This is a genomic window from Corallococcus sp. AS-1-6, assembly GCF_020037015.1.
Taxonomy (GTDB): domain Bacteria; phylum Myxococcota; class Myxococcia; order Myxococcales; family Myxococcaceae; genus Corallococcus.
The window spans coordinates 1-113,378 of sequence record NZ_JAIQDE010000029.1; the positions used below are offsets into that span (position 1 = coordinate 1).

General features: G+C 69.5%; 106 protein-coding genes and 2 tRNA genes (1 of these 108 running past the window's edge). 57 read left to right on the plus strand and 51 right to left on the minus strand.

Going from position 1 to position 113,378, the window contains the following annotated elements:
* Positions 1–567 precede the first annotated feature (567 nt).
* Complete coding sequence (locus K8612_RS31110) at positions 568–1,560, minus strand: DUF4435 domain-containing protein (protein WP_223764926.1); 993 nt, start codon at positions 1,558–1,560, stop codon at positions 568–570.
* On the minus strand, positions 1,557–2,972 hold the full coding sequence (locus K8612_RS31115; RefSeq protein ID WP_223764927.1) for an AAA family ATPase: 1,416 nt from the start codon (positions 2,970–2,972) through the stop codon (positions 1,557–1,559). Before K8612_RS31115 ends, K8612_RS31110 begins: the two co-directional genes overlap by 4 nt.
* Before the next feature lie 1,067 nt (positions 2,973–4,039).
* Between K8612_RS31115 and K8612_RS31120 the strand changes: the two genes are divergently transcribed.
* Entirely contained in the window at positions 4,040–5,482 is a 1,443-nt protein-coding gene (locus K8612_RS31120; RefSeq protein WP_223764928.1) for an FAD-dependent oxidoreductase, read from the plus strand.
* A gap of 98 nt (positions 5,483–5,580) precedes the next feature.
* Here K8612_RS31120 and K8612_RS31125 read toward each other — a convergent pair whose 3' ends face one another.
* Entirely contained in the window at positions 5,581–6,897 is a 1,317-nt protein-coding gene (locus tag K8612_RS31125; protein ID WP_223764929.1) for a hypothetical protein, read from the minus strand.
* Between the two features lie 125 nt (positions 6,898–7,022).
* Between K8612_RS31125 and K8612_RS31130 the strand changes: the two genes are divergently transcribed.
* Positions 7,023–9,209, plus strand: coding sequence for a protein-arginine deiminase family protein (locus K8612_RS31130; RefSeq protein WP_223764930.1), 2,187 nt, complete (start codon positions 7,023–7,025; stop codon positions 9,207–9,209).
* A 416-nt stretch (positions 9,210–9,625) separates the two neighbouring features.
* Here K8612_RS31130 and K8612_RS31135 read toward each other — a convergent pair whose 3' ends face one another.
* Positions 9,626–9,961: a hypothetical protein gene (locus tag K8612_RS31135; protein WP_223764931.1), complete on the minus strand. Its 336-nt coding sequence runs from the start codon at positions 9,959–9,961 to the stop codon at positions 9,626–9,628.
* A 488-nt stretch (positions 9,962–10,449) separates the two neighbouring features.
* On the opposite strand from K8612_RS31135, the gene K8612_RS31140 reads away from it, so the two are divergent.
* From K8612_RS31140 to K8612_RS31150, 3 genes are all read left to right on the plus strand, one after another.
* Positions 10,450–12,228, plus strand: a complete 1,779-nt coding sequence (locus K8612_RS31140; RefSeq protein WP_223764932.1) for a hypothetical protein — start codon at positions 10,450–10,452, stop codon at positions 12,226–12,228.
* A 395-nt stretch (positions 12,229–12,623) separates the two neighbouring features.
* On the plus strand, positions 12,624–12,815 hold the full coding sequence (locus tag K8612_RS31145; RefSeq protein ID WP_223764933.1) for a hypothetical protein: 192 nt from the start codon (positions 12,624–12,626) through the stop codon (positions 12,813–12,815).
* A 113-nt stretch (positions 12,816–12,928) separates the two neighbouring features.
* Positions 12,929–13,738: a hypothetical protein gene (locus tag K8612_RS31150; RefSeq protein ID WP_223764934.1), complete on the plus strand. Its 810-nt coding sequence runs from the start codon at positions 12,929–12,931 to the stop codon at positions 13,736–13,738.
* Between the two features lie 238 nt (positions 13,739–13,976).
* On the opposite strand, the gene K8612_RS31155 is transcribed toward K8612_RS31150, so the two are convergent.
* On the minus strand, positions 13,977–14,480 hold the full coding sequence (locus tag K8612_RS31155; RefSeq protein WP_223764935.1) for a hypothetical protein: 504 nt from the start codon (positions 14,478–14,480) through the stop codon (positions 13,977–13,979).
* Between the two features lie 235 nt (positions 14,481–14,715).
* On the opposite strand from K8612_RS31155, the gene K8612_RS31160 reads away from it, so the two are divergent.
* Together K8612_RS31160 and K8612_RS31165 are read left to right on the plus strand one after the other, a co-directional pair.
* Positions 14,716–15,054, plus strand: a complete 339-nt coding sequence (locus K8612_RS31160) for a helix-turn-helix domain-containing protein (protein WP_223764936.1) — start codon at positions 14,716–14,718, stop codon at positions 15,052–15,054.
* On the plus strand, positions 15,054–16,211 hold the full coding sequence (locus K8612_RS31165) for a tyrosine-type recombinase/integrase (RefSeq protein ID WP_223764937.1): 1,158 nt from the start codon (positions 15,054–15,056) through the stop codon (positions 16,209–16,211). Before K8612_RS31160 ends, K8612_RS31165 begins: the two co-directional genes overlap by 1 nt.
* 30 nt (positions 16,212–16,241) lie before the next feature.
* On the opposite strand, the gene K8612_RS31170 is transcribed toward K8612_RS31165, so the two are convergent.
* Positions 16,242–16,314: transfer RNA gene (locus K8612_RS31170), tRNA-Glu, on the minus strand.
* A gap of 12 nt (positions 16,315–16,326) precedes the next feature.
* A tRNA-Lys gene (locus tag K8612_RS31175) sits at positions 16,327–16,399 on the minus strand.
* A gap of 185 nt (positions 16,400–16,584) precedes the next feature.
* On the opposite strand from K8612_RS31175, the gene greB reads away from it, so the two are divergent.
* From greB to K8612_RS31200, 5 genes are all read left to right on the plus strand, one after another.
* Positions 16,585–17,124: a transcription elongation factor GreB gene (greB, locus tag K8612_RS31180; protein WP_223764938.1), complete on the plus strand. Its 540-nt coding sequence runs from the start codon at positions 16,585–16,587 to the stop codon at positions 17,122–17,124.
* Between the two features lie 9 nt (positions 17,125–17,133).
* Entirely contained in the window at positions 17,134–18,129 is a 996-nt protein-coding gene (locus tag K8612_RS31185) for a deacetylase (protein ID WP_223764939.1), read from the plus strand.
* 190 nt (positions 18,130–18,319) lie between these two features.
* Positions 18,320–19,639 (plus strand): PhoH family protein, encoded by a 1,320-nt coding sequence (locus K8612_RS31190; RefSeq protein ID WP_223743598.1) that lies wholly within the window; start codon positions 18,320–18,322, stop codon positions 19,637–19,639.
* A gap of 34 nt (positions 19,640–19,673) precedes the next feature.
* Positions 19,674–19,991 carry a YbeD family protein gene (locus K8612_RS31195; protein ID WP_223743599.1) on the plus strand — a complete coding sequence of 106 codons (318 nt, stop codon included), beginning with the start codon at positions 19,674–19,676 and terminating at the stop codon, positions 19,989–19,991.
* A gap of 87 nt (positions 19,992–20,078) precedes the next feature.
* Positions 20,079–20,840, plus strand: a complete 762-nt coding sequence (locus tag K8612_RS31200; protein WP_223743600.1) for a cyclopropane-fatty-acyl-phospholipid synthase family protein — start codon at positions 20,079–20,081, stop codon at positions 20,838–20,840.
* A 66-nt stretch (positions 20,841–20,906) separates the two neighbouring features.
* On the opposite strand, the gene K8612_RS31205 is transcribed toward K8612_RS31200, so the two are convergent.
* Entirely contained in the window at positions 20,907–21,995 is a 1,089-nt protein-coding gene (locus tag K8612_RS31205) for a diacylglycerol kinase family protein (protein WP_223743601.1), read from the minus strand.
* A gap of 405 nt (positions 21,996–22,400) precedes the next feature.
* Here K8612_RS31205 and dnaK point away from each other — a divergent pair, with 405 nt between their 5' ends.
* From dnaK to K8612_RS31235, 6 genes are all read left to right on the plus strand, one after another.
* Positions 22,401–24,314: a molecular chaperone DnaK gene (dnaK, locus tag K8612_RS31210; protein ID WP_223743602.1), complete on the plus strand. Its 1,914-nt coding sequence runs from the start codon at positions 22,401–22,403 to the stop codon at positions 24,312–24,314.
* A 220-nt stretch (positions 24,315–24,534) separates the two neighbouring features.
* Positions 24,535–25,395 carry a hypothetical protein gene (locus tag K8612_RS31215; protein WP_223764940.1) on the plus strand — a complete coding sequence of 287 codons (861 nt, stop codon included), beginning with the start codon at positions 24,535–24,537 and terminating at the stop codon, positions 25,393–25,395.
* A gap of 28 nt (positions 25,396–25,423) precedes the next feature.
* The gene (locus tag K8612_RS31220; protein ID WP_223764941.1) at positions 25,424–25,831 is read left to right on the plus strand and encodes a thiol-disulfide oxidoreductase DCC family protein; all 408 of its coding nucleotides are present in this window, start codon (positions 25,424–25,426) and stop codon (positions 25,829–25,831) included.
* 54 nt (positions 25,832–25,885) lie between these two features.
* On the plus strand, positions 25,886–28,417 hold the full coding sequence (locus K8612_RS31225; RefSeq protein ID WP_223764942.1) for an AAA family ATPase: 2,532 nt from the start codon (positions 25,886–25,888) through the stop codon (positions 28,415–28,417).
* A 35-nt stretch (positions 28,418–28,452) separates the two neighbouring features.
* Positions 28,453–30,735 (plus strand): vWA domain-containing protein, encoded by a 2,283-nt coding sequence (locus K8612_RS31230; RefSeq protein WP_223764943.1) that lies wholly within the window; start codon positions 28,453–28,455, stop codon positions 30,733–30,735.
* A 17-nt stretch (positions 30,736–30,752) separates the two neighbouring features.
* Positions 30,753–31,322: a PspA/IM30 family protein gene (locus K8612_RS31235; RefSeq protein WP_223764944.1), complete on the plus strand. Its 570-nt coding sequence runs from the start codon at positions 30,753–30,755 to the stop codon at positions 31,320–31,322.
* 14 nt (positions 31,323–31,336) lie between these two features.
* On the opposite strand, the gene K8612_RS31240 is transcribed toward K8612_RS31235, so the two are convergent.
* A complete protein-coding gene (locus K8612_RS31240; protein WP_223743607.1) occupies positions 31,337–32,218 on the minus strand; it encodes a diadenylate cyclase in 882 nt (293 codons plus the stop codon).
* A 127-nt stretch (positions 32,219–32,345) separates the two neighbouring features.
* Between K8612_RS31240 and K8612_RS31245 the strand changes: the two genes are divergently transcribed.
* Positions 32,346–32,708: a TraR/DksA C4-type zinc finger protein gene (locus tag K8612_RS31245; RefSeq protein ID WP_014395767.1), complete on the plus strand. Its 363-nt coding sequence runs from the start codon at positions 32,346–32,348 to the stop codon at positions 32,706–32,708.
* Between the two features lie 75 nt (positions 32,709–32,783).
* Here the strand turns inward: K8612_RS31245 and K8612_RS31250 are convergent, their stop codons facing one another.
* On the minus strand, positions 32,784–33,551 hold the full coding sequence (locus K8612_RS31250) for an FHA domain-containing protein (RefSeq protein ID WP_223743608.1): 768 nt from the start codon (positions 33,549–33,551) through the stop codon (positions 32,784–32,786).
* Between the two features lie 112 nt (positions 33,552–33,663).
* On the opposite strand from K8612_RS31250, the gene K8612_RS31255 reads away from it, so the two are divergent.
* Positions 33,664–35,340 (plus strand): serine/threonine-protein kinase, encoded by a 1,677-nt coding sequence (locus K8612_RS31255; RefSeq protein ID WP_223743609.1) that lies wholly within the window; start codon positions 33,664–33,666, stop codon positions 35,338–35,340.
* A 49-nt stretch (positions 35,341–35,389) separates the two neighbouring features.
* On the opposite strand, the gene K8612_RS31260 is transcribed toward K8612_RS31255, so the two are convergent.
* Positions 35,390–36,571, minus strand: coding sequence for an FHA domain-containing protein (locus tag K8612_RS31260; RefSeq protein WP_223764945.1), 1,182 nt, complete (start codon positions 36,569–36,571; stop codon positions 35,390–35,392).
* A gap of 159 nt (positions 36,572–36,730) precedes the next feature.
* On the opposite strand from K8612_RS31260, the gene K8612_RS31265 reads away from it, so the two are divergent.
* Together K8612_RS31265 and K8612_RS31270 are read left to right on the plus strand one after the other, a co-directional pair.
* Positions 36,731–38,944: a bifunctional (p)ppGpp synthetase/guanosine-3',5'-bis(diphosphate) 3'-pyrophosphohydrolase gene (locus K8612_RS31265; protein ID WP_223743611.1), complete on the plus strand. Its 2,214-nt coding sequence runs from the start codon at positions 36,731–36,733 to the stop codon at positions 38,942–38,944.
* A gap of 80 nt (positions 38,945–39,024) precedes the next feature.
* Positions 39,025–39,411: a RidA family protein gene (locus K8612_RS31270; protein ID WP_255672458.1), complete on the plus strand. Its 387-nt coding sequence runs from the start codon at positions 39,025–39,027 to the stop codon at positions 39,409–39,411.
* 86 nt (positions 39,412–39,497) lie between these two features.
* Here K8612_RS31270 and K8612_RS31275 read toward each other — a convergent pair whose 3' ends face one another.
* Positions 39,498–41,453 (minus strand): thioredoxin domain-containing protein, encoded by a 1,956-nt coding sequence (locus K8612_RS31275; protein WP_223764947.1) that lies wholly within the window; start codon positions 41,451–41,453, stop codon positions 39,498–39,500.
* 244 nt (positions 41,454–41,697) lie between these two features.
* On the opposite strand from K8612_RS31275, the gene K8612_RS31280 reads away from it, so the two are divergent.
* On the plus strand, positions 41,698–41,928 hold the full coding sequence (locus tag K8612_RS31280) for a sulfurtransferase TusA family protein (RefSeq protein ID WP_014395774.1): 231 nt from the start codon (positions 41,698–41,700) through the stop codon (positions 41,926–41,928).
* A gap of 19 nt (positions 41,929–41,947) precedes the next feature.
* On the opposite strand, the gene K8612_RS31285 is transcribed toward K8612_RS31280, so the two are convergent.
* Both K8612_RS31285 and K8612_RS31290 read right to left on the minus strand, forming a co-directional pair.
* Positions 41,948–42,859, minus strand: coding sequence for an ABC transporter ATP-binding protein (locus K8612_RS31285; protein ID WP_223764948.1), 912 nt, complete (start codon positions 42,857–42,859; stop codon positions 41,948–41,950).
* Positions 42,856–43,719: an ABC transporter permease gene (locus K8612_RS31290; protein ID WP_370639986.1), complete on the minus strand. Its 864-nt coding sequence runs from the start codon at positions 43,717–43,719 to the stop codon at positions 42,856–42,858. Before K8612_RS31290 ends, K8612_RS31285 begins: the two co-directional genes overlap by 4 nt.
* Before the next feature lie 174 nt (positions 43,720–43,893).
* Between K8612_RS31290 and K8612_RS31295 the strand changes: the two genes are divergently transcribed.
* Positions 43,894–45,537 (plus strand): penicillin-binding transpeptidase domain-containing protein, encoded by a 1,644-nt coding sequence (locus K8612_RS31295; RefSeq protein ID WP_223764949.1) that lies wholly within the window; start codon positions 43,894–43,896, stop codon positions 45,535–45,537.
* Positions 45,538–45,546: 9 nt separating this feature from the next.
* Here the strand turns inward: K8612_RS31295 and K8612_RS31300 are convergent, their stop codons facing one another.
* Positions 45,547–46,743 carry a DUF4388 domain-containing protein gene (locus tag K8612_RS31300; RefSeq protein WP_223743617.1) on the minus strand — a complete coding sequence of 399 codons (1,197 nt, stop codon included), beginning with the start codon at positions 46,741–46,743 and terminating at the stop codon, positions 45,547–45,549.
* Between the two features lie 21 nt (positions 46,744–46,764).
* Between K8612_RS31300 and K8612_RS31305 the strand changes: the two genes are divergently transcribed.
* The 4 genes from K8612_RS31305 (at position 46,765) to K8612_RS31320 (ending at position 50,742) form a co-directional block, all read left to right on the plus strand.
* Positions 46,765–47,043, plus strand: coding sequence for a glutaredoxin family protein (locus K8612_RS31305; RefSeq protein WP_223764950.1), 279 nt, complete (start codon positions 46,765–46,767; stop codon positions 47,041–47,043).
* A 120-nt stretch (positions 47,044–47,163) separates the two neighbouring features.
* Positions 47,164–48,117, plus strand: a complete 954-nt coding sequence (locus tag K8612_RS31310) for a diguanylate cyclase domain-containing protein (RefSeq protein ID WP_223743619.1) — start codon at positions 47,164–47,166, stop codon at positions 48,115–48,117.
* Positions 48,118–48,163: 46 nt separating this feature from the next.
* On the plus strand, positions 48,164–49,828 hold the full coding sequence (locus K8612_RS31315) for a sigma-54 dependent transcriptional regulator (protein WP_223764951.1): 1,665 nt from the start codon (positions 48,164–48,166) through the stop codon (positions 49,826–49,828).
* Between the two features lie 110 nt (positions 49,829–49,938).
* Positions 49,939–50,742 (plus strand): SDR family oxidoreductase, encoded by an 804-nt coding sequence (locus K8612_RS31320; protein ID WP_223764952.1) that lies wholly within the window; start codon positions 49,939–49,941, stop codon positions 50,740–50,742.
* A 4-nt stretch (positions 50,743–50,746) separates the two neighbouring features.
* On the opposite strand, the gene K8612_RS31325 is transcribed toward K8612_RS31320, so the two are convergent.
* Positions 50,747–52,357 (minus strand): sodium:proton antiporter, encoded by a 1,611-nt coding sequence (locus K8612_RS31325; RefSeq protein WP_223764953.1) that lies wholly within the window; start codon positions 52,355–52,357, stop codon positions 50,747–50,749.
* Between the two features lie 258 nt (positions 52,358–52,615).
* Here K8612_RS31325 and K8612_RS31330 point away from each other — a divergent pair, with 258 nt between their 5' ends.
* Entirely contained in the window at positions 52,616–53,182 is a 567-nt protein-coding gene (locus tag K8612_RS31330; protein ID WP_223743623.1) for a tetratricopeptide repeat protein, read from the plus strand.
* 96 nt (positions 53,183–53,278) lie between these two features.
* Positions 53,279–54,415: a 3-deoxy-7-phosphoheptulonate synthase gene (locus K8612_RS31335; protein WP_223743624.1), complete on the plus strand. Its 1,137-nt coding sequence runs from the start codon at positions 53,279–53,281 to the stop codon at positions 54,413–54,415.
* On the opposite strand, the gene K8612_RS31340 is transcribed toward K8612_RS31335, so the two are convergent.
* From K8612_RS31340 to K8612_RS31360, 5 genes are read right to left on the minus strand one after another with little or no spacing between them, the layout of a single operon-like run.
* The gene (locus K8612_RS31340) at positions 54,405–55,238 is read right to left on the minus strand and encodes a prephenate dehydratase (RefSeq protein ID WP_223764954.1); all 834 of its coding nucleotides are present in this window, start codon (positions 55,236–55,238) and stop codon (positions 54,405–54,407) included. The genes K8612_RS31335 and K8612_RS31340 overlap by 11 nt on opposite strands.
* Complete coding sequence (gene pheA / locus K8612_RS31345; RefSeq protein ID WP_223764955.1) at positions 55,231–56,370, minus strand: prephenate dehydratase; 1,140 nt, start codon at positions 56,368–56,370, stop codon at positions 55,231–55,233. Before pheA ends, K8612_RS31340 begins: the two co-directional genes overlap by 8 nt.
* A 52-nt stretch (positions 56,371–56,422) precedes the next feature.
* Entirely contained in the window at positions 56,423–57,013 is a 591-nt protein-coding gene (locus K8612_RS31350; RefSeq protein ID WP_223764956.1) for a DUF4291 domain-containing protein, read from the minus strand.
* The gene (locus tag K8612_RS31355) at positions 57,010–57,486 is read right to left on the minus strand and encodes an EVE domain-containing protein (protein WP_223764957.1); all 477 of its coding nucleotides are present in this window, start codon (positions 57,484–57,486) and stop codon (positions 57,010–57,012) included. The genes K8612_RS31350 and K8612_RS31355 overlap by 4 nt, the downstream gene beginning before the upstream one ends.
* 11 nt (positions 57,487–57,497) lie before the next feature.
* Positions 57,498–58,490, minus strand: a complete 993-nt coding sequence (locus tag K8612_RS31360; protein ID WP_223764958.1) for a WD40 repeat domain-containing protein — start codon at positions 58,488–58,490, stop codon at positions 57,498–57,500.
* A 72-nt stretch (positions 58,491–58,562) separates the two neighbouring features.
* Between K8612_RS31360 and K8612_RS31365 the strand changes: the two genes are divergently transcribed.
* Positions 58,563–59,339: a tetratricopeptide repeat protein gene (locus K8612_RS31365; RefSeq protein ID WP_223743630.1), complete on the plus strand. Its 777-nt coding sequence runs from the start codon at positions 58,563–58,565 to the stop codon at positions 59,337–59,339.
* Between the two features lie 120 nt (positions 59,340–59,459).
* Here K8612_RS31365 and K8612_RS31370 read toward each other — a convergent pair whose 3' ends face one another.
* Both K8612_RS31370 and K8612_RS31375 read right to left on the minus strand, forming a co-directional pair.
* On the minus strand, positions 59,460–59,834 hold the full coding sequence (locus K8612_RS31370) for a DUSAM domain-containing protein (protein ID WP_223764959.1): 375 nt from the start codon (positions 59,832–59,834) through the stop codon (positions 59,460–59,462).
* A gap of 448 nt (positions 59,835–60,282) precedes the next feature.
* On the minus strand, positions 60,283–62,313 hold the full coding sequence (locus tag K8612_RS31375; RefSeq protein ID WP_223764960.1) for an amylo-alpha-1,6-glucosidase: 2,031 nt from the start codon (positions 62,311–62,313) through the stop codon (positions 60,283–60,285).
* Positions 62,314–62,603: 290 nt separating this feature from the next.
* Between K8612_RS31375 and K8612_RS31380 the strand changes: the two genes are divergently transcribed.
* Positions 62,604–64,160, plus strand: coding sequence for a phospholipase D-like domain-containing protein (locus K8612_RS31380; RefSeq protein WP_223764961.1), 1,557 nt, complete (start codon positions 62,604–62,606; stop codon positions 64,158–64,160).
* A gap of 139 nt (positions 64,161–64,299) precedes the next feature.
* Here the strand turns inward: K8612_RS31380 and K8612_RS31385 are convergent, their stop codons facing one another.
* A complete protein-coding gene (locus K8612_RS31385; RefSeq protein ID WP_223743634.1) occupies positions 64,300–64,491 on the minus strand; it encodes a hypothetical protein in 192 nt (63 codons plus the stop codon).
* Positions 64,492–64,898: 407 nt separating this feature from the next.
* On the opposite strand from K8612_RS31385, the gene K8612_RS31390 reads away from it, so the two are divergent.
* The 10 genes from K8612_RS31390 to K8612_RS31435 all read left to right on the plus strand — a co-directional run bounded on the left by K8612_RS31390 (position 64,899) and on the right by K8612_RS31435 (position 76,185).
* A complete protein-coding gene (locus K8612_RS31390; protein WP_223743635.1) occupies positions 64,899–65,468 on the plus strand; it encodes a polysaccharide biosynthesis/export family protein in 570 nt (189 codons plus the stop codon).
* Between the two features lie 50 nt (positions 65,469–65,518).
* Positions 65,519–66,697, plus strand: a complete 1,179-nt coding sequence (locus K8612_RS31395) for a hypothetical protein (RefSeq protein ID WP_370639987.1) — start codon at positions 65,519–65,521, stop codon at positions 66,695–66,697.
* 37 nt (positions 66,698–66,734) lie between these two features.
* The gene (locus K8612_RS31400) at positions 66,735–68,144 is read left to right on the plus strand and encodes a Wzz/FepE/Etk N-terminal domain-containing protein (RefSeq protein ID WP_223743637.1); all 1,410 of its coding nucleotides are present in this window, start codon (positions 66,735–66,737) and stop codon (positions 68,142–68,144) included.
* 36 nt (positions 68,145–68,180) lie between these two features.
* Positions 68,181–68,918, plus strand: coding sequence for a CpsD/CapB family tyrosine-protein kinase (locus K8612_RS31405; RefSeq protein ID WP_223743638.1), 738 nt, complete (start codon positions 68,181–68,183; stop codon positions 68,916–68,918).
* 111 nt (positions 68,919–69,029) lie between these two features.
* A complete protein-coding gene (exoE, locus tag K8612_RS31410) occupies positions 69,030–70,397 on the plus strand; it encodes a polyisoprenyl-phosphate hexose-1-phosphate transferase ExoE (protein WP_223743639.1) in 1,368 nt (455 codons plus the stop codon).
* Between the two features lie 108 nt (positions 70,398–70,505).
* Positions 70,506–71,588, plus strand: a complete 1,083-nt coding sequence (gene yvcK, locus K8612_RS31415) for a gluconeogenesis factor YvcK family protein (RefSeq protein WP_223743640.1) — start codon at positions 70,506–70,508, stop codon at positions 71,586–71,588.
* A 36-nt stretch (positions 71,589–71,624) separates the two neighbouring features.
* A complete protein-coding gene (locus K8612_RS31420; protein ID WP_223764962.1) occupies positions 71,625–72,743 on the plus strand; it encodes a GNAT family N-acetyltransferase in 1,119 nt (372 codons plus the stop codon).
* The gene (locus K8612_RS31425) at positions 72,731–73,909 is read left to right on the plus strand and encodes a DegT/DnrJ/EryC1/StrS family aminotransferase (RefSeq protein ID WP_223743642.1); all 1,179 of its coding nucleotides are present in this window, start codon (positions 72,731–72,733) and stop codon (positions 73,907–73,909) included. Before K8612_RS31420 ends, K8612_RS31425 begins: the two co-directional genes overlap by 13 nt.
* A gap of 80 nt (positions 73,910–73,989) precedes the next feature.
* Positions 73,990–75,186 carry a GNAT family N-acetyltransferase gene (locus tag K8612_RS31430; protein WP_223764963.1) on the plus strand — a complete coding sequence of 399 codons (1,197 nt, stop codon included), beginning with the start codon at positions 73,990–73,992 and terminating at the stop codon, positions 75,184–75,186.
* A gap of 6 nt (positions 75,187–75,192) precedes the next feature.
* The gene (locus K8612_RS31435) at positions 75,193–76,185 is read left to right on the plus strand and encodes a D-2-hydroxyacid dehydrogenase family protein (RefSeq protein WP_223764964.1); all 993 of its coding nucleotides are present in this window, start codon (positions 75,193–75,195) and stop codon (positions 76,183–76,185) included.
* Between the two features lie 3 nt (positions 76,186–76,188).
* Here K8612_RS31435 and K8612_RS31440 read toward each other — a convergent pair whose 3' ends face one another.
* From K8612_RS31440 to ccmA, 12 genes are all read right to left on the minus strand, one after another.
* Positions 76,189–76,743: a hypothetical protein gene (locus K8612_RS31440; protein WP_223764965.1), complete on the minus strand. Its 555-nt coding sequence runs from the start codon at positions 76,741–76,743 to the stop codon at positions 76,189–76,191.
* A 3-nt stretch (positions 76,744–76,746) separates the two neighbouring features.
* Complete coding sequence (locus K8612_RS31445; protein ID WP_223764966.1) at positions 76,747–77,256, minus strand: hypothetical protein; 510 nt, start codon at positions 77,254–77,256, stop codon at positions 76,747–76,749.
* Between the two features lie 69 nt (positions 77,257–77,325).
* Positions 77,326–78,282: a tetratricopeptide repeat protein gene (locus K8612_RS31450; RefSeq protein ID WP_223764967.1), complete on the minus strand. Its 957-nt coding sequence runs from the start codon at positions 78,280–78,282 to the stop codon at positions 77,326–77,328.
* Between the two features lie 3 nt (positions 78,283–78,285).
* Positions 78,286–78,789 (minus strand): cytochrome c-type biogenesis protein, encoded by a 504-nt coding sequence (locus tag K8612_RS31455; RefSeq protein ID WP_223743648.1) that lies wholly within the window; start codon positions 78,787–78,789, stop codon positions 78,286–78,288.
* 115 nt (positions 78,790–78,904) lie between these two features.
* A complete protein-coding gene (locus tag K8612_RS31460; RefSeq protein WP_223764968.1) occupies positions 78,905–80,140 on the minus strand; it encodes a zinc ribbon domain-containing protein in 1,236 nt (411 codons plus the stop codon).
* Positions 80,141–80,298: 158 nt separating this feature from the next.
* Positions 80,299–80,859, minus strand: coding sequence for a redoxin domain-containing protein (locus K8612_RS31465; RefSeq protein WP_223743650.1), 561 nt, complete (start codon positions 80,857–80,859; stop codon positions 80,299–80,301).
* Entirely contained in the window at positions 80,856–82,880 is a 2,025-nt protein-coding gene (locus K8612_RS31470) for a heme lyase CcmF/NrfE family subunit (RefSeq protein ID WP_223743651.1), read from the minus strand. The genes K8612_RS31465 and K8612_RS31470 overlap by 4 nt, the downstream gene beginning before the upstream one ends.
* Positions 82,877–83,371 carry a cytochrome c maturation protein CcmE gene (locus tag K8612_RS31475; protein WP_206797175.1) on the minus strand — a complete coding sequence of 165 codons (495 nt, stop codon included), beginning with the start codon at positions 83,369–83,371 and terminating at the stop codon, positions 82,877–82,879. The genes K8612_RS31470 and K8612_RS31475 overlap by 4 nt, the downstream gene beginning before the upstream one ends.
* A gap of 4 nt (positions 83,372–83,375) precedes the next feature.
* Positions 83,376–83,543 (minus strand): hypothetical protein, encoded by a 168-nt coding sequence (locus K8612_RS31480; protein WP_167510780.1) that lies wholly within the window; start codon positions 83,541–83,543, stop codon positions 83,376–83,378.
* Between the two features lie 2 nt (positions 83,544–83,545).
* Positions 83,546–84,259: a cytochrome c biogenesis protein CcsA gene (gene ccsA, locus K8612_RS31485; RefSeq protein ID WP_223743652.1), complete on the minus strand. Its 714-nt coding sequence runs from the start codon at positions 84,257–84,259 to the stop codon at positions 83,546–83,548.
* Between the two features lie 3 nt (positions 84,260–84,262).
* Positions 84,263–84,967, minus strand: a complete 705-nt coding sequence (locus K8612_RS31490; protein ID WP_223764969.1) for a heme exporter protein CcmB — start codon at positions 84,965–84,967, stop codon at positions 84,263–84,265.
* Positions 84,964–85,629, minus strand: a complete 666-nt coding sequence (gene ccmA / locus K8612_RS31495; RefSeq protein WP_223743654.1) for a heme ABC exporter ATP-binding protein CcmA — start codon at positions 85,627–85,629, stop codon at positions 84,964–84,966. Before ccmA ends, K8612_RS31490 begins: the two co-directional genes overlap by 4 nt.
* A 410-nt stretch (positions 85,630–86,039) precedes the next feature.
* Here ccmA and exoL point away from each other — a divergent pair, with 410 nt between their 5' ends.
* From exoL to exoP, 5 genes are all read left to right on the plus strand, one after another.
* A complete protein-coding gene (gene exoL, locus K8612_RS31500; protein WP_306799760.1) occupies positions 86,040–87,290 on the plus strand; it encodes a spore coat polysaccharide deacetylase ExoL in 1,251 nt (416 codons plus the stop codon).
* Entirely contained in the window at positions 87,287–88,804 is a 1,518-nt protein-coding gene (locus K8612_RS31505; RefSeq protein ID WP_223764970.1) for an oligosaccharide flippase family protein, read from the plus strand. Before exoL ends, K8612_RS31505 begins: the two co-directional genes overlap by 4 nt.
* A 103-nt stretch (positions 88,805–88,907) precedes the next feature.
* Positions 88,908–89,438: a serine O-acetyltransferase gene (locus K8612_RS31510; RefSeq protein ID WP_223743656.1), complete on the plus strand. Its 531-nt coding sequence runs from the start codon at positions 88,908–88,910 to the stop codon at positions 89,436–89,438.
* Positions 89,439–89,472: 34 nt separating this feature from the next.
* On the plus strand, positions 89,473–90,534 hold the full coding sequence (locus K8612_RS31515; RefSeq protein WP_223764971.1) for a glycosyltransferase family 4 protein: 1,062 nt from the start codon (positions 89,473–89,475) through the stop codon (positions 90,532–90,534).
* Positions 90,535–90,621: 87 nt separating this feature from the next.
* Positions 90,622–91,824, plus strand: coding sequence for a spore coat polysaccharide biosynthesis glycosyltransferase ExoP (gene exoP, locus K8612_RS31520; protein ID WP_223764972.1), 1,203 nt, complete (start codon positions 90,622–90,624; stop codon positions 91,822–91,824).
* An 85-nt stretch (positions 91,825–91,909) separates the two neighbouring features.
* Here exoP and K8612_RS31525 read toward each other — a convergent pair whose 3' ends face one another.
* From K8612_RS31525 to thiS, 6 genes are all read right to left on the minus strand, one after another.
* Positions 91,910–93,079 (minus strand): DUF4350 domain-containing protein, encoded by a 1,170-nt coding sequence (locus K8612_RS31525; protein WP_223764973.1) that lies wholly within the window; start codon positions 93,077–93,079, stop codon positions 91,910–91,912.
* On the minus strand, positions 93,076–93,960 hold the full coding sequence (locus K8612_RS31530; RefSeq protein WP_223764974.1) for a DUF4129 domain-containing protein: 885 nt from the start codon (positions 93,958–93,960) through the stop codon (positions 93,076–93,078). Before K8612_RS31530 ends, K8612_RS31525 begins: the two co-directional genes overlap by 4 nt.
* 6 nt (positions 93,961–93,966) lie before the next feature.
* Positions 93,967–95,010, minus strand: coding sequence for a hypothetical protein (locus K8612_RS31535; protein ID WP_223743660.1), 1,044 nt, complete (start codon positions 95,008–95,010; stop codon positions 93,967–93,969).
* Between the two features lie 81 nt (positions 95,011–95,091).
* Positions 95,092–95,706: a thiamine phosphate synthase gene (locus K8612_RS31540; RefSeq protein WP_223764975.1), complete on the minus strand. Its 615-nt coding sequence runs from the start codon at positions 95,704–95,706 to the stop codon at positions 95,092–95,094.
* A 2-nt stretch (positions 95,707–95,708) separates the two neighbouring features.
* Entirely contained in the window at positions 95,709–96,485 is a 777-nt protein-coding gene (locus K8612_RS31545; protein ID WP_223764988.1) for a thiazole synthase, read from the minus strand.
* 35 nt (positions 96,486–96,520) lie between these two features.
* On the minus strand, positions 96,521–96,724 hold the full coding sequence (gene thiS, locus K8612_RS31550) for a sulfur carrier protein ThiS (RefSeq protein ID WP_014395831.1): 204 nt from the start codon (positions 96,722–96,724) through the stop codon (positions 96,521–96,523).
* 335 nt (positions 96,725–97,059) lie between these two features.
* Between thiS and K8612_RS31555 the strand changes: the two genes are divergently transcribed.
* From K8612_RS31555 to K8612_RS31570, 4 genes are all read left to right on the plus strand, one after another.
* Positions 97,060–97,644, plus strand: coding sequence for a hypothetical protein (locus tag K8612_RS31555; RefSeq protein WP_223743662.1), 585 nt, complete (start codon positions 97,060–97,062; stop codon positions 97,642–97,644).
* Between the two features lie 219 nt (positions 97,645–97,863).
* A complete protein-coding gene (locus K8612_RS31560) occupies positions 97,864–98,997 on the plus strand; it encodes a serine/threonine-protein kinase (protein ID WP_223764976.1) in 1,134 nt (377 codons plus the stop codon).
* Positions 98,998–99,061: 64 nt separating this feature from the next.
* Positions 99,062–100,069, plus strand: a complete 1,008-nt coding sequence (locus K8612_RS31565; RefSeq protein WP_306799761.1) for a dipeptidase — start codon at positions 99,062–99,064, stop codon at positions 100,067–100,069.
* Positions 100,070–100,105: 36 nt separating this feature from the next.
* The gene (locus K8612_RS31570; RefSeq protein WP_223764978.1) at positions 100,106–100,486 is read left to right on the plus strand and encodes a hypothetical protein; all 381 of its coding nucleotides are present in this window, start codon (positions 100,106–100,108) and stop codon (positions 100,484–100,486) included.
* Positions 100,487–100,489: 3 nt separating this feature from the next.
* Here the strand turns inward: K8612_RS31570 and K8612_RS31575 are convergent, their stop codons facing one another.
* The 4 genes from K8612_RS31575 to K8612_RS31590 all read right to left on the minus strand — a co-directional run bounded on the left by K8612_RS31575 (position 100,490) and on the right by K8612_RS31590 (position 102,946).
* On the minus strand, positions 100,490–100,807 hold the full coding sequence (locus K8612_RS31575; protein WP_223764979.1) for a peroxidase: 318 nt from the start codon (positions 100,805–100,807) through the stop codon (positions 100,490–100,492).
* 72 nt (positions 100,808–100,879) lie between these two features.
* Entirely contained in the window at positions 100,880–101,149 is a 270-nt protein-coding gene (locus K8612_RS31580) for a peroxidase (RefSeq protein ID WP_223743667.1), read from the minus strand.
* Between the two features lie 34 nt (positions 101,150–101,183).
* The gene (locus tag K8612_RS31585) at positions 101,184–101,969 is read right to left on the minus strand and encodes an alpha/beta fold hydrolase (protein ID WP_223743668.1); all 786 of its coding nucleotides are present in this window, start codon (positions 101,967–101,969) and stop codon (positions 101,184–101,186) included.
* Between the two features lie 35 nt (positions 101,970–102,004).
* The gene (locus K8612_RS31590; protein ID WP_223743669.1) at positions 102,005–102,946 is read right to left on the minus strand and encodes a magnesium transporter CorA family protein; all 942 of its coding nucleotides are present in this window, start codon (positions 102,944–102,946) and stop codon (positions 102,005–102,007) included.
* Between the two features lie 88 nt (positions 102,947–103,034).
* On the opposite strand from K8612_RS31590, the gene K8612_RS31595 reads away from it, so the two are divergent.
* The 3 genes from K8612_RS31595 to K8612_RS31605 are packed head-to-tail and all read left to right on the plus strand — an operon-like array spanning position 103,035 to position 106,209.
* Positions 103,035–104,177, plus strand: coding sequence for a hypothetical protein (locus K8612_RS31595; RefSeq protein ID WP_223743670.1), 1,143 nt, complete (start codon positions 103,035–103,037; stop codon positions 104,175–104,177).
* Complete coding sequence (locus K8612_RS31600) at positions 104,174–105,016, plus strand: HAD-IIB family hydrolase (RefSeq protein ID WP_223764980.1); 843 nt, start codon at positions 104,174–104,176, stop codon at positions 105,014–105,016. Before K8612_RS31595 ends, K8612_RS31600 begins: the two co-directional genes overlap by 4 nt.
* Positions 105,013–106,209, plus strand: coding sequence for a class I SAM-dependent rRNA methyltransferase (locus K8612_RS31605; RefSeq protein ID WP_223764981.1), 1,197 nt, complete (start codon positions 105,013–105,015; stop codon positions 106,207–106,209). Before K8612_RS31600 ends, K8612_RS31605 begins: the two co-directional genes overlap by 4 nt.
* A 58-nt stretch (positions 106,210–106,267) precedes the next feature.
* On the opposite strand, the gene K8612_RS31610 is transcribed toward K8612_RS31605, so the two are convergent.
* The 3 genes from K8612_RS31610 to K8612_RS31620 are packed head-to-tail and all read right to left on the minus strand — an operon-like array spanning position 106,268 to position 108,177.
* A complete protein-coding gene (locus tag K8612_RS31610) occupies positions 106,268–106,774 on the minus strand; it encodes a hypothetical protein (protein WP_223743673.1) in 507 nt (168 codons plus the stop codon).
* Positions 106,771–107,199: a hypothetical protein gene (locus K8612_RS31615; protein WP_223743674.1), complete on the minus strand. Its 429-nt coding sequence runs from the start codon at positions 107,197–107,199 to the stop codon at positions 106,771–106,773. Before K8612_RS31615 ends, K8612_RS31610 begins: the two co-directional genes overlap by 4 nt.
* 36 nt (positions 107,200–107,235) lie before the next feature.
* A complete protein-coding gene (locus tag K8612_RS31620; RefSeq protein WP_223743675.1) occupies positions 107,236–108,177 on the minus strand; it encodes a hypothetical protein in 942 nt (313 codons plus the stop codon).
* Between the two features lie 201 nt (positions 108,178–108,378).
* Here K8612_RS31620 and K8612_RS31625 point away from each other — a divergent pair, with 201 nt between their 5' ends.
* The 3 genes from K8612_RS31625 to K8612_RS31635 all read left to right on the plus strand — a co-directional run bounded on the left by K8612_RS31625 (position 108,379) and on the right by K8612_RS31635 (position 111,199).
* Entirely contained in the window at positions 108,379–109,014 is a 636-nt protein-coding gene (locus K8612_RS31625; protein ID WP_223743676.1) for an alpha/beta hydrolase, read from the plus strand.
* A 158-nt stretch (positions 109,015–109,172) separates the two neighbouring features.
* The gene (locus K8612_RS31630) at positions 109,173–110,987 is read left to right on the plus strand and encodes a S8 family serine peptidase (protein ID WP_223764982.1); all 1,815 of its coding nucleotides are present in this window, start codon (positions 109,173–109,175) and stop codon (positions 110,985–110,987) included.
* Positions 110,984–111,199 (plus strand): DUF5818 domain-containing protein, encoded by a 216-nt coding sequence (locus tag K8612_RS31635; RefSeq protein WP_223743678.1) that lies wholly within the window; start codon positions 110,984–110,986, stop codon positions 111,197–111,199. Before K8612_RS31630 ends, K8612_RS31635 begins: the two co-directional genes overlap by 4 nt.
* A 33-nt stretch (positions 111,200–111,232) precedes the next feature.
* Here the strand turns inward: K8612_RS31635 and K8612_RS31640 are convergent, their stop codons facing one another.
* Both K8612_RS31640 and K8612_RS31645 read right to left on the minus strand, forming a co-directional pair.
* On the minus strand, positions 111,233–112,435 hold the full coding sequence (locus tag K8612_RS31640; protein ID WP_223764983.1) for a type II CAAX endopeptidase family protein: 1,203 nt from the start codon (positions 112,433–112,435) through the stop codon (positions 111,233–111,235).
* A gap of 72 nt (positions 112,436–112,507) precedes the next feature.
* On the minus strand, positions 112,508–113,378 hold the 3' end of the coding sequence (locus K8612_RS31645) for a 1-acyl-sn-glycerol-3-phosphate acyltransferase (RefSeq protein ID WP_223764984.1). The gene runs 1,685 nt beyond the window's last position; 871 of the gene's 2,556 nt are visible here — the last part of the coding sequence; its start codon lies off the right edge, out of view; it ends in the stop codon at positions 112,508–112,510.

Here is a 113,378-nt window from a genome sequence, read left to right on the forward strand (position 1 = left end):
CGCCATGCCCGGAAGCGTCCGCCGCGCGCCGCTACGCCGGCAACCCCTCACGGCACGTCGTTGGCCGGACGGATACGGTGCTCCAGGCCGCGGCCAGCAAGGAAGCGCTGAAGGAGAGGAGGCCGCGAGTGGACTGGGCGGGGTTGCTCAGGAGGACGTTCGACTTCGACAAGTTCGTCTGCGTGAGGTGTGGAGGCAGGCGGCGGGTCTTGGCATATGTGAAGCAGGCCGCAGGGGTGCGAGCGATTTGGGAGCACCTGGGGTTGCCTGCGGCAGGTGCGAGCCTGCCCCCGGCGAGAGGGCCACCCCTGGCTGCGGGGTGTTGAGTCTCAACGTGCGGCTCATGGGCTCCCCGTCAGCGTCCATCACCTCCCGCTCTGCTCCCGCCCGCTACGCCCAAGAGGGCTCCTGTTCTTCCTATGTTCTTCCGCACAGGCCTGGATGAGGGCGGCCCAGTTTCTTGCTGGGCCGATGTCAGGCAGCGGCGCCACGCGCTGCAAGCAGGCGTCGGGAAAGAGTTCGCAGACCATGCTCTTCAAAGTGAAGATGGCCCTTGCTGCTAACGATTCAACCTTGCACTTTCGTTTGGTGCTTCAAATTACAGCAAGCAGTCTCCGCGCCTCTCCGGCAAACCCCTTCAAGGAATCGAATAAGGCAGCTTGGCGTATCGGCATATTGGGATAGCTGTGATAGTGCAGTTTTTCGCTGCACCCCCAACGCAACATGCCGCGCAGCCGGAAAGTACTTGGGCGGCTGACTGTTAATGCCCTCGACGAGAATATTAATAAACTTACACAGAAAGTCGATCAGAAACTTCCCCCTGTATGCAACTGCAGGGGGGTTGGATGTGATATCGGCAACCCAATCGCGTATCGCATCGACATCAACATTGTTAGATTCTCGCCCAAAGCGCTGATCTAAAGTGCTAATTGAGTAATTCTCTGCGCAGTGGGGAAATTGCATGTCGACGAACTCCCAGGCCTGTAGGCTCTGTAACTTCAATACGGAAACTTTCTCCCCTTTTGGTTTTGACTGGGCCTCCTTTTTTCTCTGTTGCTGAAGCCAGCCATTCAACTCCCCTGTTGCGCGATAGAACTCGCCTGCGGCTGTATCGTAAAGACCGAGCGCAACACCCATGGCCGTCTCCCCTTGTGTAAGACCAAACTCACTCTCGAAAATGCGCTCAATTGCTGTGCGGGAGACATACATATTCTCAATGGAGTAGCACGGAGTCACATATAGACGCTCGTCAGAGGCCTCCGGGGGAATGAAGTCCCTGTCAACAAAGAACGCGCTCCTCAGTTTCGCGTATCGCCCCCCATCGGCATTGAGCACCAACTGAAGGAGGTGCACAACGCCATCGCGTCCTCCTACAGCAAAAGAACGACACTTTTCCGGCCTTGCTATGAGGTTGATCCTTATGGAGTAATATTTAAGGTCCTCACCCTCGAAAAAGCAAAACAGGGCATCTGGCTCGGTCGCTACTGCCTTTATAAAATTCCGCCAAGCAACAGCGTAGCTTTCCCGAGCAAACCTCAACTCTCCCGCCCGGTCGCTCACTCGCCCCCCTCCTTAGCCTCTTCGGCATTGGTTCCCGGGAAGGGGCTTACATTCAGTTCGCCGGCGAATTGGTCCAAACTATTTTCAAAGATGAACGGGGAGTGTGTCGCGACAACCAGCAGTCTGCAGCGTCGCGACGCCACGATATCCTCAAGGAGTCGACGCTGCCATTCAATCGAAAGAGACAGTTCGGGCTCATCGAAAATCACTACATATTCATGCTGGGCATCCAGGTATAGTCGTGAGAATATTGAGACAATCTGTTTTTCTCCTGAGGATAGTCGCTCAAGTTCAACAGGGCGCCCCGTTCGCCTCTGGATGATGCCGATGTTTAACTTGCTTTCGTTGTATATTACCTCCTTGTCTTCGAGCAGGTAATAGTTGACGACCCTGACGAATTCCTTGATTGTGTTGTCCTTCTCTCGCTGCTGTTCATACACTTTTCCGAGATTCGAGAGAAAATATACGAGTGGAGAGTACTGTTCTCCGTGTATTCGCCCTGACTTGATTAATTCAAGGATGTGGTTTTTGTGTCGCTCGTCAATGTTTTCCCCTACTCGATCGAGAACAATGCGCAGAGTATCTGCATCTTGAATGCTATCTCGCATGTCTGGGGTGACCTGAATGCCGTCAATTAATTCTGTAAGAATCCGCCCGTTCACTTTTGAATACCACTCAATGGATGAGTCGCGAATCTGCGTCGTAATCCTGTCTATTCGCTGTTGCACATCGCCCATGCCGAATTGAATCAACTGCTCAGCATGGGGCAGGCTCGATTCCAGATAGCCCAGCGTATGGAGGTCTTCCTCAATGCGGCGATATGTTGGAAAATACAAAACCGGATGCGGGTAGAGGGTGCGCAACTCCTGAAGCGGATTTGCGGACACTCCGGACATTCGCGGCCCCATTTCATCTCGCGCAAACTGCCTAAGTCGAAAGGCGAGTTCATCCCGCGCAATCCCTGTTGCCTTGCTTGCTAATATCAGTTGAGGCAGTTCAGCCAGCGCGGAACGGGGGAGTCCTCTTTGGGCAATCTCAAGTAGATTCTGAAAGCCACTCTCGCCAATCGCATCGAAAATGCGAGCAAGCCATCTATACGGACCGCGACTGGCTTCTTCAAGTAGTTCCAGTTGCGCAATAAGTGGATGCTTGAACCTTGAGTATGGGGCCGAGACTTTTTCACCCGAGTCAAACTCAACAATGATCTCTTCAAACTCTAGCCGCCCCAGGCGACTAGTCTTCCCTGTCAGGGCGTTGTAGAGTGCATTGAGAACAGTGGTCTTGCCCGAGCCGTTTGAGTCAATCAGGATTTTGACTTGGCTGTCGATTTCGAGGCAGACATTTCTGTCGCCGTGTAGGCCTCTGATTTTAAATCTCCTCAGTTGCCGGCCTTCTGCTTTTGGAATGCTCATTTTTCTCCCGTGAGTTTGGCAACAATGGCGTATCGACTGAGCTTAGGGTAGGCCCGCAGAATGGTCATCTTCGCATTGGCTCTGCAGCCGGAGTTTGAGCCCCTCGCCCCAAGCTTTGTTGTGACATAGCATGGCGACGACCTTCCGATGGCGTCACCAGCGACTCCTCTGAAGTACGTGCGCGAGTGTACCCACGGTCCGTCGTGGGCGTGAAAGCAGGATCCTGCGCACTTCCTGTACGGAGTAGCGGACGGCGGGCGATAGTGAAGGCCGCGCCGGGCGGAGAGTGCGCGCATGGTCCATCGGCTACTCATCAGGCTGCTCACTTTGGGGTAAGTCCTACAGAGACGGAGATTGTGCCATGGCACATACAGTGTGAGAGCAACCGAGAAGTCCTGGGTCGTACTCGCCACGCGGTTTCGAGTAGGGCGTGCGACGGTGGTGCCTGCGCCTCGGACAAACCTCACGAGGTTCCACGGCGTCTTCGCTCCAGGCGCGCAACCGCGGCCATTTCTGCTCCCCCAAGCAGAAGAGGAGGAGGCGAGCGTGGCGCCCCAGGCAGCGGCCAGCAAGGAGCCGCTGAAGGAGAGGAGGCCGCGAGAGGACTGGGCGGGGTTGCTCAGGAGGACGTTCGACTTCGACATGTTCGTCTGCGTGAGGTGTGGAGGCAGGCTTGAGGGTGTTGGCGTAAGTGAAGGCAGAAGGATGGGTGAGAGCGATTTTGGAGCACCTGGGGTTGCCCACGGTGAGTGCGCACCTGCCCCTGCGCGAGGGCCACCCCAGAGCGGGGTGTTGAAGCTCAACGTGCGGCTCATGGGCTACCCGTCAGCGTCCATCACCTCCCGCTCCGCATCCGCCCGCTACACCCAAGAGGGCTCCTGTCCTTCCCATGCTCCGCAAGACGACGAGGACGAACCAACGCAGGTGCTTGATCCGGGGCGCCACCTCCAGGGGGGCGGCGAAGCTTTCGAGCCCCGGGGCAGAGGGCATGTCAGACCGGTGAGCTGCAATCTCCCCGGCGGAGGCGAGCGGCTGCGCCACGACATGAACGCTTGGAGGCCTGGGACGTGGAAACCCCTGGACGCAGATTCGGAAGCGCCGTGGTCATTGGCGGCAGCATGGCGGGGCTCCTGAGCGCGCGGGTGCTCGCGGACCACTTCGACAAGGTGACGCTGGTGGAGCGGGATGTCCGGGGGGAGGGGCCCGCCGCGCGCAAAGGTGTTCCGCAAGGGCCACACATCCACGTGCTGTTGGACACGGGCCGGCGCATCCTCGACACGTACTTCCCGGACCTGTTCGAGCAACTCCAGGTCCAGGGCGCCGAGCTCATCGACTCGAGTGGAGACCTCGCCTGGCACCACTTCGGGGTGTGGAAGCTGCGCCACACCAGCGGCATCCCCGGGCTGCTGTGCACCCGGCCCCTGCTCGAGTGGAACGTCCTGCGCCGGGTGAAGGCGCGGCCCAACGTCGCGGTGCGCGAGGGCTGCTCCATCGAAGGGCTCATCCGCGACGAGAAGGGCACGGGGCGCATCACGGGCGTCCGGGTCAAGACACCCCAGGGCGAGGAGTCGTGGGAGGCGGACCTCGTCGTGGATGCCAGTGGCCGGGGCTCGCGGATGCCTCAGTGGTTGGAAGCCATCGGCTACGCGCGCCCGGAGGAAGAGCAGGTCATCGTGGACCTTTCCTACACGACGTGCCTGCACGAGCCGCCGCCCCACTTCCAGAAGGAATGGAAGGCGCTCTTCCTCTATCCAAGTCCTCCCAAGGCCTGGCGCGCGGGTTTCATCTCACACGTCGAGGGAGGCCGGTGGCTCGTCACCCTCAATGGCTACTTCGGGGAGCACGCGCCCACCGAGTACCAGGGGTTCCTCGAGTACGCGCGCTCACTGACGCGTCCGGACCTGTACAACTATCTGAAAGAGGCCACGCCGATAGGGCCCATCTCCCAGCACAAGGTGAAGGACTGCCGGTGGCGGCACTACGAGAAGCTGGCCCGCTTTCCCGAGGGGCTGGCCATCCTGGGAGACGCCGCGTGTGCCTTCAACCCCCTCTACGGGCAAGGCATGTCAGTGGCGGGGCTTGGCGCCGAGCTGCTGGACACCTGCCTTCGCGAGCAGGCCGAACGAGGCGAGCTCTCGGGCCTGGCGCAGCGCTTCCGCGAGCGGCTGCCTGAAGTCATCCGGCTCCCGTGGCTGTTGGGCACGGGCATGGACCTGCTGTATCCGCAGGCCGTGGGGAAGCGGCCCTTCGGGCTGGGCTTGCTGCACTGGTACCTCCTGCGGCTGATGGAGCGCACGTCGACCGACGCACACGTCCATCGCCAGTTCTACCGGATCCTGCACCTGCACGCGGGGCTGGAGGCGGTTCTCCAGCCCTCCGTGGCCTTGCCCGTGTTGGGCCATGGCGTCATGTCGCTCCTGCGCCCTCTCGAGCGGCTGGCGAATACCGAGACACGGCCTCCTCCTCTCACGCGTCCAGGCCCTGTCCCGGTCCAGAAGTCCAGGTCGTAGGTGTTCAATGACATCCAGGTTCGACGCCTTGGGCGCGCCGGTTTCTGGAACGGGCAGATGTTGCTGACCGTCGGGGGCGCTGTGAAAGTCGACAGGCGTCAGCCACACGCCTCGCACAACTGATTGAGCAGGGGGACGACACTCCTGGGCTCATGGGGGGCCAGCGCCCAGAGGGAGGGCTGGCACATCTTGCCGTCGCAGATGTGGGCTGCGATGCCTCGGCACTTGCGACAGGTGACGGTGCGACTGGCGGGGTGGTCGCAAATGGCGCACCGCTTGACCCGCGAGGCCGCGTGGAGGGGACGCGGGGGCCGCTTCGAATCCTCCAGCTCCTCCTCGAAGGCCTTCATGCCTTCGCGCACGGCGTCCACCAGATCATACATCCGCAGGGCGCCTCCGAAGATGGCGGTGTCGAAGAGGATGACGGGCGAGAAGCCCTCCTGGAGGAGCAGGTAGTTGAGGAGCAGCATGGTGTTGAGGCGGCCGTTGGCGTCCGCGTAGAAGTGGCCCACGTGGAGCGCTCGGATGACGCGCACGATGGCACGCAGCTTCAGCTCCTGCTTCGCCTCCTTGGCGCTCTGCTGCGCGGCCTGGTCCCGCTCCAGGTAGTAGCGCGCGAAGAGGGCGTTGACCTTGCCCTTCGCCTCCCGGGGTTCGTAGGCGGTGCCCCAGAGCAACTGGCTGCCCCGGCTGCGTGTGAGCAGGCTGGTGGCCCAGTCTCGCTCTACCCAGTGCTCCAGCACGTCGCGGGGCGCGCCCAGGTCCTTCATGATGGTCTTGAAGGTCCCGATGTCGCCATCGTTGCTCAGCTCCAGCAGGCTCTCCCAGTCCACCTCGTGGCCCTGCACGTCGATGGGGAAGTTCGTGTAGTGGCTGAGCTCGTGCGGCACGGGGACGAAGCGCTGGCGGGCGCGTTCGGACACCACGTCGTTGAGCTTGAGCACACCCCTGGTCACGGCGGCGTGCATCTCGTGGTAGCGGTCGAAGTCCACCCGGTCATCGGGCGCGGCCGGGTGCTTGAGCCAGGCGGTGAAGGCCTTGGTCATGGCGTTGTAGAAGCCCGGGGACTGTTGCCGGTCGAAGATCATCGCCTGGTGTGTATTGCTGCTGCCGTGGTGGCGGCCCTCGATGAAGAGCTTCCACCAGCGGTCGCGCGGCAGCTTGAAGACCGCGGAGGAGCCTTCGGCGGAGGCGTTGGGCTCCAGCTTGTCCAGGGCGCAGCGGACCTTGCTCGCGGCGATGACGACGTCGAAGGCGGGCCGCTTCGCGGCGACCGCCTTCTCCAGGAACATCGCGGAAATGACCTTCAGGTCGCTCGTCTTGCGCTGGGCGACGAGCGTGTCCACCCACGTGCTGAAGCCGTCGAGGTCCGTGGTGTCATGGGTCACGTCGGCATCGGGGTCTGGAATCAGCATGCGCAGCCTCGAGGAGGGATGTCGCGGAGCCTGGAAGGTGTAGCCGGATTGTGGGAATCCCTCCACGGCCCATAGCGTCGGGCCCGGTCGCCCAACTCCGCGCGGTCCCGTCTCCAGGAGAACCGATGTCCCGGCGAGTCACCGTTCAACTGATTGACGAGCAATATGAGCCCGTCGCCAACGAGGCGGTCCGCTTCGTGGAGACAGGCCTGACGCTGCGCACGAACGACCAGGGCGAGGCGGTCTTCGAGTACGCCACTCCGACGGCCACGCTGGAGTACCGCTTGCGCTCGGGGGCCGTGGCGACGCACCGGTTGAAGGAGCCGCTCTCCCGGGAGACGACGGTGGTGCTGGGCGTTGAGGCGCTCGTGTACGCGACCCTGTTCCTCGACGCGGACCGCGACGGCACGTTGACCTCGGCGGGGCTCGACCGCTGGGACTGGGGGCCGGGGGAAGGGAAGAAGGGCGCCATCGTCCTGTGCAACCTGGACGCGGACAACGGCAACCCACGGGTCGCGGACAACGCGGATGACGTCATCAACGGCGGGGACGATGAGCAGGAGATCGCCCCCCTGGAGGTCCGCAGGCAGACCCGCTACCGCGCGGAGGTGACGTGCACGCTGTCCCTACAGAAGCCGGGCGACAAGAACCGCTTGCGCATCTTCAACGGACGCACCCGGGGGGCCCGGGCCCTCATCGGTCCGAGCGCCGGCGCGTCGTGCGTGCTCGACCTCCAGAACGCCGTGCTCCGACTGGGGATGGAGGCCGTGCGCTTCGACGAGTCGTTGAAGGAAGAGGACATCGTCTTGCTGCTGACGACGACCTCCCCCGAGGGCACCGTGGTGCAGCGCGCGCGTGTGCGGGTGGCGCCCTGGATGATGCAGCATCACCTGGAGGCCCCCGAAGCCGTCTATGTCATCCAGCTCTCCGGCCAGAACAACACCACCTTCCGCTCGGACCTGAAGGTCATCCTGGAGGGGGTAGGGCTGCCGCTGGAGGAGATTCCTACCGTCCTCGGGGATCGCTGGGGGCAGGACAGCCTGGAGATCGGCTCCTCCAACCTTCCCCGGCGCGGAATGCACGCGATGCTCGGCGCGACGCGAAGGAGTGGGATGATCCAGTATTTCAAGACGCAGGGTCGTGGCGTCGGGATGGGCTACTTCGACTTCCACCACCGGCAAATCAGCCATTCCGCGTCCGACAGCGACATGAACAAGCTGGGCAACCTGGAGGTGACGCCTCCAGTGAGGGACGCACGGGGGCGGGCCTACCCTTGGGGACGCATCTATTACGGCACGGACGTGCGCAACGAGCGCCGCCAGCTCGACCCGAACATCCGCGCGTTCCTCGCGGCCCAGCGGGTGCAGGCCCCCATCGTCATCGACACCAGTTGGCTGGACGTGGGGCACGCGGACGAGCTCCTCTCGTTCGTGCCCGCGGAGGATGGGGGCTGGCTCTTGTGTCTGCCCAGCCCTGAGCTGGCGCTGGACATGCTTCAAGGCGTGATGGAGGTCGCGCCGCAATCCGTGATGCTGGAGGGGCGGAGCATCCAGGGCGTGGAGGGGGAGGGCTTCGATGAGCCCGTCAACACCACCGTCAAGGCGTTCTTCGAGGGGGCGGAAGGCGGGGGGGCTCCGGCGCGGAGGCCGCACGGGATGTCTTCATTATTCTCGGGCCCGCCGCCGCGCATGACCGGGGTGTCCTCCATGCGTCCCATGGGCGGAATGCCCTTTCCGGGCCGGACAGGGGCCCCACCAGGATTCATGATGGGCGAGGGGGCGATGCACGGCTTCTCAGGAGGCATCTCCGAAGCGCCGACGCTCAAGGCGACGCTGCGCTTCAACGAGACCGCTGCCAAGGGCATCCATGGGCTGGTGGAGCAATTGAAGAGCGAAATCGGTCTGACCGAGGAGCGGATCCTCTATCTGCCCATGCTCTACCGGCAGGGGCGGATGAAGGGGGCGACGACCGTGTTCGCGAACATGGTGAACATGCTCGTGCTGGGGCGGACCTGCGTCATGGCGAAGCCGTTTGGCCCCATGCTGGATGGCGCTCAGCGCCTGCAAGGGCCCTACGCGAAGCTTCTGGGGAAGTACAAAATCGAAGCGACGGACGTGCCGATGAACGGCACGTTCGACCTGTTCGAGGTCTACGTCCGGACCCTGTTCCGCCGGAACGGGCTTACCGCGCGCTTCATCGACGACTGGAGCGCGTACCACAACAAGGGGGGTGAGGTGCACTGCGCCACCAACACCCGGCGAGCCCTGACGCTCAAGCGCTGGTGGGAGTACGTGCCGGGCGACACGCATTGACGGCCTCCGCGCTCAATCCGCAGAGGAGCCTGAAAACACCAAGGCCGGAAACCGCTGGGTCTCAGCGGCTTCCGGCCTCGATCCTTCAGTGTCCCCGACGGGATTCGAACCCGTGGAGGAGGGGTACCCTAAACCCGCGACGGCACACGCCTTTCGCTGAATCGTGAGTGAATCCGGGCACTTCGAATCCACGGGGCAGTTCCCGCCAGTCCCGCCTGTTGCCCGGAGTCCCCTCCAGTCTTGGAGACATTTTGGAGACGGCACCGGAGGCGGCGCGCTATCGATGTGAGCCTGCCTTGTCTCATTGCCGCCTGAATCCGGCGAGCGATGATCGTTTGGAGGGCATGAAGCGGCTGCTCGCGAGGCGTTCCTGCCCTGATGCCGCCGAGACTCACACGGGTGAGACGGCTGGACGTCTAGAAGTGCTTGTTGGGTATCAGCCAGTCATCGCTCGGGGAAGCGCCCTGCTTCAGCGCGTTTCCGTAGTACGAGGTCAGGCTCGTCACTGCGAGGTGCAGAGCATACGCCTCGTCGTCCCCCCAGGGGCGGCTTGGGCAGTACTCATCGCCCATGCCGGGGGTCTTGATGTAATGACTTTGCTCCCACCAAACCCCCTTCCCGCCTACGCTTTCATACAGTCGAATGGTGATCCGGGGGGTAAGCGTACCAAGCTGAAATTCATACTGGCTGAGCAGCTTGCGAGTCTGGGAGAGGTACTTGTCTTCGAGTGCCGTTTCGATTGTCCATGGCATAATTTTATCTTATCTTTCTTTCTCCCCTCATAAGGGCGAGGGGACTGTGCTGACGACCCGGATCAAGCGATCCTGACTTGCGTTGCCCCCGCAGGCGCTCGCGGGGGCAAGGAGCCCATGGTTGGTGCTACTGGGGTGGGATAGGCCCCTCAAACTCCAGGAAGATCTCCATGGCAGTTTCCTCAATGCCCTGCGTCACTTCGATCATATTGACGACCCTGTAGGTGCCCGAGCCTCGAAGCAGAAGGCGGGTGTTCTCAGGGTCGCGGACGAAGTTCCTGTCCGCGATCTGGGCTCTGGTTCGGACCAGACTGTAGGTTCCTGGTCCTTGCCACGCATGGATTCGGGCTCTGATCTCTCGGCTCCGCAACTCGATGGGCTCCAACCGGTAGTGGGGGTTGAGGGGGGCACAGTGGGATGTGGCGGGAGCGGGGGCGCCTCATCAAGGTGCTGCAACACCACCGCTGTACTACGCTGTGTGTGGAGGCATGATGCGCGACCACGCTTGGTTCGAGATGAGGGACATCCGGAAGCGCTGGCTCTCTAAATTGGTGTGGATTCCGCTGCGCGCATACGAGGAGAGCCGTACCGGCGAGCACGGGCACGTCGGCTGTGAAGAGGAGGTCTTCGCCTTGGGCTCGGTGGCAGTTCCCACCAAGCACCGTCAAAGGGCTGAGGCGCTCGATTGGTCGGACATCGCCCTCGGCCACACACAGCGCTCTCTTGTGCTTGCAGCCGGATACAAGCCCGCCGACGTATTCCAGGAACCGGAGGGGGTCGACCTAGGCATCGACCTGGTCTTGGACCAGGGGTTCGACGGTGCCGAGAAGCACGTGTGGCACCTCCACCAGGACCTTGTCATCGCCCTCGGTCTCCTGCGCGAGGGGGACAACTGGGTGTGCCCTCAGGAGGGCTACAACGAGGTTGCACACCTGAAGCGGAGCGCGTCAGGAGCGCCGGTGCGGCTTGAGATTCGTGCGGAGCACCTCGGCGACTATCTGGCGGCACGCGACATGGCCCTTTGGGTGGCGACGTACCGCATTCGGAGCACCGTCGTGGAGGACGCAAGCCACATCCCGTGGCACTCAGAGGATCTGCGGGAAACGGCGGGTGGGGACAGGTTCGAGGCGCGCGTTCGCGCAATCCATGAAGGCGGCTCCTTGTTCGGGGCGACGACGGCCGTCTTCCACATGGGGCGGACGGACGTCGATGCGGAAGAGGACGTGCCGGTTCTTGGCGTCCCCGACGCATCGAGCATTCGGACGCGCTCGTGGAGTGTGAAGTCTCGGCGGCGCAAGGTCTTCGACGTCTCGGGCGAACTCTGGCGCACGGAGTGGTTCGAACCTGCGGCAGCGAGCCCTCGCGTCCGGGGCGACAAGGTCCCATCGGCGTGCTTCTTCATCACAGACCCGTCGGGGAGGCGGACGCCCGCCGACGACCTCCGGAACCGGAACGACGAGGAGAGTCGGTGGTTATGGTTCCGGCCGGCTGTCATCGGAGAACTCGCACAGCGCCGTGGTGGCTCGTTGCGGTGGTACACGCGCGACACAGGGGAGGTCGCCCCCGTCCACGGTTACGGCATCCACTTCGGAGTGAACCAGAAGGAGTTGATCAACGCCTACGCGCCCGACATCGCCCGTCTCCCGGAGTGGCAGAAGGTCATTTGGATGGGGTTCAACATTGCTCCGGACGGGAAGGTGAGCGAGGAGTTGCTCGACTCGCAGATGCGAGCGGAGCCCGCCGAGACGAGTGCGCCGGAGGAGCGGTTCGCGATGGCGCTCACTCGTCTTGACGCGGCTTGCAGGGTCCGCTGGAAGGCCCCGCTGTTGCGGCAGCATCCCCAAGCCCCAAGCATCCTTCTCGCAATTCACCGGTTTCGCGCCCTGAACCCCGAAGGGTTGCTGGCCCTCGCCAAGGACATCGCGCGGCTGACGGCGGATAGCATTGATGTTGGCCCCTTGCAGGCGCTGGTCCCCTTAGCGAAGGGAGAGAAGCGCAGTTCCATCAAGTCTCTGGAGCGTGCTCTCGCTACCATTGTTCCGCCCGAGGAAGCGAGGCGCCTGACGAGTCCGCTCGTAGGCGTATACGAGCTTCGGCTGGGCGATGCCCACCTGCCGGCCGCCGACATGAACAACTCCTTTACGCTGGCAGGCATTGACCCTTCGGTCTCCACCATCCGTCAGGCCATGCAGATGATGGAGACGATCGCGAAGACCTTCGACGCGATGTCGGACGTGCTCGCGAAAAGCACGCTGGCGCCTGCGTAAGGCGCTGAGCCAAGGCCGCTCGCTGGGGGAGGAGCATCTGCGGCTGCGCTGCGTCTCGAACAGGAAAATCTCCTGGCCCTGGCGGGATAAGGGCAGAGGAGAAGGCTTCGTCCCCGTACCTGTCACGGTGCGGGCGAGGCGTGATCAGTCGGGCGGGAAGGGGGTGAACGCCATGCTGAGCGCCGTGAGGAAGCTGCTGGCCTCGACACTCACCCGAAAGATGATGGCGGCCGTTGTCTTCGCGCTGGCCGAGCATCTTCGGGAACGGGTGAGGCGCGGGCAGTAGTGCCCGGAGAGGAGCCCGGCTGCGGATGGAGCTGGGCTCTTCTCGCCCTTGGAGAAGGTCGCATCGTCGAGGTGCGGCTACGTCACTCACCCCAGGGGGGAATTTCACGATGACCAAGGCCATCAGCCTCACCGCCGAGCTGGCTGAGGTGAGGTGCGCCATTGAGGGGGCGCGCTTCATCGCGGATGCACTGGCCACGCACTCGCTGGACAGCCGAGAGCAGGAGCTACAAGCGCCCGTCTCCATCACCGCCATCCTCGTGCTGGCGGCCGCTCGGCCTCCAGCACCTTTCTTCAGCTAATTAGGGACACCCCCTAGGGTTCGCGGCCCGAACGGCCGTCTTCCTCGGCGGCCTGCCCCGCCTTCAACGAGGATCGCCGCGCCCATCCGGGCGTACGAGGAGGCGAACGCAAGATGAGCACCGCCCGTACATCCAAAGGCCCCTCACCCACCAAGCCGCTGAAGCGCATCAAGGACGAGAACGAGGCCAGGAGCTACTTGCTGCGGCGGGTGAAGGGGAAGGATGGGATGGAACAGCGCACCGAGGAGCAGTTCGTTGAACTCCTCAGGTACACGGACACGGCCGCAGCGCTGGCCTCTACCACCAGCGCGCTCTACCCCGTGCTCAACTGGTTGATGTCGGGGGCGATCCTGAGCACCAGGGTCCCCGAGCAGGCCCTGAACGACTACGCCATGCCGCCCCAGCCACTTCCCGAGGAGCTTCAACGCCTGGCCCCGTACCTCCACGCCTCCAAGCAGGTCCTGGATAAGCTCCATGCCTTGATGCGCGCAGTGGAAGAGCTGGCCTGGAGCTTCATCGCCCTGCGTCACGTCTGCGAGGAACTGGGCATCGACCGACAGCTCCTTCGAGGATGGACAGGGGAGCACCAGGTGCTCGCAGCCATTGCGCAGCTCGCGGAGAAGAAACTGGAACTGAAGCCGAAGCTGGGGCCCAAGGACCTGGAGGTCCTGGTGCAGTTCGCGGGGCTGCGTCCAGCGAGCATCGACTTTATGACCGAGCCCAAGGGGCTCGACCTGCGACGCGAGGCGTGGAGCGTCGAGCTGAAGAAAGTGCGCAAGGCCTTTCTCTCGCGACTCCGGAGCTTCCTCGCCGGGAAAACATCTGGCTCTGGCCTGGAGGTCCACGACCCGAAGCGACACCGTGTACACCGTAACCGCCCCGTGAAGACGACGAAACGGCGTAGGCGGGCAGCCTCCAAGTAGGTAGGGGCGGTGCCGACTTCAAGCAGCCCGGAACCCATCGGCCAATTAGAGTCCTCACCGGCCCGGGACCACCCCGCACTCCGTCACATCCGCGCCCATCGGCCAACAAGAGGCTTCACCGGCGTTCTCGGCTACGTGACGGCGCACGTTTCCATCGGCAACCGCAGAGAGACAGTAACCAGCAGCCATCAGGAGGTCAGCGGGGAGCAGGTCATCTACAGGACCAACTCGACTCCCCTCAGCCCACTCCCTCACCTTTGTTGTTGGTCTCCACTACCTTCACCGCTTTGCTGGTTGCCCAATCCTTCAGGCGGCTCTTAATCATGTGGCAATTTCCGCAGAGAAAACGAAATGTCGAGAGGGGCACCTTCCGTCCTTCGACATGGTCGAGGTGCCAGCACCGCACGTCCGGGAACCCACAGTCTTCGCACCGGTACCGTGCGCGCCTTGCTGCGTGCAGAGCGTTCTTCCCATAGTTTTTGCGCTCCGACCCATTGGTCCGCGTATAGAGCTGCCGAGCGACAAGCCGTTCGCGCGCCTCAAGATGAGGCTCTGCCGCTTTCAGGCGAGCCCGCGGGAGATTCGTGGGGCCCTGGGTTTCGTAGAGGTAGCACAGCGCCGTCTTGAGACTGCCCTGCACCGCAGATGGTGCGGCCTCAACACGGCCCTTGATGAACGACGGGTTGTCGAACCGCTCAGATGGAATCACGAACTCATCAGGTACCTCGATTCGATGCTCCACGGCTCTCCTCCTGGGGCAATACCGGGCTTCCAGCGGTTGAAGTGCTCTGCGCCTCGCCCTCTTGCCACAGCTCAGTCTGAGGGCGGCAGCGAAGATGGCCCAGGAGCACATTCGTCAGCGATGAAGATCTCCTCCGGCTGCCGCTCATCCAGCAACACCGCCACCATGAGCCTCGTCTTCATGAGGTTCTGATGCAGGACGGGATTCATTCCAGCAGTGACGATGGGAGGCCGCTGTGTCCAGCGTAGAGGCCGGGCTGCGTGACCTCATCCGCACCCTGGTGCGCGAGGAGCTGGTGGCGCTCAACGGGGATGCAGCTCACCGCGAGCTGGTGCAGGCGGGGCCTCCCGGGAGTACCAGCCCGGACGGCCAGCCTCCGCTCGACAAGGCCATCTACACCGCCGAGGAGGTGTCCCGCCTTCTCGGGTGCAGCCTCAAGGCCGTGTATGCGAAGGCCTCGCGCGGCCAGCTTCCAGGCGTCTTCCGCGTGGGCCGCTCGCTGCGATTCCGTGGGCGCGAGTTGTTACCGTTCATTCTCGAAGGGCGTGTGCCGTCGCCGAGGAGGTCTCGGTGATGAGCGTGAAGGTCAGGGAGTACAAGAAGCGCGGCAAGAGCGGATGGGAGGTGGACATCATGTTCAAGTGGCCCGATGGCGAGCTGTACCGTGAGCGCGTGAAGGCTCCGGTGGGCTCCAAGTCGGGCGCGAAGGTGTGGGGCGAGCGGCGGCAGGCGGAACTGCTCACTCGCGGTAAGCAGGTCAAGGAGGAGATGAAGACGAAGCGGGAGGTCCCCACGGTGGAGGAGTTCTTCCCCCGGTTCATCGAGGGCTACGCGAAGGCCAACCGGCAGAAGCCGTCCGGGGTGGACAGCAAGGAGTCGCATTTCCGCAACCACCTGCTGCCCCGGTTCGGGACGAAGCGGCTGGACGCCCTCGCTGACGAGGACGTGCAGAAGCTCAAGGCGGCTCTCCAGGACCGCAGCGTGAAGACGGTGAACAACTGCCTCTCCACGCTCTCGACGATGTTGAAGGTCGCGGTGAAGTGGAAGGTCATCGAGCGGATGCCGGTGGAGGTCGAGCACCTCAAGGCGGCGGACAGCACCGTCGATTTCTACGAGGTGGAGGATTATGAGCGACTGGTACAAGCCGCCGAGAAGCTCGGCCCGGCGCAGCAGCTCGCAGTACTGCTCGGCGGTGACGCGGGCCTGCGCATGGGGGAGATGATCGCGCTGGAGTGGAGCGACGTGGACCTCAAGCGCGGGCTACTCAAGGTGCAGCGCTCAGACTGGAAGGGGCACGTCAATCTCCCCAAGGGCGGGCGGCCCCGTGAGGTGCCGCTGACACGCGCCCTGGCGTCGGCGCTCGTGCGTGCCCGTCACCTCCGAGGTGAGCGGGTGCTCTACCGCGAGGATGGGACGCCGGTGTCCCAGCAGACGGTGCGGAGCTGGATGTCCGCAGCGCAGAAGCGGGCCGGGCTCAAGGTGACGGGGGCGCTCCACATCCTCCGCCACACCTTCTGTAGCCACCTGGCCATGCGGGGCGTGCCTCCTCTCTCGATCAAGGAGCTGGCAGGCCACCGCAGCCTCCGCACCACCATGCGGTACATGCACCTGGGGAAGGGGGAGAAGCACCTCGCTATCCAGATGCTGGAGGAGGGGCGGGATGCGTCTCCGGCTTGGAGACATTGTGGAGACGAGAAGGAGCCAGAAAGCACCAGGGCCGGAAACCGCTGAAGTTTCAGCAGCTTCCGGCCCCAGTTACAGTGTCCCCGACGGGATTCGAACCCGTGTTACCGGCTTGAAAGGCCAGCGTCCTGGGCCTCTAGACGACGGGGACGTCGTCACTGCTTGAGTCGCGGGGGGCTCGAACCCCCGACCCTCGGCTTAAAAGGCCGGTGCTCTACCAGCTGAGCTAGCGACTCGCTATTCTTTTTTGCACCGGCTGCGGATCCGCCAGCGGCCCCGCGAGGCGCTTCCTACCAGCAGCGCCCGGGGAGTTCCACTGGCGATCGCAGTCGCCCCTTCCTGACACCGTCCGTCCTGGCCCTGGTGAACATCCGCCCCCAGCGCCCCTCCGCCCGTCAGGGCTCGGCGCTATACAAGGGGCATGTCCCAGGAAGTCTCCGAACCGCCCGACGACAGCCCCGAGGACGAAGAGGCAGGGGAGCAGGCCCCGTTCCGCCGCTACCTCACCCGCACGGGCGCCGAGCGCATGCACCGCGAACTGCTCCAGCTCCTCAACGAGGCCCGCCCCAAGGTCACCGCCGAGGTCTCCGCCGCCGCCGCACAGGGCGACCGTTCAGAAAACGCCGAATACATCTACGGCAAGAAGCGCCTGAGGGAGATCGACCGGCGCATCCGCTTCCTCTCGAAGCGTCTGGATACCGCCACCATCGTCACCCCCTCGGAACAGGGGGATCGCTCGAAAGTCTACTTCGGCGCCACCGTCACCCTGGAGGACGAGGCCGGAAGCCGCAGCACGTACCAGATTGTCGGTTCGGACGAGATCGACGCCTCCGGAGGCCGCATCAGCGTCGAGTCACCCATGGGCCGCGCGCTCCTTCGCAAGGCCCTGGGCGACACCGTGGAGGTGCGGCGCCCACGGGGTGAGATTGAACTCACCCTGGTGGACATCCGCTACGACTAGGACGCCCCCATGCCCCGGACACCCGAGCTCAGCGCCCATGCCCGCCGCACCTATTCGCGCCTGAACAGCGCGGACCTGGCCGCGTCCGCGGAGGAGTCCCTGTCCCTGGATGACCTGGGCCTGGAGGCCGGTGGCGACCGCGTGAGCCTGGCGTTCGGCACCTACAGCCGCGAGGGCCTGGAGCACGCCCTCCAGGCCTACGGCTTCGCGCAGCGCCTGGAAGAGCGCGTGGGCCCTGTCGAGCTGCGCCTGTCCTGCCAGGACCCGTTCCAGCCGCGCATCACCGTCCTGAGCCGCCGCTACCACTCGCCCGTCGTGGACCTGTCCCTGCGCCAGGCCGCGGGCGCGGAGGTCGGCTTCACCCGCACAGCGGCGGAGGCCCGGCTGCTCTTCGTGGACAGCCTCCTGCTGCAACACCCGGGGCGCCCCTTCGACTGGAACCGCCCGCCGCTCCCCGGACAGCTCCACCCCGGACTCTCCCTGTCGCGCGACCTGCTGGAGCTGCTGCACCTCATGGCCCGCCGCATCGGCGCGGAGGGCGTGGCGCTGATGCCCGCGACCTTCTCCGCCGCTTGCGTCTACGAGCGGAGCTTCACCTTCGCGGACGGCGCCGCGCAGGGGCACTTCAGCGCCCTTCGCCGCGCGGGCCGCGGCTGGCCCCGCTGGCTCCTGGCGTGGGCGGTGGAGCTGGGCTGCATGCGCGACGCCCAGGGACAGCCGGCCCTCTTCACGCCCAAGCCGATGATCAGCCCCCTGTCCCGGCGGGTGGCCCGTCGGCTCGACACGCGCGGCTGGCAGCGCGCATGGCGCTTCCACTCGAAGCAGGTCCTGTCGCTGGACGAAGAGTCGCTCCAGGCGCGCTTCCCCTGGGCCCGCATGCCCCCCGGCCCTCCGCCGGAGAGGGTGGTGGAGGTCCTGGGGTATGATCCGCTGGCGCCCGCGTCGCCGTACCAGGACGCCTGCGAGCCCGCGCCCGCTCCGCTGCGCACGGCCGCGACCTCCTGAGGGCCCGCTGTAGCGCCCTGTTCCCCTCGCCGGAACGGCCGTGCTGTTTCGGACGGACCTTCGCGCTTTCAGACGGGAATGCGGCTGGTGGCCCCTCGTTCGGTGCCTATATTGAGCGGCGTTGGTCCTCCATGGTCGTCGCTCGCCGTCAGCAATCGCACCCGAACCAGGTCAGGTCGCGAAGCCCTCGATGCGAAAGAACTTCATCCTCGACACGAACGTCCTCCTCCATGACCCCCGCAGCATCTACGGGTTCAAGGACAACAACGTCATCATCCCCATCTACGTCATCGAGGAGATCGATCAGTTCAAGCGCGATCTCTCCGAGCTGGGGCGCAACGCGCGGCTGGTGGCGCGCTACCTGGACTCCTTCCGCGCCGAGGGCTCCTTGAAGGAGGGCGTCCCGCTGCCGCACGGCGGGATGCTCCGCGTGGCCTTCACCGACCGTTCGCTGCCGTCCTCCATGGCGGACGGCAACCTGGTGGACAACCGCATCCTCGCGGTGGCCCTGGACATGATGGAGACCGAGCCGGAGACCCAGGCCGTCTTCATCACCAAGGACACCAACCTGCGCATCCGCGCCGACGCCCTGGGCCTGTCCGCCCAGGACTTCGACACCGAGCGCGTGGAGATCACCGACCTCTACACCGGCTTCACGGAGCTGCTCGTCCCCACGGAGATGGTGGATCAGCTCTACAAGCCCGGCGGTGAGGTGGAGGTGCCCGCCCAGGACCGGCTCTTCCCCAACCAGTTGGTGCTGCTCAAGGACGAGCTGAACCCGTCCCACACCGCCATGGCCCGCTTCAACGGCGCCAAGGCGCGGCTCGTGCCGCTCGCGCGCAACAGCAAGGAAGGCACCTGGGGCATCCGGCCGCGCAACATGGAGCAGGCCTTCTGCCTGGACCTGCTGCTCAATGACGACATCAAGCTCGTGACGATCGTCGGCAAGGCGGGCACGGGCAAGACGCTGCTCGCCATCGCCGCGGGCCTGCAGAAGGTGACGGAGGAGGGGCTGTACCACAAGCTGCTGGTCAGCCGTCCCATCTTCCCCCTGGGCCGGGACATCGGCTACCTGCCCGGCAGCGTCGAGGAGAAGCTCAACCCCTGGATGCAGCCCATCTTCGACAACGTCGAGTTCCTCATGAACCTGAGCCGCGCGGACAAGAAGGCCGGGCGCGGCCACCATGAGCTCATCGACCTGGGGCTGATGGAGATCGAACCGCTCACGTACATCCGCGGGCGCAGCATCCCCAACCAGTTCATCATCGTGGACGAGGCGCAGAACCTCACCCCGCACGAGGTGAAGACCATCCTCACCCGCGTGGGCGACAACACGAAGATCATCCTCACCGGCGACCCGTTCCAGATCGACAACCCGTACGTGGACTCCACGAACAACGGGCTCGTCCACGTGGTCAACCGCTTCAAGAACGAGAAGATCGCCGGCCACATCACCATGGCCAAGGGCGAGCGCAGCATGCTGGCCGAGTTGGCGGCCAACCTGCTGTAGAGCGCCGAAGGCCCTCGCCTGATAGAGACGTGTCATGACCCAGGACGGCACCGACAAGCCCGACACCCCCGCCGAGGAGAAGAAGCCCCTCGTCGAGTACCCCTCCGTCTACGAGTACAAGGTGATGGGCAAGGCGACGGTCGAGGAGACGCCCGGCTTCGAGGAGCACGTGCGCTCGATCTTCCGGCGGAAGCTCGGCTCGGAGGTCTCCCCGGACTCCATCCACGTGCAGCACAGCCGCAAGGGGAAGTTCGTGTCCCTGAGCGTGTCCGTGCTGCTCCTGTCCGAGGAGCAGCGCCGGGCCATCTACGCCGAGCTGCACCAGGATCCGCGCATCGTCTACTACCTGTGAGGCAGGCGGTGCGCGGGCGGATGCCCCAGGGTGCCCGGAGGCCGCCGGCGGCTGGAAGTCCGGCCGGGGTGCGTATATGAGGGTGGAATGAGTCCCGCCGAGCACTTCCCGCTGTACCACCCGCCGGGGGCGCAGCGCGCGTTCGGATCAGACGACGCCACGCGCCGCTTCGCCAAGGTGGCCCAGTTGGAGCAGGGCTCCCGCGTGCTGGTGCTCGGCTGTGGTCCGGAGGGCCACGCCGCCGTGCTGCTGGCCCAGGAGCTCAAGTGCTCCGTGGTGGCCGTGGACACGGACGAGGCCCTGGTGTCTCCCATCCGCGAGCGCGTGCGCACCCAGGGCCTGGCGGACCGCATTGAAGTGCGCCGCGTGGCGCCGGACGCGCTGGGCATGCTGGACGGCCCCTTCCACGGCATCCTCGTGCCGGGGCGCGTGCAGTACCCGCTGGACGTGGCGCTGCGCACGTTCCGCCCGCTGTTGGGCAAGCGCGGCCGCGTGGGCTTCACCTTCCCGGCGCGCGTGGGCCGCTTCACGCCCAAGCCCGTGCTGGACTTCTGGGAGAAGCGCCTGGGCGCGCCGCTGCTGTTGCCGCGCGAGCTGCTCCAGGCGCTGGAGAACGCCGGCTTCGAGCCGGAGTCCGTGGAGTCACTGCACGACACGGAGCTGGACGCGCTCTACAAGGACATGGAAGCGCACCTGCCGGAAGGCGCCGCGCCGGAGAGCGCCACCTTCCGCGAGGAGCTGGCCCTGCACCGCGAGCACAACCAGAAGCCGGGCGTCAGCTACGCGTTCGCCGTGGGCCGCCGCAAGGAGCCGGGCGAGAAGCCCCCGGCGTCGCGCGACCGCGGCTGAAGTCCGCTGGAGTCTTGATGCGTGGGGGAGGGCCCGGGATGCCTGGGCCCTTCAACCGCCAGGGGACTACTGCACGCCGTTGAAGTCGAGCAGCTCGATGGACTCGGGCGCCACGGACAGGGTGACCTGCTCGCGGTAGCCGGCCGCGTCGCCGCCGACCTGGAAGGGCATGGGGCGCGCGAAGCGGATGGTGACCTCGCGGGCGTGGAAGTCGTGCAGGCCTTCCGGCGCCCAGCGGCCGTTCCAGAGGCGGGGCAGGTTGGCCAGCACCTGCGTGGGCGACACCTGGCCCAGGCGCAACTGCAGGAAGCCCCGGCGGTCATTCGCGTGGGGGAACATGCGGAAGCCGTAGCCGTAGAAGGGCATGGTGCCCGCGGCGGCCATCATCAGCTTGCCCCGGAAGAGCACCGCGCCCGGCGCCAGCGGCGCGCCCACCGTCTGGCCCTCCGCGCCCAGGCGGTAGGCCTCCGACGCACCGTTGACGACCTCGCACTCCACCAGCACGGAGCTGGTGAGGTAGTGCGGCACCGTCTTGAAGGCCACCGCGGAGAAGTAGCCGCCACCGCCGGACATGACCCGCTTGAACATGCCCTTGCCCAGCGACTCCTTCACGGAGATGTAGTCGTTGAGCACCTTGCCGTCCACGCCCAGGCCCGCGAAGGGCGCGCGCTGGCCGTCCACCTGCACCAGGTCCATGGTGCGCACGCTGGGGAACTCCGCCGCGCGGGCGCGCACCACGTCGTTGAGGATGCCGTCGCCCCGGGTGCTGGAGGCGTTGACGAACGCCGCGATGCCGTTGCCCGTGCCCAGCTTGAGGATGCCGAAGCGCGGCGCGGCCTGGCCGGCGAACTTCCCGCGCGGGCCCACCTGCTGCAGCACCTCGTTGACGAAGCCCATGAAGGTGCCGTCGCCGCCGCCGGTGAAGACGGTGGGGTAGCCCCGCTCCAGCACCGTCTGCGCGATGCGCCGCGCGTCCAGCGGCGAGCGCGACAGGAACAGGTCCTCCTCCGGCACCACGTGCGACAGCAGCTTGACGACCCGGGCGTCCACCTTGCGGGCGTTCGCGTTCAGCAGCACCGCGACCTTCGGTTCGGCGGACGGGAGCGCCGCGGGGGAGCGGCGGAAGTCCGTGGAACGCAGGGGCTGAACCAGCATGGACGACTCCAGAGGGGCGGGGAGCGGTATGACAGCGATGACGCGGTTCAGACTGTGCACTTTTCTCGCCAACCCCTGACGCGGGGTGTCAGGGCGGCGGGTTGAAGTGATTCCGAGGGGTTGAACGGTCCGCTGGTGTCCAAAATGCCCGCCCGGTTGCTACCGCGGGGTGACGGCGGTGTAGAGCGCGTTACGCACCCGTGGCGTCCGGATGGCGTTCCGGTGACGCGGGGGCGGCCGGGCCTGCGCACTGCGCTACGCAGCAGCCGTCATCACCTTTGCGCTGGGTGCCCGGGCCTACGGGGAAACCCGCCCTCGCGTTTGACAGGCCGGGGGGGGTGGTTACGTTGGGCTTACATCGGGATTTCGCAGGAAAAACGCAGTCTTTTCCAGAGGATGGGAACCGTGGGCAAGATTATCGGAATCGACCTGGGCACCACGAACAGCGTGGTGGCGATCATGGAGGGTCGCGAGCCCAAGGTCATCGTCAACGAAGAGGGAGCTCCCACCACGCCTTCGGTCGTCGCGTTCACGAAGGATGGGGAGCGCCTGGTCGGTCAGGTGGCGAAGCGCCAGGCCATCACCAACCCGGAGCAGACCGTCTACTCGGTGAAGCGCTTCATGGGCCGCCGTTTCGAGGAGACGACCGAGGAGGCGAAGCTCGTCCCCTACAAGGTGGGCCGGGGCCCCAACGGCGACGCGCGCGTGGACATCGCCGGCAAGCAGTACAGCGCGCCGGAGATCAGCGCGCAGGTGCTGCTGAAGCTCAAGCGCGCCGCGGAGAACTACCTGGGTGAGAAGGTGACGGAGGCGGTCATCACCGTCCCGGCGTACTTCAACGACGCCCAGCGCCAGGCCACCAAGGACGCCGGTGAGATCGCCGGACTGAACGTGCGCCGCATCGTGAACGAGCCCACCGCGGCCGCGCTCGCGTACGGCATGGACAAGAAGAAGGATGAGAAGATCGCCGTCTACGACTTCGGCGGCGGCACCTTCGACGTGTCCATCCTGGAGGTGGGCGAGAGCGTCGTGGACGTGCTCGCGACCAACGGCGACACGCACCTGGGCGGCGACAACATCGACCTGGAGATCATGAACTGGCTGATCAGCGAGTTCAAGAAGGACACCGGGCTCGACGTCAGCAAGGACAAGATGGTCATCCAGCGCCTGAAGGAGGCGGCGGAGAAGGCCAAGATCGAGCTGTCCAGCGCGACGCAGACGGAGATCAACCTGCCGTTCCTCACGGCGGACGCGTCCGGTCCGAAGCACCTGAACGTGAAGCTCACGCGCGCCAAGTTCGAGCAGATGATTGGCCCGCTGGTGGAGCGTTCGCTGGAGCCGTGCCGCAAGTGCCTGAAGGACGCGGGGTTGGACCCCAAGGACCTCAACGAGGTCGTGCTGGTGGGCGGCACCACGCGCATCCCCATGGTGCAGGAGGCCGTGAAGCGGCTGTTCGGCAAGGAGCCCAACCGCTCCGTGAACCCGGACGAGGTCGTGGCGGTGGGCGCCGCGGTGCAGGCGGGCGTGCTCTCCGGCGAGGTGAAGGACATCCTCCTGCTGGACGTGACGCCGCTGTCGCTGGGCGTGGAGACGCTGGGCGGCGTGATGACGAAGCTCATCGAGCGCAACACCACCATCCCCACGCGCAAGTCGGAGACCTTCTCCACGGCGGCGGACGGCCAGACGCAGGTGGAGATCCACGTGCTGCAGGGTGAGCGCGAGATGGCGGGTGACAACCGCAGCCTCGGCCGCTTCCACCTGACCGGAATGCCCCCGGCGCCGCGCGGCGTGCCGCAGATTGAAGTGACGTTCGACATCGACGCGAACGGCATCCTCAACGTCAGCGCGAAGGACAAGGCGACCGGCAAGGAGCAGAAGGTCACCATCAGCCACTCGTCCGGTCTGTCGAAGGACGAAGTCACCAAGATGGTGGACGACGCGCGCAGCAACGAGGCCGCGGACAAGGCGCGCCGCGAACTGGTGGAGGTGAAGAACCAGGCGGAGAGCCAGGCCTACGCCGCGGAGAAGATGATCAAGGAGAACAAGGACAAGCTCACCCCCGACGTGGCGAAGGCCATCGAGGACGGTGTCGCGGAGCTGAACAAGGTCCGCGAGGGGCAGGACAAGGACGCCATCAAGGCGGCCCTCGATAAGCTCCAGCAGGCCAGCTACAAGGCGGCGGAGGAGATGTACCGGGCCACCGGCGGCGCGCCGGGCGCCACGCCTCCTCCGGGCGCCGAGCCCTCCGCGGCTCCGGGCTCCAGCGCCCAGCCGTCCGCGAAGGACGACGTGGTGGACGCCGAGTTCCGCCAGTCGTAACGACGTGAGCCTCCCGCCCCTCGGCGGGGGCTGAAGTCCCAAGGGCCGGTGCTCCGACGAGGGGCGCCGGCCTTCTTCTTTTCTCCGCGGCGGTGGACGGGTGTGCCGCGCGCGGGATGAGGGCCGGGAGCAACCCCGCGAATTCACGCGGGCCCGGGGTGGCGGAGGCGCTGCAAGGGGAGGGCGGGTTCCTCGCAGTCCACCCCGAAGGTGTCCCGCCATGTCCCGCATCGACTCCCTGCTGTCCGGCGTCCTCCCTGAACTCGTCGCGCCCGAGGGCGCATCGCTTCCCCTGGCCCCGCGCGCGGAGGCGCCTTCACGGACGTCGGCCGCTCCGGCCAACTCCGTGGAGGTGTTTCGGGGGACCGGCGCGCCGGCCACCGCGACCTCCACGCGGGCGACTCAGGTGGCGCCCCGGGCGCGGGAGGGCAACGGCTTCGACTTCGGCGTGGGCGGCGCGTTCCCGCCGAAGCCCACGGGCTCCATCCAGGAACAACTGAAGCAGGGGGCGCGGCTCCTGGAGCAGACCCAGGCCGCCGCCTTCAGCGTGACGTTGGACAAGGGCGCCTCGATGGACGCCTACGCGCGCAAGCAACTGGGGCACCTGGACCCGAGCCCGCCCATCGCGGGGGCTCCCACGGCGCTCACCGACTACACCAGCACCATCCCCGGCGTGTCCGCGAGGGACGCCTTCGAGGCCTTCGTCAGCAACCCGGAGCTGCTCTTCGGCGCGGCGGGCATCTCGCTGCGGCCGGCGGCGAGCGCGCTGACGGACGGCGCCCGGCTGTTCCTGGAGGAGCAGGGGCCGCCGCCGGTGTGGGCGCCCATCACCGTGAAGCTCAACGAGACGGAGCGCGTCGTCCACATCACCACCCTGGACGGACACCCGCTGCGCGGCACCAACCAGTTCGTCTTCGACGACGACGGCAGCGGCGGCACGCGCATCCGACAGTATTCGGCCTTCCAGGGCAGCTCCCCGGCGACGTCGGTGGGCCTGGCGCTGATGGATCCTATTGAACGGCAGCACGACATCTGGCGCAGCGTGCACGGGCAACTGCATGAGATGCTCAAGCCGCGTTGACATACTGGGTGTAAGGGGGAGGTGACCCATGACGACGCTCCAGACGACACCGCCGGGCCATGACGTGGTGCTCTACGACAGCCACTGCCGCGTGTGCAGCGGCGCCGCGCGGGAGATGCGCAAGCTGGTGGGAGGGCAGGGCACGGAGCTGCTCTCGTTCCGCGACGAGGGCGTGCTGGACGCCTTCCCGGGGGTGAGCTTCGAGCGCTGTGAGAAGGCCATGCAGCTCATCCAGGCGGACGGCCGGGTCCTGGAGGGCGCGGAGGCCATTGTCCGCGCGCTGGGCCGGCGGCCGTTGGGGCGGCTGTTCTACGTGTACTACGTCCCGGGACTGCGGCAGTTGGCGGACGCGGTGTACGGCGTGGTGGCCCGCTATCGCTTCCGCATCGCGGGTCGCAACTGCCCCGACGGGGCCTGCGCGGTGCACTTCAAATAGGGGGAGGGGCGCGGGTAGCATGCGGCCTTCCCCGCCTCCTCCTCTGGCCCTTTCGTGACTTCGCCTCCTCCCAACCTTCAGGCCGCCCAGTCCTTTCGCCGCTTCTTCGGGGAGCTGAGAGAGACGTACCTGGAGCGGGAAGCGCTGTTCACGCAGATCGAGCTGGCGCTGCTCTGCCGCGAGCACGTGCTGGTGGTGGGGCCGCCCGGGACGGCGAAGAGCGCGGTCGCCAGCGCCGTCCTGGGGCGCATCACCGACGAGGTGTCCGGGCTGCCGTCGCTGTTCTCCAAGCAGATCGCGGAGACGACGCTGCAGACGGACCTCATCGGTCCGGTGGACTTCAAGGTGCTCACGGAGACGGGGCGCACCGAGTACCTCACCGACGAGGGCATGCTGGGCGCGGTGCACGCGTTCCTGGACGAGGTCTTCGACGGCCGGGACATGCTGCTGCGCTCCATCCTCAACGTGATGTACGAGCGGGAGCTGAAGCACGGCCGCAAGGTGACGGCCGGCCGCACCGAGTGCGTGGTGATGACGAGCAACCGGTACCTCACGGAGGTGCTCGCGCGCTCGCCGGAGCTGCTCCTGGCGTTCGCGGACCGGCTGAGCTTCATCAGCTTCGTGCCCAAGGCGTTCGCCCGGCGGGAGAGCCGGGCCGCCATGCTGCACCGCTTCGTGCACGGGACGCGGCCGGACCTGCGCGCCACGCTGACGCTCCAGCAGTTGGACCTGCTCCAGGACGCGGTGGCCCAGGTGAAGGTGCCCGGCCACGTGCTGGAGGGCGTGGAGATGCTCACGGACGCGCTGGAGCGCGCGCTCGTGGCGCAGGTGTCGAAGCTGCCGGACTACGTGCCCACGAAGTACTTCTCCCAGCGCTCCGTGGTGAAGGCGCTCTGGACGCTGAAGGCGGCGGTGGTGCGCGATCAGATCTACCGCCGTCCGGACCGGTCGCTCGAGGCGACGGTGGAGGACCTGGACGCGCTGCGCTGGTTCTTCCTGCTGGGCGGCCCGCCGGCGGCGGAGGCGGACGCGCTGCTCAAGGCGGCGGTGGACCCGCGCGAGCGGGCGCAGTTGGAGATCGTCCGGCTGGAGCAGCGCACCTTCGACGAGGTGCTGGGCAAGGTGCGCCAGGAGCTGGGCGGCGGCGTGGAGCGCGAGGCGACGACGCTCGCGGCCGCGGACGACGTGAACGCGGCGGAGGGCCTGAGCCGCAACTGGCAGGCGGGCGTGGTGTCCACCACCGCGCGCGGCGTGCTGGGCAAGCTGGTGCCAGGGCCTCGCCACGGCCAGAACCGGGCGCCGCTGCTGGTGGCGGCGCGCGCGCTGGTGGCGGCCCTGGAGCAGCGCCTGTCGCGGGGCATGGCGGCGGGGCAGGGCGAGGGGCGCGGCGGCGTGGCGCTGCTCATCGCCATCCGCGACGTCCTGGAGCTGAGCCGGGCCGTGCCGGAGCTGAAGCCAGGCTACCCCGCGCTGTGCGAGTCGGCCGCGCGGTTCCTGGAGCAGGCGCTGGAGATGAGCGCGTCCGCGGCGGAGGGGCTCGCGTTCGAGGACAGCGTCAAGATGGAGTGGCTGGTCGGGCTCGCGGAGAACCTGGAGGAGGAGCTGGGCGTGATGGGCTCGCTGGCGGCGATGCTCAGCGAGGCCGTGCCCTCCCTCCACGCGCGGCTGCGTGACGCGGACCAGGACACGCGCCGCCGGGTGGTGGCCGCGCTCCGGCGCCGCGTGTCGGCGGCGTTCCCCGCGCAGGCGCCCCGGGGCCGCAAGGATCCGCTGGACGCGCTGTCCGCGGACTCGCGGCGGCTCACCCAACTGGAGAACGCCCTGACGGCGTTGGACCCGTCCCAGGCGGGGCTGAAGCAGGAGCTGCTCCGGCCGCTGAGCGTGGCGTATGCGCGCGAGGTGCTGGGGGCGACCCCGTTCGAGCGCATCGAGCAGTACGGTCGCGCGGTGCAGGCGGTTGCGGAGAACCTGCGGCGCGAGGGCGTGACGGCGGAGCCGGTGCTCGCCGAGTGCCGCGACCTGATGGAGCACCGCCTGCGCGAGCATGCCCGGGTGCTGTCTCGCGAGGTGGCCAGCCCGCCGCCCGCCCCCAACGCCGTGCTCAACGGCGACGCGTACACCTACTACCGGGGCGAGCTGTCCGCGCAGGCCCCCGACGGCGAGCTGTCCGCGCTCGTGGGCCTGGACGGACAGTTGATGGCGGCGCGTCCCCCGTCCGCCTCCGCGTTCCTCTCCGACACGGTGCGCGCGGCCGTGGCCGAAGCGGAGCTGTCCTTCCTCCTGTCGCGCATCAAGTACCTGCGCAGTTGGCTGACCCAGCTCCTGTCCGCGCTGCCCGCCCCGGAGGCGCTCAACGGCCGGGCCGACGCGGAGCGCACCTTCGAGCGGCTGGTGCGCAGCCGCTTTCCCCAGCTCGCGCTCAAGGAGGGGGAGCTCGTGCGGCTCAAGTCCTCGCTGGGCATGCTGGAGACGCTCCCGGGCGAGCTGGGAGAGAGCGCGCGCAGGCTGTCCGCCCAGCTTCGCGGCATCGACGAGGACTTCGGACACTTCAGCCGGCAGGTGCTGGAGCGGCGGACCGCGCCGTGAGCGCGGGGGCCCTGGCCGGAAGGCGGCGCTGAGCCGTGCTGGCGCGTCGGCTCACTCCCCTGCGGCAGCGCCTGGATGCGCTCCGCCAGCCCGCGGCGGCCCGGGGGGGCGCGTGGTCCTGGCCCTTCGGCCGCAAGCTGAAGGGGCCGGAGGACCTGGGCCTGCCGGTGCTCGTGGCGCTCGACCGCGAGCTGGACCGCGTGGGCATCCACACCGCCGCGGATGCCCGGCTGCTGCTCGCGCTGGGCACCCAGCGGGGCAGGGCGGGGGCGCTCGCGCAGGGGCTCGCCACGCGCGCGAACCAGGCCCTGGAGGAGTACGAGGCGTGCCTGCGCCTCGTGGAGAAGGCGCACCGCTCCGGGGAGATGCCTTCGGGGGCCCTCACCGCGCTGGACCGCGGCTTCGTGCGGCTGGCCCGCGCGGTGAAGGTGGCGGATCTCTTCAGCCGCCCACTGGAGGCCGGGGGCGGTGAGGACGCGCCATTCGAGATCTTCGAGCGCCCGGCGGGGACGACCCGGGAGCGTCCGCCGGCCAACGCGCGCCTGGCCGTCGCGGAGCTGCTGGCCGCTCGCGCGAGGGACAACGTCATCGACCTGGTGCAGAAGCGGCGCGACCTGGACCTGGCCCACGAGATGCTGCTGCGCCTGGGCACCACGGACGCGGACCGCGCGCGGAGCATGGCGCTGCGCAACGACGTGGCGGAGGCCCGCGAGCGGGTGCGAGAGGTGCCTCCCACGCGCTCCCTGGAGGCGCTGGTGCGCGGCGTGCGGGAGACCGCCCAGAAGGACCCTCGGGGCGCCTACCGTTCGTTGCAGGGCCTCTACGAGCGCGCCATCGAAGCGGGGGACGCGGAGCTGGCCTCGGCGGCGCGGCGCGCGTTGACGCCGCTGCTCCCTGCGGAGTCCCGGCTGACGCGGATGGTGGAGGAGGCGGAGGCGGGCACGCGGCTGCAATGGCTGGGGGAGGCGGATGCCGAGGCGGACTCCGGGCGTCAGGCGGAAGATTCGCCGGATGAGCAGCTCGCGGACCTGGCGTTCTCCCTGAAGCCGGAGCAACTGGCCACGTTCGACCTGGCGGCGGGGTGCGCGCGCTACTTCGACGTGGAGGACTCGCTGTCGGAGGAGATCGTCGAGAAGGACGCCGCCGCCGCGCGGGCCGTCCCCCGGCAGGTGCCCTACCCGACGCAGACCATGTCGTTCGCCACGACGGGCAGCCTGGATGAGGTCCACCACTTCGTCATCACGGATCCCCGGCGCCTGCTCCAGGACCTCGCGGGGCACCGGCAGCTCGTGCGCACGTACCTGGACGACGCGCCGCCCCCCAAGCCGCGCAAGGTGAAGCGCACCGCCGTGCGCGTCTACGTCTGTGACGCCTCCGGCTCCATGCACGGCGCGCGGGCGCGCTTCCGCGACGCGTTGATCATCGCGGAGCTGAACAACCTGCGTGTGAAGGCGCGGCGCGGAGAGACGTTCGATCCGCTCTACTTCAGCTTCTTCAACGACGTGCCCACGGAGCTGGCCCGCGTGGACACCGCGGCGGAGGCGACCCGGCAGATCGAGAAGCTCTTCCGGGACTCGCCCGCGGAGGGGCAGACGGACATCTCCCTGGCCCTGCTGTCCGCCTTCGACTCCATCCGCGCCGCGCAGGGGCGCGACCCGTACCTCGCGCGCGCCACGGTGGTGCTGATCACCGACGGCGAGGACCGCGTGGACCTGGACCTCATCCGCCGCACGCGCGCGCCCATGGGGGCCCTGGACATCGCGCTGAGCTTCATCTCGCTGGGCGAGGAGAACCCGGACCTCAAGTCCCTGGTGCTGGAGCAGCGCGCCGCCGGAGGCCGCGCCTTCTACCACCCGCTCTCCGACGAGGAGATCCGCTGGGCGCGCACGGAGTTCGACACGCCCTGGCGCACGCTCCTTCCTCGCGACGTGCCGGCCTCGCTGGAGGCCCTGGAGGCCCTGGCCCCGCACCTGGACGCGCTGGAGGCGGTGGCCGCGGGCCGCGCGCCCGGGGCGGGCGTGGCCGTGGAGGCCTCCTTCGACGCGCTCTTTCCGTCCACGCCCGCGGCGTCCTCCGTGCCGGAGACGCCCGGCGCGGAGCTCGTGGCGCGGGTGACGGACATCCTGGAGGCGGTGGGCGAGGCCGCGTCGCTCGCCTCCACGGACCGCCGCGCGACGGAGAGCGTGGTGCTGCTGCAGCACCTGCTGTCCGTCTACGGACTCACGCCCGCGCGGTACCTGGCCGTGCTGTCCGGCGGCGGGCGTCCGGTGGCCGAGGCGCTGGAACGGGTGCGGCTGCTCTGCCGCCCGTTCGGGTAGGCTTCGGGGCACGCGCCATGTTCGGCTTCCTCAAACGCAAGAAGGCACCCGCCGCGCCCGTGGACCCGCTGGCCACGTTCGACCGGCTCATCGAGGACCTGGAGCGCCAGGCGGCCGAGGTGCGCAAGTCCGCCGCCACGCTGCTGGCTCTCAAGGGCGAGCTCTCCCGCGCGGCGGCGCGCTACACGGCCCGCCTGGGCGACATCGCCGGACGGCGCCAGACAGCGCATGACCGGGGGGACGCGAAGGGCGTGGGCGTGCTGGAGCGCGACCGCGTGCAGACCGAACGCCTGCTGGAGTCCACGCGGGAATCGCTGCGGCGCGCGGAGCGGGACTCGGAGCTGCTGCTCGGCGCGGCCGGCGAGCTGGGCGAGCGCGTGGCGGACCTGCGCATCGAGCGGGAGAGCGCGTCCGCGCGCATGGCCGCGGGCGGCGTCGTCACGGAGGCGCTGCGCGAGCAGGTGGAGCGCTTCGACCGGGTGATGGCGCTGGAGGCCGCGCGTGATGAAGTGGAGAAGGCGCACGCCCTGGCGGACATCTACCGCGAGGAGCACCAGCCCCACGCCGCGCCCGAGCGCGTGAAGTAGGGCAGGGCGCTCTGTCAGGTCCGCCGCGCCGTCTGGTGCAGCTCCAGCACGATGTTGCCGCCCTTGAAGAGCCGCACCGCGCCGGACGTCTGGCTCACCGTGAGCGCGATGCAGTGCGTGGTGGACGTGATGCCCGCGGAGGCAGCGTGGCGAGCGCCCAGCCCCAGCGGAATCTTCACCGTGTCGTCGTTGGAGGACAGGTAGCGGCCGGCGGACAGCACCACGCCGTCCTCGCGGATGACGAACGCGCCGTCCAGCACGGAGAAGTTCTTGATGGCGTCGCGGATCTTCGGGTCGAGCACGTTGCGCTCGGACTCCGACAGGCCCTGGAACGGGTTGATGGTGAGCTGCCGGCTCTTCTCCAGCACGCTCGTGTGGTCGCCAATCGTGATGATGGTCCCGATGGGGTGGCCCTCGAAGCCCTCCTGGCCAATCTGCAGCGCCAGTTGGATGAGCGCGTCCACCACCTGCGAGTTGAACTCCTCGCCCAGCTTCACGCCCTCGATGGCCAGCCGGTCGTCCAGCGACCCGCCGATGCGCATCTGCATCAGCGTGTCCGGCGCGCGGCCCACCTTGCCCGTCATGCAGAGGACCAGGTCGCCCTCCTTGAACGCGCCCTGGGACAGCGCGGACACGAGCGCCACCTTCACCCGCTCCGTGCGCGAGTAGTCGTACGCGGGGATGACCAGCGCGCGGACCTTCTTGCGCAGGAGCTCCTGCGCCAGCGGCTCCAACGTCACCGCGTACACCAGCTTCTTGCGCGCGGGCTTACCCCGGAGGTCCTCCGGCGCGATGGGCGTGTCGCAGATGTAGAGGAAGTGGTCGACCTCGCTCTTGGCGGCCAGGGAGAGCGCCGAGCGTAAGAATTCCCGATCGAACTTCGTGTTGTCGCTCAAGGCGCCCCTCGTGCACCCTTCGTTTTAAAGCAGGTCAGCTTGACACTGGGAACTGCATGAATAAAGCTTTCGGGCCCTTTTTTTCGGGGGCAGGCCCCCTCTACCCGTCCAACTGGAGCCGCAGGCTGTGAACCAGAAAGATCTCAAGCGTTACAAGAAGATGCTCGAGGACAGCAAAGCGAGCCTGCTCGAAAGCGCGAAGAAGACCCTGGTGGAGGAGTCGTCCTTCGACACGGACGACCTGCCTGACGAAATCGATCAGGCCGCCTCCGAGTACACCCAGTCCATGGTCTTCCGCCTGAGGGATCGCGAGAAGTTCCTGCTGCAGAAGATCGACGGTGCGCTCAAGCGCGTGGAGGACGGCACCTTCGGCATCTGCGAGCGTTGCGAGGAGGACATCTCCCCCAAGCGCCTGGATGCGCGTCCGGTGACGACGCTCTGCATCCGTTGCAAGGAAGAGCAGGAGAAGAAGGAGAAGTCCTACGGCTGAGGCCGTGGCTTCACCGGGCCGCACGGGGCTCCCATGCCCGTGCGGTCCGCGTCTCGGAGGCGAAGGGCCGCTGCTTCAGGCCGCCACGGGCTGGATCTCCACCCGCAGCAGTTGCCGGCCGATGAGGAAGTGATCGCCGTTGTCGACGAAGGTCGGCCCCGCCAGGCGGATGAAGGTGCCGTTGGACGAGCCCACGTCGCGCACCATCAGCCGGTCCCCCCGCACCTGCAGGAGCGCATGCCGCCCGGACACGAAGCCGTCCGTGGGGAAGGCGATGTCGCCCTGCTCGCGACCCAGCAGGTTGTCGCCGTCCTTGAGCGGGTAGGCCGCGCCGCGCAGGCCACCCTCCAGGAGCTGGATGAGCCGCAGCCGGTAGCCGGGATCCGGCGAGCCCCACACCTGCGTGCCACCGGGCCCCAGCGCCGCGGCGGGGATGGGCTCCAGCACCAGGCGCTGGCGGCCCAGGCGCAGCTCTCCGCCGGCGGGCAGCTCGCGCTCATTGCGCAGGCGCACGAAGACGCCGTTGGCGCCGCCCACGTCCTCGACGGCGAGCCTGGCGCCGGAGAAGAAGAAGCGCGCCTGCACGGGCATGATGAAGGGGTCGTCCGTGAGCGCGATGTCCGCCTGCTGGCCGCAGGTGAGCGTGTCGCGCTGCATGCGCACGAGCGCCTCGGGGCCGCCGTCCGCGCGCACCACGCGGATGGACACCTGCGGGCGCGACGAGATGTGCGCCACGGCCATCACCATGGTCCCGGAGCGCAGCGCCGAGCCGCAAGCTCGGCAGACAGTGGCATCCCGGGAATTCTCGGTGTCACAGCGGGGGCAATAGTCCACGGCGTCCATGCGAGCGTCCCTTCTAGCAGGCCCGCGCCGCGTTGGGGGGCCCGACAGCGCACGGCTTGCTCCCCACCCGAAGGGCATGGTGAAGTCCCGCCCCCACTGACTGGACGCTGACGTGTACTGCCCTTCCTGCGGCGCCGACGCCGAAGACTCCTCCCGTTACTGCCCCGCCTGCGGCGCGACGCTCCTGCGCTCGGCGGAGGGCGGCGACGAATACGTGGGCAAGACGATTGCCTCCAAGTACCGGGTGGAAGCCCTCATCGGCGAGGGCGGCATGGGCAAGGTGTACCGCGCCCGTCAGCTCGCGCTGGACAAGGTGGTGGTGCTGAAGGTGCTGCGCCACACGCTGCTGTCGGACGAGCGCACCGTCGCGCGCTTCCAGCGCGAGGCCAAGGCCGCCAGCCGCTTGAACCACCCCAACTCCATCAGCGTGTTGGACTTCGGTCAGGCGGACGACGGCGCGCTCTTCATCGCGATGGAGTACGTGGCCGGGCAGGACCTGCATCAGATCCTCAGCCGCGAGTGGCCGTTGGGCGAGGCGCGCGTGGTGCGCATCGCCCTCCAGATCCTGAGCGCGCTGTCGGACGCGCACGGCGCGGGCGTCATCCACCGGGACCTGAAGCCCGAGAACATCATGGTGGAGCAGCGCCGCAACGAGCCGGACTTCGTGAAGGTGCTGGACTTCGGCATCGCGAAGATCACCGACTCGCAGGACGAGGGCCCGGCCCTCACGCGCGCGGGCTTCGTGTGCGGCACCCCCGAGTACATGTCGCCCGAGCAGGCGCGGGGCGCGGTGCTGGATCACCGCTCGGACCTGTACGCGGTGGGCGTCATCCTCTACCAGCTCATGACGGGGCTGCTCCCCTTCGAGTCCGACTCGGCGGTGGGCTTCGCCACCAAGCACCTCACCGAGGAGCCGCCTCCGCCCACGCGCCGCCGTCCGGACGCGCGCATCTCCCCGGGCATGGAGCGGCTCATCCTCCGCGTCCTGTCCAAGGACCCGGATGACCGGCCGGCCAACGCCGCGGCCTTCAAGGCGGAGCTGCTCGCGGTCGACAAGGAGCGCCGTCGCGGAGGGGCCGCCGCCAACGAGACGAGCGGGCGCCGTCCGCAGGCCTCGGGCGTGCTGGCCCCCATCCCGCGCAAGTCCCAGGCCGCGCAGAACTCCGCGCGCAACAACACGGCCTGGAACGACGTGACCGTGGAGGCCACGGTGCAGGGCCTGCCCCACTCGCGCACGCCGGTGTCCGAAGAGGCCACGCTCGCGCGCGAGGGCACCCAGACCTCCGTGGTCGCGCCCGCCTCGGGTGGCGGCGAGGGCATCATCCTCTTCTTCAAGGCGCTCACCACCGTGCTGGTGCTGGGGGCGGTGGGCTTCTTCGTCTACTACTTCGGCATTGGCGCGGGCAGCGGCTCCGAGGGCAACCAGTACGTGGCGCCGCCCAACGCGCCCCGCCTGCTCACCTCCGGTTCGGATCAGCCGGACTACCTGCGGCAGATCCCCAGCAACGCGCGCAACGTGGACAAGGCGCGCAAGCTGACCCAGGACGGGGACCGCGACGTGCTGGCCGGGGAGCTGGTCCGCGCGACCTCCAGCTACAAGGAGGCCTTCAACTTCAACCCGGAAGCGGAGCTGGCCCTCAAGCTGGGCGAGCTGTACTGGCAGCGCGACAACACCGACGAGGCCCGCGGCTGGTGGGTGCGCCACCTGACCGACATGCCCGACTCGCGTGCGCGCGCCTACATCGAGGTCCGGCTCGGCAGCCCGGTGGCGCGGCCCTCGTCGCCCTGAGTGCCGCCGGTAGCGCCCGGCCCGCTGCCTTGAGGCGGGCCGACTGCCGTCAGCCCAGCGTCTCCACCTGCATGACGTGCTGGCCCAGGCGGACGCGGTCACCCGGACGCAGGGGGCGCTCCGTCGCGGGCGGGATGCGCACGAAGGTGCCCAGGCCGCCGGAGAGGTCTCGCAGCATCGCGCCGGTCGCCGTGGGGCTCAGCTCGCAGTGCCGGCCGGCGAGCCCCTCGTCGTTCGGGTACGCCAGGTCGCAGTGGGCCTGTCCGATGGTGAGCAGTGCGGCGGCCGTCACCACCGCGCGGCCCGCCCTGCCGCCCATGTGCACCTCCTCCACGCCGTACAGCGCCTGGCCGAGCGGCACGGGCGAGCCATACGGGGTGGGGCGGCCCGCCACGGGCGCGGGGGCCTCCACGCGGCCGGTGAAGCGGAACAGCCGCTGGCCGGCGCTGAAGAGGGCGCGCGGCGCCAGCGGCTCCGTGCCGGCGAAGGTGACGTAGACGCCCGACGCGCTGGACTCGTCGCGCACGTAGAGGGCGCCGTCCTTCACGAGGAAGGTGGCGTGCAGCGGCGACACGAAGACGTCGTCCGGGAAGAGGATGGCGCCGCGCTGGCGGCCCACCACGCAGCCCGTCACCGGCAGCTTGTAGCGCTGGCCGCGCGTCGTCCCGGCGATCACCGCCAGCCCGAAGCGCGAGGCCACCGGCGCGGGGCGGGCCGTGGCGCCCGTGGGAGAGGGAGGCGTGCCGGGCACCGGGGCCGTGCCCCCCGTCCCGCCGCGAGGGGGCAGGGCGTTGTCCGGCACGGGCGGGGGCGGGCGGGTGTTCGCGGGCGGCAGGGCCGGCCCGTACCCCGCGCGCGGAGGCGGAGGCGTCCCCGCGGGCGGCTGCGCGGCCCGGCGGGCCTCCACCATCAGCCCCTGGGCGGCGGTGGGCGGCGGGGTGCGCGCGGAGGGCTTGAGCCCGGGCGGCACGGCGCTGGGGGGCGGAGGCGGCGTGGGCGGCGTGGTGGGCTCGCCCGGGCGCGGGAAGCTGGCGACGGCGGCGGGACGGCCAGGCCCCGCGGCGGGGGGCGGCGTCACCGGCCGGGGCGGGGTCGCGGCCGCCGGACGGGGGGCGGGGGCAGCCTCTTCCAGCGCCTGGCCGCACAGCACGCAGGTGACCGAGCGTGGCGGGTTGAAGCCGTCACAATTCGGGCAGACCACCGGGAGCGCGGACAGCAGAAGCTGAGACATGGGCGGAGGGCCAATCTAGGGGGGCGTGAAACGCCGGGTCAACGAAAGCCTCGGACCATTTCCGAGGCGCCCGGGCCTCCCGGGGCCCGGCGGGGCACGCGATGTTCCAGGGTAACGTTGCCCCTGCTGTTTGAGGCAGTTACGATTGTCACCGCCTCGATGATTCGCCTGAACGACATCCTGCAGCGGGTTGCGTCGTACCACCCGGACCCCGACCTGGACATCATCAAGAAGGCGTACGTCTACTCGGCCAAGGTCCATCAGGGGCAACTCCGCAAGTCGGGAGAGCCCTACCTCATCCACCCGCTGGAGGTGGCGGGCATCCTGGCGGAGCTGAAGCTGGACGAGGCGTCCATCGTCACCGGGCTCCTCCACGACACCATCGAGGACACGCTCGCCACCGCGGAGGAGCTCACGGAGCTCTTCGGGCCGGAGGTCGCGCAGTTGGTGGACGGCGTGACGAAGCTGTCCAAGTTCTCCGCGTCCGCGACGCTCTCCCAGGAGGAGAAGCAGGCGGAGAACTTCCGCAAGATGATCATCGCGATGGCGCAGGACATCCGCGTCATCCTCGTGAAGCTGGCGGACCGCACGCACAACATGCGGACGCTGGATCACATGTCCGAGGAGAAGCAGGCCCGCATCGGACAGGAGACGCTGGACATCTACGCGCCCCTGGCCAACCGCCTGGGCATCTCCTGGATAAAAACGGAGCTGGAGGACCTGTCCTTCCGCTACGTGAAGCCGCAGGAGTTCTTCGCGCTGGAGGAGCAGCTCAACAAGCGCAAGAAGGAGCGCGAGAAGTACATCGAGGACACCTGCGACCTGATGCGCGAGAAGCTCCAGGAGCGCGGCCTCAAGGGCGACGTCAGCGGGCGCTTCAAGCACGTCTACAGCATCTGGAAGAAGATCAAGTCGCAGGGCATCGACTTCGATCAGATCCACGACATCATCGCGTTCCGCATCATCGCGCCGTCGGTGCCCGCCTGCTACGAGGCGCTGGGCATGGTGCACCAGATGTGGAAGCCGGTGCCCGGGCGCTTCAAGGACTTCATCGCCATCCCGAAGCCCAACATGTACCAGTCCCTGCACACCACGGTGATTGGTCCGTTGAGCGAGCGCGTGGAGGTGCAGATCCGCACCGCGGAGATGCACAAGATCGCGGAAGAGGGCATCGCCGCGCACTGGGCCTACAAGGAAGGCCGCGCGCCCATCTCCAAGGACGACGAGAAGTTCGCCTGGCTGCGCCAGTTGATGGAGTGGCAGCAGGACCTCAAGGACCCCAAGGAGTTCCTGGAGACGGTGAAGGTGGACCTCTTCACCGACGAGGTCTTCGTCTTCACGCCCAAGGGCGACGTGCGCAGCCTGCCGCGCGGCGCGACGCCGGTGGACTTCGCGTACGCCATCCATAGCGACGTGGGCGGCCGGTGCGTGGGCGCCAAGGTGAACGGGAAGATCGTCCCCCTGCGCTACAAGCTGAAGAACGGCGACACGGTGGAGGTGCTCACCAGCCCGCAGGCGCACCCGTCCAAGGACTGGCTCACCTTCGTCAAGACGAGCCGCGCGCAGCAGCGCATCCGCGGCTTCATCAAGCAGCAGCAGCGTGACAAGAGCCTGCAACTGGGCCGCGAGCTGGTGGAGCGCGAGTTCAAGCGCTTCCAGCTCAACTTCAACAAGCTGATGCGCTCCGGCGAGGTGAAGAAGGTCGCCGAGGAACTGGGCTTCCGCGTCGAGGACGACATGCTGGTCGCCATCGGCTACGGGAAGGTGACGCCGCAGCAGTTGGTGCAGCGCATCGTGCCGCAGGAGAAGCTGGCGCAGGCGGAGCCGCGTCCGTCGGACGGCGGTGGGTCGGGCGGCGGGTCGGGGGCGAACGCCTCCATGCTGCCGGGCCTGTCGCGCATGACGGACCTGGCCAAGCGGCTGGTGGGGCGCAACAACCGCAGCGGCGTCCAGATTGGCGGCGTGGACGACGTGCTGGTGCGCTTCGGGCGCTGTTGTAACCCCGTTCCCGGGGACCCCATCGCGGGGTTCATCACCCGGGGGCGGGGTGTGACGGTGCACACGGTGGGGTGTGAGAAGGCCCTGGCCACGGACCCCGAGCGGCGCGTGGACGTGTCCTGGGACGTGAAGGGCGACTTCAAGCGGCCCGTCACGCTGCGCGTGCTGACGGCGGACCGGCCGGGCCTGCTGGCGGACATCACCAACACGTTCTCCAAGAAGAGCGTCAACATCTCCCAGGCGAACTGCCGGGCCACCGGTGACGACCGGGCCGTCAACACCTTCGAGGTCACCATCTCCGACCTCAAGCAGTTGACGGACCTGATGCGCTCCATCGAGCGGTTGACGGGCGTCTACTCGGTCGAGCGAATCTAGCCTCAGGCTGTGCTACAGCGCGCGGCGGACCCGCGGCCCCCGTCCCCTTTGGGGGGCCGCCTCAACGCGAGGTGTGCTGCATGGCGCGCAAGGCAATCCACTCCGACGACGCCCCCAAGGCGATTGGCCCCTACTCCCAGGCCGTGCAGGTGGACGCCGGGAAGATGACGTTCCTGTCCGGCCAGATTCCCCTGGACCCGAAGACGATGGAGCTGGTCCCCGGTGACGTCGTCGCGCAGGCCGAGCAGGTGATGAAGAACCTGAAGGCCGTGCTCGCCGCCAGCGGCCTGGACTTCAGCCACGTCGTGCGCTGCACCATCTTCCTCACCGACCTGGGCGACTTCGCCAAGGTGAACGAGGTGTACGGCCGCGCCTTCGCGGGCGCCCCGCCGGCCCGCGCCACCGTGCAGGTGTCCGCGCTGCCGCGCGGCTCCAAGGTGGAGATCGACGCCATCGCCGTCTCCTGACGCACGCGGCGGTCGCTGGAAACACGAAGGCCGCCGGTTCCCGCTGTGGGAGCCGACGGCCTGGGTGCTTCAGGAGCGGGGGAGGGCTACTTCGCTTCCGCCGCCATCGCCACGCCGGCCTTCTTCAGCTCCTCGTCGATGACCTTCTTGAAGGCATCGAAGGGCTGCGCACCCACCAGCGTGCGGCCGTTGATGAAGAACGTCGGGGTGCCGTTGGCGCCCTTGGCGGAGCCGTCCGCCATGTCGGACTCGATCTGCTTGTCGAACTTGCCCGAGTCCAGGTCCGCCTTGAACTTGTTCATGTCCAGCTTCAGCTCCTGGGCGTACTTCTCCAGGCTCTCGCGGTCCAGCGCGCGCTGGTTGGCGAAGAGCTTGTCGTGCATCTCCCAGAACTTGCCCTGCTCGTTCGCGGCCATGGAGGCCACGGCGGCGAGCTTCGCGTGCTGGTGGAAGGGCAGGGGCTGGTGCTTGAAGGCGAACTTCACCTTGCCCTTGTAGGCCTTCTCCACCTGCTCGATGGTCGGCACGGCGCGGCCGCAGAAGGGGCACTCGAAGTCGGACCAGGCGACGATGGTGATGGGCGCGTTCTTCGGGCCGCGCACCGGCGCGTTGCCCAGCTCCACCTTCTGCACGGCCGGCTCGGCGGGCGCCGCGGGGGCGGCCGGAACGGCGTTCACGTTGTCCTGGTTCAGCTTGGCGTAGAGGTCCTCCGCCTTGGTGCCGGCGGCGAGCGCCTTGTCGGCCTTGGCGATCTCCTGGTCGATGAGGGGCTTGAAGGCCTCGAAGGGCTGCGCGCCGGAGAGGAAGCGGCCGTTGATGAAGAAGGCCGGGGTGCCGTTGGCGCCCACTGCGTTGCCCGCGGAGGAGTCCGCGTCCACCTTGGCGGAGATCTTGCCGGACTCCAGGTCGGCCTTGAACTTGTTCATGTTCAGGCCCAGCTCATGGGCGTACTTCTCCAGGCTCTCGCGGTCCAGCGCGCGCTGGTTGGCGAAGAGCTTGTCGTGCATCTCCCAGAACTTGCCCTGCTCGTGGGCGGCCATGGAGGCCTGCGCGGCGAGCTTCGCGTGCGAGTGCATGGGCAGCGGCTGGTGGCGGAACACCACGCGCACGTCCTTGCCGTAGGTCTCCTTGATCTTGTTGAGGGTCGGCACCGCGCGGCTGCAGAACGGGCACTCGAAGTCCGACCACTCGACGATGGTCACCTTCGCGGTGGCCGGGCCGAAGGAGGGGGAGTCCGCGGGGATCTCGATCTTCTTCGCGGCGGCGGCGGGCTCCGCCTGCGGCTGGGCGGCGCGGGACGGGGCGCGCTCGACGCCCTTCTCGATGATGCGCGCGTACACCTGCGACGGCGCGACGCCGCTCTTCACCAGGCCCTCGGCCTTGGCGAGCTCCTCGTCGATGAGGGCCTTGAAGTTTTCGATGGGCTGCGCGCCGGACAGGAAGCGGCCGTTGATGAAGAAGGCCGGCGTGCCGCTGGCGCCCATCTGCTGGGCCAGGGCCTGATCCTTGTCGATGGTGGCGCCCAGGCGCGCATCCGCCATGTCCGCCTTCCACTTCGCCACGTCCAGGCCGAGCTGCTTGGCGTAGCCCTCCAGGCTCTCCCCATCCAGCTTCTTGTTGTTGGCGAAGAGCAGGTTGTGCATGTCCCAGTACTTGCCCTGCTCACCGGCCGCGAGCGCCGCGAGGGCCGCGGGCCGGGCGTGCGGGTGGAAGGACAGCGGGTTCTGGCGCATCACCACGCGCAGCTTGCTGCCGTAGTCCTTCTGGAGCTGCTCGACGGTGTTGTGCGCGCGGCTGCAGAACGGGCACTCGTAGTCGGAGAACTCCACGATGGTGACCAGCGCGTTGACGCTGCCCTTCGTGGGGGCGCCGTCGACGGGCACCTTGAAGACGGTGGGGTCCACGGCGCGCGCGGGCTTGTTGGCCGCCTGCGCGACGGAGGGCGTGTTGCCGGGGGTGGCTTTCGAGCCGGTGGCGGCACGGCCGCCAACGAACCCGAGCACCAGGCCGACCAGCAAGGCCACGATGACATTGGGCTTCATGGGTTGGGAATGCTCCTGCGCCATAGGTCCGACTCCGGGCCCCAAGCGGGTGTCTGGGTAGGGAAAGGGCGGGGTACTTAACAGAGGGAATTCCAGACACGCAAGCCGCGATGACCGCCTGCGTCCGCCCGATATCCAGAGGCCTCGAAGGGGCGGACAACGACGCTGGGGACACCAAAATTCCCTCTCAGCGCGCGTGTCGTGACGCTTCGTCCGTTTGGGTTCCGTGCCAGGATGCGCGGCCATGGAAGCCGGTGTGCGCGTGGATACGTCCGGGGCCCTCTGCCCGGTGCCCATCCTGGAGATCGCCAAGGCGATGCGCCGCCTCGCGCCCGGGACGCTGGTGGAGCTCGTCTCCACCGACCGCGGGCTGGAGGCGGACCTGCCCGCGTGGTGTGACGCGACGGGCAACGAGCTCGTCCGCATGGAGCGCCGGGGCGCCCACTACGTGGGCTGGGTGCGCAAGGCGGGGTGAGCGCCCGTGGGGCGAGGGCCTACAGCAACTGGAGGACGCGGTCCTCCAGGCGGCGGCCGCGGCTGACGCCGAGGATGAGCACCTGGTGCTGGAGGAGGTGGCCGACGGTGCGGCTGATGACCTCCTCGGCCTTGTAGGCCTGTCCGTCGAAGCGCACGCGCAGCACGTCCGTGCCCTCCATGCGCGCGTCGGTGACGCCGGGCAGGGAGGTGATTTCGGGGATGATGACGTCACCCCGGGCGATCTGGACGCGGAACTCGGCGCCCTGGCCGGTGAGCTCCGACATGGTGCCGGACTGCGCGAGCGTCCCCTTGTCGAGGATGGCGGCGGCGTCGCACAGCTCCTCCAGCTCCTGGAGGTTGTGGCTGGAGACGACCACCGTCTGCGTGCCCTTCATGTCCTTGATGATCTGGCGCACCTGCGCGGCGATGCGCGGATCCAGGCCGGCGGTGGGCTCGTCCAGGAGGACGAGCGGCGGGCGGCCCATCAGGGCCTGGGCCATGGCGGCGCGCTTGGCCATGCCGTGGCTGAGCGCCTGCGTCTGGACCTTCCAGGCCTCCATCAGGCCCACCTTCTCCAGGGCGCCGCGGGCCTCGTGCTCGGGCTGGGGCAGGTCCGACAGGCGGGCCCAGTAGGTGAGCAGCGCGCCCACCTCCCAGCCGGGGGGCAGCACCGCGTCCTGGGGCAGCGCGCCCACGCGGCCCTTGAGGGCGCCGGGCGTGGTGGGGGAGACGCCCATCACCTGGAGCGAGCCCTCGGACGGGTAGAGGTAGCCGCACATCATGGAGAAGGTGGTCGTCTTGCCGGCGCCGTTGGGGCCGATGAGGCCGAACACCTCGCCCTGGCGCACCTGGAGGCTCACCGCCTTGACGGCGACCTTGGGGCCGAAGTGCTTGGAGACGTTGTTCAACTGGATGGCCAGGTCGCTCACAGGTCCCTCGCGCGCAGGACGCCGTAGGCGCCGAAGAGGAAGAGGGCCGCGAAGGCCGCGTAGGCCGCGCCGCTCATGGCGAACTCCGCGAGCTTCGGGTGCAGCAGGTTGCCCGAGTAGTACGACGGGGACAGGTAGCGCAGGAAGCGCAGCACGTTGTCCTCGCTCACGGCGCGCCCCACGGAGTCCATCAGCCAGAAGACGAAGAGCAGGATGAAGTTGAAGACGAGGCTCACCGCGGGGACGCGGAAGAGGCTGGAGCACAGGGTGGTGAGGGACACGTACGCCAGCGAGAAGACGATGGTGGCGCTCCAGAACTTCAGGAGGTTGAGCACCAGCACCCCGAAGGCGAAGTCCTCGTTGATGATGCGCGCGTAGATGAAGATGGCCAGGTCGATGATCAGCACCAGCCCCACCAGCAGCGTGGCCTGGGAGAGGAACTTGCCCAGCAGTACCGAGGAGCGGCGCGCGCGCACCGTGAGGTAGCGCATGGAGCGCGGGCCGACTTCGCCGCTCACCTGGTCGAAGCCCATCAGCGCGACGTAGGCGGGCAGGAAGAAGAGGGTGATCTTGAAGACGATGAGCACCACGATGGGCACCTTCGCCAGCGCCTCCATCATCGCGGCGTCGTTGCTGGCGAGGAAGCCCAGCACTCCCTGGCGCATCTGCTCCGCGGCCTGCGTGGCCATCTCCGAGTCGCCGCCGGATTCGGCGAGCTTCGCGTTCACCTGGGCCTGCAGCTCCCGGGTGACGAAGCCCACCACGAGCAGCACCAGCGCGGAGAACATGCTGTAGAGCCCGAGCAGCACGATGGCCCGGCCGCTTCGCACGGCCCGGCGCAGCTCGGCTCCCCAGATCACCAATGTCTCTTTGAGTCCGTCCAAGGTGCACAGGACCCTACTGGACCTCCGGGCACCTTCCCAGGTTTCTCGCGGACGAAGGCAGCAGTCGAGGAGGCAAGCCGTGGACAGCGCGCCCTCAGCGACTAGGATCCGGCGGCCTGCTCCCTGCCCCCCCAAGGAGAGCCCCGAAGCATGACGAAGCGCCGCCTCCTCGCCGCCCTGCCGCTGTTCCCCCTCACGCTGCTCCTGGGCGCCTCCGCGCCCGGGCCGGACGCGAACACCGCGCCGTCACCCGCCGCACCGTCGGATGCCCAGGCCCTGGCGCAGTCGTTGAGCGCCCTGGGAATGGACGCGGGGCCCGTGGGCGCCCGTGCGCTGGTGGAGAAGGTGGAGGCCGAGCAGCGCGGCGCCCAGGCTTCGGCCTCCCCGGACGCCGGGGCCTCCGCGAGCGTCGCGAAGGCGCCGGGCGCTCCGGCCGAGCCCTCGTCGAGCGGGGCCGCCAGCGCGCAGGCTTCGGGTGCGACCGCGGCTCCCGCGTCGAGCGAGGCCGCCACCGCGCAGGCTTCGGGGGCGGCTGCCGTGGCGGGGGCGGAGGAGGCCTCCGTCGCGCAGGGCCCGGACACGCGCCCCGTGGATGCCCGCGCGCTGGCGGAGGCGCTGGCCGCGAAGGACGCCGCCGCGCTGGAGCCCGGGATGGTGCCTCCCATGCCGGTGCCGTCGCGGGAGAAGGCGCCGCCGTTCGGCAAGCTCCAGGGGCTGCCTCGCGCGCAGGACCTGGTGGCCCGCGCGAAGCTGGAGGGCAACAAGCTGGTGGTGAAGGGCGGCAAGAGCGCGCCGGATCAGGTGCTCACCATCGACCCCGGCCTCCAGGCGTCCCTCACGAAGATCATGCAGAACTACCAGGTGCCCTACGGCGCCGCGGTGGTGCTGGAGCCCTCCACCGGCCGCGTCCTCGCGATGGCGGAGCACTCGGAGGCGAAGCCGGAGCTGCGGGGGCTCCCCATCCGCGCGGTGTACCCGGCCGCGAGCATCTTCAAGATCGTCACCGGCAGCGCGCTCCTGGAGGCCGGCGTGTCGCCCGACACCGAGGCGTGCTTCCACGGCGGCAAGCGCCGCCTCAACGAGCGGCAGTTGGAGGACACCGACCGCGATGGCGCCTGCTATTCGCTGGCGCTGGCCATGGGCAAGAGCGCCAACGTCATCTTCGCCAAGATGACCAGCAAGCACCTGACCGCGGAGTCCCTCAAGCGCATGGCGGCGCGCCTGCGCTTCAACCGCGAGATCCCCTTCGCCCAGCCGCTGGACGTGTCGCTCGCGTACATCCCGGAGGACGGCTTCGCGCTCGCCAACACCGGCGCGGGCTTCGGTGACGTGTACCTGTCCCCGCTGCATGGCGCGCTGCTGGCCGCCGTCGCCGCCAACGACGGCCGCTGGGTGGCCCCCGTGCTGGTGGAGCCGGAGCCCTTCATGCCCCTGCCGGAGCCAGAGCCCGTGCTCACCCCCACCGCCGCGCACGAGCTCACGCGGATGCTGGAGGAGACCGTCACCCACGGCACCGCGCGCGGCGTCTTCCGCGAGCGCGGCTTCCAGGTGAAGGACGCGGTGGGCAAGACGGGCACGCTCGCGGACCGCGAGCCCTTCCGCGACTACTCGTGGTTCGTCGGCTTCGCGCCCAAGGACAACCCGCGCGTGGCCGTGGCCGCCCTCATCGTGAACGACCCGAAGTGGCGCATCCGCGGCTCCTACCTGGGCCGCGAGGCCCTGCGCCTGGCGCTGGAGCGCATCCCCGCGCCGGTGGAGCTGACGGCCCCCGCGGGCGCCGCCGGCAAGCACTGAGGCGCGACGTCAGGACAGCGGACGCGCGGTGAGCTTCACCAGCCCCGTGTCCACGAAGCCCTGGAAGAACTTCAGCGCCTCCAGCTCCTGGAGGGGCGACACGTGCACGATGGCGGCCACGTCCCGCCGCCCGTCGATGCGCGACAGCAGGTAGCGCTCCGGTGACGTGAGGGGCAGCGTCTTCAGGTGCGCGGGCGTCACCATCAGCGCCGGCACCCGCGACGGCTCCATCAGCGCCTTGCGCAGCTCCGCGAGCAGCCGGCCTTCCGCGTCGCGCAGCAGCTTCGTGGTGTGCTCGGTGGGCGCGATTTCATGCGCGCGCCGGGCCAGCGCCTCGCCGTCGCGCAGGTTGCCCGCGTCCAGGAAGAGCTGGGCGGCCTGGAGCACCTCGTCGGAGGAGGACTCGGAGCCGATGACGCCGCCCGCGTTCAGGTCGTCCTCGTCGTCGTCCTCCACCACGACGACGGTGTGCGCGCCGGGGTCCGGGGCGGGCAGGGGGGCTTCGTCCGACACCCGCAGCGCGTCCTGGCGGTAGAGCGCGTACAGCCGCTGATAGAGGAAGAAGTCGGTGGCGTGCAGCGCCAGCGCGATGCCGTCGATGCTGAGGCCGTCCTTCGCGAGCTGCACGATGCGCTCGTCCATGCTGCCGGCCTTGCGGTCCGTCAGCTTGCGCTCGTCCACCTCCAGGCGCACGCGGCCGGAGGGGAACACCGCGCGGATGGCCTGCCACGCCGTCTCGCGGAACTCGCCCTCGCGGCTGACGTCCAGCAGGTCCACGCTGACGTCCAGGCCCTCCAGCTCCGGCGCGGCGTCCGTGGGCCGGAAGTCGAAGCCGCCTTCCTCCCACGTGAAGGCATCCAGCAGCATCTCCCGGAACTTGTGGGAGAGCACCGTGCGCACGGTGGCCTCGGACACCGTGCCCGTCATGATGAGGATCTTCCCCAGCAGGATGTGCGTCTCCGCCTGCGTGGCGAACGCGCGCTCCAACTGGTCCTCCGTCAGGTGACCCTGGTTGATCAGGAACTGGCCGAAGTACTCGCGCGGCTGGTTGGAGCTGGCGGTGATGACGTTGCCGTCGCGCAGGAGCAACTGCTTGCGCACGTCTCCCCGCTCCACGTTCAGGGTGCCGGTGGCCCGGCGATTCCCGAGGTGGACGACCAGGTCCTTGAGGGGCATCGTCGAAAAATCACCACACACGCCGCGCATCGAGCGCCCATCCTGCAACGCATGCGAGTCGATATCTACTCGAAACCCCGGTGTTCCCTCTGTGAGCAGGCCCTCGCCGTGGTCACCGAGGTGCAGGCCCGGCTGCCGTTCGAGCTCTACGTCACCGACATCCTCCAGAGCCCGGACCTCTTCGAGACCTGGCGTTACGACATCCCCGTGGTCCTCCTCGACGGGGTGCCCGCCTTCAAACACCGCGTCGACGCGGAGACCCTGGAAGTCCGGATCCGCGAGGTGATGAATGGCATACCCATTGCTAAAACCGTGGGCCAGGATGGGTAACGGAGTGCCCTTCCCTAAGAAATCCAAGGGGATACGTAGGGCGCGAAAGTAGCGGGGCTGTAAATCTGGGCAGGCGGGCAGGGTGGTGGGGAAGAAAATGCTGGAAGGGAGGGCACGGCGGTGGGTGTGAAGCGCAAGCGAGCGGGAAGGTCGGGCCAGCCTCCCACGGTGCTGCTGGTGGAGCCGCGGGCGGAGGACCTGGAGCGCACCCGGGCGCTCCTGGGCGAGGCCGGCTTCCGCGTGGTGCCGCTGACGCGCTTCGACGCGGCGGTGCCCCTCTTCGAGGTGATCCGTCCGGATGCCGTCCTGCTGGCCGCGCAGCCGCCGGACTTCGCGGCCATCCAGACGGCGCGGCGCCTGCGCCAGGTGGGCAAGGGCACGGTGCCGATGATGTACCTGGTGGATTCGCACGACCGGGACGCGTGGAAGTTCTGCGTGGAGAAGGGGCAGTGCGTGGACGTGGTGCCGCGCACGGTGGATGGCGCGGAGCTGTCCATGAAGCTGCACGCGCAGATGCGGCTCAAGCAGTCGGTGGAGCGCGCGGCCTCGGGTGAGGAGGCCGGCACGGCGCTGGCGCTGCACGACCCGGTGACGGGGCTCTACAACCGGCCCTTCCTGCTGGCCCTCATCGGCCTGGAGGCCCGGCGGACGGAGCGCTACGGCGGGACGTTCTCGGTGGTGGCGGCGGAGGTGACGGGGTGGAGCGCGCTTCGCAAGGAGCACGGCAAGAGCATGGCGGAGCGGCTGCTCGTCTACAGCGCGGTGGTGCTGGGGCAGACGGTGCGCGAGGCCGACGCGGTGGCGCGGGTGGGGGACAGTCAGTTCGCCATGCTGCTGCCGGGCACGCCCGCGGAGGCGGTGCCGGAGGTGCTGGCGCGGGTGGAGGCCCGGTTCGAGGCCGCCCGGTTCCAGATGGAGGGTCGGGTGGTGCGCACGGGGCTGGAGCTGGGGGCGGTGAGCTTCCCGGACACGGTGGGGGCTCCTACCCAGTTGCTGGGCGCGGCACTGCAGACCTTGAGGCGTACACGCGAGCTTCGGCGGGCGGCCGGTCCAGCCCGTCTGATGTCGGTTTGATTCAGTTCACGAGGGTTTGATGCACAGGGCGAGCGGAGGCGTGGGGATGGATCGGATCGCGGTGCTGGTGGTGGATGACGAGGAGTCGGTGCGCACGTTCCTGTCCGAGCTGCTGGGCAGCTCGGGGTACCAGGTGCGCTGTGCGTCGAGTGGTTCGCAGGCGCTGGAGATGCTCTCTGGTGGCTCGTTCGACGCGGTGCTGCTGGACGTGGTGATGCCGGAGATGAGCGGGCTGGAGGTGCTGCGCCGCTACCGGAGCACGGGCGGCACGGCGCCGGTCATCGTGTTGAGCGCGCTGTCGGGCGCGGACGACGCGGTGCGCGCGCTGAAGATGGGCGCCTCCGACTATCTGGCGAAGCCCTTTGGCAACGACGAGCTGCAGGACGTGCTCGCGCGCGCCCTGGGGACCCGCGTGCCGGAGCGGCAGGCGACCGCGCCCGCGCCCCGCGTGGTGTTGACGCCCGCGGAGGCCGCGGCGGAGGCCCGCGTGCTCATCTCCACGTCGCCGGCCATGCGCCGCGCGCGTGCGCTGGTGGAGCGCATCGCGGACACGGACGTGCCGGTGCTGCTGCTGGGGGAGTCCGGCACGGGCAAGGAAGTGATTGCCCGGGAGATCCACGCGCGCAGCCAGCGCCATGGCCGGCCGTTCATCAAGGTGAACTGCGCGGCGCTGCCGGGTGAGCTCCTGGAGAGCGAGCTGTTCGGCCACGAGCGCGGCGCCTTCACGGGCGCCACGGCGGAGAAGCCGGGCAAGTTCGAGCTGGCGGACCAGGGCACCATCTTCCTGGACGAGATTGGCGAGATGGCCATCCGCCTCCAGGCGAAGCTGCTCCAGGTGCTGCAGGACGAGGAGTTCTTCCGCGTCGGCGGCAAGAAGAGCGTCCGCGTGGACAGCCGCGTGGTGGTGGCGACGAACCGCGACCTGGAGAAGGAGATCGCGCTCGGCAACTTCCGCGAGGACCTGTACTACCGCCTCAACGTGGTGGCCATCCGCCTGCCGCCGCTTCGCGAGCGCCGCGAGGACGTGGTGCCGCTCACCGACCACTTCCTGAAGAAGTACGGCCGGGGCTTCATGACGAACGTGTCGGAGCTGCCCTCGGAGGTGCTCCACGCGTTCAGCGACTACGAGTGGCCGGGCAACGTGCGCGAGCTGGAGAACATGGTGCGCCGGCTGTGCGTGCTGAAGGACCCGACCCTGGTGCTGGATGAAATCCACGCCGGTGGCCGTGCTCCGGCGAGCGCGCCGTCGCTGCCCACGTCGTTCGGCGGTGGGGACGAGTACATGCCGCCCCAGTCGCGCCACGTGGAGGAGTCCGCCCGCGTCTTCGCGGCGCCGCCGTCCTCGCTCGCGACGTCTTCGGGCGCGGGTGTGCAGGTGCTGGAGATGCCCGCGCGCGGCGTGTCGATGACGCCGCCTCCGGTGATGACGGAGGCCACGCCGTTCAACGCCGTGGCGCCGCAGCGGTACGCGAACCCGTTCGACGCGCCGCAGCCTCCGCCCCCGCCGCCTCCGGCCGGGGAGCTGTCGCTCAAGGACATCGGCAAGCGCGCGGCGATGCTCGCGGAGCGCGAGGCCATCCTCGCGATGCTTCAGCGCACCGCGTGGAACAAGCGCCGCGCGGCGGGCAAGCTGCGCATCAGCTACAAGGCGCTGCTCTACAAGATCAAGGAGTGCGGCATCATCGACCCTCGCGCGAGCGCGGAGTTCTGAGCCGCGACTGACGAAGTGAGGTGACGGCCCTTCTTCCGGATGACGGGAGGAGGGTCGTTCTCTTCGTGCGGTCTTGCGTGGAGCGGGCGTTGCCCGGTATCGCGGGGGCCATGACCGCTCCGCTCCTTCTGCTTGGCTGTGGCTATACGCTGACGCGGCTCGCGGTGGCGGAGGCCCGCGCGGGCCGGGAGGTCCTGGCCACGACCCGGGATGCTGCTCGGCGCTCGGTGCTGGAGGGCGCGGGTGTCCACGTGGTGTCCATTGACGACGCGCTGTCGCGGGCCGGGGGCGCGCACGTCGTGGACTCCGTTCCTCCGGATGCCGGGCTGGATGCCCGCCTCGCGGAAGCGCTGTCCCGCGCTCGTCCCTCCCGGCTCGTCTACCTGTCGTCCACGGGCGTCTACGGCTCCGCTCGCGGACACGTGGACGAGTCCACGCCGGTCGACAGGACCTCACCTGCCTCCCGCGCGCGCCTTGAGGCGGAGGCACTGTTCCTTCCCCTCGGCGCGAGCGTCATGCGCATCGCGGGCATCTACGGCCCGGGGCGCGGGACTTCCGGCCGCTTGAAGGCGGGCACGCTGCGCATCCCGGAATCGGGTGGGGGGCGGCTGTCGCGCATCCACGTGGACGACCTGGTGGACGCGGTGCGCGTGGTGCTCGAACGCGGCGCGCCCGGTGAGGTGTACTGCGTGGCCGACCGCCGGCCCGCGACCCAGGAGGAGACGGCCTCCTGGCTCTGTCAGCGGCTGGGCCTCCCCATGCCGCCGCGCGTGCCCCTGGAATCCCTCCATGAGTCCCTGCGCGGCGACCGCGCCATCCGCGCCGCGAAGCTGGAGGCCCTGGGTTGGACGCCGCGCTACCCGGACTTCACCACCGGCTTCCTCGCGGCGATGGAGGAGGAGGCGCGCGGCTGAAGCACTACCCGGGTGACTCCGCCCGCAGGAGCTGTTGCAGGTCGAGCTCCGACCAGTCCAGCTCCTGCTCCACCTGCTGGAACGCCGCGTCCCCGATGGTGCCGTTCGCCCGGAGCTCCGCCAGCTTCCGCCGCCCCGCGGCCATCGCTGCACGCACCGTCTCCGCGTCCGCAGTGGGCGGCCCCCAGGGGGAGGCGCTGGGGCTCCTGGAGCTCGTGAGGGTGTGCTCGTCCAGGAGCTGCCTCGCGCGCCGCAGTTGCAGCTCGTACCGGCGCCGGACCAGCGTCGCCATCTCCGTGCCCGGTGAGTCCTGCGTGGCCTCCAGCCCCGCGCGCAGCGTCTCCACCCGGGCGAGCCGCACCTCGTGGTCCACCTCGCCGTCATCGTCCAGCTTCAGCCGCGTCATCAGCGGCCGGAGCGTCATCCCCTGCACCACGAGCGTCCCCAGCACCACGGAGAACGACGTGAAGAGGATGAGGTCCCGGTAGGGGAAGGCCGCGACCCCGTCATGCCCCGTGGGCAGCGCCAGCGCCGCCGCGAGCGTCACGATGCCCCGCATCCCGCACCAGCCCACCAGCACGGCCGCGCCCGGCGAGAGCGTGACAGGGCTGGACTTCGACCTGCGCTGCCTCCAGCGGTTGACCGCCGCCGCCCCCATCACCCAGGCGATGCGCGCGAGGATGGCCGCCCCCGTCACCACCGCCGCGATGGCCGTGTATTCCCACCACGTCTCCCGGTCGAAGCGCGCGACGATGCCCTTCAACTGGAAGCCCACGAGCACGAAGGCCAGCACGTTCAACACGAACGTCGCCACCTCCCATACGGCATAGGACGGGATGCGGATCCGCGCGGGCGTCACCACGGAGGCCGTGCGGGAGATGGTCATCGCGTACACCACAGTCGTCAGGATGCCGGACAGGTGCAGCCGCTCCGCGAGCATCCACACCGCGAACGTGCTGCCGAACTGGGTGATGACGGCCGTGGACACGTCCTCGACGCCGGCGTTGATGCGCAGGCTCACCCGGGACAGCACCACGCCCAGCAGCACGCTGCCCACCGTGACGACGAGCAAGGTGGGCACCGCGCTCCAGCCCAGCACGCCGCCCGCGGCCACGGCCCCCAGCGCGAGCCGGTAGATGAGCAGGGCGCTCGCGTCGTTGAAGAGGCTTTCGCCCTCCAGGATGACCATCAGCCGGTGCGGGGGCTTGAGCTGCTTCAGCACCGCCGTGGCCGCCGCCGCGTCCGGAGGCGCGACGATGGCGCCCAGCGCGATGGCCGCGGCCCAGGGCATCTCCGGCACCATTGCCTTCACCACCACCGCGACGGCGATGACCGTGAGCACCACCGCCCCCAGGGCCAGGCTCGCCACCGGCCGCCAGTTCGCGCGCAGGTCGCGAGGGGACGCGTCGAACGCCGCGTCCAGCAGCACCGGCGCGACGAACAGGGTGAGCGCCAGCTCTGGATCCAACACCAGATCCGGGCTGCCCGGCACGAGCGCCAGCACCGCCCCGGCGAGCGCCACCAGCGCGGGGTAGGGCGTGCCCACCCGCCGGGACAGCGCCGCCAGTCCCGCGCCTCCCAGCAGGAGCGCGATGACGATCTCGAACACCAGCATGAGGGCCTCGGGAGCAGTCCACCCTGGACTTCCGGCGACCTAGCGCAGGAGGGCCTGCGGGGGACAGTGGCGAATTCCGGACGGCGGAACCCCGCGTCCCACGGGAGGCCGGCCGCGTCATCAGCCGAACGCGATGGGTGCCATCAGCCGGGGAAGGGGCGCGCCTTTGCGAGGCGTGGGCCCCCGGTGACAGGCTTGCGCTTTCGGGCCGCGTGAAGTGCGCGGCCTTGCGAACCCTGTCCCAGGGGGGAACCGAAGATGTCCAGGTCGTTGCTGTTGGCGTCGTTCAACGAGGGCGTCCACCGCTCCATGGCCGGCCACCACGAGGCCGCGCTCCAGTCGTTCGACCAGGTCCTCGCCGTGGATCCACGCCACTTCCCCGCGCTCACCGCGAAGTCCTTCGCCCTCAAGCAACTGGGGCGGACCGAGGAGGCCCTGAAGGGCTTCCAGCGCGCCATCGAGCTGGACCCCACCGCGGCGGACCCCCACCGCGAGGCCGCGCTCTGCCAACTGGAGCTGGGGGAGCCGGAGGCCGCCGCCCTGCTGATGAACCGGGCGGTGCAGCTCAACCCCACCCCCGGCTACCGCGAGGCCGCCGCCATCGAGGTCTACCATCTGGGTAACGCGCTGCTGACCCAGGGCCGGCGGCCGGACAAGGCCCGCTACCGGCTGGCCCGTCAGGTCTTCGAACTGGCGCTGGAGCTGTCGCCTGCCTACGTGGAGGCGGCCAAGGCCCTGGCGGACGTGTGGGAGCACCTGGGCGACCCTACCCAGCGGGAGCACTACACCCAGCTAGCGACCCGGCTGCGCCCCGCCTCCTCCTGAGTCGCCCCGCGTCAAATTCCATACAAATGCGGAGGGAAAGGGCGGTGTGCCGGTGTTGAATGCCGAAGTGGCCCCCCCACCAGGAGAACCCTTCGCATGATCGTGATGCTCGAGCCGGATTCCCCCGAATCCGTCGTGAACGCCGTCCTCCAACTCGCTTCGCAGTACGAGGGCGTCACCCCGCGTGCCCACGTGGTCCAGGGCGCCGAGTCCACCATCACCGAGCTGTACCTGCTGGGCTCCACGTCGCAGGTGCCGCTGGAGCCGTTCCAGCAACTGCCCGGCGTGCGCCAGGTGGTCCGCGTCTCGCAGAAGTACCGCATCATCGGCCGGCACGGCGGTCAGCGCACCACGGCGGGCTTCGAGTACAACGGCGTCACCTTCGACGACAACTCGGTGAACCTCTTCGCGGGCCTGTGCGCGGTGGATTCGCTGGAGAGCGTGGACGCGATGATGGCGGCGCTCGCCCGCTGCGGCATCAACACCACGCGCATGGGCGCGTACAAGCCGCGCACCAACCCGTACGAGTTCCAGGGCCTGGGCGCGAAGTGCCTGCCCTGGGTGTTCGACTCCGCGGGCAAGCACGGCATCAAGGTCATCGCGATGGAGGTGACGCACCCGCGCCACATCGACGAAATCAATGACGCGCTGAAGAAGTCGGGGGCCCCCACGGGCGTGATGCTCCAGGTGGGCACGCGCAACGCGCAGAACTTCGAGCTGCTCAAGGTGATTGGCCAGCAGCGCACCTTCCCGGTGCTCTTCAAGCGCGGCATGGGCATCACGCTGGAGGAGTCCCTCAACGCGTGCGAGTACGTGGCGAGCGAGGGCAACCCGAAGATCGTCTTCTGCCTCCGCGGCGTGAAGACGCACCTGGGCGACCCGCACCGCAACATGGTGGACTTCGCGCACGTGCCGGTGGTGCGCCGCCTCACGCGCATGCCGGTGTGCGTGGACCCCTCGCACGCGATTGGCCGCGCGGAGGCCCCGCCGGACGGGCTGCCGGACATCTTCCACGCCATTGGCCAGGGCCTCATCGCGGGCGCGTCCATGGTGCTGGTGGACTTCCACCCGACGCCGGAGAAGGCGCTGTGCGACGGGCCGCAGGCGCTGCGCCTGGAGCAACTGGCCGCGCTCCAGCGCTACACGAGCATCGTGCGCTCCGCGTACACGGAGGCCGTGCGCAACGGCGACGGGACGCAGGCCGCCGCTCCGGCCAAGGCCGTCAGTCGCTGAGCGCGTAGCTGCCCAGCACCCGGAGCGACGTGCAGGCGCTCCGGGCTTCCGCCAGGGCCGCCTTCACGGGCGCGGACGTCAGCGCGCCCTCCACGTCCAGGCACCAGCGGTAGTCCCAGGCGCGGACGCCGCCGGGCCTCGACTCCAGCCGCGCGACGTTCACCCCGTGCGCGGCGAAGGCCGTGAGCACGCCCGCGAGTGCGCCAGGGCCGTTGTCGAGCGTGAGCACCAGGGACGTCTTCCACCGCGAGCCCAGATTCGGCGGCACGGCCGGGCCCACCGCGAGGAAGCGGGTGGCGTTGTCCGGCGAGTCCGCGATGCCCTCCGCGAGCACGGCGAGGCCGTAGAGCTCCGCCGCGGTCCGGCTGGCGATGGCGGCCGTGCCCTCCAGCGCCTCCTGCGCCACGCGCCGAGCCGCCACGGCGGTGTTCGCCTCGGGCACGGGGTGCAGGTGGTGCTTCCTGAGCCAGCCTCCGCACTGCGCCAGCGCCTGGGGATGTGACAGCGCGCGCGTGAGCCCCTCCAGCGTGCGGCCCGGCGGCGCGAGCAGGCAGTGGCGCACGGGCAGGCGCAGTTCGCCGGAGAGGGTGGGGGTGAACTCCAGGAGCAGGTCCACCACCTCCGCCACCGGCCCCGCGAGCGCGCTCTCCATGGGCACCACGCCGCCGTCCACCGCGCCCCGGGCGACGGCCTCGAAGACGTCGCGGAAGGTGGGGCAGGGGATGCGCGTCACGGAGGCGCCGAAGAGGGCGCCCGTGGCCTCGTCGCCGTACGCGCCGCGCTCGCCCTGGAAGGCGATGCGGCGGGGGGCGGCGTCAGCCATCGATGGGCTCCGCGCGCGGGTAGGTGCCCAGCACGCGAAGGGACGACGTGAGCGGGCGCAGGTCCTCCAGCGCCGCCGTCACCGCGGCGGACGCGGCGTGGCCCTCCACGTCCAGGTAGAAGCGGTACTTCCACGGCGAGCCCGGGATGGGGCGCGACTCCAGCTTGGAGAGGTTCACCCCTCGCTGCGTGAGCCGCTGCAGCACCTGGCCCAGCGCGCCCGGGCGGTGCTCCAGCACGACGAGCAGTGACGTCTTGCACGGCACGTCTGGCGCGAGCGGCGTGGGCTGGCGCGACACCTCCACGAAGCGCGTGAAGTCCGAGCCGGGCTGAAGGTCGCTGGCGAGCACCACGAGCCCGAAGCGGCCCGCCGCGGACTCGCTGGCGATGGCGGCCACGGTCGGGTCGTTGCGGTCCGCGACCATCTGCGCCGCGATGGCGGTATCCGGTCCCGGCACGGCGCGGGCCCGGGGCACGTGCGTGCTCAGGAAGTCCTCGCACTGCGCCAGGGCCTGCGGATGGGACAGCACCTCGCGCAGGTCCTCCAGCTTCGAGCCCTTCACGCCCAGCAGCCGGTGGTCCACCTGGCTCACCACCTCGCCGGTGATGACGGCGTCGCCCGCGGCGAGCACGTCGTACGTTTCATTCATGCTGCCGGCGGTGGTGTTCTCGATGGGCAGGAGCAGCACGTCCTGCTCGCTCTGCTTGAGGGCCTCCGCGGCCTGGCGGGCGGTGTCGAAGCCGGTGAGGAGCACGCCGCCCGGCCGGTGGCCGTAGCGCTGGCGGGCGGCGAGGTGGCTGTAGGAGCCCTCGACGCCCAGGTAGCCCACGCGCAAGGGCGTGGTGTCCAGGCGGGTGACCAGGGCCTGCTGGCGGGCCACGGACATGTCCAGGATGACGCGGTAGAGGCGCTCCACCTCATGCGGGTCCAGGCCGCGGTCCGCCGCCCGGCCGCGCAGCTTGCGCAAGAGCAGGTCCTCGCGCTGCGGGTCCCGGAAGGGCCAGGCCGTCACCAGCTTGGCGCGCGCGACGTCGTCGGCCAGGGCCATGCGCCGCTGGAGGGCATCGAGGACGTCCTCGTCGATGCGTTCGATTTGCGTCCGCAGGGTCTCCAGGGAGGGGATGTCCGCCATGCCCGGAACATAACAACTCGCGTCGAAGGCGCGGACTCCTCTGACGCGCCGTTCACATTCCCAGGCGCCGGGCGAGGTCCGAAGGGACCGGGTAGACGGACTCCTTCGGCAGGTGGCGCGTGGCCTGGTCGGAGCGGCCGTCGTCCAGGTGCTTGCGCAGCTTCTGGACCAGGGGCGTGAGGTCGGTGATGGACACGGTCCAGTCGTCCACGAAGCGCTGGATGACGGCGCGGCTCAAGCCCACCTGGATGCTGTCGTGGGGCAGGCCCGCGCCGCGCAGGCTGCGCTCCGGGTCCCACTGGATGTGGACGGGCGCGGAGTCGAAGGCCTTGCGCCACGCGTCCGGCGAGCCGTGGGCCTTCGGCTCGAAGCCGGTGAGGACGCCGGCAGCAAGTGCTTCCTCCCAGCCGGAGCGTTTGATGCGCACCGCGAGCGTGCGCTCCTGGCCGCTCTTGCGGCCCCAGTTGGAGCGGTGCATGAGCCACAGGAAGCTGGGTTTGATCCACGTCATCCGGCCCACGGAGAACGGCGGGCCGAACTTCTGCTGCTTCACGGCCACGTCCGCGATGGCGTCGGAGTAGGCCTGGTACACGACGATGGTGGCTCGGTCGAAGTCGGCGCGGACTTCGCGGGCTGCGCTCATGGGCGGGCTCTGGGCCTGGCCTTCGGCTTGGGTGTGGCGGTGGTGGCCTTGGGGAGCTTCGTCTTGCCCATCTTGAGGACGAGCTCGAAGTGCTCCACGGGGGTGGGGGTGACGCTGAGGCGGCTGCGGGTGAGCAGGGGGAAGTCCTTGAGCGCGGGGGTGGCCTTGATGCTGGCCAGCGTCACCGGCGTGGTGAACGCGACCACGGGGCCCACGTCCACGGAGGCCCAGTCCTCGCCGGGAGCGGTGGGGTCGGGGCCGGGCTTGGAGAGGACGCGCGCCACGCCGACGACGGCCTTGTCCTCATTGGAGTGGTAGTAGAGGCACAGGTCCCCGGGCGTCATGGCCCGCAGGTTGTTGCGCGCCTCGAAGTTGCGCACGCCCGTCCACTCCGTCCTGCCATCCTCCTCCAGCTTCGCGTACGCGTAGACGGAGGGCTCGCTCTTGATCAACCAGTACCGCGGAGTCGCCATGGCGGCGCACCCTAGCTCAGGGCTGACTCGGTGCTCCACAGACCCACGGTTCCATCCCCCTGGGCACAGGCGATGAGGCGGCCATCGGGTGAGGAGATCGCATCACCTGTAGGAAGCTCACTGTCGTCCGAGTGGCTGAACAGCACCTCGCCGGTATCGAAGTGGTAGAGCGCGAAGCCATGGTTGTCAGAGGCGGAGACCATCCACTCCCCATCCGGGCTGAAGTCGACGTTGCTCACGTAGTGAGTGTCGTCGGTGAACGTCCTCAAGACGCGACGCTCATGCACATCCATCACCACGACCTCGTGGACACCTCTCGCGACGAGCAGGGGCCGCGTGGGGTGGAATGCAACGCCCGCCGCGAACTGAAACCCAAGGGGATGAACCCAGGGATGGGAGCTCGCCTTCAGGTCCCAGAGGTAGAGCGCCGCCTGGTCATGGTCGTAATACGTCACGATCACCGCCGCGAAGCGTGAGTCACGGGAGAATGCACACGCCTTGACCGAGGCCTGCCACTGAACGCCGAGCAGGTCACGAATCCGCTTCCAGCCCGCCACGTCCCAGAGGAGGGCCTCTCCACGTTCGAGGATGGCCAGCAGCATGCCGTCCCGGGACATGGCCAGCCCGATGGCGGGCGCGGAGAGGGTCTCCTCCCGCCAGAGTGAACCGTCCGTCGTGGAGAAGGCCATGAGCCGGGGCCGCCAGGTGACAGCGGCCTCCGCGACCGGCGGCCCCGCGGTCACGATGTGATTCGAGCCGTGGAAGAGGGCCTCGATGGGCTCCATTTTCAGTTCCACCGAGCCGCTGGGGACGTCCGTGGCCGCGTCCAGGTTCCACCACCGCAGGCGGGAGTCGGCTTTCGCGAGCAGCCGGGCGCCTGAGGGGTCGAAGCAAAGCTTGTCCCAGAGGACGGAGCTGAGCTGGGAACCCAACTGCCGCACACGCTTCAGGCCGGGCGCATTCGTCGGGGTGATGACCGCACGGGTCAGGTCTGTCTGGCTCATGTCGTGTAGGCCGGAATGGAAACGCGTATGCGAAGGAAGGCTCCAACCGTCAGGTCCCTGGCGGACGCGGCCATGGACCGGGCGTGGACGATCGAGGAGACGCGGCCTGACGACCGCAAGGCCCTCTTCGAGGCCTACCTCGCGGCGGCGCGGCTCGGGAAGATGGAGGCCATGACGAACGTGGGGCTCCATTTCCTCTACGGAGACGGCGTCCGGCGTGACCCGAAGCGCTCCCGGATGTGGACGGAAAAGGCAGCCGCCCTGGGAGACGACGTCGCTGCCTTCAACCTGGGCCTCGCCTATGACAATGGACGGGGAGCCCGGAAGAACAAGACCCTCGCGGAGGCGTGGTATCGCCGGGCCGCCAACATGGGGTTCGCCGTCGCCGAGGGAAACCTGGCTTATCTCCTGTTCGAAAGCACCGAGTCCCATCTGCAGCAGGAAGCGGTCCGGATCTACCGGAAGCACGCTCGGCAAGGACACCCGATCCCGGCATACAACGTTGGGCTTGCGTATGAGCTGGGAAAGGGCGTCCGCAAGAACCTGAAGCGAGCCAATGCGTATTACGAAATGGCCGCGAAGGGTGGCTACGCGGAAGCCCAGTTGGCCCTGGGCTACAACCATTCCAACGGCGTGGGCCTTCCTACGAATGCCTTGTGTGCCTTTGGTTGGTTCCGGCTGGCAGCGCAGCAGGGGAACGCCAGCGCATCCTTCAATCTGGGCTTGATGTTCGCGAACGGAGAGGGCGTGCCCCAGTCCAAGGCGCGCGCCATGCGTCACTTTCGTGATGCCGCGAGCCAGGGACATGCGAAGTCCGCCAGATGGCTGCGGAAGCTTGAGAAAGCCTGAGCACCACTCCAGACCTGGGCGAAGCAGCCTCGTGGACGGTAGGACTCGGTCGCGCGAGGAGTTCCAAAAATCTGTCCAATCCTCGCATGCGACAAGGGGTCCTCCATTCCCAACAGCACGTCACGGCTCGTCAGCCATGTCGTCAAGCTGCCCCTGTGCCGTCTCACGATAGAAGGGCACGACTTCGACGGCGATCACGTCGCGCATCTCCTGACGCGCGCCCTCCCAGTCGCCCGAGTCCTGGAGCCGGTGCATCCGATAGAGTGCGTCCACGAGTCGGTTGGAGCCGTCAGTGATGCGGCGGGCACACTCGCGGAGGAGCGCAAGAGCCCCTGCTTCCGTTTGCAGTGCCGCGGCGGCGTCTGAGACGGCCACTTCATCGGCGGTCCGGAGCAGGAGCGCGCGCACGTCGTCGGTGACGACCAGTGGGGCGCCCTCACGGAGCACTCGCCGTGACAGGTTGCGGATCTCATCCCAATTGGGGTGGGTGGCCATCTAACGCCTCCTCTTCGGACCGCACATGTCGATGGGCCATTCGTGCTGGCCTTCGCATCGTCGCAAGCAGGCGGTGCAGTCGCCGCCATATCGGCCGTCAGCGCACTCGTTCCAGGTTCGAAGGCATCTGTTCTTCCAGTCGGGAAGGCGCGGGTCGTCAACGTAGTCGCTTGCGTTCGCGCTGGAGTGTGCGCCCGTGGCCCCGACGGCAGCGGCCATGAGGGCGGCGGCCTCGGCGGCGGTGAGCCCGCATGCTTCCGGGAGGCCGGGGTGTCGCTGGATGCAGTCGGTTTTGGTGTCCATGGCGACGGTGGCGCATCCCAGGCTCAAGGCCGCGAGGATGGGGGCGAGGTGCCGCCGCCAGTGGGCGTGCTTCGGGGCTGTCATGGCGCGCGCACCCTACAGCATGCCATGCGCCTTCCATCAGGCGAGCACCTCCTGTGACCGCTCAACCCACGTTGGTCTTGCTGAACACCCGCAGGGCCTCCGCGACGCTCCAGGCCTGGGCGAAGCAGCCTCGCGGACGGTAGGGCTCTGTCGCGTCGAAGATCTCCGAGATCTGTCCAATCCCCGCGTGCGACAGGTGGTCCTCCATTCCAGACAGCAGGGCCCTCGCGGCCTTGAGGTTCGGGGACACCTTCAGCGTCGCGTCCACGTAGTGGCCCATCAGCCAGCCCCACACCGTGCCCTGGTGATAGGCCGCGTCGCGGGCTCGCAGGTCTCCGTCGTACTTCGGTTTGTAGTCCTTGCTCCCCGGCGCGAGGCTGCGCAGGCCCACCGGCGTCACCAGTTCGCGGCGCACCACCTCCAGCACCTGCGCCCACTTGTCCCGCTTGAGCACTGGATGCTTCAACGAAATGGCGAAGACCTGGTTCGGCCGCACGCTCGCGTCCTCGCGGCCGTCCTCTCCGTCCACCACGTCGTAGAGACACCCGGCTGCTTCGTTCCAGAAGCGCCGGTTGAAGCTGCCCTGCGCCTTCTCCGCCGCGGCCCGGTACGGCCCTGATTCCAATCCCAGCCGCTCCGCCCAGCCCGCCATCAGCCGCAGGGCGTTGAACCACAGCGCGTTGATCTCCACCGCCTTGCCCCGGCGCGGCGTCACCACCCAGCCCTCCACCTTCGCGTCCATCCAGGTGAGCTGGTAGCCGTCCTGCCCCTGCCTCAGGAGCCCGTCCGCCGGGTCCACTCCAATGTGGAAGCGCGTGCCCTTCTGGTGGTGCGCCACGATGTCCTGCATCGTCGGGAACAAGTCCCGTAGCAGCGCCTCGTCTCCCGTCTCCTCCAGGTAGCGGTCCACCGCGTGGAAGAACCAGAGCGTCGCGTCCGCCGTGTGGTAGACGCCCTCGTTCTCTCCGTCCGGGAAGTAGTTCGGAATCAGCCCGTCCCGCACGTAGTGCTGGAACGTGCGCAGGATGGCCGCCGCCTCGCGGTAGCGCCCCGTGGCCAGCGTCAGCCCGTCCAGGCTGATCATCGTGTCCCGGCCCCAGTCCGTGAACCACGGGTAGCCCGCGATGACGCTCCTTGCGTCCAGACCCATCGACCGCGCCCACGCGGCGTCCGCGGGCCTTGGCGGGTCGATGATGAACTGGTCCGCCGCCAACACCAGCCGCGCTGGCACCCCCGTGCGCGCATGCTCCGGGGCGCGCTCCAACAGGCGCTCCTGCCTCCCCAGCTCCCGCTCGAAGACCTCCTGGGGGTTCCGCTCCAACAGGTGCCCCGGCGCCTCCACCGTGAGCCCGAAGTACAGCGTGCCCCCCGGCTTCAGCGTCGCCGTGAAGTAACCCGGCGAGTGCTGCACCTCCGTGAAGTCGTAGCCGCGCGCCTTCTCCGTCCGCAGGTGCTGCGGCCGGGACGTCTCCGCCAGGCTCACGTACGGCGTGGGCCCGTCCGAATACAGCCGCATCCGCTGGAGCGGGCCGTCCTCGCCATTGCGCAGCTCCACCAGCGGGCCTCGCAGCGTGACGATGGGCGCTCCCACCTCCTTCAACAGCGGCCCGTCATGGGGGCGCAGCACCGGGTACGGCCGCAGGTGCAGCGTCACCTCCGGACCGGACAGGTGCTCCCACTGGAGGAACACCGTGTCCTCGCCATGCACCATCACGCAGCGGCGCCTCAGCCGCGCACGCCCCACCGCGTACTCCCAGACGGGAATCAGCCCCTCCAGGTGGAAGTGCCGCAGGTGCCTCGCGCCGTCCTCCCACGCGCCGTCGTCGTGCTCCTCGGACGTGAGCCGGTAGCGCTCCCCGTCCACCAGCGCCGTCTCCTCCAGCCTGGCCATCAGCACCGTGCGCCCCAGCTTCTCCATCGTGGGGATGAACAGGCCGTGGTAGCGGCGCGTGTTGCAGCCCACCACCGTGCCGGAGGCGTAGCCTCCTCGGCCATTGGTCAGGAGCCACTCGTGGTGCACGCTGTCGCTGAAGTCGGCGCCGTCCGGGAAGTCGAACGACAGGCGGGGCAGGGCAGGGGCTGGTTCATTCACGCCGTCGTCTCCTCCGCTCCCGTCTCCCTGGGCGGAGACGCGCGGGAAAGGGTAGGAAGCAGGAATCCGTCGGACATCGCCCTCGCGGAGAGGTTGCTCATGCAGGCCCGCGCCACAAAGCGCATCCCCCGGCCCCGGGGCTCGAGGGGAGGACAGCCGGGCAGCCAGGCCCTCGACGCCAGCGCGAGCGCGCTGGAGTCCCTTCACGCAAAACCCTTGCGACCGTCCCCAGGGGACCGCACTTCACCCAGAGCCTTCGGGCGCGCCCCGATTTCCCGAGGAGACACGCCGTGGCCATCGTGAAGTCGTCGGGCATCAGCGGCCGGCAGCACAACCTCGCTGAACAGGTCTTCTCCCGCGCCGCGGGCGCACCGCTCGTGCCGGGCAACGACGTGCGCCTGCTGCGCGACGCGCGCGAGAACTACCCCGCGTGGCTGAGCGCCATCCAGCAGGCCCAGCGCTCCATCCTCTTCGAGAACTACATCATCGAAGACGATGACGTGGGCCGCGCCTTCGCGGACGCGCTGGCCGCCCGCGCCCGCGACGGCGTGCAGGTCCGCGTCCTCTATGACTGGCTGGGCTGCCAGGGCCCCGCGTCCCGCCGCTACTGGCGCTTCCTGCGCGACGCGGGCGTGGAGGTGCGCTCGTTCAATCCCTTCCAGTTCGACCGGCCCCTGGCGTGGCTGGGCCGCAACCACCGCAAGACGCTCACCGTGGACGGCGAGGTGGGCTTCGTCTCCGGCCTGTGCGTGAGCCACAAGTGGGTGGGCGACGCCCAGAAGGGCGTGGCCCCGTGGCGCGACACCGGCCTGGAGATTCGCGGCCCCGCCGTGGCGGACCTGGTGCGCGCCTTCGCCCAGGGGTGGAGCACCGTGGGCCCTCCGCTGGACGAGGAGGGCTGCCTGTCCGCTCGCGCCTCCCAGCCCATGGGCGACGTGTCCCTGCGCGTGGTGGCCGGCGTGCCCTGGAGCGCGGGCCTCTTCCGCGTGGACCAGCTCATCGCGTCGCTCGCGCGCAAGCGGCTGTGGCTCACCGACGCGTACTTCGTGGGCACCGCCACCTATGTCCAGGCGCTCCGGGCCGCGTCTCGCGACGGCGTGGACGTGCGGCTGCTCGTGCCCGGCAGCAGCGACATCCCCGCGCTGCGCCCGCTCACCCAGGCCGGCTACCGCCCGCTGCTGGAGGCCGGCATCCGCGTCTATGAATGGAACGGCACCATGCTCCACGCCAAGACGGCGGTGGCGGATGGCACCTGGGCGCGCGTCGGCTCCTCCAACCTCAACCCCGCCAGTTGGCTGGGCAACTCCGAGATCGACGTCGCCGTGGAGGACGCCCCCTTCGCCCGGTGCATGGAGGACATGTACCTCCAGGACCTGGAGCACGCGACGGAGGTGGTGCTCAGCGGAAGGGAGCGCCGCCTGGTCGCAGCGCCCGCGCTGCCTCGCGCGCGAAGGGGGGCTCCCGGACGGCGGGGCAGCATGAGCCGCGCGGCCGCGGGCGCGGTGCGCCTGGGCAACACCGTGGGCGCCGCCGTCACCAACCACCGCGAGCTGGGCCGCACCGAATCCAAGGTCGTCTTCGGCGCGGGCGTGGTGCCGCTGGCCCTGGCGGGCGTGGCGCTCTACTGGCCCCACGTCGTGGCCGTGCCGGCGGCGCTCCTGGGGGCGTGGGCCGGCATCGCCTTGTGGAGCCGGGCCCTGCGCCTGCGCCGCCAGGAGGCCCAGGGCACCGAACAGCAGCCGCTGCCGGAGCAGGAGGTGCCGCCCCAGGCCGCCGTCCCGGAGCCGCCCGCGCTGCCGGAGGCGCACGCCTCCCACGCTCCGGAGGCCGGGCCCCGCCAGCCTTGAGGTGAAGGGAAGGGCAGGGCCTGGAAACGAAGAGGGCCCACGGGCCGGCAGCGGGTGGAAGCAGGGCTTCCCACTCCGCTGAGCCGGCCCGAAGGCCCTGTGATTCCTACAGCGCTTCAGACCGCGCTGGCGTGTGGCGCTACGCCTGCTTCGCGACCCCCGTGGGCTCCGCCGCCTTGCCGCTCAAGAGCGAGCTGCCGCCGTACAGGGCCAGGCCCACCATGCCCAGCACGCCCGCCTCGACGCCGCCGCCCAGCGAGGCTCCCATCAGCCCCACGATGCTGGTTCCGAGCATGAAGACCACCCCCACCGCCCCTGCCACCTTGCCCATCCGCTGTCCCCCTCTGGACTGAATTGGTCCCCTGAAACAGTACCGCTGTCCGACGCCCATACCCTTATCAAGTCCCGTGCCAGGGCTTTGGCACGGGTGCCCCAGAGGGAGCCCGGAAGTGCGAGGAAGGTACGGGGCTCACGTTGGGCAAAGGTCTTCCACCCCGTGGAAGCGATCGGCAGAAAGCACAGGGGCGAACACCGGGGTAGGACCGGAATTTTTCCCGGATGCGCCCAGGTGCGCCTGATGTGGCACGCCGTAACCCACTGCATTCCAAGGGATTTCCCTCCCCCCAAGCGCTGGCACACGCGCTGCTAGGAGCCTCCGCCAGAAGCGAACCACCCGGCCCTTCAGGGCGTGTGAACGGTGGATCGCGCGGAACATCAGTGAACGAAGGAGAGCGGAAGATGGGAATGCGGCGCACGGGGTTCTGGACGGTGATGGGGATGCTCCTCCTGTCGGGTTGTGCTCACCAGCAGACGCTGAAGGTCGACAACGCGGATCAGCCGTACCGCATCGGCCGCGAGGACGTGCTCGACGTGAGCGTGTGGCGCGACCAGGAGCTGTCGCGCACGGTGCCGGTGCGCCCCGACGGCTACATCTCCATTCCGATGGTGGGCGAGATTGAGGCCGCGGGCAAGACGCCCACGGAGCTGGCCGAGGCGCTCAAGACGGGCCTGTCGCCGTACGTGCAGGAGCCGCGCGTGACGGTCATCGTCCGCGAGGTGAACAGCAGCCGCGTCTTCGTCACGGGAGAGGTGGCCCACCCGGGCGCCTACCCGCTGCGCGGCCGCGTGTCCCTGCTGCAGGCCATCGCGCTGGCCGGCGGCTTCACGGACTTCGCCAACTCCGACGGCATCGTCGTCATCCGCACGGACGGCAAGGGCGGGCAGATCCCGGTGCGCTACAGCGACCTGGTCTCCCCGGACGGCGAGAGCGTCATCCTGCGGCCGGGTGACACCGTCGTCGTCCCGTGAAGCGGGACGGGCGCGCGGACGGCAAGGACAGACATCGGGAAGCAGCGAACGTGGGCGTGGGTCAGGACGGGAGGGCGGCGGTGAGGGGCAACTGGAAGCGAGCAGTGATTGCGGGCTGTCTCATCGCCGCGCCGGCCGCGCAGGCGGCCACCATCCTGGAGCCGCGCCTGCGCCTCACGGCGGAGGAGCGCTTCGACAATGACATCCGTCTGGGCGGAGCCGGCACCAACGGGCAGTTCATGACGAAGCTGTCCCCGCGGCTGGGCCTGGACGTGAAGAACGAGCAGTTGACGCTCGAGTCCTTCTACGCCACGGACCTGCTCGCGCGGCACGGCTCCGGGACGACGACGGTGGACCACCGCGCGGGAGTGGGCTTCCGGGACGTGCTGTCCCGGCGGCTGCGGCTGGACGCCAGCGCGCGGGTGTTCCGCGTCACCGACCCCACGTCGCTGCCGCGCGACGGTCTGGCGCGCTCCACGGCGCCCACCTTCTATGCGCAGACGAAGGTGGGCATCACGGGGCGCGTCACCGAGCGCATGGACGTGCGCGGCAACTACATGTTCGAGGCGACGCGCATCATCGAGCCGGGGCGGGTGGCGGGCTATGCGCACACCCCGTCCGTGGAGCTGTGGTACCGCACCACGCGCCGGCTGTCCCTGGGCGCCGAGTACCGCTACCAGGGCTTCCTGTACGACCAGGACTACAGCCAGGCGCATGGCGCTTCCGCGGCCCTGCGCTACCGGCTGACGCGGCCCACCACGCTCACCGTCCGGGGCGGGCCGGTGCGCTACATGCCGTCGGACGCGTCGCGCGGCGGGTGGCTGCCCCGCGTGGCGCTGGAGCTGGTGCGCGAGGGCGAGCGCAGTGACTTCGGCTTCGCCATCGGTCACGACCTGGTGGGCGCGAGCGGTTTCTCCGGCGCGGTGTGGGCGGACTACGCGTCGGTGATGGGGGCGCATCGTTTCTCGCAGAAGCTGTCCGCCTTCGGGGCGGCCAGCTTCTTCCGGAACGGCACGGCGCCCGATGAGAACTACACGCAGTGGCGCAACACCACGAACGTGTCGCAGGGCTATGCGGTGGGTGGAGGCGTCGAGTACCGGCTGAGCCGGAAGCTGGCGCTGCAGGGCGCGTTCGACCGCATCGCGCAGGTGGGTGCGGCGGATGTCGCTGGGGCGGGGGACCTGACACGCAACGTGTTCGCCCTCCGTCTGGTCATGACAGCTTGGTAGGCAACCTTTGAGAGCTACGAGGATGGAGGAGCGGATCATGGAGCGTGGGATGACGGCGGACCAGTTGCTTTCGGCGCTGTGGCGCCGCAAGGCCCTGGTGGGGGCGATCGCTGCAGCAATCTTCGTGTTGGGTGCGGCCATCGTGATGACCCGGCCGAGCATTTATGAAGCGTCCGTGGTGGTGCGCGTGGAGCCGCAGCGCCCCGGCGAGGAGATGGTCCAGCGCACGGTGAGCGAGCTCATCGAGCAGCGGCTCGTCACCGTCCGCCAGGAGCTGCTGGCGCGGCCGGTGCTCCAGAAGGCCATCGAGGAGATGAACCTCTACCCGGAGCTGGTGTCCGACAAGGGCATCGAGGCGGCGGTGGAGCAGATGCGCAAGGACCTCACCGTGCGCGTCGAGGGTGAGACGGCCTTCGAGCTCACCTACGCGGGCCGCGACCCGCAGGTGGTGGCGCAGGTGGCCAACCGCCTGCCGGCCATCTTCTCCGAGGAGACGCTGAAGATCCGCCAGGCGCAGGCGGCCCGCGCCACGGACCTCTTCAACGAGGAGATGGTCTCCATGGGCAAGGCCGTGTCCTCCTGGGAGACGAAGATCTCCAAGTTCAAGGTGGACCACCTGGGCGAGCTGCCCGAGCAGATGGAGATGAACATGCGCGGCCTGGAGCGCATCAGCGCCCAGTTGCAGACGAAGTCCGAGGAGCTGCGCACGGCCGAGGCGCGCCGCTCCGACCTGGCCCGCGCCCGCAACGCCGCGGACAGCGAGGCGGGCCGGCTGGAGGCCACGGAGAGCGGCCTGTCCCGCACCCTCACGCAGGCCAAGACGCAGTGGACGCCGGACCACCCGGAGGTGAAGCGGATGGAGCGTGAGCTCAACGACATCAGCGCCCAGCGCAAGGACGCCGAGGGCCGCATGTTCGCCGAGCGCAACGAGCGCACCCGCGTGGCCACGCTCATCACCAACATCCAGAAGGACATCGTGGACCTCCAGAAGCAGGCCGAGGCGTACCAGGCGCGGCTGAACAACACCCCGCGCTGGGCCCAGGAGCTGGCGGTCATGAACCGGGACTACGAGATCGCCCGCACCAAGTACCAGAGCGTGGTGAGCCGCAAGGTGGAGGCGGAGATCGCCCAGGAGCTGGAGGCCAAGAGCGCCAAGAGCCTGTTCAATGTCATCTCGCCCGCCGGGGTGCCTTCCTCGCCTGCTCGCCCGGACCGCATGACGGGCCTGCTCATCGCCGCCCTGGTGGCCCTGGCGCTGGGCGTCCTCACCGGCACCGTCCTGGAGATGCGCGACGACAGCCTGCGCGACGGCACGGAGGTCCGCGAGCGCCTGACGCTGCCGGTCCTGGCGGTGGTCCCGAACATGCAAGGCAAGACGGAGAAGCGGATTCTGATGCCAATGGCTGGGAGCAAGAACAGCGTCTCCTCGCCTACTTCCCTGAACTAATTGCCGCCCCCATACGGAAAGGATTGGAGAACTCAGATGGATTCGACGATGGAGCGGGCCGGTAACTTCCTCCCCCGCGTGGACGACAGCGCGGCTTCCTCGAACGCGGTGGACCGCCGGGTGGTGACGCTCACGGCCCCTGCTTCCGCGGCCGCCGAGCAGTACCGCAGCCTGTACTACCGCCTGGAGCGGATGCGCGAGCAGCGCCCGATGAAGGTGGTGGCGCTCACCTCCGCGATGCCCGGCGAGGGCAAGACGGTGACGAGCGTGAACCTGGCCCTGGCCGCCGCCCGGGCGAACCCGGAGCGCCGCATCCTGCTGGTGGACGCGGACCTGCGCCGGGGGCAGGTGGCCCCCACGCTGGGCATGCGCAACAAGCAGGGCCTGGCGGAGCTGCTGGCCGGTGAGTGCGACGTGCGCGACGTGGTGCGCCGCTTCAACTCCACGCGCCTAGCCGTCATCCCCGCCGGCGCCACGCCGGAGGAGAGCACCCAGGTGCTGGCGAGCGCCCGCATGAAGCAGTTCCTCAAGGCGGTGCGCGAGGGCTTCGACGAGGTGTACGTGGACCTGCCGCCCACGCTGCCGTTCGCGGACGCGGCCATCCTGGGCCACCAGATGGACGGCGTGCTGATGGTCATCCGCGCCAACGTCACCCCCTCCAAGGTGGTGAACCAGGCGGTGGAGCAGTTGGCGGGCGCGGCGCTGGTGGGCTGCGTGCTCAACGGGGCGGAGGTGAACGCGACCCCGTACCTGAAGAACTACGTGAAGAAGTAGCGGTCGGTTGTCGAGGTGAGTGTTTCACGGGCCCGGACCCGCTCCTCGCGCCGATGAGGTGCGAAGGGCGGGGGGCCTGGAGCGGCGGCGGGTCGGGGTTGGAGGAGTCACGTGCTTCGCGTTTTCCACCACTATTTTTCAGCCAAGAAACTGACGTTCTTCCTCGCCGAGTCCTCGGCGATCGCGCTGGCCTGTGTCGCGGGTGCCGCGGCCTGCGCGGCCCTCTTCGCGCCCCTGGGCTCCACGCCCCCGTTCGCCACGATGTGGCCGACGCTGGTGGGGCTGGGCCTGGCCTTCGTCGTCACCTTCCAGTTCACGCTGTACCTGTTGGACCTGTACGACCTGCGCATCGCGGCCGAGGACCGCACGCGCGGCTACCGCTTCCTCAAGGCCGCGGGCGTCACCGCGATGGTGGCGGGCGGCGTGATGCTCCTCCTGCCGCTGGCCCTGCCGGTGGTGCTGCCCCCCGGGACGCTGCTGGGCGGCGCGATGGGCGCCCTGGCCGGCACGCTGGTGGTGCGCGTGTCCATCCGGGCGCTGGTGGGTGAGCCCGACGCGGTGCTCATCGTGGGGGATGGCCTCAAGGCCCGCGCGGTGGCCAGCGCGATTGAAGATGGCGGCGAGGGGTCCTTCCGCGTGGTGGCCCTGGTGGAGCCGCGCAAGGTGGAGGAGCCGCTGGACGCGATGGCGGCGCGCCTCAACGCCTCCTACGTGGTGCAGGCCGCGGACGACATGCGCGGCGCCAACTGGGTGGACTCGCTGTTGCGCTGCCGGCTGGACGGGCGGCGGGTGTACGACGCGGCGGGCTTCTGCGAGCGCGTGCTGCGCCGCATCCCGGTGCAGTTCCTGCGCGCCAGCGACTTCGCCTTCGCGGATGAGATGACGGTGTCGCCCCTGCGCCGGGCCTTCAAGCGCGTGTTCGACGTGGCGGTGGCGTCGCTGCTCCTGCTGCTGGCGTCGCCCTTCCTGGTGCTGGTGGCGCTGGCCATCAAGCTGGACTCCAAGGGCCCCGTCTTCTACCGGCAGGACCGCGTGGGCCTGGGCGGCAAGGCGTACCCGCTCTGGAAGTTCCGCAGCATGCGCACCGACGCGGAGAAGAACGGCGCGGTGTGGGCGCGCTCCAACGACGACCGCGTCACGCGGGTGGGCAAGTTCATCCGCAAGACGCGCATCGATGAGATTCCGCAGGTGTTCAACGTGCTGCTGGGCCACATGAGCTTCGTGGGCCCCCGGCCGGAGCGCCCGGTGTTCACCGAGCAGCTCAAGCAGCAGATTCCGTTCTACGGCGTGCGCGAGGCGGTGAAGCCGGGCATCACGGGCTGGGCGCAGATCCGCTACCCCTACGGGGCCTCGGTGGAGGACGCGCGCAACAAGCTGGAGTTCGACCTGTACTACGTGAAGAACGGGTCGCTGTTCCTGGACGTCGGCATCATCTTCCACACGGTCCGGCACGTGCTGCTGGGACGAGGGGCGCGGTAACCGTTCAGCAGTGGATGGGGATGACCATCCGCGGCCTCTGGTTGTCGGGGGAGGCCGGGATGCCAAGGGTGGGTAGCCATGGATTGGGATGGGCGAGGGGGTTGGCACATGGTGGGCATGGACGTGGACGCACCGTTCTCAGAGCAGTGGAGCCAGGACGACGCGCGCAACAGGCAGCAGGGCGTGGAGCGCAACGAGCTGCTGCAGGCGCCGAAGCACCGTCCCACGCGCATCGTCGCGATGGGCGGCGGGACGGGCCTGCCCATGGTGCTCAAGGGGCTGGCCCGCCGCGCGGCCCCCAAGGGCGGCCAGCCTGGCGTGGACATCACCGCGGTCGTGGCGATGAGCGACGACGGCGGCAGCTCCGGGCGCCTGCGCCGGCTGCACGGCGCGCTGCCCCCGGGGGACATCCGCAACTGCCTGGTGGCGCTCGCGGGCGGCAAGAGCGCGCTGAGGGACGTGTTCCAGTACCGCTTCGGCGGCGCGAAGGGGCTCGCGGGGCACGCGGTGGGCAACCTGCTCATCGCGGCGCTCGCGGAGCTGAAGGGCGACTTCCTGGAGGCGGTGCGGCTGTCCGGGGAGCTGCTGGGCGCCAAGGGCCAGGTGCTGCCCAGCACGCTCGCGTCCGTGCAGCTCGTGGCCCAGATGCATGACGACACGGAGGTCGTGGGCGAGCGCAACATCTGCCGCGCCCAGGGCCGCGTGCGCCGCGTGTCGCTCAGCCCCCGCTCACCGCCGGCGGTGGACGGCCTGCTGGAGGCCATCTACTCGGCGGACCTCATCGCCATCGGGCCGGGGTCGCTGTACTCGAGCGTGCTGCCCAACCTGCTGGTGGACGGCGTGGCCCAGGCGCTGAAGGAGACGCGCGCGCTGAAGGTCATGGTGGCCAACCTGATGACCCAGCCGGGCGAGACGGACGGGATGAACTGCCTGGACCACGTGCAGGCCGTCATCGACCACGTGGGGCCGGTGCTGGACGCGGTGCTCGTCAACGGCCGGATGCCTTCCGAGGAGTCCATCCAGCGCTATGCGCGCAAGGGCTCCTTCATGGTCACGGCGGAGACGCGGGAGCTGCTGTCCTCCGGGGTGATTCCGGTGCAGGCGGATCTGCTCAAGGAAGGTTCCAAGATCCGACACGACAGCCGCAAGGTCGCCGCCTGCCTGCTGAAGATGGCGCGCAGCGGGTTGTAGGCCGCCCTGTCCATCACCACCTTGGGGCCCTCGAACATGGAAGCCATTCAACTTTCGACCGCCTCCCAGGTCGTGGAAGTCAACGACCGGGCGGCCTTCATGTCCCTGGAAGCCGAGTGGAACCAGCTCGTGGAGACGACCTCCCACGAGCTGTTCTACCGGCATGAGTTCCTGCGGCTGTGGCTGGACAACTTCGCCGCCGGGGCGCGCATGCGCGTGCTGCTGCTGCGCGGCGAGGACGGAGCGCTCACCGCCGCGCTGCCGCTGGTGGAGGAGCGCACGTCGATGTACGGCGTGCCCGTGCGCCAGCTCACCTCCGCGGCCAACGCGCACTCCTGCCGCTTCGACATGCTGGCGCGGGAGCCGGATGCCGCGGCCCGGGCCTTCCTCGCGCACCTGCGCGCGACGGGCGGCTGGGACGTGCTGCGGCTGACGGACGTGCCGGACGGCGGCGTGGGCTTCCGCCTGCTGGAGGCCGCGAAGCAGGGCGGGCTCCCGGTGGGCGAGTGGGAGTCGCTGCAATCGCCCTACGTGCCCCTGCCCGCGAAGAAGGACGCGTACTTCGCGAAGCTGCCGTCCAAGTTCAAGGCCAACTGCCGCCGCCGGCGCCGCAAGCTGGAGGAGAAGGGGAAGGTCACCTTCGAGCGCGTCCCTGGCGGGTTGGACCTGGAGGGCACGCTGGAGGAGGGGCTGCTGCTGGAGCAGAGCGGCTGGAAGGGCGCGAATGGCACGGCCATGGCGCAGGATGTGAAGACGCGCGGCTTCTACACGGAGCTGGCGCGGGACGCGGCCTACCGCAACCGCCTGGCGCTGTACTTCCTGCGCCTGGACGGGCGCGCGGTGGCGTTCCAGTACGGCCTGGAGTTCGGCGGGCGCTACTTCCTGCTGAAGCCCGGCTACGACGAGTCCCTGAAGGAATGCAGCCCGGGGCAGCTCCTGATGGAGGAGGTGCTGGGGGACTGCCTGGACCGGGGGCTCACCGAGTTCGATTTCCTGGGGCCGGACATGGTGTGGAAGCGCGACTGGACGGATCAGGTCCGGCGGCACACCTGGCTCTATGTGTTCAACGACACCGCCTTCGGCCGGGCCCTGTGCGCGGCGAAGTTCCGGTGGGTACCGGCGGCGAAAGAGGTGGTGGCGAGATGGAAGAAGTGAAGTCGACCGACAGGCTGTTCGTGCCGTCCCTGCCCACGCTGTGGCCCAGCATGTTGGTGGCCCCGCCGCGCCCGGGGGCCCTGCCGCCGTTCTCGTCTCCCAACGCGCGCTACTTCTACTTCGCGCGCAACGCCGTCTGGCTGACCATCAAGATGCTGCGCCTGGACGGCGGCGAGGTGCTGATGCCCGCCTACCACCACGGCGTGGAGGTGGAGGCGGTGGTGGACGCGGGCGCCATTCCGCGCTTCTACCGCGTGGGCAGCCGCTGGGACGTGGACGTGGCGGACGTGGCGAAGCGCATCACGCCGAAGACGCGCGCGCTCTACCTCATCCACTACGCGGGCTTCCCGGGGCCGGTGGACGCCATGCGCAAGCTGGCGGACGAGCACGGCATCCCGCTGATTGAGGACTGCGCGCTGTCGCTGCTGTCGTCCGACGGCGCGACGCCGCTGGGCACCACGGGCGACGTGGGCATCTTCTGCCTCTACAAGACGCTCCCGGTACCCAATGGAGGCGCGCTGGTCGTCAACGGCAAGCGCTCCTACAGCCTGCCGGAGCCGCCCGCGCCGCCGCTGGCGTCCACCTTCAGCCACACCGTGTCCGCGCTGCTGCAGAACCTGGAGCTGCGCGGCGGGGCGGTGGGCCGGGGGCTGCGCGGCCTGGTGCGCTCGGTGGGGCACGGCACGGTGAAGGCCGCGAGCATCGAGCGGGTGGCCACGGGCACGCAGCACTTCGACCGGCGGCACGTGGACCTGGGCATGAGCCCGCTGACGAAGCGGATTGCCCTGGCGCAGGACCTGGAGGCCATCGTCGAGGCGCGCCGCCGCAACTACTTCCTCCTGCTGGGCCGGCTGCGCGACGTGTCGCCGCCGCTCTTCAACCAGTTGCCCCCGGGCGTCAGCCCCCTGTTCTACCCGATGGTGGTGCAGGACAAGGAGCTGCTGCTGGCGAAGCTGCGCGAGAGGGGCATCGACGCCATCGACTTCTGGAAGCGCTTCCATCCCGCGTGCGACCCGTCGGAGTTCCCGGAGGTCGCGCAGTTGCGGCGCACCATCCTGGAGATTCCCTGCCACCAGGACCTGACGCCGGAGGTGATGGGGCAGGTGGTGGACGTGGTCCGGGAGGCGCTGAAGTCCGAGCGCCGGCCGAGCAAGCGCGCGTCGTGAGGGAACAGGGGCTGGCTCCCGGGTTGCAATGGCCCCCGGGGGCCGGGGCATTGCTTCGGGAAAGGCATCAGGGTGACGCGGTGATCCGCGAAGACGAGTTGACGTCGGGGCCAAGGTTGACGCCGCGGTTGGACGTGGCGGCGGTGGGCAGTGCCTCGCGGCTGGCGGGGATGCGGGCGGAGTGGAACGCGCTCTTGGACGCGAGCACGGCCGGTCCGTTCAACGCGTGGGAGTGGCTGTACCCGTGGTGCCGGCGCATCGCGCCCGACGTGCGGCCGCTGGTGCTGACGGCGCGCGACAGGCTGGGCACGCTGGTGGGGCTGCTGCCGCTGGGCTTGGAGCACCGCTGGGTGAACGGCGTGCGCGTGCGGCGCCTGGGCTTCCTGGGTGAGACGCACGTGGGCAGCGACTACCTGGACGTGGTGGCGCGCAAGGGCCGCGAGGCGGAGGTGGCCCGGGCGTTCTTCAACGTGCTCCAGGGGCTGCGCGACGAGTGGGACGTGCTGGACTTGACGGACCTGCGCGAGGGGTCGACGACGCTCGGCGTGGCGCGCGAGGTGTTCGGCGACGTGCGCGTGACGGAGCGCTACGTGTGCCCGTACGAGACGCTGGTGCCGGGCGAGCCGTTCGATGCGTTCTTGAAGCGCACGGGGCGGCGGGACAACTACCTGCGCCGGCGCAAGTGGCTGGAGAAGCAGGACGGCTACCGCATTGAGCGCACGGACGCGCCGGGCGCGCTGTCCGGGCCCATGACGGACTTCTTCCGGCTGCACGCGCTGCGCTGGTCCTCGGATGGCGGTTCGCAGGGCATCAAGGGCGCCGGGGTGGAGGCGTTCCACCGGGACGCGACGCAGTGGCTGGCGGAGCGGGGCCGGCTGCGGATGTACACGATGAAGGTGGGCGGCCAGGCGGTGGCGTCCGTGTACGGCATCCTGCATGGCCAGACGTTCGTGTACTTCCAGTCCGGCTATGACCCGGCGTGGCGCAACCGCAGCGTGGGCCTGGTGCTGGTGGGCGAGACGTTCAAGGACGCCATCGAGATGGGCCTGACGGAGTACGACTTCCTGCGAGGCACGGAGACGTACAAGTCCGACTGGGTGACGAAGCAGCGCCAGACGGTGTCCCTGCGCGCGCACGGCGCGGGCTTCGCGGGCACCTGGTTCACCCGCTCCGAGGAGTGGGCCCGGCAGACGCGCAACGCGGTGAAGGGTGTCCTGTCCGACGAGCTGGTGGAGAAGGTGCGCCGGTTCCGCCGGCGGAAGGCCGCGGTGAATTGACGCCTGGTGGCGGCGCGGCGGATCCTGGCGGGTGCCGTGGAGAAGCTGCGCTGCGCTGTCCTGGATGACTATCAGGGTGTTTCGACAAGGCTCGCGGACTGGTCTTCCGTGAGCGGACAGGTCGAGGTGACGGTGTTCCGCGAGCACTTCTCCGGTGAGGAGGAGTTGGTCGCGGCGCTGTCGCCGTTCGACCTGCTCGTCGTCATGCGGGAGCGCACGCCGTTTCCGAAGGCGCTGATTGAACGGCTGCCACGGCTGCGGCTGCTGGTGACGACGGGGATGCGGAATGCGTCCATCGACGTGGCCGCGGCCACCGCGCGCGGCGTGACGGTGTGCGGGACGGCGAGCGCGACCGAGCCTCCGGTGGAGCTGACGTGGGCGTTGCTGCTGGCGCTCGCGAGGAACGTGGTGGGGGAGAGCACCGCGTTCCGGCAGGGTGGCCCGTGGCAGCACTCCGTGGGCGTGGACCTGCACGGGAAGCGGCTGGGGCTCCTGGGCCTGGGGAAGATTGGGAGCAGGGTGGCCCGGGTGGGGGCGGCGTTCGGGATGGACGTGGTCGCGTGGAGCCCGAACCTCACGGACGCGAGGGCCGCGGAGGTGGGGGTGACGCGGGCCGCGTCGAAGGAGGCGCTCCTGGAGACGAGCGACTTCGTGTCCATCCACCTGGTGCTGGGCGAGCGCTCGCGGGGGCTGGTGGGGCGCGCGGAGCTCGCGAGGATGCGGCCCACGGCGTACCTCATCAACACGTCGCGCGCGGCCATCGTGGATCTGGCGGCGCTGGTGGAGGCGTTGCAGCAGGGCGTCATCGCGGGGGCGGCGGTGGATGTCTTTGAGACGGAGCCGGTGCCCGTGGACGACGTGCTGCGGAAGTTGCCGAACCTGCTCGCGACGCCGCACCTGGGTTACGTGTCCCAGGGGAACTACGCGACTTACTGCCGTGAAGCCGTGGAGGACATCCGCGCGTTCTTGGATGGCGCTCCCATCCGCAGGCTGGGGTGAGGCTCAGGGGAGGTTGTCTGGATAGCTGGTGAAGAGGGCGTGGAAGAGCGTCGTTTTCGGAGGGGACTTCCAGCCCACGAAGACGGGTGCTGGATGGTTGGCGATATCTGGGGGCAGCAGGCTCAACCCCATCGTGGACTCCATGAGTCTCGCCATCGTGACCGCTGGCTCCACCGCGGGAGGCTCCAGGTCGAGCTGCCGGAAGATGCGGCGCTCGCCGTATTCAAACTGGACCCGATACACCGTGTAGACCGGCGCGATGATGCTGGCGCAGCCGACGTAGACCCAGTGCAGGCCGGAACGCTCACGGTCCCGACTTGGATAGATGGCGCACCAGAAGCATCCATCCCGAGACGTCGTGATGTCTCCGATGGGGTTCTGGGGAAATGCTTGATCGAGCTGATCCATCAATACGTCCCAGGGCCCAGGCTCCGCGAGCTTCTTGCGCCAGAGTGCATGAAGCACATGTTCTTCGGGGCTGGGTTCCTGATTGGGATCTTCATACGAGGGCCAATAGGTTCTCGCTATCTCCAGCAACTCCTTGGTGGATGGAACCATGGGCTACCTGCCTCCGCTGGTGGTCGGCCCCGTGGGTGTCACGACCACGGGCTCAATGCCTTGGGCACAGACCTTGGGAACACGTGCACCCGCAATGGCGGCCTTGAGCGTGAGTTCGTAGAAAGTCTTGAACTCCTCACAGGCGATTCCGATCGGCGTAGCTGGCGTGACACCAGAAAAGGTGACCCTTGCTGCCTGGTTCGCGCAGCTCGCGGAGAGGCTCTGGGCTTGCTCCATGGAGATCGCTCCCTGCGCACCATTGGCAATGGGCATCTCCACGCCGAACCTGCAGTAGAACAATTCTCCCGTGTCGCGGGCGATGCCGACGTGGAGGCATGCCGCCATCCATCCGCCCGGCTTCTTCCCGCGTTGCTTCACCACTTCATGAAAGACGAAGTGACGGGGGCGCAGGGCGCCTTCCACATACGTCGCGGAACCGCCCGTCGCGCAGGCGGATGACAACGCGACGCCGCACAGCGCGACAGCGGCCTTCCAGCAGCCGGATGCACCCATGGCCCACCTCCAGGGGTGACACACTTCACGGGGCCGGAAGCCCGGCCCCTCACGGCGCACAGCCTACGCCTACTGCTGCGCGACCTCCGCGCGCAGTTGGGCGATGGCGGGCGCCAACTGCGGCGGCTGCATGTTCTTGGGCACTTCCACCGTGAAGCGTTCGAAATGCTCCAGCGCCCCGGCCTTGTCGCCCCGGCGCAGCGACAGGCTGCCCAGGAAGATGAGCGCCTCCTGCGCGTCCGGCCACGTGTCCACCAGCTCCGTCAGCTCCGCTTCCGCGCCCTGCAGGTCGCCCTGCGACGCCGCGCGCAGCACGCCCCGGTGCACCCGCAGCTCCACGTTGAACGGATCCACCGCCAGGCCCTTCAGCGTCACCTTCAGCGCTTCGTCGAACTGCTGCTGACGGATGAGCTCGTGGCTCAGCATCGACGCGGCCTCCACGTCGCCCGGGTTCGACGCCAGCCGCTGACGCGCCTGCTCCAGCTCGTCGTTCACCTCGGGCATCTGCTGCATCTGCTGCTGGGCCATGCCCGGCGGCGTCGCGCCCGTGCCCATCTGGCCCTCCTCCCGCGGCTTCTGCTCCGACACGAGCAGGTAGCCCAGCCCGCCGAAGAACACGACCACGCCCGCGCCCCACATCGCGCCCACCATCTGCGGGTTGCGCGACGCCCAGCCCGTGGGCGCCGGTACGTTGCGCGCGGGCGCCTTCACTCCCGCCGCCTGCCGCTTCTGGTGCTCGTCCTTCGCGCGCAGCGCCGCGGCCGCTTCCTTCTCCAGCCGCGCCTTCTCCGCCGTGTAGTGCTCCGCGGTGAAGTGGTGCTTCTCCGCCTCCAGCGTGCGCAGTTGCTCGATGAGCGACTGCGCCCGCTGCGCCAGGTCGTCCACCGTGCCGTCCGTCTTCGGCGTCGTGTCCGGCAGCGCGCTCCCCGTCTTCATCTTCATGTAGAGGAGCCACGCGGCCGCCAGCACGAAGGCGACCGAGAGGACGATGATTCCGGGCAACCAGTTGGTGGGCTCGGGCTGCATGGCTTAGCGCTCCAGCTCCCGGCGCACGGCCTGGAGGTAGGGGTCCGCTTCGTCCGTGGACGGCGCGGGCGTGGAAGGGGAGGGGACCGGCGCGGCGTCCGCGGGCGCGGCGCCCTCGGGCAATGGCTGACGCTGCTTCAGGATGACGAAGAGGCCGCCCAGCACCAGCGCGACGGGCCCCAGCCACACGAACCAGTTGAAGCCCTCCGCGCGCGGCTCCAGCAACACCCACTCGCCGTAGCGCGCCACGAAGTAGTCGACGATTTCGGTGTCCGTCTTTCCGTCGGAGACCAGCTCGCGCACCTTGTCCAACTGCGCGCGCGCCATGGACGACGGGCTGTCCGCCACCGACAGGCCCTGGCACACCGCGCAGCGCAGCTTCTTCGCCAACTGCTGGACCCGCGCCTCCTGGGCCGGCGCGAGCGGTTCACTCGCGGCCTGCTGCGGTGCGAACTGCCCCGTGGCAAGGCTCAGGGCGAGGGTCAACGAGACGAGGACGGCATTCATCGGGGGCTCCAGCGGGGGCCGTCCCTAACTACCGCCCCCTGACGGGTATTGCACACGGAATCCTGGGCCGCACGCCCGCCGCCCGGGCAGCCCCTCCGACGGAAAGGCAAGGGGCCTAGCCCCGGTAGCCCGAGTCCGGCTCGGTCTCCAGGTCCTGGTCCGGGTCGTAGGGGTCGTCCTCGGGCGGCAGGTACTCCGCCGGCGCGTCGCGGCCCAGCGCGTGGCGCACGGCGTGGAAGCCCACCGCCCCCAGGCCCGCGAGGAACGCGATGGGCCCCACCGCGAGCTTCACCCCCGCGAGCGCCCACAGCAGGCTCACGCTCACCGCGCCCACCGGCGCCCACCTGAGGAAGGCCGGGCGCTCCACGTCCGGCCGCAGCGCCGCGAGCACCAGCACCGACAGGAGCGCCAGCAGCGGCAGCTCCGACAGGGGCAGGTCCCAGCCCGAGCGCGACGCGACGCCGCCCCCCGCGCTGTAGAGCGAGTCATCCGAGGGCCGCGTCGAGGGAATCACGCGCAGCTCCGGAGGCCCCCCACGCACGCTGCCCGGCACCGGCGCGTTGTCCGGCACCGGCGAGCCGTCCGCCGTCACCTTGCCCCACGACAGGAAGAGCGCCACCACGCACACCGCCACGCCCGCCAGCGCCAGCACCCGGGGAAAGCCCAGGAGCGAGCGCGGGTCGAAGTGGCGCGCCACGCCGTCCGGCTCCGCGATGACGAGCTTGTACTGCTCCACGGCGATGAGCAGCGTCCCCGCCGCCCAGAGGGGGAAGAGCAGGTTGAACCCGGACAGCAGCCGCACCGACAGCGCCACCAGCAGCAGCGTGAACGCGGCGGGCATCTCCGGCCGCATCAGCACCAGCGGCACCGAGTCCACCCAGCCCGGCGCGTTGCCGTCCCGGCGCAGCTCCCGCGCGACGAGCGCCACGCTGCCCACGAGCGTCAGCAGCGTCCCCAGCACGCCCACGCTGGGGAAGAAGGGCAGGATGGACAGCACCAGCGAGAACGCCACCAGCCCCACGCCCAGCACGCTCTGCGAGTGGCCCGGCACGTCCTTCAGCCAGCGCGGCCCCGTGTACGGATCCTCGTCCTCGAAGGCCTCGTCAGGGGGGGGCTGCGCCTTGGAGCCGCGCGGGGGGGGCGCGCCGCTGCCCTGCCGCCGGGCCTCCTCCTCCTCGTCCAGTATCTCCGCCGCGTAGGCCGGCTCGGTCATGGGGCGGCTGGGACGCTGGCTCCTGGCGCTGCTGGCGCGGGGCGGGGGCGCGGGGCGCGGGGGCATCTTCGCGCCGCAGTTCTCGCAGTACATCAGGCGGACGTCCGCCGCGCTTTCACCGCACTCGGGGCACTGCATGGGAAGCCCACCTCGCTGGAGCAGGGGCCGGGGGAAGCCCTCGCGAACGACGCCGACAGCAGGGACTTACTACGGATTCCAGGCCTCCCGCGAGGCGGCCCCGGGACTCCCCCTGGGGGTCCCCGGGTGCCTGCCTTCCGAGCGGGCTCCCGTTGACTTCAGTCCCGGCGCGCGGCTTCCGCGGTCTTGCCGGGCGCGGGCTGGGACAGCTCCTTCACCCGCGTGGCCAGCGTCTGCGGGTCGATGGGACCCACGTGCTTGCCGCGGATGATGCCCTGCGCGTCGATGAAGTACGTCTCCGGCACGCCCGCGACGCCGTAGTCCACCGCCATGCGCGAGCGCTCATCCATCAACTGCGGGAAGCTCGCGCCCATGCGGCGCAGGAAGTCGCGCGCGTTGGGCTCCGTGTCCTCGAAGACGACGCCCATGAACACGGCCTGGGCGCCCAGCTCGCGCGCGCCCCACTCGAGCACCGGGTGCTCGTACTTGCAGGGCCCGCACCACGACGCCCAGAAGTTGATGACCACCGGCCGGCCCTTCAGGTCCGCCAGCGTCACCGCGTCGCCGCCGTCCAGCGGCTTGAGCGAGAACGCCGGCGCGGGCGCGCCCTTCAGCATGAAGGGCACCTCGTGCGGGTCGCGCCCGAAGCCCTGGAAGAGGACGAAGAGCAGCGCCGCCCCCACGGCGGCGAACACCAGGGGAAGCCGCCAGCGCTTCACGCCGCACCCCGCTCGGCGTCCGTGCCCGGGAGGGGAGGCGCCGCGCCCACCGGCGCCGCGTCCGCGCGCAGCACCGCCGCCCGGCGCGAAGGCCATACGGCGATGAGCGTGCCCAGCAGCAGGAGCGGCAGGCTGTACCAGATCCATCCCACCAGCGGGAACACCCAGACGTTGAAGCTCGCCGTGCCCGTCGTCTCGCTGAAGGCCATCAGGGAGATGTACAGGTCCTCCTTCGGCGACTCACGCACCGCGGGCGTGCCCACGGGGTCCGTGCTCCGCTCGTAGTAGTTCATGCGCGGGCGCAGCTCCGTCACGTCGCCGTTGGGCGCCGTCACCTCCAGGCGCGCGGCGACGTAGGTGCGGTGCGGCTCCTCGCCGCTGGACAGGCCCACGTACTTCAACTGGTAGCCGTCCAGCATCATCGTGCCGTCCTTCTTCAGCGTGCCGGACGTGTGCTTCACGTACGCGCTGGAGGCCGCCACGGCGACGATGATGAGCACGATGCCCAGGTGCACCACGTAGCCGCCGAAGCGCCGGCGCGCCTTGCCCGTCGCGGTGGTCAGCGCCGTGACGAAGCCCTCCTTGCGCTCGGTCATGCGCACGCGCACCGGCACCACCAGCTCGCGCAGGGTGATGAGGGTGACGAAGCCCGCCAGGCCGAACGTGAGCAGCGGGTACACGCCGCGCAGCCCCGCCGCGTAGCAGGCAATGGTGATGACCCCGCCCACCACGCTGGGGATGAGGAACTGGCGGCGCAGCGTGGCCTTGTCCGGCGTGCCCCACGGCAGCACCGGGCCCACGCCCATGAGGAAGAGCACCGCGATGCCGCCCGGCACGGCCATCTTGTTGAAGTACGGCTCGCCCACGCTCACGCGGATGCCGCGCACGGCCTCCGACACCAGCGGGTAGAGCGTGCCCAAAAGCACCGTGAAGGTGATGGCCACGAACACCAGGTTGTTCACCAGGATGCTCGCCTCGCGCGACATCATCGACGACAGGCGGCCCTCCGGCGCCAGCAGGTGGCCGCGCGTGGCCAGCAGGCCAATGCACACCACCAGCAGGATGGCGATGAACACCAGGAACGTGGGCCCGATGTCCGACTGGGTGAACGAGTGCACCGAGTTGAAGATGCCGGAGCGGGTCATGAACGTGCCCAGGATGGTGAGCACGAACGACGCCAGCGCGAGGCTCAGCGTCCACAGCTTCAGCATCCGCTTGCGCTCCTGCACCATGGTGGAGTGCATGAACGCCGTCGCGGTCAGCCACGGCAGGAACGACGCGTTCTCCACCGGGTCCCACGCCCAGTAACCGCCCCAGCCCAGCACGGCGTACGCCCACCACGAGCCCAGCACGATGCCCAGCGTGAGGAACATCCACGCGATGAGCGTCCAGCGCCGCAGGGGCGCCATCCACGCTTCACCAATCTCCCCGCGCAGCAGGCCCGCCACGGCGACGCCGAACGGCACCGTCATGCCCACGTAGCCCGCGTAGAGCATGGGCGGGTGGATGATCATCAGGAAGTGGTTCTGCAGCAGCGGGTTGGGGCCCGGCCCGTCCGCCGGCACCGGCGACACGGCGCCCCAGGGGTTGGCGGGGCCCGCGATGAGGAACGCGAAGAAGACGCCCACGGCCAGCATGGTGCCCAGCGCCAACTGCATGTAGCGCGCGTGCTCCTTGCGGTGCACCCAGGCGAACGCCGCCAGGTACACGCCCATGATGAGGCCCCAGAAGAGGATGGAGCCTTCCAGCGCGCTCCACAGCGACACGATGGTGTAGATGAGCGGCGTGGCGCGGCTGCCCACCTGGGCCACGTACTTCACGCTGAAGTCGTGGTTGATGAGCGCTTCCACCATCACCAGGTTGCTGCCGACCATGCACGCGGCGAAGCCCCACACCGCGCGCAGCACCCAGGGGTAGCTGGCGTCGTTGCGGCGCATGCCGCCCACCAGCCCCAGGATGGCGCCGAACGCGGCGAAGGCCAGGCCCGCGAGGACCAGCCCGTAGCCCAGCATTCCGTTCACGGCGCCCCCGGCGGAGTCGCGGTCGCGGTGGTGGCGCCTTCAGCCAGCGTGTCCTGCCACTTGCGCGGCTCCTCGCCTTCCTTGGGCGCGCGGTACTCGTTGGAGTGGTTCACCATCAGCCGGTTGGACGTGAAGACGCCGGACTTGTCGTAGGTGCCCTCCACCACGACGCCGATCTTCTCGCGGAACATCTGCGGGGGCGTCTCCAGCGAGCGCACGTGCACGCTCTTCGCGTCCGCGTTCGGGCCGTCCGCCACGCGGAAGTCCAGGGTGGTGTGGCCCTCGTTCCACTGGATGCTGCCCGGCTGCACCACGCCGCCCAGGCGGATGGTGGCCGTGTAGGCCTTGTCCCCGTTGGAGAGCAGCTCCGACGGGCTCCAGTAGTAGACGAGGTTGTCCCCGATGTTGCCGAAGGCGATGAAGCCAAGGCCGGCGCCGGCGAAGAGCAGGGCTCCCAGCGCGATGAGGCGGTTGCGGTTGACGGGCGTCATGGGCTCACTCCTTCGAGTCGGTGGCGCGGGGACGGCGCGCCCAGAGGGACGCCGAGTAGAGCACGAAGGCGGCCACGGAGATGCCGTAGCAGGCCCACACATAGCCCCAGCCGCCCTGGAGCCGGCCGCTGCCCACCTGGGCCAGCAGCATCAAAGACGTCAGCGAGGTCATGTTCAGGCCACCTTCGAGGAATGGGACGCGCGCAGCGCGGGGTCATCCGTGGGCAGCGCCTCCGGCAGCGCCACCTCCGCCTTCCGCTCCGCGAGCGCGATGCGGTAGCGGTGCACCATGAAGACGATGAGCAGCGCCAGCATGCCGAACGCCGACACGCGCAGCGGCAGCACCATCTGCGGGTCCACCGTCTTGGGGCTGGACTGCACCTGATGGAGGCTGCGCCACCAGCGCACGGAGAACCACACGATGGGCAGGTTGATGGCCCCGATGATGGCCACCACCGCGCTCCACACCGCGCGCTTCTCCGGGTCCTCCACGAAGCGCCGCAGCACCAGGTAGCCCGTGTAGGAGACCAGCAGGATGGCCTCCGACGTCAGGCGCGGATCCCACGACCAGTACACGCCCCAGGTGGGGCGGCCCCAGATGGAGCCGGTGATCATCCCCAGCGTGCCGAAGAGCAGGCCGACCTCCGCGGAGGCCTCCGCCATCGCGTCCGTCTTCCACGACTGACGCATGAGGTACGTCACCGCGGCCACGAAGTTGATGAACATGGCCATCATGGCCATCCACTGGAGCGGCACGTGGACGTACATGATGCGCTGCACTTCGCCCATCTCCCGGTCCGGCGGCGCCCACGCGAGCCCCAGCCACCAGCCCGCGCCCAGCAGCGCCAGCGTCAGCGCCGGCAACCCGAACTTGACGAACTTGTTCATCCTTCAGTCCTCGATGACCCGGGGAAACAGCACGAAGCCCACGCCCCAGTAAATCAGATTGAACCCCAGCAGCAGCCCCTGCCATGAGCCCAACTGCTGCATCGGGTCACCCTGGAGTACGAGCGTGGTGCCCTTGGCGGCGGAAAGGAGGGCCGGGATGACGAGCGGGAACAATAGCAGAGGCAGCAGCACATCCCGGGCCCGGGCATTGCTGGAGATGGCCGCGTAGACGGTCCCCGGGGCGCTGAGCGCCAGGCTGCCCAGGACCAGGATGCTCGCCAGGTCACCGAGCCCGGTGACGATGCGCACGCCGTACAGGGCCACCATCACCGGCACCAGCAGCACGCCCAGTGCCAACAGCAGCAGGGCGTTGCCCAGCGCCTTGGACAGGAAGATGGCGCGCGCGTCCGCCGGGGCCAGCCGCACGCCGTCCAGGCAGGCGTTCTCCGTCTCCACGCGGAAGGACTCGCCCAGGGACAGCACGCTGGCGAAGAGGATGGCCAGCCACAGGTAGCCGCCCGCGTTGCGCTCCAGCAGCTTCGTGTCCGGGCCCAGCGCGAAGGAGAAGAGGAGCAGCGTGGCCATGGCGAAGAACACCAGGGCGTTGAGCCGCGCGCGGGTGCGCCACTCGATGAGCAGGTCCTTGCGCATCAGGACGAGCGTCGTCGTCAGCAGGCCCGGGCGGCGCTTCGCGTTCGGGGGGCTCATGCCGCCACCGCCCGGCCGTCCTGCAGGTGCAGCCGTTCCTCGCACAGGCTCAGGCCCTGTTCGATGAGGTGCGTGGCCAGCACCACCGTGGTCCCGCCTGCCTTCAGCTCCGCGATGACGCCCTCCATGTCCTGGATGCCCTGCGGGTCCAGCTCCCCGAAGGGCTCGTCCAGGAGGGCGAGGGCCGGTGCCTTCAGCAACAGTCGCGCGATGGCCAGGCGCTTGCGCATGCCCGCGCTGAAGCCCCGCACCGGGCTGTCCGTGCGGCGGTTGAGGCCCACCCGGTTGAGCAGCGCGTCCGCGACGTCCCGCGGCGCGTCCACGCCCAACAGGCGCCCCAGCACCATCAGGTTCTGCTGCGCGGTGAGGTCCTCGTAGAGGAAGCTGGCGTGGGACAGGAGCGCCACGTCACGGCGCACCGCTTCACGGTCCGTCACGGCGTCCCGGCCCAGCACCTCCACCCGGCCCGCGGTGGGCCCGAGCGCGGTGGCGACGAGGCGCAGGAGCGTCGTCTTCCCGGAGCCATTGTGGCCGGTGAGCAGCAGGGAGCGGCCAGCGGGCAGTGCGTAGGTGAGCCGCGCCAGCGCCCACCTTCGTCCATAGCGCTTGCTCACGTCATGGAGGGCGAGCGCGGGCGCTGATCCAGAGGGGAGAGGGGGCATCGGCGGGCCGTTTCGTAGCCTTAAACCCCGTTGTTCACCAGTGAAACCCCCGGGGTCGCCCGCCGGAGGACAAGAAGTTTTTACGCCTGCTTCTTCCGCCGCTTTCGCCGGGGGGCTGAAAGGTTTTCGCCACGGGTGGGCGCTCGACTGCCCTGGTACACCCAGGTACGACCCCCACAGGTGCGTTCCTGCCCTCCGGGGCACGGGGTTTCCCGGGGTTACGGGTGGTTTCCATCACCTTCCTGCCCTGGCATCCAGCATGCACACAGGCGGCGCGGGGCCCGGTCCATTGGGGGGAGCGGGCAGACGGCGAAAGCCGCGAGGGAGGCGTGATGGCAGGCAGGGTGTTGCGGCGGGCGGCGAAGGCGGCGGCGGCGGGATTCCTCCACTACAGCGGGGCGCGCAAGGCGATGGCGGCGTACCGCCGTTCGCAGTCGGGGGGCCGGCGCATCCTCATCGTGAGCTACCACCGCGTGGTGAGCGACTTCACCGGGGAGCTGCAGCGCTCCATCCCGGGGCTGCTCATCTCCCAGGAGACGTTCCGCCGTCACCTGGAGCAGGCGCACGCGGCGGGCTTCGAGCTGGCGAGCCTTGGCGACGCGGTGGACGTGATGGCGGGCCGCCGCGCCGCGAAGAAGGACCTGTTCGTGGTGACGTTCGACGACGGCTACCGCGACGTGTACCGGTACGCGTACCCGGTGCTGAAGCAGATGGGCGTGCCGGCCATCACCTACCTGCCCACGGCGTTCATCAACACGGACAAGCGCTTCAACCACGACCGGCTGTTCCACCTGCTGCGCCGCGTGCAGGAGCGCCGCTTCCGTCCGGACTACGCCACCATGCCCGGCCCGTCGGTGGAGCTGCTGGGGCCCATCCTCACCGGGCAGAAGACGACGTCCGCGGCGCTGGACGACTTCATCGGCGAGCACCCGACGCGCGTGCTCACGGGCATCATCGACGCGCTGGAGCAGCAGTTGGGCGGCGGCGCGGACCTCCTGCCCGAGCAGGGCGACGTGATGAACTGGGACGAGGTGCGCCAGATGGCGCGCGACGGCTTCGAGTTCGGCGCGCACACGCTGGGCCACACGGTGCTGACGCTCGAGCCCACGGCGGTGGTGGAGAAGGAGATCCTGGAGTCCAAGCAGACCATCGAGCGCGAGGTGGGCGTCCAGGTGAAGGACTTCGCGTACTGCAACGGCTGGTACTCGGATGAGATGATCCGCGTGCTCAGCCAGAACGGCTTCCGCTCCGGCGTCACCACGGAGGACCTGCCCAACCGCGTGGGCGGCGACCCGTTCACCCTGAAGCGCAAGGTGATGTGGGAGAACTTCAGCCTGGGGATGATGGGGGACTACTCCTCGTCCCTCACGGTGTGCCAGTTCGACGACTGCTTCGGCGTCCTGGGCATGAGCCACCCGGTGCTGGGCCGCCGGCCCCACGTGCTGTCGCAGGCGACGGGCACCACCAACGTGCTGGTCCAGGAGGCCGCCGCCGCGGAGGCCGTGCTCGCCCGGGCGACGCCGGTGGAAGTCGTGGACGTGACAGCTCCGGTGATCGTGACGGACCCCCGGGTTGCGGCCGCGGTGACGGGTGCGCAGGTCGTGGTGGCGCCGAACGTGGCCCTTGCCCCGGAGGCGGCGAAGCCGGAGGAGCTCCAGTGAGTGCGTCACCCAAGCCGGCCCCGTCCCCGTCGTTCCTGGGGCGGGCCGGCCCGTTGGTGTTGGCCCGGTTGTTCACCGCCGGGCTGACGCTGTCCATCCCGCTCGTGCTCGCCCGGGTGCTGCACCTGGACGAGTACGGCACCTACTACCAGTTGTTCCTCATCGCCACGACGCTGTCGTACGTGCTGCCGTTCGGCGTGGCGCAGAGCCTCTACTACTTCCTGCCCCGCGCGGAGGCGAAGCGGCCGTACCTGGGCCACGCGCTGCTCTTCGTCACGGGCGCGGGCGTGGTGGCGGCGGGGCTGGTGTGGTTCTTCCTGGGCCACGTGGCGGCCTACTTCAACAACCCCGCGCTCATGAACCACCGCGCGGCGCTGGCGCTCTACACGGCGTTCTTCCTGGGCAGCTACCCGCTGGAGATTTCCCTCACCAGCCAGGGGAAGACGAAGGCGTCCGCGGTGGTGTACCTGGCGTCGGACGCGGTGCGCTCGGGCGTGATGGTGCTGCCGCCGCTCCTGGGCTTCTCCCTGCACGGGATGATGATCGCCGTGGCCTGCTTCGCGGGCCTGCGCTACGTGGCCACGTGGGTGGTGTCCCTGCGTGGGTCCACGGGCCCGCTGGTGGACTGGAAGCTGTTCAAGGAGCAGTTGGTGTACGCGGCGCCCTTTGGCGCGGCGATGTGCCTGGCCATCCCCCAGCAGAACGCGCACATGTACGCGGTGGCGGGCGTGGTGGCCCCCGCGGTGTACGCGCTCTACCGGGTGGGCTGCTTCCAGTTGCCGGTGGTGGACCTGCTCTACACGCCCACCAGCGAGGTGCTGATGGTGCGCCTGGGCGAGCTGGAGCGCGAGGGCCGGCTGGAGGAGGGCGTGGTGGCCTTCCGGGAGGCGGCCGGCAAGCTGGCGTACGTGTTCCTGCCCTTCGCTGCGTTCCTCTTCGCTGCGGCGCCGGAGTTCGTGGGGGCCATGTTCGGCCAGAAGTTCCTGCCCGCGGTCCCCATCTTCCGGGTGAGCGTGCTGGGCGTGGTGCTGTCCATCCTGCCCATGGACGGGACGCTCCGGGCCCGGGGCCAGACGCGGGCCATCTTCGCGTCGTACCTGGTGAAGGCGGTGGTGACGGTGCCGCTGCTGTGGTTCGGCGTGAAGCACTTCGGGATGATGGGCGGCATCGCGTCCTGGGCGCTGGCGGAGATGGTGGGCAAGGGGATGCTGCTCATCCGCGTGCCGCGCGCGCTGTCCACGCCCGAGCGCAAGCTGGTCCTCAAGGACGTCATCCCGTGGCGGGAGCTGGCGCAGGCGTCGCTGGCGGCGTTCGCGGCGGGCGGGAGCATCTTCCTGCTGCGCTCCGGCGTGCACGACACGTGGGTGAACCTGCCGGCGGGGTTCCTGTGGCGGGTGCTGCCGCTGGCGGTGGCGGGGCTGCTGTTCGTGGTGGGGTACGTGGTGGGCCTGTATGCGCAAGGCGTTCGTCCCTGGAGCGCACTGCAGTCCCTCCGCCCCCGCCGGACGGCCTGAGCCACCGTCGGGTACCGCACGCGTGGGGGGCACTTCCCTCCCCACGCGTGGGTACCTACCTTCCAGGCGTCACGGAGTTCGGGTGAGGGCGAGGAGAGGCGTGATGGGATTCGACGCGATGACGTTGTACCGGGTGGCGCATGGACTGAAGAAGCGCGGCGTGCCGTTGCTGCCCGCGGTCCTGCGCAAGGCCATCTACTACCTGCACAGCTCCTACATCCCTGAAGACGCGGAGCTGGGCGAGGGGACGCAACTGGGCTACGGCGGGATCGGCGTGGTCATCCACAAGGCGGCGAAGGTGGGCCGTCACGTCCTCATCTCGCAGCAGGTGACCATTGGCGGACGCTCCGGGCTGGAGGGCGCGCCGGTGATTGGCGACTACGTGCGCATCGGCGCGGGCGCCAAGGTGCTGGGCAACATCCACGTGGGCGACTTCGCGGTGATTGGCGCCAACGCGGTGGTGGTGAAGGACGTGCCGTCGGGCGCGGTGGTGGCGGGCGTGCCCGCGAAGCTCATCCGCCAGGACGCGGATCCGCTGACCACGTACCAGCGTGAGATGGGCCTGTTGCCCACGCGGACGACGCCGAAGCTCACCCAGGTTCCACGCCCCTCCGCGCAGGCTTCCGCGCGCTAGGCACCTCGCTTCGTTGGAGAAGGGGACTTCCTTCATGCGCGTGCTGCTCGTCGGGGACTACCCGCCGCCGTACGGGGGCGTGGCCATCCATGTCCGTCAACTCCATCAATTTCTGCGCGACCGCGGGGTCGAGGCGAAGGTGCTCGATATCGGGAAGGGTGGCCGGCCGGCTCCGGACGTCCTCCCCGTGCACGGCGCCGCCGCCTTCGGCCTGCGGCTCGCGGGATTCACCGCCGCGGGCTGGACGGTCCACCTGCACACCAGCGGCAACAACCCGAAGGCGTGGGTGCTGGCGGCGCTGGTGGGCACCATGCCCGGGCCGCGTTCGCCCCGCGTCATCACGCTGCACTCGGGGTTGATCCCGGACTACCTGGCGGAGTCGCAGGCCCGGCGCGCCTTCGCGCGCACGGCGCTGGCGGGCTACGCGCGGGTGGTGGCCGTATCTCCGGCGGTGCGCGACGCGGTGGTCGCGTGCGGCGTGCCGGCGGAGAAGGTCCTGGTGCATCCGGCCTTCTGCGGTTCGCAGGTCCAGCCCGGCCCGGTGACGCCGGAGGTGGAGGCCGCGCGGGCCCGGCGCCATCCGTTTATCGCGATGGCGCACCACCCCTCGCCCGTGTACGGGCGCAAGCAGATGTTCCGCGCGCTGAAGCTCGTGGCGGAGACGCACCCGGGCGTGGGCCTGGCGCTGTTCGGCCCGGGCACGCGCTCCGAGGAGTTCATCCGCGACGCGCGCGAGCTGGGCGTGGCGGGGCTCCTGGAGGACCTGGGCGAGCTGGAGCACGCGAAGGCGCTGGGGCTCATTTCCCAGAGCGACGTCTTCATCCGGCCCACGACGCACGACGGGGACTCCATCTCCGTGCGCGAGGCGCTGGCGCTGGGCGTGCCTTGCGTGGCCAGCGACGTGTGCGCCCGGCCGGAGGGCACGCGGTTGTTCAATGCCGGGGACGCGCGGGCGCTGGCGCAGGCGGTGCGCGACGCGCTGGCGGCGGGCCCGGCGAAGGTGACGGCTCCGGATGCGGGGCCGGTGATGCTGGACTTGTACGCGGAGTTGCTGCCGTCCGGCATGGCGGGTGCAGGAACCGTGAACGCGGCGTGACGGAGTGGGGACGGGTTGGGGCGCCTTCGAGGGAGAGGGCGCGCTTCAGGGCTTTCAGCACGGAACTTTTGACTTCAGGAGCAGACGATGCGGCGCAGTGAAGAGATGGACCTGTCGAAGCGGGCCCTTCGTGGGCGGGACCTGGTGGTGTTCTCCAACGACTGGGACGGGGATCCGCTGTCGAAGGTCCACATCATGCGGATCCTCTCGCGGGACAACCGCGTGCTGTGGGTGAACAGCATTGGCAACCGCGCGCCCAAGGCGAACGCGCACGACGCGCAGCGGATCATCAAGAAGCTGAAGACGTTCACCCAGGGCATCCGCGAGGTGGAGCCCAACCTGCACGTGCTGGCGCCGCTGGCGATCCCGTTCTACGGCTCGGAGACGGTGCGCCAGGCGAACCGCCACCTGCTGCGGCTCCAGGTGCTGCGCGCGATGAAGCAGTTGAAGTTCGAGCGCCCCATCTCCTGGAGCTTCCTGCCCGCGTCCGCGCCGGTGTCCGGCACGCTGGGCGAGGACTTCGTCGTGTACCACTGCGTGGACGAGTTCTCCGCGTTCAGCGACACGAACGGCAAGCACATCGCGGAGCTGGAGGAGCGCCTGCTGCGCCGCGCGGACATGTGCATCACGTCCGCGGAGCGCCTGTACGAGAACAAGAAGCGCCTCAACCCGCGCACGGTGCTGGTGCGCCACGGCACGGACTTCTCGCACTTCGTGAAGGCGTGCGACCCGGCGACGAAGATTCCGGAGGACATCGCGAAGCTGCCCAAGCCCATCATCGGCTTCTTCGGGCTGGTGGCGGACTGGATTGATCAGGACGCCATCATCGCGTGCGCGAAGGCGCACCCGGAGGGCTCGGTGGTCATCGTGGGCAAGACGACGCCGGACTGCGACGACAGCCGCCTGCGCACGGTGCCCAACATCCACATGCTGGGGCGCAAGCCGTACGCGGACCTGCCGGGCTACAACAAGGCGTTCGACGTGGCGCTCAACCCGTTCGTCATCAACGAGCTGACGCTCAACTCCAACCCGCTGAAGGTGCGCGAGTACCTGGCGTCCGGCCTGCCGGTGGTGTCGTCCGACCTGCCGGAGGTCCGCAAGGTGGGGCTGTGCCGCATCGCCACCACGCCGGAGGACTACGTGAAGCAGGTCAACGCGGCGCTGGCGGACAACCCGGGCCCGAACCGGGAGCGCGCGGAGAAGATCTTCCACGAGAGCTGGGAGGCGCGCGTCGCGGAGATCCGCCAGCACGTGGGTGAGGCGATGCTCGCGGCGGGCAAGAAGCTGTAGGTCCGGTCCGGTACCGGGCGACAAGAGGGCGCGGGTCCGGAGCGTGCGAGCGCCCCGGGCACCGCGCCTTCGTCATTCCCGGAGGTCACCCGCGGCCGGTCACGCGGCGCTCCAACAGGGCGTAGCGGCGGGCGAGCCGGGTGTAGTCGGCGGGGCGGATGGGCGTGCGCTCCCGCGTGCGCAGCAGGTCTTCCTTCGCGTCCAGGTAGTCGCGCGCGGGCACGCCGCAGGTCTCCTCCAGGAGCCGCGCGGCCTCCGTGTCTGGCAGGGAGGGGGAGATGCCCAGGCGCTCGTGCATCAGGCGCCGCAGGCCGGTGTCGAGCTCCGGCAGCAGCTCCGCCTCCACCTTCGCGCGGCGCATGAGCCAGCCCAGGGAGCGCACGTACTCGCGAGACGAGCGGTGCCGCTCCACGCGCACGGGGCGGGGGGCGCCGAAGCGGGTGCCTCGCGAGACGACGTAGACGAGCCCCACGGCGAGGCTCTGCGCGATGAAGACCCAGAGGCCCTGGGACAGGGGCGGGCGGGTGATGACGGCGTGGTGGAACTCGTCGAAGCGCAGGGGGCCGCGCGCGGCGAGCGCATCCCAGAACCGCAGGTTGTCGAGCAGCTCCAGCCGCCGGTTCTCCGCGAGGTCCGGGCCCGCGGCGACGTAGACCTCGCCCTGGCCCAAGCCCCAGCGCCACAGCACGCCCGCGCTGCCCAGGCCCGCCAGCGGCACCGCGTCCTCGTGTTCCAACCGGATGCTCCGGTCCCGGGCCACGCGCAGGAGCGACAGGTCGCGCAGCGCGCCCGCGGGCAGCCACACGTCCACGGTGACGCCCGCGGGATCCACCCATTCGGAGGCAAGGCCCTGGTGGTTCGTGCCGGGCAGCGCGCCAGAGACGATGTGCAGCCAGTCCTCCATGCCCGGCTGGTGCTCCGCCAGCGCATGCGGAGACAGGTACACCAGCGTGCCGCCGCCTCGGACGAAGCGCTCCAGCGCGGCGACCTCCTCCTTCGTCACGGGCTGGGCTTGCGGTGCGGCGATGACCAGCGTGCGCGTGCCTGCCGGAATCGAGTCCAGGGACGACGTCTGCGCGCTGACGTCCCGTCCGCGTTCTTGCAGGTAGACGAAGAGGGCCTTGAGTCCCAACGGGCCCGGGTTCGTGACGGACGGCACGGGGGAATCCGGCGGGGCCTCGTGCGAGGCCAGGCCCACCGCCAGCGCCACGGCGATCATCAACCCCAGGACGACCGCGACGCGCGCGTTCTTCACGGGCGGACCTCCGCGAGCGAGCCGTGCAGTTGCTCCACGGACTCCACGAAGCGCGTGGCCTCTTCGCGTGACACCGGCTCCAGCGAATAGAAGGCACGGTCGTACCAGCCGACCAGCCGCTCCACTTCACCCGTCACGCGTGCGGGGGCGCCTCGTGTGGGCAGCTCCGCGGCGAGCTCCCGGTTCGTCTTCACGCGGTCCGGCCGCGCCAGCTTGCGCTGCTCCAGCGTGGACAACAGGCCCAACAAGCCTTCGCGGATGGCCTCGCGCGCGTCCTCCGTCTCCAGCGCGGTGCGCGCACGGCCCAGGTGTTCTCCGGGTGTGTCCAGCTCCAGGGGCGCGGCTTCGCCCTCCACTCCCGGCGCGGTGACGGTCTTCCTGCTCCGGCGCCAGCGCACCCTCAGCACTCCGAACAACACCACCGCCAGCGCCAGCCCCAGCATCACCGCGCGCGTGGCCACCGCGAAGCCTTGCGCGCCCCGGGATTCGAACAGGCCCTCCAGCCAGTTCTGCAACTCTCGCAAGAGGCGCGTCAGCAGGTCGCTGTTGCGCTGCCGGGCTCTCGCGAACTCCGGCCGGTCGAGGATGGCGCGCAGCCGCTCCGGTTCGCTCGTCACGCCGGGCGACACGGACGGCTCCGCGTCCAGCGCGCACACGGCCTCCAGGTACACGGTGAGCTGCCGGGCTCGTTCAGGCTGCGTCTGTCCGGAGGTTCCGGGTGGCAGGGGCACGCCGTCCAGGGCCTCCACCAGCCGGTTCACCTCCGCGTTGAACGCGGCGGGCTGCGAGCGCGCCGTGTCCTCGAGCCGGCGCGACACGGCCTCCCGGTCCGCGCACGGGGGCAGGGCAGCCAGCAGGAGGACGAGGGGCAGGGTGGGCACGGGCGGTCAGGGGGACGGCGTCGCCGGCTCCGCGGTCGCGATCCGCCGCTCCAGGTCCAGGCCCTCGCGGCGCACGCGCATGTCCACGTAGAAGAACGCGGACACCACGAAGCTCAGCGGCGTGAAGAAGGACTGCCCCACCACTTGCAACAGCTCCGCGGGGACGAGCAGCGCCTGCGGAATGGCCGCCTGCGCCGCCGGATCCAACAGGTTGCCGCCATAGGCGAGCCGGACGATCCACGCGGGCAGCCCCGACACCAGGCTCACCGCGATGAGGATGCCGCCCACCACCGTGGACAGCACCATGGCGCGCACCGTGCCCCGGCCCATGAAGCCCGGCTCGACGCGGCCCTTCAGCAGGGCCCCGGAGCGCTTGAAGGCCGCCCACGCGCCCACGTCCTCCATGGCCAGCACGGGGGGCAGGAGCATGAAGCGCAGGAAGTACCAGAGCACCGCGGCCAGCGCGCCCAGGCCCAGCACGATGGCGCCGATGATGATCAGCGCGATGCTCAGCGCCGTGCCGCCGCCCGTGCCCCTCCCGGTCACGGCCGCGACCACGCCCATCCCCATGATGAGCGAGCCGGGCAGGCACAAGAGGAGCGTCACCCCCGCGGCCCACGCGATGGACAGCAGATAGGTCGCGGTCAGCGTGCCCAGGCGCGACACGGCCCGCCGCAGACCTTCCGAGGGACGCACCGGCTCCCCCAGCCGCGCGGGAATCACATACCGGGCCGCCGCCGTGGTGGCCACCCAGAAGTTCCACACGAGGAACACATACAGCACGAGCATCAGCCCCAGCACGATGCCGGACTGGGCCAGGGTCTGCGAGGGATCCGCGCCCGAGGGGGCCTTGCCCAGCCCGGGCAGCACGCCCACCGTGCGCGTCATCGCGACGGTGAACGCCTTGACCGCGATGTAGTTGAGCAGGTCGAACCCCAGGACCAGCACGAACAGGGGCTTCAGGTGCGCGCGCCAGAAGGTCGCCGCGCGGTCGATGATTTCTCCGATGGCGAGGGGGCGCAGCTCAACGGAGGTCGGGGAGGGCGTCACGGCCGCGCAGCATAGCGCCGCCTTCAGCGCACGGGTTCACCCATCACGAGCAAGGCCCAGGCATCCGCTTGCGCCGCGCACTCAGCCGCGAGGCGGCGCGCATACATCCAGCAGCGCCCGGGCCGCCGCGCGCGGATCCTCCGCCTCCAGTACGGCGGAGATGACCGCGACACCCCAGGCCCCCGGCACCTCCCGGGCCCGCTCCGGCGTCATGCCTCCCAGCGCCAGGGCAGGGCAGGGCAGCCGGTCCGCGAGGGCCTTGAATCCACGGGGCCCCAGCGTGTCACGCGTGTCCCCGGGCTTGGATCCCGGCGCGAACACGGGGCTCACCAGCGCCAGGTCCGCGCCCAGCGCTGCATCCGCCTCGCGCGCGTCGTGCACCGCCGCGCTCACCCACCGGTCCGCGGGCAGGAACGGGCGCACGTCGCGGGGTGAAGGGCCGGAGGCGGGCAGATGCAGGTGCGCGCCCACGAGCAGCGCGACGTCCAGCCGGCCGTTCACGAACAGCGCCCGGCCCCGGCACACCTCCGCCAGGAGCCGCGCCTCCTCCAGGAACCGCCGCCCGGAGGCCTCCGGGTGGCGGTGCTGCACGGCGACGTCCGGCCCCGCCTCCAGCGCCCGCTCCAGCGCGGTGAGCAACCGCGCCCGGGGCAGCCGCCAGTCCGTGATGACCACGAGGCGGGGCAGGGCGGGCACCGCTACTCCACGAGCCCTTCGATGGGGCTGGACGCGGAGCCGTACGCCTTGCGCGGGATGCGGCCGGCCAGGTACGCGTCGCGGCCGGCCTCCACCGCCTTCTTCATGGCCACGGCCATGCGCACGGGGTCCTTCGCGCCCGCGATGGCGGTGTTCATGAGCAGCGCGTCCACGCCCAGCTCCATCGCGATGGCCGCGTCGGACGCCGTGCCCACGCCCGCGTCCACGATGACCGGCACCTTCACCACCTCGCGGATGAGCCGCAGGTTGTGCGGGTTGCGGATGCCCAGCCCGCTGCCGATGGGCGCCGCCAGCGGCATCACGGCCGCGCAGCCCGCGTCCTCCAGCTTGCGCGCGGTGATGGGGTCGTCACTGGTGTACGGCAGCACCGTGAAGCCCTCCTTCACCAGGATGCGCGCGGCCTTCACCGTCTCCTCGACGTCCGGGTAGAGCGTCTTCTCGTCGCCGAGCACCTCCAGCTTCACCCACTTGCTCATGCCCAGCTCTTCCGCCAGCCGGCACGTGCGCACCGCGTCCTCCGCCGTGTAGCAGAGCGCCGTGTTGGGCAAGAGGCGCATCTTGTCGCGGTCGATCCAGTTCATCAGCGACGCCTCGCCCGTCGCCTTCAGGTCCAACCGCCGCACCGCCACCGTGACGAGCTCCGCGCCCGACGCTTCGTGGCACTGCTTCATCACCTCGTGGCTGGGGTACCTCCCCGTCCCGACGATGAGCCGCGAGGTGAACGTCACCCCCGCCAGCGTGAAAGGCTTGTCCGCGATGCCGCTCATGACCGTCTCCTCTCCAGGGCCTGCGCTCACCCGCCACCCACGAAGGTGACGATCTCCACCCGGTCCCCGTCCTGGAGCCGGTGCTCGGGGTGACGGGCGCGGCGCACCACCTCCGCGTTCACCTCCACCGCCACCCCCGGGCCGCTGCCCAGATTCAACAGCGCCAGCAGGGACGAAAGGGTGCTGCCCTCCGGCAGCGTCCGCGCTTCTCCGTTGACCCACACGTTCACGGCCTCACGGCTCCTTCCGGCCCGCTTCGGACGGGACCCGCCGGTGCCAGTACAAGGGCGGTTCTGCCCTGTCAACGCACAGCCTCCTCCACGCAACAGCCCTGCTTCAGCGCACGGGAACGGATTTTTCGCGCGCTCTTGCGTTTTGTTCCGCTACCCCAGCAGGCGGGCGACCAGGGGCTGGCTCGTGCGCGGGGCGCCCCTGCTCATACCGCCCCGCGTTGCCAAGCGCTGTGCAGGTACGGGGGGAGCGACCAGTTTCTGCCCAACGCCGGGGAACAAATCACCGGCACTCAAGACACACTCACAGGGGGCGGTCACACATGCGGAAGCTCATGATTGCGGTCACGGCGGTCGCGGGTCTGACGATGGTCACCGGTTGCAAGAAGGATGACGTCCAGGCGCAGCGCGAGGATGTCGCCGAGGCCCGTCAGGAAGCGGCGCAGGAGACGGCGGAGGCGCGTCAGGACGAGAGCAAGGAGCTGGCGGCGGCGCAGCAGGACGCCAACGAGGACATCGCGGAGGCGCGCAAGGACGCGAACGACAAGATCGCCAGCGCCAACGAGGAGGTCCGTGACGAGGAGCAGGACCTGGCCGAGGCCCGGGCCAACCGCAATGAGGACCTGGCCGAGGGCGGCTCCGGCATGGCCGGCACCACCAGCGCCGCGGCGGCCACCACCGTCAACGGCCGCGTGCTCTCCAAGTCCGGCGACACGCTGACGCTGGTCGACAGCGCCAACAAGGAGCTGAAGATCAAGACCAACGACAAGACCGCGATGATGGACAACGCCAGCCGCGCGGTGAAGCTGGACGACATCCAGGAGGGCTCGCAGGTGCGCGCCTCCTACGTGATGGACGGCAAGGACATGGTCGCCCGCGACGTCACCCTGGTGGCGCCGGTGAAGAAGATGGACAAGTAATCCCCGCGCCTTCAGCGCCTGACGTCCTTCCGGACAGGGGAGATACTTGAAGGCGGCGGCTCCCACCCTCGCGGTGGGGGCCGTTTCCTTTTTAGTCGGGGAAATGCCCGGTGGGGTCGGATGGGGATGTCTGACCCGGGTGGTAGGACGCGGGCGTGAGGAGTTCCTCATGCCTTCCCACCCCCGGGAAGCGCCTCTTCGTCAGGAGCGTCACCCACGATGGCCACCCATCCCCCCGCGTCCTCCGCGTCCCGGCCCTTCATCCTCTTCACCACCGGGGCCACGTCCTATGAGCTGGTGCGCTACCTGGGGTCGCGCGCCGGAGGGGAGCTGCTGCTCGCCCGCCGGCACTACGCGCGCACGCCGGGAGGGCTGGTGCTCATCAAGCGCCTGCGCGACGTGACGGATGACGTGGCGCGGGCGCGGCTGCGCGAAGAGGTGAAGCTGCTCATGCGGCTGTCCCACCCGGCCATCGCGCCGGTGTACCTGGTGCGGGTGCACGACGGCGCGCCCCACCTGGTGACGGAGTACGTGGACGGGCCGTGCCTGGAGACGCTGTCCAGCTTCGCGGCGCTGCGGCGGCGGCCCTTCTCGGAGGCGTTCGCCGCGTACGTGGGCGCGGAGGTGGCGGACGCGCTCCACCACGCCCATGCGCTGGAGGACGCGCGCGGCCTGCCCGTGGGCGTTGTCCACCGCGACATCAACCCCCGCTCCCTGCGCGTGGACGTGCACGGGCGGGTGCGGCTGTCCGACTTCGCGTTCGCGTGGTCGCGGCTGCCCGGGCGCGTGGTGACGGAGCCGGGGCTCGTGCGCGGGGACGTGGCCTATGCGTCGCCGGAGGCGCTGGACGGCCTGCCGCTGGATGGCCGCGCGGACCTGTTCTCCCTGGGGATGGTGCTCTTGGAGCTGCTCACCGGACTGCACCTGCTGGACCTGGAGGACGTGGAGCGCGCCGCGCAGCAGGCCCAGCCCGTGCCCGGGACGCGCGGGCTGTGCGCGGAGACGCCCAGTTGGCTCCCCGCGCCGCTGATGGCCGCGCGCATGGCGTGCCTGACGCCGGAGCACGTGGAGCAGGCCACGCGGGGGCTTTCGCCGGGCATGCGGGCGGTGCTCCAGCGGGTGCTCCAGCGCGACCGCGACCTGCGCTTCCAGACGGGCGCGGAGCTGCGGGACGCGCTGCGGGACCTGCTGAACGCGCAAGGGCGGCCCTATGGCCCCCCGGAAGCGCTGCGCGAGGTGGCGGAGGTGCGCGCGGACGCGCTCGTGGGCCCGGCGGGGGAGGCGGAGGCCGGGCTGCCGCTGGAGGACGACCTCTGGGATGGCTGCGATGACGACGGCGCGGATTGGACGTGAGGCGTGACGGCGGGACGCCCCGGGGCGCTTGTCATCGCGGGAGGCCGTGGCGAAGACTGCTGGCATGGGTGACGTGATGGAGCTGCACCGCCAGTGGTGCATCGCGGACGGACACGCGGATTCGCTGATGTGGAACCGCGACCTGTGCGAGCGGTCGACGGAGGGGCACGTGGACTTCCCCCGCCTGCGCGAGGCGGGGGTGAAGCTGCAGTGCTTCACGCTGGTGACCCGGGGCTTCCCGTTCATTGGAGGCTTCCCGCTGTTCGCCGCGTGGCGCAAGTGGCCCTCCGAGGCGCGCGGCAGCGAGTGGACGCGCGCGCTCTGGCAGATTGAGCGGCTGGACGCCTTCTGCGCCCGCTCCGGGGACACCGTGCGCGTCGCCACCACCGGGGCGGGGCTGGAGGACAACCTCGCGCACGGGAGGCTGTCGGCGGTGCTGGGCGTGGAGGGCGGCCACGCGATTGAAGGCCAGGTGGAGCGGCTGGCGGAGCTGCACCGGCGCGGGGTGCGCTTCATGGGGCTCACGCACCTGTCCAACAACGACCTGGGCGGTTCGTCCTTTCCCATGATGGGCAACCGGGGGCTGACGCCGCTGGGGCACCAGGTGATGGAGGAGATGGCCCGCCTGGGGATGAGCGTGGACGTGGCGCACGCCTCCGAGCAGACGCTCACGGACCTCTTCGCGCACCCCACGGTGCGCTACTTCTGCTCGCACACCGGCGTGCGCGCGGCGGGCGGCGGCTGGCGCAACCTGTCCGACGCGGCGCTGCGCACCATCGCCCAGCGCGGCGGCGTGGTGGGCATCATCCTGGCGCCGGTGTACCTGGGCGGCGACACGTGGGACGACGTGGTCCGCCACGTGGAGCACGCCGTGGACGTGATGGGGGAGGAGGGCGTGGGCGTGGGCAGCGACTACGACGGCATGGTGGCGCTGCCCCGGGGCATGCGGGACGTGACGGATCTGCCCCGCCTCACGGAGGCGCTGCTCAAACGACACCCGGAGTCCTGGGTGGAACGTGTGATGGGTGGCAACTTGCGGCGTTACTTTCGCGAGACGCTCGGCGGCGGTTGACAGCGAAAAACCTGTCGAAAAGAGTCGCCGGCACCCATGAACCGTCTTCCCCTCGCGCTCCTGTCCCTCGTCGGTTTCTTCCTTTTCTCCGGCTGTGGTGGGCCGGGCTCGGGCGACTCGTGTGACGGCGGCGACTACGTGTGCCAGGACGACGCGCAGGCGCTGGAGTGCCGCAACGGCACCTGGCGCCCGCTCGCGTGCCGCGGGCCGCTGGGCTGCCGGGAGCTGGCGGACAGCGTGCGGTGCGACACGTCCCTCAACCAGGAGAACGACGGGTGCGCCATGGACGCGGAGGGCAAGGGCGTGTGCAGCCCCAACGGGGCCGCGCTCCTCACGTGCCAGCAGGGCGTGCTGGTGAAGACGGCGGATTGTTCATCCTGCGCCGTGCAGGACAACCAGGCCGTCTGCCAGCCCTGAGCCTCAGCGCTCCGGTTCCCCCTCGGACTTCGGTGGGGACCCGGGAGGGGGCGCGGGCAGGTATCCGCCCGCGGCCATGCGCTTCGCGGACCGCTCGTACATGGCCGGTGAGAGGCCCTGCACGCCGGTGCCGTCAATCCACCGGTTGTAGAAGTTGAAGAGGGCGCAGACGGAGACCGCGTCGTAGACGGCCTCGTCCGACCATCCGGCCGCCTTCAGGCGCTCCACGTCCTCGCGGCGCACGTCTCCGGGCGCGTCGTTGAGCTGGTCCACGAAGGCGAACAGTGCCTTCTCGGCCTCCGGGATGGGGGCCGTCTTCACGTCGTCCAGCACCGCCTGGACGTGCTGCGTGCTGCCCAGCAGTTCCGCCGCGACCGCGGCGTGAGAGCCCGTTCAAAACACGCAGGCGTTGCGCCGCGACGTGTACGCGGCGATGAGCTCCCGCAGCCCGGCGGACAGCGGGGACGGGCCGCGCATCACCTCATGGGTGAAGGCGGACAGCGCGTCCGTCATGCGCGGCTTGAACGCGAACAGGTGCCAGATGCCCGGCGGCGTCATGCCCCCGGCCCGCGCCATGGCGATCATCTTCCCGTAGTGCCCGTCGGACTCGTGCGACTCCACGTCGGGCAGGTACATGTTTTCCGGAGCGGGGGACTTCCTCATCGGGCACTTCCCTGGCGAAGGACGGGGACGCCCATCAGGCCAGCGACGCGAGGAAGCTGTCCAGCACCGAGTTGAAGGCCTCCGGCTGCTCCTGGTTGGGCAGGTGCGCCGCGCCGGCGATGACCTCCAGCCGCGCGCCCTGCACCAGGTCCGCCATCTGCTTCGCCTTCGCCAGGGGCGTCACGGTGTCGTGCTCGCCCACCACCACCAGCGCGGGCCCCGCGTAGCGCGCGAGCAGGTCCTTGCTGTCCAGCCGCAGCGCCATGCCCCGCTGCGCGGCGGCGATGGACTCCGGCGACACGGACAGCCCCAGCTTCGTCACCTCGCGGCCCACCGGCGAGTCCGGCCCCGCGTGGACCAGCTTGGGCACCAGCCCCTGGACGACGGACGCCGTGCCTTCCTTCAGCGCCTGTTGCGCCGTGGCCTCGCGCTTGTCCTTGCCGGCGGCGTCGTCCGCGGTGCACTGCGTGTCGGAGAGCACCAGCCCGCGCACCCGGCCCGGGTCCTCGCGCAGGAGCGCCAGGGCCGCGTAGCCGCCCATGGACACGCCGCCCACCACCGCCGTGTCGAGGTTCAGCGCGTCCAGCAGCGCGAGCGCGTCCTGCGCCAGCTTGCGCATCTCCGTGGGGCCTTCACCCCGCCGGCTCTGCCCGAAGCCGCGCAGGTCCGGCACGAGGAAGCGGTAGCGCCCGGACAGCGCGGCCACCTGCCGGTCGAACGCGGAGCCATCCAGCGGGAAGGCGTGCATGAGCAGCACCGGCAACCCCTGGCCCACGTCCCGGTAGTGCAGCGCGACCCCATCCACGGCGACCGTCAGCATGCGTGCCTCCTCGCGGCCCGCCGCAGGGGGCGGCGTCAGATCCACTTCTTGTACTTGAACCAGCCGACGAGCCCCAGCGGGAAGCCCACCATGGTCACCCACATGGCGGTGTACCAGACCGGTCCCGTCAACTGTTCGAAGTTCTGCCCGAAGAACCCCACGATGAAGGACAGGGGCAGGAAGAGGGTGGCGAAGATGGTGAGCTGCTTGCTGATGTCGTTGGTGCGCTGGGCCACCATGGACAGGTAGCCGTCCATCACGTTGCCCACCACGTCGCGGCTGGCGTCGATCTGCTCGTAGAGCCGCACCAGGTGGTCATAGACGTCGCGGAAGTACAGCGTCGTCTTCTCCTGGATTTGCGGGATGCCCCGGCGCGACAGCATGCCCACCACGTCCCGCTGCGGGGACAGCACGCGGCGCAGCGTCACCAGCGCGCGCTTGAGCTGGAAGATGCGCTGCAGGTGCTCCGGATCCGGATCGGCGAAGATGGCGTCCTCCAGGTCGTCCAGCCGGTCGCCGAAGTCGTCCATGATGGGGAACTGCGCGTCCACGAGCGCGTCCGCGAGCAGGTAGAGGATGACGTCCACGCCCCGGCCCAGCGTGCCCGAGGGGTCGTCCTTCACGCGCCGCAGGATGGCGTCGTGGCCCGGCAGGCGCAGCGCGTGCACGCTGATGAGCCAGTCCTGCGCGAGGAAGTAGTGCTGCTCGTGCAGCGTGAGCTCCGTGACGTCCGAGCCGCAACTGAAGCCCTGCATCACGATGAACTGGTGGTGCGGGTATTCCTCCAGCTTGGGCCGCTGGTCCAGGTGCAGGCAGTCCTCCACGGCCAGGCGGTGCAGTTGGAAGCGCTCGGCCAGGCGGCCCATCACCTCCGCGTCCGGCTCCAGGACGTCGATCCACTTGGGCCCCGGCCTGTCGAGCAGTTCCTCGCCCCCCGAGACCACCCTGCCGTCTTCCCACAGACAGACCTGGATCATTTCCGTGGACTCCCCGGCCCACCTCGCGGGGCCGGGACGCTTGCTAGAACTCCCCGGACGCGATGTCGAGCGGTAGAGTGGGGCCAACGTGTCCGCTGCCGCCGAGAATCCACCGCCGGCCTCCCTGACCCCGAGGCTCGAACAAATCCTCCAGTCGCTGCCCGACCGTGCCTTCGCGGCGCGGCTGCGAGCGGTGTATCTCGCCGCGGCCCAGGCCATCTCCCGGCTGAGCGACCTGGACCTGGTGAAGTACGAGACGCCCGTCGTCGACGCCAGCCCCGACCTGTCACTCTGGGAGGAGATGGCGCCCGTCATCCGCGACACGGTGATGGACGTCAACGTGCTGCTCAACGTCATCCGGGAGCAGTTCCCCGGTACGCCGCCGCCGGCCGCGTCCGGCAAGGGCCCCGGGGACGTGCCCGCCATGCTCCAGGAGGGCATGGCCCGGCTGGCCCAGAGCATCACCCAACTGGGTGAGGCCATGCGCAACCCGTCCGTGGTGAGCGACCGCTGGCAGTTGTTGGCGGAAATCCAACGCTTCCGGTCCGACTACCGCGAGCAGATGAGCCAGCTCGTCTTCGAGTCCGCGAGCACCTTCGGCGAGGTGTCGCGCGCCCAGGTGGTGCCCGGCTACGAGGCGGAGGTGAAGGCGGCCGTCACGGTGCGCGCCATCACGTCCGACCTGTCCCGCATCGTCGCGGCGCGGCTCAACAAGGTGCGCGACGCGAAGCCGGACGAGGTGCTGTGGAACGCGCAGCAGCTCCAGACGGAGCTGGACGCCTTCGGCCGCACCGCCGCGTACCGGAACCTGCGCGCGCAGGACAAGCGCCACATCGTGGAGGCCCGCGCGGAGATTGGCGCGCTCGCGCTCGAGTCCGCCCCCGAGCAGGCACGGCTGCTGACCGTGACGGAAGGCCTGGATGAACTGGTGCGGAGCCTGTCCGCGGTGAACCAGCGTCAACTGCTCATCCTCCACGACCGCGAGGTGTGGGCCGCGTGCGGCGTGCGTTTGGAGCGCGCGCTGGCCCAGTCCAAGAAGGACCCGGTCGCGTCCGCGAAGGCGCTGGCGGAGGCCGCTGCCAGCGCGCAGTCGCTCTATGGCCGGGACCCCACCATGGACGCGTTCCTGCGCAAGGCGCGCAAGCTGAAGCTCGCCACGCTCACGGGCCCGGAGCTGCTCTCCACCATCGAGTCCTTCCAGTCCCAGCTCGCGCAACTGGACGTGATGTGAAGGCCGCGGACAAGAAGGCCTTGGAGCCGTGCCCCCTGCGGCAGGCGGACCTGTCCGGCGTGCAGGGCGTCTTCACCGACGTGGACGGCACGCTGACGACGGGCCACAAGCTGCGCAGCCAGACGGTGCGCTCCCTGGAGCGGCTCTCCGCGTCCGGCCTGCGCGTGGTGCTGGTGAGCGGCCGGCCGGCGGGGTGGGGCGAGGCGTGGGCCCGCCAGCTCCCCGTGGACGGCGTCATCGTGGAGAACGGCGGGCTGTTCTTCCTCAAGGACGCCAGGGGGAAGCTGCGCAAGGTGTACCTGGAGCCGCCCACCCAGCGCGTGGCGAACCGCCAGCGCCTGGAGAAGGAGGTCGGGCGCGTGCTCGCCCAGGTGCCCGGCGCGCGGCTGTCCGTGGACAGCCGCTACACGGAAGTGGACCTGGCGGTGGACTACAACGAGGAGGTCCGGCTGGGCGACGAAGGGGCCTCCCGCATCGAGTCGCTGCTGCGGGCCCGGGGCGTGACGGCGGTGCGCTCGTCGGTGCACGTCAACTGCTGGCTGGGCCGCTTCGACAAGCTCTCCGCGTCGCGGCGTTTCGCCAGGGTGGCGTGGGGCGAGAAGCTGGACCCCGCGGACGGCCGGTACGTCTACGCGGGGGATTCTTTCAACGACGCTCCGATGTTCCAGGCGTTCAAGCTGGGCGTGGGCGTGGCCAACGTGCGCGCGGTGCTGGATCGCATCGACGCGCCGCCGGCCTTCATCACCCGGGCGCCCGAGGGGCGGGGCTTCGAGGAGCTGGCTTCCGCCCTCCTCTCCCGCCGCCGGACGGCCCGCAGCAGTCGAGGAGTTTCAACGTGAATGTCGTGAAGCTGGAGCTGGCCCGGGGGCTGGGGCGTCACCTGCGCGCGGGGCACCCGTGGGTGTTCCGCAAGGCCCTGGAGCACATGCCGAGGATCCCGCCCGGCAGCGTGGTGGACCTGACGGAGAACGGGAAGTTCGTCGCGCGCGGGTACTACGATCCGCACTCGGCCATCGCGGTGCGCGTGCTCACGCGGGACTCGCGCGAGACGGTGGACGCGCGCTTCATCACCCAGCGCGTGCAGCGCGCTCTGGCCGCGCGCACGGCGCTCATCGACCTGAAGGACACGGACAGCTACCGCCTCATCCACGGCGAGGGCGACGGCCTGCCCGGCGTGGTGGTGGACCTGTACGCGGGCTGGGCGGTGATGAAGCTCTACTCCGCGGGCCTCACCCCGTACCGCCCCCTCATCGTGGAGGCGCTGAAGGCGGGCGTCCCGGGGCTCAAGGGCATCCTCGGCCGCGATGAGGTCGGGCGCGACGACGTGGAGGAGGACGACGGCCGCGGCAGCGGGAAGATGCTGTGGGGCGAGGAGGCCCCGGAGCTCATCCCCATCCGCGAGCGCGGCGCCATCTTCCTGGTGGACGCGTGGAAGGGGCAGAAGACGGGCTTCTTCCTGGACCAGCGTGAGAACCGCTACCTCATCCGCCGGCTGGGGCAGGGGAGGGACGTGCTCAACTGCTTCAGCTTCAGCGGCGGCTTCTCCGTGAACGCGGCGCTGGGCGGAGCCAACAGCGTCTTCTCCGTGGATCAGGACCCGGAGGCCATTGCCCTGGCGCGGGAGAACTTCACGCGCAATGGGCTGCCGGCGGCGAAGCATGACTTCCTGGCGGCGGACGTGTTCGCGCTCATCCAGTCGTTCAAGGAGGAGGGCCGCACGTTCGACCTCATCATCCTGGACCCGCCCGCCTTCGCGAAGAGCCAGCGCGCGGTGGAGGCGGCCGTGGACGGCTACGCGTCCCTCAACCGGCAGGCCCTGGCGCTCCTGCGTCCCGGCGGCCTGCTGGCCACGGCGTCGTGCTCCGCGCGCGTGACGGGGGACATGTTCATGGGCGCCGTGCGCGAGGCGGGCTTCAAGGCCGGCGTGGACCTGGCGCTGGTGGAGGAGCGCTACCAGCCGCCGGACCACCCCGTGCGCCTGCAGTTCCCGGAAGGGAAGTACCTCAAGCTCTACGTGATGCAGTCGGTGTAGCGGCCCGGCCCCGGGGCGCGCCTGACGTGAGGCGCGCTCCACGGGTGCCCGGCAGTGCTCAGGTGCCGAAGACCTTGTGGGCCACGCGGTCCAGCACGTCCTTGCCCCAGACGACGCTGGCCTTGCCCAGCCGGTCCAGGTCGCGGGTGAACTCGCGGCCGTCCGGAACGACTTCGTAGGTGCGGGTCAGGAAGAGATTGCCGGTGTCGGGCTCGAAGTCGACGTTGCCGCCGCCGGTGTCCGTGCCCTCCTCCTGCTGCTGCTGGAAGCCCTCGATGATGCCGGGCTTGGGCGGCTCACGGAACCGGTAGATGAGCGCGCTGCACTTGAGCGCCGGAGGCGACTCGACGTGCTCGAAGGCGTACTGGCCTTCGCCGTTCATCATGCCGCCCAGCCCCTGCTCGTTGAGGCCTTCCGTGACGCCGGCCCCCTGGGACTGGAGGTACCACTTCACCAACTGCCGGGCCGCGTCGCGCGTCATCGGGCCCCCCGCGGGCGGCGCAGGACGCGCCAGTCCCATGGAGGACAGCAGCCACTGGATCTTGCTGGAGAACGTGCTGATCACTTCGCGGGGATGACGCGGTCCGCGACGCGGTTGAACACTTCGTCGCCCCACACGAGGCTGGCTTCCACGAGCCGGTCCATGTCCTCCTTGAACTGCTGCGCCGACGGCAGCACGCCGTAGGTGCGGCTCAGGAAGAGGCTCTTGTTCTCGGTCTCGTAGTCCACCTTGCCGCCGCCGGCGTCCGTGCCCTTCTTCTCCTCGTCACGGAAGCCGTCGATGACGCCCGGACGGGGCGCGTCGCGGAAGCGGTAGATGAGGGCGCTGCACTTCAGCGCCCCCGAGTCCTTCACATGCTCGAAGTAGATCTGCGCTTCGCCGAGGGCGGCGCCGCCAAACCCCTTCGCGTTCAACCCGGAGGCCTGCGCATCGCCTCCGTGAGCCTGGATGAATGACTGCACCAGCCGCTGGGCATCTTCGAGCGTCATACGTGCAGTCATACCAGTCCAGGCTCCGGATGAGAACTAGCCGGCGCGCGCCTGGTCGAACGGGACGCGCTGGTTGAGGTACGTGTCGTTGATGTTGTGCGCGCCGGAGAAGATGCTCTTCTCGGAGAAGTAGCGGATCTTCGCGTCCTTGCCGGCGTGCTTCAGCAGGTCCAGGGGGCCCTTGCCGCTGGTGCCCAGGCCGAAGAGGCCGGGGACGGGGTCCTTGTCGTTGACGTAGTGGACGTACTTGGGGCCGTCCGGGTAGGTGGCCGCCGCGGCGCCGAAGGTCTCCACGGAGACCTTGCCCAGCTTCTCCTGCACCTGCGCGGGGGACAGCCCGTCTTCGATGCGCAGCCGCTTGGCCACGTCGCTCAGCGCGCGGCTGGTGATGAGGCCACCCTGGCTGTGCGCCATCAGGTGCACGTCACGGCCGGCCTTCAGCTCCGTGTAGAGCGAGTCCGCCAGCGTGTCCACGGCCGGGTTCTTGCCCTTGTCCAGCTTGTCCGTGATGCACTGGCCCAGGTCCTTGAAGAAGCCCTCGGTGGAGTTGTGGATGCCGATGGTCTTCTGGCCCGTCTTGTCCGCGATGGCCTGCAGCGTGGTCTCCTGACCCGCCTTGTCCGTCATCATCCCGTTCACGTAGATGATGGTGCCCGGCTGCTTCACGCCGCCCTTGGGCTCGTAGGCGGGGATCTGGCTCAGCGGGGTGCTGGCGTCGAAGGCCTGCCCGCCCTTGCCCACGATCTTGCCGTCATAGGCCTTGTCCTTCGCGCCCGCCGGGGCGGTGAACACGCCCGTGGGGGCCGCGGTGCGCACCGCGCTGTTCGACGCCTTGGTGTCGAAGCCGTCCTTCACGGTGTTGGCCGGCTTCGCCGTGACCGGGGTGGCCGTCTTGGCGGGGGCGGCCGCGCCGGTCGTCCCCGTGGTCGTGGTGGTGCGCGCGATGGTGTTGTTGGAGGTGCGCCCGATGGTTCCCATGGCTTGAGGCTCCTGCGGTGTGCGGATTTTTGAAGGGGGGAGGGAAAGCTTGCTGCGTTGATCCATTCTCATCCGAAGCGCCGAAAAGTTGCGAGCAGGTCACGGAATGTGTGCAACGCACTGCGGCATCAGGGGTCCGGCAGGGGACGGAGGCGGGAATCCGGCCCGGGCGCGGCCGGGCGGACGGCTTAAGGTGGGGGCATGGTCCAGAAAGGTCAGTTCCTGGAGCGCTCCACGCTCATCCCCGTGGGGTCGGACGGCGCGGTGATGGAGGGCACGGTGCACCGGGGCCAGAAGTCGCCGCCGCTGCTCATCCTCCCGCCCCGGCCGGAAGAAGGGGGCGGGATGGATCACGTCGTGGCGGCGGAGCTGGCCTTCGCGGTGGCGCGGGCGGGCTTCCCCACCCTGCGCTTCAACCACCGGGGCGTGGGGGCCAGCCAGGGCGTCCGGGGCACCGGCGGGGCGCTGGTGGAGGACGCGGAGGCGGCCATGCGCGTGGCGCTGGAGAACGCGGGGACGACGGCGCTCGCGGTGGCGTCCCTGCACGGCGGGGCCCGGGTGGCGCTGGCGCTCCAGGAGCGGCACCCGGCCGTGGGCGGACTGTGTCTGGTGGCGCCGGAGGTGGACCCGCTGTCACTCGTGCGACTGTCGTGTCCGCTGCTGGTGATTGTCGGGGCGCAGGACACCCGGGTGCCCCGGGCGGCGCTGGCCGCGGCTGTCGCGGAGGCCGGGGGGGATTTAGAGGTCATCGACGATGCCGGGGCCACCTTCCATCGCAACCTTCCCCAGGTGGGGCGGGCGGCGGCGGCGTGGCTCCAGCGCCTGTCGGGCGGGTAGGGCGTTGGCGTGCAAACCGTTGGACTTCTTCACGTTTCTTCAACCCCGGCGCCTTGCACGGCCGGCCGGGGGGCGGACAGACTCAAAGCGCAGACCCAATCGTCCCGCCGTGCGTTCGTAGTGGGTCTTCGAGGCGTCTTCGTTCAAGGAGTGTCCCGATGCGGATGAGGCGATGGAACGTGGTTCTCGCGGCGCTGGCCCTGTCGGCCTCGGCGTGCGCTTCCGCGTCGCGGGAGCCGGAGGCCCCGGCCGGGCAGGACCTGGCGGCCGCGGAGGCGGAGGTGTCCCGGGCGGTGGCGGAGGGCTCGGACGACGTGGTGTCCGGCGCCATCGTGGTGGACTTCAAGGACGGCATCAGCAAGGAGCAGTTCGACGCCTGGGAGCAGGAGTGGGGCGTGGACCTGGAGTTCAACTCCCTGGAGGGCCCCCGCACGGGCGTCACGCTGGCGGTGGGCGTGGACGACGTGGAGGCCGTGCTCCAGCGCATCCGCCAGAACCCGGCGGTGGAGTCCGCCGAGCCGCTCATGCAGGTGCGCACCAGCTACACGCCGAATGACCCCCAGTACGAAGCCCAGTGGAACCTCCGGATGCTCGACATGCCGAAGGCCTGGGACGGCAACCGGGGCAAGGGCGTGGTGGTGGCGGTCATCGACACGGGCATCGCCTACGAGGACCACGACGACTTCAAGCAGGTGCCGGACCTCAAGGGCGTGTCGTTCGTGAAGGGCTATGACTTCGTCAATGACGACGAGCACGCCAACGACGACCACGGCCACGGCACGCACGTGGCGGGCACCATCGCGCAGGCCACCAACAACGGCGAGGGCGTGGCGGGCGTGGCGTTCGACGCGACGCTGATGCCGCTCAAGGTCCTGAACCACTTCGGCAGCGGCACCTCCGCGGACATCGCGGACGCCATCCGCTTCGCGGCGGACCACGACGCGAAGGTCATCAACATGTCGCTGGGCGGGGGCCTGTACTCGCAGGTCATGGCCAGCGCGGTGGAGTACGCGCGCAAGAAGGGCGTCACCGTCGTGGCCGCGGCGGGCAACACCGGGCGCGGCAGGGTGGAGTTCCCCGCGGCCTACCCGGGCGCGGTGGCGGTGAGCGCGGTGGGCCCGTCCGGCACGCGCGCGCCGTATTCGTCCTACGGCAAGGAGCTGGACATCGCGGCGCCCGGTGGTGACAAGAGCCGGGGCGACACGGGCGGCATCCTGCAGAACACCATCGACCCGCGCGACCCGTCGCGCTCCATCTACGCCTGGTATCAGGGCACCAGCATGGCCGCGCCCCACGTGGCCGCCGTCGCCGCGATGCTCTACGGCGCGGGCGCCACCACGCCGGACGAGGTGGAGCAGGCGCTCTACGCCGGCGCCAGGGCGACGGAGAACCAGGCCTGGACGGAGGAGTACGGCCACGGCGTCCTCAACGCGAACGCGTCGCTGAAGGCGTTCAACGGCGCTTCGCCCCGGTGGCCGTCGCTGGGCTGGGCCGCGGCGCTGCTCGCGCTGGTGCTGCTCACGCTGCGCGGCCGCGAGCGTCCGGGCTACCTCAACGTCCTCTTCCGCCCGGCGTTCCTCGTGCCGCTGGTGCTCTCCACGGTGGGCTTCTTCTTCCTGCGCACCTGGTTCGCGGGCGCGGCGGGCGCGGCCCGGGACGTGGTGAGCGTGGCGTCGCTGCCCATCCCGGACTGGCAGAAGATCATCTTCGGCCGGAGCGCGGTGAACCCGCTGTTCTACAGCGCGCTCATCCCCCTGGTGCTGTCGCTGCCGGCCATCGCATGGCGGGGCTTCCGGCCGGCGGTGGGCGGCCTGGCGTTGGGCTTCGCGGGCTTCCTGGCCTACGCGGCGTGGGTGGGCGCGCCGGCGCTGGCGTGGATGCCCTTCACCTTCCTGGCGAAGCCGTGGCTGGGCTTCAACACGGTGGTGTGCCTGGTCATCGCCCGCGCGATGCTCAAGCGGGAGGACGCATGAAGCTCTCCGGCACGGTGCAGTACCAGGACCTGGAGGGCGGCGTGTGGGTCCTGAAGGCCGACGACGGCCGGACGTACCAGCTCGCGGGCGGTGACCGGAAGATCAAGAAGGACGGTCAGCGCATCTCCGCCGAGGGCAGCATCCAGCGCGACGCCGTCACCACCGCCATGGTGGGGCCGGTGTTCCACGTCAGCTCGTACACGGCGGAGTGACGCGGGCGCCCGGGGGAACCACCCCTCCGGGCCTCAGAGTTGGATCTCGGGCTTGCTCCTGGCCTTGAGCTTGCCCTTGTCCTTGCCGGGGCCATACGCCTCCGACTGCCGGAGGCGCTCCTCTTCGTAGGCCTCCATGGGCACCTCGCCCTTGCGCACGGCCTCGCGGAGCTGCCGCAGGGCCTTGCGCTCGGCCTGGAGCGCCGGGTCCGCGTCCTTGGGCAGCGGCTCCACCGGGTGCTGGACGTCGTAGACGCTCAGCGACACGCCGCGCCCGTCCACCAGGCCCAGCCCCACCAGCGACAGCGTCGCCGCCGTCACCCAGGGCAGCAACTGGAGGGTGAAGAGGGGCACGGGCTTCGTGGCGCGCACCTCCTCATCGCCGGGAGGAGCGCCGCGCCCCCACACGGACGGAAAGTGCCGGGACGCGGCGCGCAGGCCCAGGAGCGCCGTCCAGCCCACCAGCGCCAGCCCCAGCACGGCGCGCCAGTCCGTCACGTCGTCCGGCGCCCCGTCCTTCGCGAGCCCCGAGTGCGTGGCGATGAGGAACAGCGCCGACGACACGATGTTGTTGGCCGCGTGCGCCGCGATGCCCGGCCACAGCGAGCCGGTGCGCCAGAAGAGCCAGCCGAACAGCAGGCCCAGCTCCGCGCGGGCGAGGAAGCCCACTGGATCCAGGTGGAACGCGCTGAACACCACGGACGTGATGATCAACGCCCGCCACGGGGACGCGGGGGCCGGCGGCGTCAGGGAGCGCTGGAAGAGGCCGCGGAAGAAGATCTCCTCGCACAGCGGCGCGGCCACGGACACGCCGCCCAGCAGCAGCGCCAGCTCCACCGGCGTCTGGCCCTCGAAGAGGCGCGAGGCGTCGAACATCTCCCGCAGCCACGCGGGCGCCACCTTCTGCGCGAGGAACTGCACCGGCACCACCACGCCGACGAAGTTGGCCACGCCCAGCAGGAAGCCGAACAGGGTGGGCGCGCCCAGAAACGGCGTGAGGCCCACGTACACGGCGGGCCGGTACCCCGAGCGGCGCAGCATGATCCACGCGAGGCCCAGGAAGAGGAATACCTCCGTGAACCACACCCCGAACGCGGGGTTGAGCAACTGGGTGACGGCACCCACCGTCACGAAGAGCCCGAAGGCCAGGGCCGCGGCGAGCACGGGGTGGGGCGGCGACAGCGGCGCGGGGGCCTCCGCCGGCCGCGGGTCGCTGGAAGGGGAGGCTTCGTCCACCGTGTCGTCTCCTGCCCCCTCTTCCGTCAGGCGGAGAGGGGTGGGGTGCCGCGTTCGCTTCGAGGCGCTGCGTCAGGCCCGGTGGAGGTAGCCGCGGATCTCCTCCGCGAGCGGGTTCTTCCGGGGCAGCTCCGCCGCCGTGGCCGGGTCGCCCAGCCGCAGCTTCTTGTCCTCTTCCACGAGGATGCGCTGATCCAACAGGTACTCCACCGCGTTCTCCAGCGTCGTCTTCGCCAGGGACTCGGCGGCGGTGATGCGGCCGGCGTTGTACTCGCCGCGCCCCGTCTCCAGCGCCAGCTTGACGAACGCTTTGCGGTCGGTGGCCACGCCCGCGGCCACGTCCGGCAACGTCATGGCGGCCAGCAGGTAGGCCTCCAGGAAGTCGCGCAGCAGGTCCGCGAGGAACTCCAGGTCCGGCTGGGCGTGGGCCTCCGGCGCGCGCGTGAGCGTGTCACCCTCGTGGATGACCAGGCCCATGCGCACGAGCCGCTCCACGCACTCGGCGAAGATGGTGTCGAAGGACGCGCCCACCCGGTAGATGAACTCCACCTTGAAGAGGCGCGACAGGAACAGCGCGCGGGCCTTCACGGTGTCGTACGGCGCGGGCGTGCCCGCGAGCAGCGCGTTGGCCACCAGGCTGCGCGCGGCCACCAGGTTCATCAGCGTGTTCTTGTAGAAGGACATCTCCGGGCGGCGTGAGTCCTCCACCTGGTAGCTGACCTCACCGCGCGCCTCCTGCGTGCGCACCATCTCGTCGGAGATGAACTCGCGCATCGCGTCCTGGATGGGGCCCAGCGTCTCCGGGTTGCTCGGCGCGTTGGCCAGCTCCTTGGACAGCCGCGCCCCGTCCTCGGAGGCGATGCGGCGCAAGAGGCTGATGCGGTCCGTGAGCTCGCGCTGGGTGAGGCCGCGCCGGCGGTGGGCCAGCAGGGACGCGCTCACC

Excerpts from the sequence above, each read along its gene's own strand:
- K8612_RS31115 (WP_223764927.1), bottom strand. The coding sequence starts at position 2,972 with ATGAGCATTCCAAAAGCAGAAGGCCGGCAACTGAGGAGATTTAAAATC.
- K8612_RS31125 (WP_223764929.1), bottom strand. The coding sequence starts at position 6,897 with ATGCTGATTCCAGACCCCGATGCCGACGTGACCCATGACACCACGGAC.
- K8612_RS31130 (WP_223764930.1), top strand. The coding sequence starts at position 7,023 with ATGTCCCGGCGAGTCACCGTTCAACTGATTGACGAGCAATATGAGCCC.
- K8612_RS31135 (WP_223764931.1), bottom strand. The coding sequence starts at position 9,961 with ATGCCATGGACAATCGAAACGGCACTCGAAGACAAGTACCTCTCCCAG.
- K8612_RS31140 (WP_223764932.1), top strand. The coding sequence starts at position 10,450 with ATGATGCGCGACCACGCTTGGTTCGAGATGAGGGACATCCGGAAGCGC.
- K8612_RS31145 (WP_223764933.1), top strand. The coding sequence starts at position 12,624 with ATGACCAAGGCCATCAGCCTCACCGCCGAGCTGGCTGAGGTGAGGTGC.
- K8612_RS31150 (WP_223764934.1), top strand. The coding sequence starts at position 12,929 with ATGAGCACCGCCCGTACATCCAAAGGCCCCTCACCCACCAAGCCGCTG.
- K8612_RS31165 (WP_223764937.1), top strand. The coding sequence starts at position 15,054 with ATGAGCGTGAAGGTCAGGGAGTACAAGAAGCGCGGCAAGAGCGGATGG.
- greB (WP_223764938.1), top strand. The coding sequence starts at position 16,585 with ATGTCCCAGGAAGTCTCCGAACCGCCCGACGACAGCCCCGAGGACGAA.
- K8612_RS31185 (WP_223764939.1), top strand. The coding sequence starts at position 17,134 with ATGCCCCGGACACCCGAGCTCAGCGCCCATGCCCGCCGCACCTATTCG.
- K8612_RS31190 (WP_223743598.1), top strand. The coding sequence starts at position 18,320 with ATGCGAAAGAACTTCATCCTCGACACGAACGTCCTCCTCCATGACCCC.
- K8612_RS31195 (WP_223743599.1), top strand. The coding sequence starts at position 19,674 with ATGACCCAGGACGGCACCGACAAGCCCGACACCCCCGCCGAGGAGAAG.
- K8612_RS31200 (WP_223743600.1), top strand. The coding sequence starts at position 20,079 with ATGAGTCCCGCCGAGCACTTCCCGCTGTACCACCCGCCGGGGGCGCAG.
- K8612_RS31205 (WP_223743601.1), bottom strand. The coding sequence starts at position 21,995 with ATGCTGGTTCAGCCCCTGCGTTCCACGGACTTCCGCCGCTCCCCCGCG.
- K8612_RS31215 (WP_223764940.1), top strand. The coding sequence starts at position 24,535 with ATGTCCCGCATCGACTCCCTGCTGTCCGGCGTCCTCCCTGAACTCGTC.
- K8612_RS31220 (WP_223764941.1), top strand. The coding sequence starts at position 25,424 with ATGACGACGCTCCAGACGACACCGCCGGGCCATGACGTGGTGCTCTAC.
- K8612_RS31235 (WP_223764944.1), top strand. The coding sequence starts at position 30,753 with ATGTTCGGCTTCCTCAAACGCAAGAAGGCACCCGCCGCGCCCGTGGAC.
- K8612_RS31250 (WP_223743608.1), bottom strand. The coding sequence starts at position 33,551 with ATGGACGCCGTGGACTATTGCCCCCGCTGTGACACCGAGAATTCCCGG.
- K8612_RS31260 (WP_223764945.1), bottom strand. The coding sequence starts at position 36,571 with ATGTCTCAGCTTCTGCTGTCCGCGCTCCCGGTGGTCTGCCCGAATTGT.
- K8612_RS31265 (WP_223743611.1), top strand. The coding sequence starts at position 36,731 with ATGATTCGCCTGAACGACATCCTGCAGCGGGTTGCGTCGTACCACCCG.
- K8612_RS31270 (WP_255672458.1), top strand. The coding sequence starts at position 39,025 with ATGGCGCGCAAGGCAATCCACTCCGACGACGCCCCCAAGGCGATTGGC.
- K8612_RS31275 (WP_223764947.1), bottom strand. The coding sequence starts at position 41,453 with ATGAAGCCCAATGTCATCGTGGCCTTGCTGGTCGGCCTGGTGCTCGGG.
- K8612_RS31280 (WP_014395774.1), top strand. The coding sequence starts at position 41,698 with ATGGAAGCCGGTGTGCGCGTGGATACGTCCGGGGCCCTCTGCCCGGTG.
- K8612_RS31295 (WP_223764949.1), top strand. The coding sequence starts at position 43,894 with ATGACGAAGCGCCGCCTCCTCGCCGCCCTGCCGCTGTTCCCCCTCACG.
- K8612_RS31300 (WP_223743617.1), bottom strand. The coding sequence starts at position 46,743 with ATGCGCGGCGTGTGTGGTGATTTTTCGACGATGCCCCTCAAGGACCTG.
- K8612_RS31305 (WP_223764950.1), top strand. The coding sequence starts at position 46,765 with ATGCGAGTCGATATCTACTCGAAACCCCGGTGTTCCCTCTGTGAGCAG.
- K8612_RS31315 (WP_223764951.1), top strand. The coding sequence starts at position 48,164 with ATGGATCGGATCGCGGTGCTGGTGGTGGATGACGAGGAGTCGGTGCGC.
- K8612_RS31320 (WP_223764952.1), top strand. The coding sequence starts at position 49,939 with ATGACCGCTCCGCTCCTTCTGCTTGGCTGTGGCTATACGCTGACGCGG.
- K8612_RS31325 (WP_223764953.1), bottom strand. The coding sequence starts at position 52,357 with ATGCTGGTGTTCGAGATCGTCATCGCGCTCCTGCTGGGAGGCGCGGGA.
- K8612_RS31330 (WP_223743623.1), top strand. The coding sequence starts at position 52,616 with ATGTCCAGGTCGTTGCTGTTGGCGTCGTTCAACGAGGGCGTCCACCGC.
- K8612_RS31335 (WP_223743624.1), top strand. The coding sequence starts at position 53,279 with ATGATCGTGATGCTCGAGCCGGATTCCCCCGAATCCGTCGTGAACGCC.
- K8612_RS31340 (WP_223764954.1), bottom strand. The coding sequence starts at position 55,238 with ATGGCTGACGCCGCCCCCCGCCGCATCGCCTTCCAGGGCGAGCGCGGC.
- pheA (WP_223764955.1), bottom strand. The coding sequence starts at position 56,370 with ATGGCGGACATCCCCTCCCTGGAGACCCTGCGGACGCAAATCGAACGC.
- K8612_RS31350 (WP_223764956.1), bottom strand. The coding sequence starts at position 57,013 with ATGAGCGCAGCCCGCGAAGTCCGCGCCGACTTCGACCGAGCCACCATC.
- K8612_RS31355 (WP_223764957.1), bottom strand. The coding sequence starts at position 57,486 with ATGGCGACTCCGCGGTACTGGTTGATCAAGAGCGAGCCCTCCGTCTAC.
- K8612_RS31360 (WP_223764958.1), bottom strand. The coding sequence starts at position 58,490 with ATGAGCCAGACAGACCTGACCCGTGCGGTCATCACCCCGACGAATGCG.
- K8612_RS31365 (WP_223743630.1), top strand. The coding sequence starts at position 58,563 with ATGGACCGGGCGTGGACGATCGAGGAGACGCGGCCTGACGACCGCAAG.
- K8612_RS31370 (WP_223764959.1), bottom strand. The coding sequence starts at position 59,834 with ATGGCCACCCACCCCAATTGGGATGAGATCCGCAACCTGTCACGGCGA.
- K8612_RS31385 (WP_223743634.1), bottom strand. The coding sequence starts at position 64,491 with ATGGGCAAGGTGGCAGGGGCGGTGGGGGTGGTCTTCATGCTCGGAACC.
- K8612_RS31390 (WP_223743635.1), top strand. The coding sequence starts at position 64,899 with ATGGGAATGCGGCGCACGGGGTTCTGGACGGTGATGGGGATGCTCCTC.
- K8612_RS31400 (WP_223743637.1), top strand. The coding sequence starts at position 66,735 with ATGGAGCGTGGGATGACGGCGGACCAGTTGCTTTCGGCGCTGTGGCGC.
- K8612_RS31405 (WP_223743638.1), top strand. The coding sequence starts at position 68,181 with ATGGATTCGACGATGGAGCGGGCCGGTAACTTCCTCCCCCGCGTGGAC.
- yvcK (WP_223743640.1), top strand. The coding sequence starts at position 70,506 with ATGGTGGGCATGGACGTGGACGCACCGTTCTCAGAGCAGTGGAGCCAG.
- K8612_RS31420 (WP_223764962.1), top strand. The coding sequence starts at position 71,625 with ATGGAAGCCATTCAACTTTCGACCGCCTCCCAGGTCGTGGAAGTCAAC.
- K8612_RS31425 (WP_223743642.1), top strand. The coding sequence starts at position 72,731 with ATGGAAGAAGTGAAGTCGACCGACAGGCTGTTCGTGCCGTCCCTGCCC.
- K8612_RS31440 (WP_223764965.1), bottom strand. The coding sequence starts at position 76,743 with ATGGTTCCATCCACCAAGGAGTTGCTGGAGATAGCGAGAACCTATTGG.
- K8612_RS31445 (WP_223764966.1), bottom strand. The coding sequence starts at position 77,256 with ATGGGTGCATCCGGCTGCTGGAAGGCCGCTGTCGCGCTGTGCGGCGTC.
- K8612_RS31450 (WP_223764967.1), bottom strand. The coding sequence starts at position 78,282 with ATGCAGCCCGAGCCCACCAACTGGTTGCCCGGAATCATCGTCCTCTCG.
- K8612_RS31455 (WP_223743648.1), bottom strand. The coding sequence starts at position 78,789 with ATGAATGCCGTCCTCGTCTCGTTGACCCTCGCCCTGAGCCTTGCCACG.
- K8612_RS31460 (WP_223764968.1), bottom strand. The coding sequence starts at position 80,140 with ATGCAGTGCCCCGAGTGCGGTGAAAGCGCGGCGGACGTCCGCCTGATG.
- K8612_RS31475 (WP_206797175.1), bottom strand. The coding sequence starts at position 83,371 with ATGACGCCCGTCAACCGCAACCGCCTCATCGCGCTGGGAGCCCTGCTC.
- K8612_RS31480 (WP_167510780.1), bottom strand. The coding sequence starts at position 83,543 with ATGACCTCGCTGACGTCTTTGATGCTGCTGGCCCAGGTGGGCAGCGGC.
- ccsA (WP_223743652.1), bottom strand. The coding sequence starts at position 84,259 with ATGAACAAGTTCGTCAAGTTCGGGTTGCCGGCGCTGACGCTGGCGCTG.
- K8612_RS31490 (WP_223764969.1), bottom strand. The coding sequence starts at position 84,967 with ATGAGCCCCCCGAACGCGAAGCGCCGCCCGGGCCTGCTGACGACGACG.
- ccmA (WP_223743654.1), bottom strand. The coding sequence starts at position 85,629 with ATGCCCCCTCTCCCCTCTGGATCAGCGCCCGCGCTCGCCCTCCATGAC.
- exoL (WP_306799760.1), top strand. The coding sequence starts at position 86,040 with ATGGCGGCGTACCGCCGTTCGCAGTCGGGGGGCCGGCGCATCCTCATC.
- K8612_RS31510 (WP_223743656.1), top strand. The coding sequence starts at position 88,908 with ATGGGATTCGACGCGATGACGTTGTACCGGGTGGCGCATGGACTGAAG.
- K8612_RS31515 (WP_223764971.1), top strand. The coding sequence starts at position 89,473 with ATGCGCGTGCTGCTCGTCGGGGACTACCCGCCGCCGTACGGGGGCGTG.
- exoP (WP_223764972.1), top strand. The coding sequence starts at position 90,622 with ATGCGGCGCAGTGAAGAGATGGACCTGTCGAAGCGGGCCCTTCGTGGG.
- K8612_RS31555 (WP_223743662.1), top strand. The coding sequence starts at position 97,060 with ATGATTGCGGTCACGGCGGTCGCGGGTCTGACGATGGTCACCGGTTGC.
- K8612_RS31560 (WP_223764976.1), top strand. The coding sequence starts at position 97,864 with ATGGCCACCCATCCCCCCGCGTCCTCCGCGTCCCGGCCCTTCATCCTC.
- K8612_RS31565 (WP_306799761.1), top strand. The coding sequence starts at position 99,062 with ATGGGTGACGTGATGGAGCTGCACCGCCAGTGGTGCATCGCGGACGGA.
- K8612_RS31570 (WP_223764978.1), top strand. The coding sequence starts at position 100,106 with ATGAACCGTCTTCCCCTCGCGCTCCTGTCCCTCGTCGGTTTCTTCCTT.
- K8612_RS31580 (WP_223743667.1), bottom strand. The coding sequence starts at position 101,149 with ATGAGGAAGTCCCCCGCTCCGGAAAACATGTACCTGCCCGACGTGGAG.
- K8612_RS31585 (WP_223743668.1), bottom strand. The coding sequence starts at position 101,969 with ATGCTGACGGTCGCCGTGGATGGGGTCGCGCTGCACTACCGGGACGTG.
- K8612_RS31590 (WP_223743669.1), bottom strand. The coding sequence starts at position 102,946 with ATGATCCAGGTCTGTCTGTGGGAAGACGGCAGGGTGGTCTCGGGGGGC.
- K8612_RS31615 (WP_223743674.1), bottom strand. The coding sequence starts at position 107,199 with ATGACGCTCGAAGATGCCCAGCGGCTGGTGCAGTCATTCATCCAGGCT.
- K8612_RS31620 (WP_223743675.1), bottom strand. The coding sequence starts at position 108,177 with ATGGGAACCATCGGGCGCACCTCCAACAACACCATCGCGCGCACCACC.
- K8612_RS31625 (WP_223743676.1), top strand. The coding sequence starts at position 108,379 with ATGGTCCAGAAAGGTCAGTTCCTGGAGCGCTCCACGCTCATCCCCGTG.
- K8612_RS31630 (WP_223764982.1), top strand. The coding sequence starts at position 109,173 with ATGCGGATGAGGCGATGGAACGTGGTTCTCGCGGCGCTGGCCCTGTCG.
- K8612_RS31635 (WP_223743678.1), top strand. The coding sequence starts at position 110,984 with ATGAAGCTCTCCGGCACGGTGCAGTACCAGGACCTGGAGGGCGGCGTG.